Source organism: Streptomyces sp. LS-MS-L19 (assembly GCF_058382285.1).
On sequence record NZ_JBYCLL010000001.1, the window covers coordinates 4,379,528 to 4,494,870 of the forward strand.

Below are 115,343 nucleotides of genomic sequence, written 5' to 3' on the forward strand. Positions count from 1 at the left end.
GTCCGAGCCGAGCGGCAACCGCCGCCGACACCGGCCAGGGGGCGTCGCTCACGACGTCCCCTGGCCTGGACGCCGCCTGGGCGCACCCCCTCCTGGGCTGTGTGCTGCGCGGCCAGAGCCGCCGGCGAGAGCTGGACCGACGATATCCATGGGTGCTCGACACGGCGGTGGTCCTGCTCGTCGCCGCTGTCAGCCTGCCCGACCTGCTCTCCCCCGGTACTCTTGGCCCCTTCGGGGAAGCGGGCCTCCGCCAACCACCCTCCGGCGTCCTGTTCGCCTTCGCCGCCGCCCTCATCGCGCCGCTGTGGTGGCGCCGCAAGGCGCCGGCCGCCACGTTCCTGGTCATCTCGCTGATCTCCCTCGCCCAGTGGTCCCTGGGAATCTGGCAGCAGGCCGGCGTCAGCGCGCTCGTCGCCCTGTACAGCCTGGCCCTGCACGGTTCACTGCGCGCACTGCGCTGGGCGGCCGCCCTGACCGCCGCCGAGCTGGTCCTGGCCGCGACCGTCCTGCTGCCGGTCCCGCATCCGCTGCTCGGCCTGTTCTTCCTGCTGGGGACGGCGACCGCGGCCATCACCGCCGGCCTGACGCTGCGCATCCGCCGGATGTATCTGGCGACGCTGGAGGACCGTGCCTCCCGCCTGGAGATCGAGCGCGACCAACGCGTCCAGCTCACCGCCGCCGCCGAACGGTCCCGGGTCGCCCGCGAGATGCACGACATCCTCGGCCACAATCTCTCCGTCATGGTCGGTCTCGCCGACGGCGCCGCGACCCTGGCCGCCAACAGGAACGAGCAGTCCGCAGAGGCCCTGCGCCTCCTCGGCGACACCGGCCGGCAGGCCATGGGCGAACTGCGCCGCGTGCTGGGCGTCCTGCGCGAGAACCAGGACGACGTACGGATACTCAGCCCGCAGCCGGGGCTCGACGATGTGGACCCCCTGCTGGCGCGGGTCCGCGCGGCGGGGCTGACGGTGACCTACCGGACCGTGGGCCATCTCGACTCACTGGGCAGCGGCGTACAACTCACCGTCTACCGCATCGTCCAGGAGGCGCTGACCAACACGCTCAAGCACGCGGGTACCGGCTCCACCGCCGAGGTCGCCGTGGCCGCCGACGCCGGCACGGTGCGGGTACGGATCGCCGACACCGGGACACCACCGGGGGCGAGCGGGCAAGTGAGCCCCGAGCCGAAGACCGACGGCCCCGGACACGGCCTGGTCGGCATCCGTCAGCGGGCCGCCATGTACGGCGGCACCGTCAGCATCGGCCCCCGCGGCACCGGACACGGCTGGGTCGTGGACGTCGCACTCGACATGTCCTCCGCCCCCCGCCCCTCGGCATCGGGAGAACACCTGCCATGACCACTGTGCTGATCGCCGACGACCAGCCCCTGCAGCGCCTCGGCTTCCGCATGCTCCTCGAAGGCACCCCCGGCCTGACCCCCGTCGGCGAGGCAGAACACGGCGCCGAGGCCGTCCGCCTGGCCGCCGAACTGCGACCCGACGTCGTCCTGATGGACATCCGCATGCCCGGCATGGACGGCCTGGAGGCGACGCGCCGGATCGTCGGAACCGGCGGCCGTACCCGTGTGCTCATCGTGACCACCTTCGATCTCGACGAGTACGCGTACGAAGGCCTGCGCGCCGGCGCCAGCGGCTTCCTGCTCAAGGACGCCCGCCCCGAAGAACTCGTGGCGGGCATCCAGGCGGTCGCGACCGGTGACGCCGTGGTGGCCCCCAGCCTGACCCGGCGGCTGCTGGACGCCTACGCCCATCAGGTCCTCGCACCGACCGGCACGCCCGCGCCGGCGGACCCCCGGCTGCAGACTCTCAGCGACCGCGAACGAGAGGTCCTGGTCGCCATCGGCCACGGCTGGACCAACACGGAGATCGCCGAACGGCTCGTCCTCACCGAGTCCACGGTGAAGAAACACGTCGGGCGGGTCCTCGCCAAGATCGGGGCGCGCGACCGCATCCAGGCCGTGATCATGGCGTACGACGCCGGGCTGGTCAGAGCCAGGCAGTGACAGCCTGCACTGCCGTGTCATGTCCACGGCGTTGCGAGGAAGCGCCTCGGCCGCGACACCGCCAGACTCCCCGCCTCCCGCCTCACTCTCCCTGGCCGAGCGGGGCTCTGATTACGCAGAGCGACATTGTCTGCCCGTCCACGGCACAGTCAGCGTCGTGAACGACGGTTCAGGCCGGATAAACGCGCATGGGCAACGAAGCCCAGGAGCGCAGAGTGTTGTTGGGGTGCCGGCGCGGTGTGTCGGTGAGCTCGAACCGCTCGACGCGGCGGGCCAGGGCGGTCAGCAGCGCCTCGGCCTCCAGGCGGGCGATGTGCTGACCGACACACTGGTGGATGCCCATGCCGAAGCCGACGTGTCCGGAGGGATCCCGGGCGAGGTCGAAGCGGTCCGGGTCCGTCCAGCGGCGTGGGTCGCGGTTGGCGGCGCCGAGGAACATCAGGATCTTCGTGCCCTCGGGGACGACCGTGCCGGCGACACGGACGTCGGTGGTGGCGGTGCGGAAGAACGTCTGCACGGGCGACTGCCAGCGGACCGCCTCATCGAAGGCGACCCGCGCCAGCTCCGGCCGCTCACGCAGCCGCTGCCACTGCTCGGGGTGAGTGGCGAAGGCGTACAGAGTGGCCGCGAGTCCGTGCACGGTGGTGTCGACCCCCGCGGTGAGCAGCGAGCGCACGACCAGGGGGGCCTGTTCATACGTCAGGTCACCGCGATCGGCGGCAGCCCAGATCCGGGCGCCGAACCCATCCTCGCTCAAAGCCTCACGCCGGCACTGGGCCTTGACCCAGCCCGCCAGCTCGGCCACCCGGTGTGCGTCGGCCTTGAGGAGCTCGTTGACCGGGCCGAAGGAATTGAAGGCGAAGTTGCCGTAGGGCAGGAGGTTGTCCCTCCCATCCGGCCCGAGGCCCACGGCGTCCGGGAAGACCTGCAGCGGGAACGCCTTTGCCAGCACCGCGAACGCGTCCAGCTCCGACCCGTCCGCGAGCACGTCGTCGACCATCTTCTCGGCTGCTGTGTGCCACGCCTCGCGGAGACGGCGCAGCGCGGGCGGGGCGAGGATCTCGCGCAGGACCCGGCGCGGTGCGTCGTGCCGGGGCGGGTCGGCCTCCAGCAGCACACTCGGCGGGCGCCACGTCTCCTCGTGGCGGAAGTTGGCCAACCCCACGCCCGAGCCCGACTCGAACTGCTGCCAGTCCACCAGAGCGGCGTGCACCTGTTCGTAGCGGGCAAGGGCGTGGACGGCATAGCGCGCCAGATACACCACCGGTCCCGCCTCGCGCAGGGCTTGGTGCAGCGGTTCGGGATCGAGAAGGACATCGGGGGCGAACGGATCGACGTCACTGACAGGCGGTACGACGGTGCCTTCGAGGGTCTCGGTCACAGCGGCTCCTTGGAGAAGGACGAGGGCTTACAGATCAAGGACGAGACGGTCGCCACAGGAGCGGGACACGCACAGGAACATGCAGTCGCTCGCGGTCCGTTCATGATCTTCGAGGATGGAGTCCCGATGGTCAGGGAGCCCGTCCAGCACCGGCGTCAGGCAGGTGCCGCAGGTCCCCTGCTCGCAGGAGGACAACACCTCCACGCCCGCCTGCCGCACCGCATCGAGCACGGAGACCTGCGGGGTGACGGTGACGGTGCGTCCTGTGCGCCGCAGCTCGACCACGAAGGACGTGTCCCGCACCGGCGCGGCCTGGGCCGCTGCGGTGAACCGTTCGGTGCGCAGCGCGTACGACGGCCAGGAGTCGCAGACCGCGCCCACAGCGTCGAGCAGGGGACCAGGACCACAGCAGTAGACCTTGGTGTCCGGCCGCTGTGTACCCAGCCAGGCCGCCAGGTCCAGCAGGCCGAGTTCGTCCTGCGGTACGACGTGGACGCGGTCGCCGTACGCCGCGGTGAGCTCGTCCCGGAACGCCATCGACGCCCGGGTCCGGCCCCCGTACAGCAACTGCCAGTCGGCGCCGAGGAGATGAGCCTGGCGCACCATCGGCAGCAAGGGGGTGATGCCGATGCCGCCCGCGACGAACAGATACGTCTCCGAGGGCACCAAGGGGAAGTGGTTGCGCGGTCCGCCGAGCCCGACCCGGTCGCCCGGTCGTAGGCGATCGTGCACGTAGGCGGAACCGCCCCGGCTCGCTGGCTCCCGCAGCACCGCGATCCGGTAGGTGTACGGGTCCCATCGGTCGCCGCACAATGAGTACTGCCGGATCGTCCCGTCGGGCAGAACCAGGTCGATGTGAGAGCCCGGTGTCCAGTCCGGCAGGCGTGCGCCCGCCGGGTGCGTGAGGGTGAGGGCGACCACGCCCTCGGCCACCGGCTCCTTGGCGGAGACTTGCAAGGTCACTGAGTTCGCGGCGTTTCTCGGCGCCGGCAGCCCCGTGCCGACAGCGGACGTGCTGTCCGCAACCACGCTGTTCTCGACCACGTCGTCGCCTCCCGTCATTGGGTTGCAGGCAGGATGCGCGGTGGGTGCGACCGGTGGCGACCGCGTTCTCAATCAGTGAGAGACGAACTTGCCACGCTTGTCATCTCGGCGTCGCACTGCTGTGACGCGTGGTGCGCGAGTGTGGCTCGTGCCTCTGCGGGTCGGGTGCGCCGAGAGCATGAGAAATACCGCGGGCGGCGGTCCGTACCACGGGGACGACGGACTGTGCACCGGCCTCGTTGGGCACGATCACGGCCAGTGCCGCGACGACATCGCCTCGGCCGTCGCGCACCGGAGCGGCGATACCGAGGGCTTCCTGATGGACGTATCCCGGGCAGTACGCGTATCCCTGTCGCCGGACTTCGGCCAGTACGGTTCGCAGCCGCGCGGGGTCGGCCGGGGTGTCCGGGGTATAGCGGTGCAGGGGCCCGCTGAGCAAGCGTTCACGTAGGTCGGCCGGGGCGTGGGCGAGCAGCACCAGGCCGGCGGATGAGACATGCAGCGGGAGGCGGCCGGCGATGCGCGTGTAGTTGATGACAGCGCCCGGCGCCGACAGCCGCTCAAGGAAGAGGACCTCGTTACCGTCCAGCACACCGAGTTGCACATGGTGCCCGACAACGTCGTGCACCCCTTCCATGAACGGCATCGCCGCGTTGCGCACGGACAGGGTAGGAGAGGCGCGGGTGACCAGCTCCCAGACGCGCATGCCGATGCGAAGGCGTCGATCCGCGTCCCGCGTGAGGAACTCGTGCGAGACCAGCTCGGCCACGAGCCGCGACGCGGTCGCCACATGCAGTCCGGTTCGCCGGGATATCTCGGACACGGTCAGGGCCGGTTCCTCTGGCGTGAAAGCCTCGAAGATCCGTACGATCCGTGACAGGACCGACTCGCCCATCTGTGTTCTCACCCGGCCATCATCAGGCGTCACCGCAGAGTGTCAAGCGAGAGAACAACCGCAGCAAGCGGGCAGCTGACCGCATGGGTCCAGTCGTCTGTCGAGGCCCGAACATCTGCAAGATCACACCAACGGGACCATCGCCACCGATGCGGGCCGGCCCGGGGCGGGCACCGGCCCGCATCGGCCCGCGATCAGCGACAGCCGGACATGACCTCACGCGGCCGAGGCCGACAGCGGCATCCGTGTCGGGGCCCGCGCACGCGCTTCCGCCGGTCAGGGGCGGCCTACCCCGCCGAAAGCGCTCGGACAGCCGTCATCGGGCGTTGAAGCAGTAGGACCCCGCCCGCGCCCGGTAGACCTTGTAGGCAGCGCCACCGAAGGTGTCGTCGCGGACGAAGGCCACATCCTTGGGCGCGGTGACCGGCTTGTCCACTGTGGGCACCCAGATCTCGGCTTCGGTGTTGTACGGGACAGTGACCGCGAGGTCGATCCTGCCGTCGTCGCGACGCCGCCACCGCGAGGAAACTCTGCCACGCACCGTGTCGATCGAGGCGCTGACGTGATCGAGGGTCGTAGGTGCCAGGTCGGTGTCCTCGGTGTTCTTCGGAACGCGGCTGTTGACCGCGACCGAGGGGATGCACGGGCGGATGCGCAGCGTCTCGTATGCGGTCGAGGTCGGCTTGATGCCGGCCAGGCTCTGGTAGAACCAGGTGGCCACGTTGGAGCGGTAGTGGTGATTGACCGAGAGCCGGTCGGTCCACTGTTCCCACAGTGAGGTGGCGCCCTTCGCGATCTGGTACACGTACCCCGGGGCGCCGGTCTGCGTGACGGCCTTCAGCGCCACGTCCGTGTGGCCGTACTCGCTGAGGATGTCGAACTCGTAGCGCGAGCCGTACATGTCGTTCTGGATGTGCTGGTCCGCCGCCACGATCCGGTCGGCGAGCAGCTTCGCCAGGGCCTTCTTGTTCTCGGTGAGGGTCTTCGTGCCGGCCATGTGGCGGGGGTCGTCGGGGTTCAGGTCCGAGCCGGGGACCAGGTCGAAGGCGATCGCCATGGCGTTCTCGCTGGAGAGGCTTCCCTGGGTGAAGCAGCCCTTGGACGGGTCCCAGTAGTTCGTGATGAACGCCTTGCGCAGGGTTCGGGCGAGCTTCGCGTAGTGCGAGGCGCGTTCGGGACGGTCGAGCCTGCGTCCCACCTCGTCCATGTAGTCGCAGAAGTGGATGTAGAAGGCGAGGCTGATGACGGCGTTGCTGCCGGGGCTCTCCGCACCGGAGTAGGCGCCGAGAGACGCTTCGAACCTGTAGTCGTTCTCGGGGGTGAACAGCGTCTCGTAGTACGTCAGGAGCCTGTCCTGGTGGTCGTACAGTTCGGCGAACAGACTGCTGTTGCCGTAGTACGTGTACAGCTCCCACGGGATGACGAAGTACGCCGAGTCCCAGGCCGGCACCGCCTTCCACGCGGCGTTCCACCCGGGGGTGCGGTCGTAGCCGTAGCCGCCCTTGGCGATGGGGACGAACATGGGCAGCTGGCCGGTGGAGATCTGGGTGTCGGGGAAGTGGCGCAGGTAGTTGGTGAGGACCGCGTTGACGTCCCAGGTGAGGGACTGCGACTCGGAGCTGGCCATGGCGTCGCCGGTCCAGCCGTTCTTCTCCCGGGACGGGGTGTCGGTGGGCTTCTGGACGAGGTTGTTCTGCTCGGCCCACTCCAGGTTGCGCTGGAGGCGGTTGATCAGGGCGTTGTCCGTGGTGAAGGTACCGGTGCGGGCGAAGCCGGAGCGGGCGACGGCGACGGTCAACACACCCGCGTCCCGCTCCAGGTCGGGGGTCCGCCCGAGGACGGCCTCGAGGTTCATGACTTCGAGGTAGCGGAAGCCGAAGTGGCTGAACTGCTGTTCCCAGGTCTGCGTCGGCTGTCTGCCGAGGGTGTAGTAGTGCGTCTGGAGATCGGCGTCGTGCTGGTAGTTCTCCTCCTCGACGGAGAGCGGGGAGGCGGCCGTGCCATCGCCGGCGACGATCCGGTTGCCGCCGCGGATCCGCAGCGTCAGACCCTCCTTGCCGGGACGTATGCCGGTGAGCCGCAACTGGACGAGGCCCGTGAGGATCTGGCCGTAGTCCAGGACCCAGACGCCTGACCGGGGGGCCGTCTCGGTGAGGGAGACCGGGCGCAGCGTCTGGTTGACCAGCACCGGCTCCGCCTCATGGGCCCGCAGGACGGCGGGTTTGAAGCCCTCGGGAACCGTCGTGGCCGGGAGCGTGCCGTGGTACTTCGGTGACGGGCCGGAGCAACTGCCTGGCGGGATCAGTACGGTGGCCGGACGCCAGCCGCGGCCTGTGCGGTAGCCGACCGAGCGCCAGTGCCCCAGCTCGTCCGCGCGCCGGGCGTCGTACTTCTCCCCCGAGTACACGGAGTCGAAGGATGTGGGGCCGTCCGCGCACAGCCAGTCCTCGTCGGTGACCACCGTGGTGGCGGAACCGTCGGTGTGGGTCACGACGAGCTTCGCACGCAGGCGGGGCTGTCCGACGTAGGGGGCGAGCTGCCAGTACCACTCCTGGGGCGTCGTCAATCCGTACCAGCCGCGCCCCAGTTCGGCGGCGACGACATTCTCCCCGCCCGCCCGGAGCAGCGTGGTGACGTCGAAGGTGTCGTAGAGCACCGTACGGTCGTAGGTGCTCTGGTCGGTCAGCAGCCGGGGCACGTTGGTCCGGCCCCGGTTCGCCGACCTGCCGTCTACGGTGATCGAGGCGCCGTTGACGGTGAAGGTGACGTTGCCGGCGGCGCTCAGGTGCAGCCGGGCCTTGGCGACACGCCGCCCACGCGGCAGCCTGAACGCGCGGCGCAGTACCGGCGCCGGGTTGGCGATCGGCAGCACGCTGTTCTTGGCGGGGATGTACGGGTTCTTCGGCGGGAAGGTCAGGCCGTTCGGGGTGCCGATGCCGGCCTCGAAGGGGTTGGCGCCGGTGGTGAGGTCCACGGAGAAGTCGCGGGCGCCGGTGCCGGTCACCTCGACGCGGCGGACGGTGGCGGAGGTGCCGCCGGCGAAGCCGAAGCTTCCGTGGCGGCGGATCTGGTCGCCGGTGAGGGTGCGGCTGTCGACCTCCACGCCGTTGACGGTGGTGGTGACGGTGAGTCCGACGGCGGCCACCTCGACCGTGTGGTCGCGGATGGCCCAGGTGTCCCTGGTCAGGCCGGTGGAGGCGGGGAGGCTGACCGTGGCGACCGGGACGGTGCGGGTGCCGGCCGTGGTGGGGTTGGTCTCGCTCTGCGGGTCGTAGTGGTTCACGCCCCAGTCCGGCTCGGAGGTGCCGTCGTCCACCCAGGTGTTCCCGGCGTAGTGGCTGGTCCTCATGACCAGCTGCATGTCGTCGCCGTTTCGCCGGATGGTCCAGTTGAGCCCCTCGCCCCAGGTCTTGCCGATGGGTTCGGCGCGCAGGAGCAGGGACAGGCCGCTCGCGGGATCCGCGCCGCCCCTGAAGACCACGGTGGCGGTCTGGTCGGCCCAGTCGTGGTCCTGCGCGATGCGGCCGCCGATCCACTGTGCGCCCGACCAGTCCTTCTCGCCCTTCAGCAGGCCGGTCTCCCACAGCGCGGGCTCGCTCCAGGAACTGGGCTCCGTGTCCTCGTCCCAGGTCCGCACTCGCCAGAAGTACGCCTGCTCGGACCGCAGCGCGCCGCCTCCGTATGCCACCTCGGTGCTGTTCGAGCCCGCCACCCTGCCGCTGTTCCAGATGTCTGACTTGCCGGGCCCGGTGCCGACCTGGACCTCGTACGCGGACTGCCTGGCCACCGGAGCCACCCAGCTGAACGTCGGCGTGGTCTCCGTGCCCAGGGGCCGGATTTGGGAGTTCACCTGCAGGTCTGCCGGAGCGGAACCACGCCTGACGGATGCCGCGTTGGCGTCCTCGGCCGCGGCGAGCGGGAGCGAGGCCCCGGCTGCCGCAGCCGACAGGATGCCGAGCATATGTCGGCGGCTCAACGCACTTCTGTTCTCTTCAGCCATGGATCGGATTCCTTTCATCACCGCGTTGGATCGGGGCGTCCCCTCCGCGATCCGGATGGTTGAATCGTTTCAATACCTTCCAAGCGGAAAGCTTACGAACGCCCTGGCCGAAACACAATGGTCCGAGGCAACGGGGGCGCGGCGCCGCCGTCCGAGCGACCTCGTAACGCGACACCTCCGCACCTGGCGACCGCCCACTCTCATGTAACGAACTGATTACGAAGCCGAAGGACGGACTTCCTCCGCGTGCGATGTCGGCCTACGTTCCAGCGACGGCTAAAACCAACCATGCGGTAAGTATTAGCGTCACGGCTCATTCCCGTCACGAACCGGGCACGTCACCTCGTCCCGTGCCCGCCCGATCAGCGCCCGCCGCTGATCCCCGTGCCCTGACGCAGGGCAGGCGCGGCCAGGTCCACCACGACCGACACGAAAGAAGGCAGTCGACATGACCGAACTCGCCCCTGGGTTCCTCTGGGGGGCCTCCACCGCTCCGCACCAGATCGAGGGCAACAACGTGGGCAGCGACTTCTGGGCGAGCGAGGGGCGCGTGCCGGGGATGGAGCGCAGCGGTGACGCGTGCGACAGCTATCACCGGTACCGCGAGGACATGCGGTTGCTCGCCGACGCCGGCCTGAACGCCTACCGCTTCGGCATCGAGTGGGCCCGGATCGAGCCCGTCCCCGGCCTGGTCTCGCGTGCCGAACTCGCCCACTACCGACGCATGATCGACACGGCGTTCGAGCTCGGTCTCACCCCGGTCGTGACCCTGCACCACTTCACCAGCCCGCTCTGGTTCGCCGAGGAGGGCGGCTGGCTCGGCGACCGGGCTGTGGAGCGGTTCCGAGCGTACGTCGAGGCGGTCGTCCCGATCCTGGACGGCGTCGAGTGGGTCGTCACCATGAACGAGCCGAACATGCTGGCGATCATGGTCGGCATGGCACAGGCCATGCAGAGCCGGCAGGACGCCGGACAGTGGCAGAGCCCCACGGTCGACAACGAGGGGCCGCGCCCGCAACTGCCCGCCCCCGACGTGAAGATCGGCGCGCGGCTGGTCGAGGCACATCACGCGGCCCGCAAGGTGCTGCGCGAGCGCACCGGAGCGAAGGTCGGGTGGACGGTGGCCAACCGCGCGTTCGTCGCTCGCCCGGGGAGCGAGGAGAAGAAGCGGGAGCTGGAGTACGTCTGGGAGGACCTCTACCTGGAGGGGGCGCGCGGGGACGACTTCGTGGGTGCGCAGTCGTATTCCAGCCAGTGGGTCGGCCCGGAGGGCGTCGAACCCCACCCGCAGCACCCGGACAACACGCTCGTGGGTACCCCCTACCGGCCCGACGCCCTGGGCATCGCCGTGCGGCACACCGCCGAAGTCCTCGGCGGCATGCCCATCCTGGTCACCGAGAACGGCATCGCCACCCACGACGACAGCCGCCGCATCGCCTACACCGGCGAGGCGTTGGAGCACCTGCTCAAGGCGATCGGCGACGGCGTGGATGTGCGCGGCTATCTGCACTGGAGCCTGCTGGACAACTACGAGTGGGGCCACTGGGAGCCGACGTTCGGGCTGGTGGAGGTCGACCGTGAGACCTTCGAGCGCCGCCCCAAGCCCAGCCTCGCCTGGCTGGGCGAGACCGCCCGCCGTATGCGCGCCTGATCCCACCGAAGCTGGAAGGACTCATGATGCAGGTATCCGTACCCGACGTCTCCCCCCGGTCCCTGGCCGAGCTGATCTCGCTGACCGGGCGGCGCGCCGTCGTGACCGGCGCGGGCCGCGGGCTGGGCCGGGCCATCGCAGCGCGCCTGGTCGAGGCGGGAGCGGACGTGCTCGTCGCGGATGTCGAGCGGGAGCTCGCGTCCGCTGCCGCCAAGGACCTCGACTTCCGTGGCCCCGGGAGGACGCTGGCCGCCCACACGGACGTCACCGACGCCGGGAGTGTGGCCGCGGCCGCCGACCTCGCGGTCCGGGAGTTCGGCGGGCTCGACATCTGGGTGAACAACGCGGGGATCTTCCCCGCCGTACCCGCGCTGGAGATGTCCGGCGAGGCCTTCGACGAGGTGTTCGCCGTGAACGCGCGAGGCGTCTTCCTCGGCTCCCGGGAGGCCGCGCGCCGGATGAGCGAGGCCGGGCAGGGGGGCGTCATCGTCAACGTCGTCTCCACGGCCGGGTTCCGCGGGACGGCTCCAGGGCTCGCCGCGTACGTCGGCTCCAAGCACGCGGCGCGCGGCATGACCCGCCAACTCGCCCTGGAGTTCGCACCGTTCGGCATTCGCGTACTGGGGGTCGCCCCGACCTTCGTGCCGACCGAGGGGAACATGGCGGCAGCCGCCGCGGCCGGGGTCCCGCTGGACTCCGAGGAGATCCTGTCCGTCATGCGGCCGGGCCCGCTCGGCCGGCTCGGCGTGCCCGACGACATCGCCCGCGTGGTGCTGTTCTGCGCGAGCGACCTGTCCGCCTTCATGACCGGCAGCACGCTCCTCGCCGACGCCGGTGAAACGGCCTGATCCGCCGGCCGTCCCCACCCACCGCTGCCCCGCACCGACGCAGAGGAACCCCATGCTCTCGCCCCGCACCAGCCCCACCCGCGACATCGTCAGCCTCGACGGCCTGTGGCGGTTCGCCCTCGACACCCGCGCCGGCTCCGCCCCGTGGAGGTCACGCCTCACTTCGCCTCTCGAAGCCCCCGTTCCCGCCAGCTACAACGACCTGTTCACGGACGCGGAGATCCGCGACCACGTAGGAGTCGTCTGGTACCAGCGTGATGTACGGGTACCGCGCGGCTGGGCGGAGCAGCGGGTGGTCCTGCGCTTCGGCTCCGTCACCCACGCCGCCCAGGTCTACGTCGATGACCAGCTCGTGGCGGAACACACGGGCGGCTACACACCCTTCGAGGCAGACCTGACCGGACTCGTCCGGCCCGGCGCCGAGTTCCGGCTGACGGTCGGCGTCGACAACCGGCTGACCAACGAGACGATTCCACCGGGCACGCTCACCACCGGGCCCGACGGCCGCCAACGCCAGTCCTACCTGCACGACTTCTACAACTATGCGGGCATCGCGCGCCCGGTCCGCCTGTGCAGCACACCACCGACCTACGTCGAAGACGTCACCATCGTCACCGCGCGGGACGGCGCGGACGGCATCGTCGACTACCGCGTCGAGATCGCCGGGGAGACCATCGACGCGACCGCCGTCCGGGTGCGCGCGCTCGACGAGACAGGCCGGACCGTGGCACAGGCACACGGACCCGAAGGCTCCCTTCGCGTAGAGGACGTCACCCTCTGGCAGCCCGGTGCGGCCTACCTGTACGAGCTCGTGGTGGAGCTGGTCGCCGAGGACAAGACCGGCGCGGAGGACGTGGTCGACAGCTACACCCAGCCCTTCGGCGTCCGCACCGTCGAGGTGCGGGGGCCCCAGTTCCTCATCAACGGGGAGCCGTTCTACTTCACCGGCTTCGGCAAGCACGAGGACACCCCGGTGCGCGGCAAGGGCCACGACGACGCCTACCTCGTCCACGACTTCCAGCTCCTCGAATGGACGGGCGCCAACTCCTTCCGCACCTCCCACTATCCGTACGCCGAGGAAGTCCTCGACTACGCCGACCGGCACGGCATCGTCGTCATCGACGAGACCGCCGCCGTCGGCCTCAACCTGGGCGTCATGGGCGGCCTCACCGGACAGGCGCCGACTCCGACCTTCGCTCCGGAGAACTTCGGCGGGGTCACCCGCGACGTCCACGCGGAGCACCTGCGGGAGCTGATCGAACGGGACAAGAACCACCCGAGCGTGGTGATGTGGTCCCTCGCCAACGAGCCGGCCTCCAACGAGGAGGGCGCCCGCGAGTACTTCGAGCCGCTGGTCGAGCTGGCCCGCAAGCTCGACCCGACCCGCCCGCTGACCTACTCCGCGGTCATGTTCGCGACGCCGCAGAACGACCTGGTCGGCGACCTGTTCGACGTACTGAGCATCAACCGCTACTACGGCTGGTACGTCTTCACCGGCGACCTCGCCACCGCCGAACGGATCCTCGAACAGGATCTGCGCGGCTGGGTCCAGCGCTTCGGCAAGCCGGTGATGATGTCCGAGTACGGCGCCGACACCCAACCCGGCCTGCATTCCGTGTGGGACACGCCGTGGAGCGAGGAGTACCAGAGCGACTACCTCGCCATGTACCACCGTGTCTTCGACCGGATCCCCGAGTTCGTCGGCGAGCATGTGTGGAACTTCGCCGACTTCCAGACCGCCCCCGGCATCCACCGCGTCGACGGCAACAAGAAGGGGGTCTTCACCCGCGACCGTCGGCCGAAGACGGCCGCGTTCGCCCTGCGCCGCCGCTGGCACGGCCTGGCCGGGCGCAAGCCCGGCAGCGGGACCGCCACCGGCTGACCCCCGCAACACGGCCACGCCCTCACGGCCCGGCACTCGCGAAGGGCTGAACCCACACCCCGTCCTCCACCACCCCGCGAGGCGCGCAGCCGAGCCGCCGTAGACGCGCACCACCGGTCGAGCCGATCACGGACCGGAGCGGGGTGGCACGAGGTCCGTGGTCCCCACCGATCGACGAAGCGCAGGTCGGTGGTTGCTCCCCACCTTTGCGTGCCCTGTCCGGCCAGCGGCCCTTCTCCTGCGCCCTGGCGGCGACGGCCGCCCCTCTTGCAAGCGTGTGACAAAGGAGTCCTCATGCCTCACGACGATCGGGACATCGGTGTGGCAGTACCCTCTCCGACGGTGTCGGCACCGGACGGAGACGGACACCCGGCCGATCCCCCGGCCCCCGCGCCGGAGGTGGAGGCCCCTCCGCTGCAGAAGGTCGGCAGGGCCTACCTCACCTGGCTGATGCTCGCCAGCTTCGGCGGCTCGCTGGCCCTGATGGTCCCGCTGTCGTACTCGCTGGCGCTGCGGATCTCCGATCTCGCCCCCGGGCACGAGGAACAGCTCGGCTACCTCACCGGGTCCGCTCAGTTCGTCTACCTGCTCCTCAGTCCCGTGATCGGTGTGTGGAGCGACCGGACCCGCTCCCGCCTCGGCCGCCGGACCCCCTTCATGATCGCCGGTGCGATGCTCGGCACGGTCGCGCTCGTCGGGGTGGCGCTCGCGCCGACCGTTCTCACGGTGGGCCTGGCGTGGGTCGTCGGCATGACCGGCTGGTCCACGACCGGGCAAGCCATCCAGAACGTCCAGGCGGACCGGGTCCCCGAAGAGCAGCGGGGCCGCATCTCGGCCCTCACCGGCGTCATGACGCAGATCGCTCCGGTGCTCGGCATCGGTATCGCCTACGCGGTGTCCTCCAGCACCCTCCTGGTCTTCGTCGTCCCCGGTCTCCTGGGCGCGGCCCTGGTGGTCCTCTTCCCGTTCTTCAAGCCCGAGGGCGACTCCCGTGACCTCGTGCACACCAGCGGCGTGACGCTCAGGGACCTGGTGACGAGCTACGGGTTCAATCCGCGCAGGTACCCCGACTTCGGCTGGAACTGGCTCGGCCGCTTCGTCTTCTTCATGGGCCTGTACTTCAACACCACCTTCGGCACCTTCTTCTACGCCCAGCGGCTCGACGTGCCGGTCAAGGAGGTCGCCGGCATCGTGGCGGCGATCGGCGTGATCGGAGTGGTCGCGGCCACGGGCGGCGCCATCGGAGGCGGCTTCCTGTCCGACAAGCTCGGCCGGCGCAAGCTGTTCACCCTGATCGGCTCCGCGCTTTTCGTCGCCGGGGCGGTCACGGAGGCGTTCGCGCGCTCGTTGCCCCAGCTCATCGTCGGTGCCGTCGTGATGCAGCTCGCCATCGCGGTGTTCAGCGCCGTCGACCAGGCGATCGTGTTCGCCGTCCTGCCCGACCGGGCCCAGGCCGGCCGCTATCTCGCGGTCGTCGCCTTCGCCCAGAAGATCCCCAGCGCCCTCGCCCCGCTGATCGCCCCGCTCATCATCACCATCGGAGCCACCGGCGGAGAGAAGAACTACACGCAGCTGTACCTGATCGGCGCGGTCCTCGCGCTGGGCGGCGGTCTCATCGTGAAGTTCAAGGTCACGTCGGTCCGGTAGCGGCGCCGGCAAGCGGTCGCCACAAGCACCCCGTCCCTCCTCCAGAAGGCAGAGCATGCACAGCGCACCGTACGACCTGGGTATCGACAGCGGCGGTGACCAGTTCCCCGTGTCGGGGCCCACCCCGCGTCTGTCGTGGAAGCCACCGGCGCAGACGTCAGGCCCGGTGTCCTACGAGCTGGAATGCGCCGTCGACGGCGAGAAGCGACCCGCAGTGACGACCGCCGACAGCCACCACCGGTTCGTCCCCTGGCCCTGGCCGCCGCTGACCAGCGGCCTGCAGGTGGCCTGGCGGGTCCGCGCCCTCGATGCCGAGGGTCCGTCGCCGTGGTCGCCGTGGCACGCCTTCGAGGTCGGATTCCTCGACGAGGACTGGCAGGCGCGCTGGATCTCGCCGAACGAACCTGGTGATCCCGGATACGGCAGGCGCCCGGCGTACGTGCTCTCGGCGCGGTTCGCAGCACGGGCCGGGGTGCGTTCGGCGCGACTGTACGCGACGGCGCTCGGTCTGTACGAGGCGTATGTGAACGGCGAGCGGGCCGGCACCGCCCATCTGTCGCCGGGATCGACGTCGTACGACCGCACGCTGTATGCGCAGGCGTCGGACGTGACCGACGCCGTCCGCCCGGCCGGCAACCGGATCGAGATCGTTCTCTCCGACGGCTGGTACCGCGGACAGGTGGGCGCCTTCCGGCAACCGACCGGATGGGGCACGGTGCTCGGCGCGCGGGCCGAACTGCACATCGCCTACGAGGACGGATCTCACCAGGTCGTATGTACCGACGAGACCTGGAGGTCCGCGACCTCGGCCGTCACCAGGGCCGACCTCATGGACGGACAGACCACCGACTTCCGCGCTGGACCGGGCGACGAACAGCCGGTCCTCGTCGACCGGGTGGAGGCACCCGCGATCGGCTGGTCGCCGGCACCCCCGGTGCGGGTCGTCGAGTCGCGCCCCGCCCGGTCGGTCGAGCAGATCGAGGACGGGATCTGGATCGCCGACTTCGGCCAGAACGCCTCCGGCTGGATCGACCTGAGCGACCTCGGCCCGGCCGGGACCCGTACCGTCATCGACTACGGCGAACACATCGGCCCCGACCGGAACCTGACGACCGGCCACCTGGACGCCACCCGCCCCGGGCAGGCCCCGATCCCCTTCGTCCAGCGAGACGAGGTGATCTCCGCGGGCGACGGTGAGACGTTCGAGCCGCGTCACACCGTGCACGGCTTCCGGTACGCACGCATCCGCCGCGACGGCTCCCCGCTCGACCCGGCGAGCGTCACCATGCGCGTCGTCCACACCGACCTGCGCCGCACCGGCACCTTCGCGTGCAGCGACGACGACCTCAACCGCCTGCACGAGATCGCCGACTGGAGCTTCCGCGGCAACGCCGTCGACGTGCCCACCGACTGCCCGACCCGCGAACGCCTCGCCTGGACCGGCGACTTCCAGGTCTTCGCCCCGACCGCCACACGTCTGTACGACGTCCTCGGCTTCAGCCGCAAATGGCTGCGCTCCGTCCGCGACGACCAGTTGCCCGACGGCCGGATCGCCAACTTCTCGCCCGACGGCCGCCGTATCAAGCACCACCTCGACGACCAGTTCGCCATGATGACCGGCTCGGCCGGCTGGGGCGACGCGATCGTCGCCGTCCCCTGGGAGCTGTACGAGTCCTACGGCGACGAGGCGGTCCTCGCCGAGAACTGGGAGGCGATGGTCCGCTGGGTCGAGTGGGCGCTGCAGACCGCCCGCACCGCCCGCCACCACTCCCGTATCGAGCGCTCGGCGGAGCCACTGCCGCACGAGCAGTACATCTGGGACGGCTCCTTCCACTGGGGCGAGTGGACGGAGCCGAAGGCGAAGGCCGCCGACGGCACCCGCATCGACCCGGTCCAGGCCGACCCCGTCGCCTGGTTCATGGCCGACAAGGGCGAGGTCGGCACGGCGTTCCTGTACCGCTCGACGTCCACCCTCGCCCGCATCGCAGGAGTGCTCGGCCACACAGAGGCCGCAGCCCGCTACGCCCAAACCGCCGAGCGTGTCCGCGACGCCTGGCGCACCGAATTCCTCACCCCCGACGGCCGCACTACCGGCGACACCCAGGCCGGCTACGTACGCGCCCTGGCGTTCGGACTCGTCCCGGGGGAACTGCGCGAGGCCGCCGCCGCACGCCTCGTCGAGCTGATCCGGGCCGCCGGCACCCACCTCGCCACCGGCTTCCTCTCCACCGGAGACCTGCTCCCCGTCCTGGCCGACACCGGCCACGCCGACATCGCCTACGAACTGCTCTTCCAGCGCACCGCGCCTTCGTGGCTGTACATGCTCGACCGCGGCGCGACCACCATCTGGGAGGACTGGGAGGGCGTCGACGACCACGGCACCGCCCACGACTCCCTCAACCACTACAGCAAGGGCGCCGTGATCCGCTTCCTGCACACCCACACGCTGGGGCTGCGGCAGGCACCGGGATCGAGCGCCTGGGAGTCCTTCGAGGTCACGCCCGTCCCCCATCCCTCACTGACCTGGGTCCGGGGCACCCATGAGTCCCCTCAGGGCACCATCGCGGTCGAGTGGCGAAGGACCGGCAACGAGCTCACCCTCACGGTAGAGGTGCCGCCGGCCACCACGGCACGTGTCGTGTTCCCCGACGGCGGCATCCGGGAGTCTCTTGCGACCGGCACCTACACCACCACTCGTCTTTTGGGGTACGGGAGTTGAGATGACACCGGCGGCTTGCTGCGGGAGACGGATCCGGAGCTGCCGCAGCTCACATCGGCGGGAAGGGGGATCACCGCGCCCTCCGCACGCGAGCCGAACTCGCCCGCCGTGGGATCGAGTGCGACGGTCGGCCTTGTCGAGACGCGGTGCCATGATGCCCTGGACACCAGGTCGCCGCCCTTCGCCAACAAATTTCAACCATATGGTAGGTTTTGTGCGGAGCCGTTACGCGCGACCTGTCCGGACCAGTTCCGACGAGGAGGGTGAGCGAACCGTGGGTCAGGCAAAGGCGCGGGGACCGTACGCCAAGACACCGGCACGCAGGGCGGAGATCGTGCGGGCGGCGCGCGACAGCTTCGCCGAGCACGGCTACGCCAAAGCCTCCCTGCGCGACATCGCGGAACGGGCCGGCATCACCCACGCCGGACTCCTGCACCACTTCCGCAACAAGGACGAACTTCTCACCGAGGTACTGGCCGACCGCGACTCCGAGGAGTGGCGGCAAGGTGTCGACGAGGTCGACACCCCCGACCGGCTCGGCCCCTATCTCGCCGAGCTCATCCGCCACCACCAGAAGGCCCCCGAGTTGATGCGCCTCTGGATCGAGCTCGCGGCGGCGGCTTCCCGGCCGGACCATCCCGCGCACACGTACTTCGTCGAGCGCTACGAACGCAGCCGCGCCCAGTTCGCCGACGGATTCCCGGACGAGGCGGCCCGCGGCAGACTCCGCGAGGACGTCACCCCTGAGAGTGCCGCGATACTTTTCCAGGCCGTGCTCAACGGGCTGCAGTTGCAGTGGGTGCTCGACCAGAACCTCGACATCGTGGGACCGGTCAACGACTTCGTACGGCTCCTGTTCGAGCGGGACGAAGCCCGCTGATCTTGCCGAGACCCCAGCGGAACGCGTCGTTCCTGCCCGGCAGATGCTTCAAGTCCCCGCCTGCGACCGCTGCGCGACGCGGAACACGAGCCAGAACCGTCGGCTGATCTTCCTGCGCAATCAATCCGACGGGTTCCGGCGGAACGACGTCCCGGGTCCGGCGTACACGGCCGTCGGCGGCGGCAGTCTGGCGAGTGATCCGAACAAAGGGCTTGCCAGGGGGTGGGAAAGCTCGTGCTTGACTGCCCAGAGTCGGCCACCGGCCCTCAGGCCCGGGATTCCGAGGAATGGATCGTGAACAGTGGCGCCGGCCGGGTCGCTCAGCGACAGGTCGATCCATGGTGGCAGGAGGACCAGTCGGGTGGGTGTCTGCGCGCCTCGCCGGATCAGCTGCTGCGGGTCAGCCAGGGTGAGGCCGCCGTGCCGCGGAATCGCCGATGACGGTGACGACTTACTGTTGGCGGCCCCGATGTAGGCGCCACCGTGCGCGCCGCACTGCGAACCAGAACGTCATCGAGCCGCCACAGTGATGGAGGGCAGGCGGGTGTGCTCGACACGTGGTCGTCTCACACCAGCGGCATGAAGCGCAACAGGCTTTCTGGGCCTTGCTTGATGAGGTTGCGTGGCATGGGGAAGGACCCTCACGTGGTCCAGGACGGTGCACTGCGCCAGGGGCATGTGTGGTCGCCGCGATGGTGGTCATGGCCCCTCGACGGTCATCGAATCGGTTCGATGGAAGCTAGCACCGAGAAACCTGGCCTTCAAGAGACTTGACGAACGCTGCTCGGTTACGGATGGTTTACGCCCGGCTGGGAACAGGGTGTCTCTCCGCCGAATTCGACGCCTGGTCTGCCGCTGAGAAGAACGCCACCTGGGCAGAACGCGTCTTGCACCCTTGCGTGCAAGGTTTCCTAGCCGTTACGGAAAGTTCGACATGGGGCATTGACACCCGTCCGGCCCCCTCCTACCTTCACTTCACGCGAACCGGTTCGATGATTGGCATCCAGCCAATCTTCTTTTTTGACGTCGTCGAACCGGTTCGACTTCACTCAGGAAGGAGTTCCCGTGAACATCGGTGAGATCGCAGAGAGGGCCGGTGTTTCGCGGAGCACCGTGTCGTACGCGCTGAGCGGGAAGCGCCCCGTGTCCGAGGACACTCGTCAGAGGATCCAGCGGGTCATCGATGAACTGGGCTACCGGCCCAACGCGAGTGCGCGGGCGCTGGCCAACGGCCGGACCAGCACCATCGGCCTGGTCTTCCCGCCGGCCGGGAACCATTACACGGGGATGCAGCTGGATTTCATCGGCAGCGTCACCGAGGCCGCCGCGGCCTATGACTACGACGTGCTGCTCTCCCCGAGCGGTGCGGACAGCGACCGCTCGTTCCAGCGGCTGCTGGGCGAGCGGCGGGTCGACGGCGCGATCCTGATGGAGATCAGACTGCGGGACGACCGGCTCGACCATCTCGCCGAGCTGGATTTCCCCTCCGTTGCGATCGGGCGCACCGCGAACCCGCAGGATGGGTGGTGGGTGGGCTTGGACCATACGGCCCTGGCGGCGGCCTGCGTGCACCACCTGGCGGACCTGGGCCACAGCCAGGTCGCCTTCGTCAACCGGCCCGGGCAACTCCTGCGGGCCGGCTACGAGTCCGCGCACCGCGGCCTGGACGGCTTCACCAAGGCCGCGGCCGAGCGCGGGCTGACGACACGGACGTACTGCTGCGGGGACGACGCCGCGTCGGGCCAGTCCTGCCTGGAACAGATCCTGCGCGACGAGCCGGCCACCACGGCTCTGGTCACCCTGAACGAGGCCGCCCTGGGCGGCCTTTACCGGGGGCTCGCCCAGGCGGGCCGCCATGTGCCCCGCGACTTCTCCGTCACCGGCGTGGTGGCCAGCAGGTGGGCGCAGACGGTGACCCCGCAGCTCACCGCGGCGGACGTACCCGCGGAAGAGATGGGCCGCCTCGCTGTCGAGCTGCTCGTGGAGCGGATCGACCACCCCGACGCAGCGGCCCGCAGCCATCTGCTCGCGCCACCGATCTCACTACGAGCGAGCACCGCGCCCGCAGCCACCGGGCCCAGCGACCCAGCTCCGGACCTCGGTGCCCCCACGCACCCCTGACCGCCACCCCGAACAGTCATCCTTCGATCACCGCGCCCGCTCGGCTCGGCCGCGCTGCTCACCCCCCGATCCCATCAGCTTCCCCGCCGATCACCCCTCCCAGGGCACACCTGTGCCGATCCGATGGCACACCCGTGCCGAAAACCTTGAGGAAACCCAATGAACAGCTCTGCCAGACGGCGTCGTATGACCGCCGCGGTCCTGACCGTCGTCGCCGTCACCGCCGGCGCCACCGCCTGTTCCTCCGGAACAGGCGACACCTCCACGAAGGGCGCCGGCGGCACGTACACCATCTGGGACCCGTACCCGCAGTTCGACAAGACCTCGGCCTGGGCGAAGCTGCTGGACGGATGTGGCACCAAGGCCGGCGTGAAGATCAAGCGGACCGCCTTCGACACCAGCGACCTCGGCAACAAGGCGCTGCTGGCAGCGCAGCAGGGCAACTCCGCCGACGTCCTGATCGTCGACAACCCGGTGGTGTCGACCCTGGCCGAGGCGGGGGTGCTCACCACCACCGCCGACACCAAGCTCGACACCTCCAAGGTCGACCCCAACCTGCTCGCGGCGGGACAGTCGGGCGGCAAGACCTACGGCACACCCATCGGCGCCAACACCCTCGCCCTTTACTACAACAAGAAGGTCCTGAAGGCGGCCGGTGTGGACATCGCCTCCGTCAAGGACTGGACGTCGCTGACAGCGGCGCTCGCGAAGATCAAGAAAGCGGGCAAGAAGGGCATCACGTTCTCCGCGATCGGCACGGAGGAGGGCAGCTTCCAGTTCCTGCCGTGGTTCTGGGGGTCGGGCGCGAAGCTGACCCAACTGGACTCCGCGCAGGCGGTGTCAGCGCTGTCGCTGTGGAAGGACTGGCTGAAGAACGGCTACGCCCCGAACTCGGTCCTCAACAACACCCAGACCACCAGCTGGCAGGAGTTCGCCGGCGGTGACTACGCCTTCGCGGAGAACGGCACCTGGCAGCTGGCGGGGGCCAAGAAGGCCGGCATGGACTTCGGGGTGATTCCCGTCCCGGCCGCGACCGGCGGCAGTGCCGCGGCCCCGACCGGCGGCGAGTTCGTCACGATCCCGGTGCAGAAGGACACCGGCCGCTACGCAACCTCGGAGAAGCTGGTCGCCTGCCTTTCCAACAGCGCGAACCTGCTCGAGACCGACACGACGCTGTCCTACGTGGCCCCCACAGGTGAGGTCCAGGACAAGCAGGTGGCCGCGGACCCCGACCTGAAGCCGTGGGTCGAGGCGGTCAAGGCGGCCAAGGGTCGCACCAGCGACGACCTCGGCACCAAGTACCCCAAGATCTCCGAGCAGATGTGGAAGGCCGTGCAGTCGGCCCTCAGCGGCTCGAGTTCGGCCGAGGACGCGCTGTCGGCGGCCCAGTCCGCCGTCAAGTGACCCCAGGATTGTCCGGATCGTACAGATGACGCACTCGACACAGCTGCCGGACCTCCGATCCGCGCACGCCCGGAGCGGGGCGGCCCAGGCCGCCCCGGCCCGGCGCGGCAGCCGCAGACGGCGCCGGCCTACATCCCCGCAGTGGGCAGCCTGGGGATTCCTCGCCCCGGTCACGCTCTACCTCGCCGTCTTCTACGCCTATCCCCTCTACCGCAACCTGGACTTGAGCCTCCGTGACTACACGGTGCGTTCCTTCGTCCAAGGCGACGCCCCGTTCACCGGCCTGGCGAACTACCGCAAGGTCTTCGCCGACCCGACCTTCACCCCGGCCCTGCTGCACACCGCCGTCTTCACCGCCGTGTGCCTGCTCTTCCAGTACGCCATCGGGCTCGCCCTCGCCGTCTTCTTCAACCAGCACTTCCGGCTCTCCGCCACCCTGCGCGCCCTGTTCCTCGTTCCCTGGCTGCTGCCGCTGATCGTGTCCGCCTCCACCTGGTCGTGGATGCTCAACAGCGACTCCGGCGTCGTCAACGCGGCCCTGCACGCCGTCGGTATCGGGCCGGTGAACTGGCTCACCTCGCCGTCCTGGTCACTGACCTCGGTGATCATCGCGAACATCTGGATCGGCGTGCCCTTCAACCTGGTCGTGCTCTACAGCGGCCTGCAGTCCATCCCCACGAGCCTGTACGAGGCCGCCGCCCTCGACGGGGCCAACACCTGGCAGCGCTTCTGGCGCATCACCTTCCCGCTGCTGCGCCCGGTCTCCGCGATCACCCTGCTGCTGGGCCTCGTCTACACACTCAAGGTCTTCGACATCATCTGGATCATGACCAAGGGCGGCCCGGCGGACTCCTCCACCACCTTCGCCACCTGGTCCTACCAGCTCGGCTTCGGCAACCTGCTGCCCGCCTTCGGCCCGGGCGCGGCCGTCGGCAACCTGCTCGTGGTCGCCGCGCTGGTCTTCGGCCTGGTCTACGTCCGGGTGCAGAGAAAGCAGGCGCTGTCATGACCGGAATCCGCGGGCGTACGCGGCTGAAGACCACGATCGGGGTCCTGCTGACCGGGGCCATGCTCTTCCCGGTCTACTGGATGGTCAACGTCTCCTTCACCCGCGACCAGGACATGCGCAAGAGCCCGCCCGACCTGCTGCCCCTGCACGGCACCCTGGCCGGCTACCGCGCCGTCCTCGACGAGCAACTGCCCTACCTCGGCACCAGCCTCATCATCGGCCTGGGCACCGTCGCCCTGACCGTCGCCCTCTCCGCCCCCGCCGGCTACGCCCTGGCCAAACTGCGCCCCCGCGGCGCGGGCATCATGAACTTCGTCCTGCTGGCCGCCCAGATGATCCCCGGCATCATCATGGCGATGGGTTTCTACGCCATCTACCTCCAGCTCGGCCTGCTCCAGTCCGTGCCCGGACTGATCGTCGCCGACTCCACCCTGGCCGTGCCGTTCGCGGTCCTGATCTTCACCGCGTTCATGTCCGGCATCCCCGGGGAACTGCTCCAGGCCGCCCAGATGGACGGAGCCAGGACCTGGCGCACCTTCTGGTCCATCGTGCTGCCGATCAGCCGCAACGCCGTCGTGACGGTGTCCCTGTTCGCTTTCCTGTGGTCCTGGTCCGACTTCGTCTTCGCCAGCACCCTCGTCAACGGCGGCGCTCACGAGCCGATCACCCTCGGCGTCTACCACTACATCGGCAACAACAACCAGCAGTGGAACGCCATCATGGCCACCGCCGTCGTCGCCTCCCTGCCGGCCGCCGTCATCCTCGTCCTCGCCCAGCGCTACGTCGCCGCCGGCGTGACCGCCGGCGCCGTCAAGGACTGAGCCCCCAACCCGCCACATCGACCGGTCGGTTGCCGGTCAACTTGGCTGCCCCCTGCCCTAGAAACGAGTCACGCCATCATGACCGCCGCCCCGCACGGCCCGGCCTTCTCCATCCACGACATCCCGTTCAGCACCCACGGATCCTGGTTCGGCATCTCGCCCGTGGTCGCGGAGAAGACGTACGCCGAGGACCTCCACCTCGTCTCGCACCAGAACGGCATGCACGCCGTCCTGCGCCTCGTCCCTCTGGACGCGGCGACGTGCGAACGGACAGAGACCCGCGTGGAGGCGACCCCGGGCCTGCTCAGCTGGACCGGTACGGACGGCCGCATCGACCTGGCATATGAGTCGCCGGACACCGTCCTCCTGCGGGGCGACAGGCTGGGGCTGCGTATCACCGCGGCGGCGAAGGCCCTCACCCCCTTCAGCGGAACCTACTTCTACCGCGACCCGGTGGACGGTGCCCACACGTTCACCTCCTACGAGACCGGGCGCCGCTACCGGATCACCGTGCTGTCCGGCACGGTCGCCGAGGTGTCCGGTTCCCAGGCCCTGGGCGCTGGGGACCGCGGCCTCACGGTCACCGCTGCGGCCGACGGATCGTGGCAGGTCGCCATCGAGGAACTCGACAGTGCGCGACAGCCCTACTGCTCCTCGGCGGCGTTCAGCGAGGTCACACAGGCCGCGCGGCGATCGTTCGCCGAGTTCGCCGACGCAATCGCCCCATGGCGCTCGCAGGACACCCCCGCGGCCGAACTCGCCGCCTACGTCCTGTGGTCCGCGACGGCACGCCCGGCGGGCATGGTCACCCGGCCCGCGGTGCTGATGTCCAAGCACTGGATGGACAAGGTCTGGAGCTGGGACCACTGCTTCAACGCCCTCGCCCTGGCCCCCGGAACCCCGGCCCTGGCCTGGGACCAGTTCTCACTGCCTTTCGACCACCAGGACGCCGGCGGCGCCCTGCCCGACTCTGTCACCCACTCCGAGGTCCTCTACAACTTCGTCAAACCGCCCATCCACGGATGGGCCCTCCATCACCTGCGCGCCCGGCTTTCCGAGCCTCTCAGTCGAACCCAACTCGCCGAGGCCTACGAGCGACTGGCGCGCTGGACGGACTTCTGGCTCGTCGCACGGCGCGCACCCGGAGCCACCCTGCCCCACTACCAGCACGGAAACGACAGCGGCTGGGACAACGCCACCACCTTCGACCCCGAACGCGTGAGGGTCACCGCCGACCTCACCGCGTTGCTGATACTCCAGCTGGACGAACTGGCCCGGCTCGCCACCGAACTGGGCTTCCTGGAAGATGCCCAGCACCGCACCCGGACAGCCGACGCCCTCCAGGTCGCCTTGCTGGACGAGCTGTGGGACGGCGAACGGTTCCTGAGCCGGCCGGCCCACGACGGCACCCCCGCCCCAAGCTCCAGCCTGCTCGACCTGATGCCCATCGTGCTCGGCGACCGCCTGCCGCCCCAGGTCAGCGACCGACTGGCCGCACAGATCGAAGCCCACCTCACCGCGTTCGGCCTGGCAACCGAACACCCCGCCTCCCCGCACTACGAACCCGACGGGTACTGGCGCGGCCCGATCTGGGCCCCCGCCACCCTCCTCATCGAAGACGGCCTGCGCCGCGCCGGACACGAACACCTCGCGAACGAGATCAGCGCCCGCTTCCGCGCCCTGTGCGAAACGTCCGGCTTCGCGGAGAACTTTGACGCCCTGACCGGCCAGGGGCTCCGCGACCGCGCCTACACCTGGACCGCCAGCAGCTACCTGCTGCTGGCCCGCGACCACCACCACCGCCACGCGGACGCCGGGGCGGCCACCACCGTCGCCTGACCCGCGAGCGAGAAACCCACCCACACGTCCGGCACGGGGGCCGGCACAGCAATAACCAGCCGCATCCCTGAAGGGACGTAAGCACATGCCAGCAATCGGGCAAAGACGCTCGGCCGCGAGACGCCTTTTGCACGGCGTCGCGACGACGCTGCTTCCGCTGACCCTCGTCGCCGGTGTCATCGCCGTGACGGCGACGCCGGCCTCCGCCGCCAATCCCACCCTCACCGTCGACCTGGGCACCACCACCGGGGCCTTTCGCGGCGGAGCCTCCGGGGCGCTGTACGGCCTGTACGGCCAGGACGTGCCGACGAACAACCTCATCGAGGGGATGGGGCTGAAGACCACCAACACCAAGGCCCAGGACGGACAGCAGCACCCCGGCTCGGACGCCTTGGAAGTCGCCAAGCCCTTCGCCGACAGCGGCGGCGGGGACGTCATGATCTACATGACGGACGTGTACCGCACGTTCAGCTACGAAAGGACCAGCTACGCCGCCTACCAGGCGGCCATGAAGACCCAGATCGACCAGATCCTGGCGAGCCCCTACAAGGACCGCATCGTCCTCGTCCCCTACAACGAGCCCGACGGCATGTGGTTCCAGGGCATGCGCACCCAGTCGTCGCCGCTGGCCGCCTTCGAGTCCGAGTGGCTCCAGACCTACAATTTCATCAAGAACCTCTGGCCCCAGGCAAGGATCGCCGGCCCCAACCTCTCCAGCTACACGGAGTTCGCCTACAAGGGCTTCCTCACCTACTGCAAGGCCAACAACTGCCTGCCGGACGTCGTGACCTGGCACACCCTGGGCAGCCCGGCGGACGTCCGCAGCACCGTTGACAACTACCGTGCGGCCGAGACCTCGGTGGGGCTTTCCTCACACCTGCCGATCAACCTCAACGAGTACGCCCACAACTACCACCTCACCGACCCCGGCCAGATGGTGCAGTGGATCGCGGGCATCGAGGACGAGAAGATCGACGGCAACCTGCCGTACTGGAACATCAACGGCAACCTCGGCGACTCCGCCGCGGCCCAGAACACCCCCAACGCCCAGTGGTGGCTGTACAACTGGTACAGCTCCATGCGCGGCGGCAACACCGTCAAGGTCACCAGCACCGGAGCCAACGCCGCGTACACCCTCCAGGGCGTGGCGAGTCTGGACACGGCCAAGAAGCAGGCCCGCGTCATCCTCGCCGGGGGCGGCACCAGCGGTGCCTCCGACACGGTCATCAAGAACATCGACCCGGCGGTCTTCGGCAGCACCGTGCACGTCAGCGTGTTCCAGGACCGCAACAGCGGCTACATCGGCGCGGCGGCCACCCCGACCCGGCTCTCCGACGCGGACGTCGCCGTGGGCTCCGACGGTTCGATCACGGTTCCGATCAGTCTCGACGCGATGTCCGCGTACCAGGTGATCGTCTCCCCGGGCGGCACTGGCAGCTCAACTGCCTCCGACAGCACCTGGCGTGCCACGTACGAGGCCGAGAACGCCACGCTCAGCGGCAGCGGTTACAACATCAACACCGAGGGCACGACCGGCAACGTCGGCAAGCACGCCACCTCCGGCACCAAGGACGTCGGAGGCCTGCGCACCAGCTCCACCACGGTGATCTCCTTCCCGGTGTCCGTCCCCACCACCGGCGACTACAACCTCTCGGTGTTCGGCAACAGCTACGCCAAGGACCCCGACGTCAAGGGCCCGACCAACATCTACGCACGGGTCGACGGCGGAGCGTCGACCAGGATCGACATTCCCGCCGCCTTCCAGTGGGTGATATGGGGGCACGCCGACGCCACCGTGCATCTCACCGCGGGCAGCCACACCATCACCCTGGCCACCACCGGTGACAACGGCGCGACGACCGTCGGCGACGCCATCATCGACAAGATCGACCTCCAGTACGAGGACGCCTCCGTCCAGGGCACCACGCTCTACGAGGCCGAGCAGGCGAACCTCTCCGACAGCGCCACCGCCACCTACACCTCCCAGGGCCAGTCCGGCGCCGGCGCGGTGAACCTCACCTCCGGCAAGTCCGCGACGTTTTGGGTCTACTCCGCACGGGACGGATACGCCGACCTGACGGCCCGCTACCGCAACACCGGCCAGGCCGACCTCACCGTCAACGGGAGGACCGTCAACGACCAGACCCTCTCCGGCGCGACGACCGGAGCCTGGTCCACCTCCACCAACCGGGTCTACCTCAACGGCGGCATCAACAAGGTCAAGGTGACCGGCACCAGCGGCACCCTGGCCCTGGACGACCTGGCCGTCACCCCGTTCAGCGCCACCGACCCGGTCACCACCGGAAACGTCGTCACCTACCAGGCCGAGAACGGCACCCTCACCGGCACCGCGGCCGTGGACAACACCTACAGCCAGGCCAACGGCGGTGTCGTGACCGGCATCGGCAACGGAACCGCCAACTCCCTGACCCTCAACGTCAACGCGCCCTCGGCCGGCACCTACGCCATGACCATGCGCTACGCCAACAACGAGGAACTGCCCTCCAACCACTACAACCCCGACCTGTACGCCGAGCACGCGGACGTCAGCGTCAACGGCGGCACCGCCACCCGGGTCAACTTCGCCAGCACCCTGCACTGGAACCAGTTCCAGAACTACACGGTCCCCGTGACCCTCACCAAGGGCGCCAACACCGTCAAGTTCACCGCCTCACAGCTCTACAACTGGGACGGCACCACCATCGGCGTGGTCTACTCCGGGGGCGGCAGCGACATCGGACAGCCCATGCGCTCGAGCTCCGCACCCCACCTCGACCAGGTCTCCTTCGCGCCGGCGAGCCTGCACATCGGCGCCGCGGCCGGCTTCTCCTCCACAGCCGTCGCCCAGCACAGCGGGCTCTGCCTGGAGGACCCCGCCCAGTCCACCGCCGACGGCACCCAGTACCAGCAGAACACCTGCGGCACCGGACAGGAGCAGATCTTCGACTTCCACCCCGTCGCCGGCACGTCCGACACCTACACCGTCGTCAACCACTCCAGCGGCAAGTGCCTGGACGTCAGTGCCCTTTCCACCGCGGATGGGGCCGCCGTCCAGCAGTGGACCTGCCTCAACGGCACCAACCAGCGGTTCACCCTCCGGCCGGTGACCGCGCTCGGCAACAGCCACGACTACCAGCTCGTCGCCGTGCACAGCGGCAAGTGCGTCGACGTCAGCACCATCTCCACCGCGCCCGGCGCCCTCGTCCACCAGTGGACCTGTGACACCGGGAGCACACTGACCACCAAGAAGAACCAGATCTGGAGGCTCTCCGGCAAGGACTGACCAGCAGCGGACCCCGCTCCCTGTAACACGCGAGAGGGCCACGACCAGATTCGGTCGTGGTCCTCTATAAAACTCGGCCAGCGGTGCGGGCGATCACGCGCGGGCGTGTAAGCGTCCCGGTTGGCCCAGTCCCTCGACTTGGTGTACGGGGTCCGCACCAGGACCGCCGGGAAGGGGCCGTGGCCGGTCGGGCGGTAGACGTCGCCGTCCAGCGCCGTACCGTCGCGCATCCCGAGCGCGACAAAACGAACCACAGTCTGCCGCCGTGAAGCAGTGAGCATCCCTGACATGAGAGATCCGGGAAAGCCACAGAGAGACCGACCACCGGCATAAGCCGCAGCGCCTCAAAGCAGGTCGCCCCGTTAAGGGTCGGGAGCTCACACCGCCTGCCCTCGCACTCCGGCAGAAGAACCCAGCCCTCTGGCGATATATCCGGCGGTCGTACAGCCCAAAGGTCGATCGATCAGGCACTCACCACCATGGACAGGGCCGCCAAGACGTCGCGGTCGGCGTTAAGGACACGGGCGGCCACCGAGGCCACTCGCTTCCGGCTCCGACGGCTAAGCCGGTCTCGCGGCACTCGGCCGCCGACGGCATCCCGCCGCGACGCGGAACACGACCCGCGCGTAAAAAACAGCCCTCGTTTAGGGCCGGCGAACCGATCTTGACCTGACCGATTCGGAAAGCGACGAGCCAGGACTGCCGGCCGATCTTCCTACGCAATCCGATGCCGGTCCATATTGCCGCTTTCTGTCTTGCATTGCAGTCGTGGCCTGGCTATTGCTCGGGAGAAATGCGAGCTGCACTCTGCTGGTGGCACACCAGGCCCTTCCTCCACGGGCTGTCATGCCAGGCCCCCCCGAGACGGCAGCAAGTAGCCGCACAATCTGACACAGGCAGCAGAACGGTCCAACCGCCCTCAGCCCCGGCTCCCTCAACATCGGCCAATCACGAGCTGCAAGCCACAGACACCGCAGGTCAGAGGCACTCCAACTCGCCTTGCGGCCCTCCTGCCGCCATACAGAGGCCCCTGACTGGCGCGCATCCGCTACGCTATCCCTGGTCAGCCGTTGGTACGTGACGTTGTCCGCTCAGATGACCGTGCGGAGAGCGTTGCACCGCGTCTGACCAGCGGGCTTGTACTCCTCGCTGAAGATCCACATGCTGGATTTTCAACAAGGTTTTCCACAAGCCCCCGCCTTCGTAGCTCAGGGGATAGAGCACCGCTCTCCTAAAGCGGGTGTCGCAGGTTCGAATCCTGCCGGGGGCACAGTGCGTTCGCGCTCTCGCTGTTACACGGCCTCGGACTTCTGGTCCGGGGCCGTTTTGCGTGCTCGGCGGGCGCGGCTCAGTCGACGGAGGCGGGTGTGAGTGGCGTCAAGGGTGGGCCCGGCGTGGATGGATCAGTAGGGCACGGCGGAGGAGTACGAGTCCTGGTCCGAGGAGCAGTGCGCCGGTATCGAGATCACGGGCGGCATGGTTCGTGGGTCCGAGTCAAGATCTTCCGCTCACCACATGTCGTCCGGACGTGGTCGTGTACCGGGTGGGCACCATCTCACCCGCCCCGAAGACGTGCTGCTGGTCGCGGAGGTGGTGCAGCCAGGCTCGCCTTCTACTGGCGGATCGAGCAGGTCGCAACCTCAAGGGACCTCGGCCAGGTCTGGCCCGTTGGGGGCCGTGCCCAGCAGGTTCCCGCCACTGCGAAGTCAGCCACGGTTGCCGGGGCGCCAGCTGCGGGTGGCCAGGCGTTCTGCCAGGAGGTAGTGGGTCAGGAGGGAGAGGAACCAGGTCACCGCTGTTCCGACCAGGAACAGGGCCAGGGGGTGGAGGCCGGGGCGGCCTCGTTCGAGGAGCCAGTAGATCGGGAGGTGCAGGAGGAAGAGGGGGGCGGACATGCGGCCGACCTCCGTGAGGAGGTCGGTGGAGAGGAGGCGGGACAAGGGGCCTCGTCCGGTGCAGAGGGTCGCCGTGAGTACGGCCGTGCTCGCGACAGCGGCGGCCAGGTACTGCTGGTTCCTGTGCGGTGCCGCGCCCCCCAGCACCGCCGACACCGCCACCGCCGTCGCCGCCGCGAGGCCCGTCGTCGTCAGTAGTGCGGCCGTACGGCGGGACAGGGGGCGGGTCGTGCGTTCGGCCAGGTGGACGCAGCAGGCCGCGATCGCTCCCGCCGGGAGGGAGAGGGGCTGCATTCCGATGTTTGTAGCGCCGAGGTCCAGGCCGTGGAGGGGGGTGCCCTCCACAGCCGCTGCCGCTGTCGCCATCACGAACGTCGCCGTCAAAAGCGACGTCACCAGTACCAGCCCCGTAAGTCTCCGGCGCGCCAGCAGGCAGAGGCAGGCCAGGAGGAGGGACCACGCCAGGACTGAGCGTGCGGTGACGTCGAACAGCCACAGCGGGGTCAGCGGTGAGGTCGGCGTGGGCGCCGTGTCCAGGGGGTGGCCCTGGAGCCAGTCGGACCAGCCGCCGTAGCCGAGCAGTACGGAGGGGAGTTGGCGGGTCAGGTCGCGGAAGAGCCGGGGGGAGTCGAGTGCCCAGCTGATCGTGAGGGTCAGGCCCAGCGAGATGAGGAGGGCCGGGGCCAGGCGCTTGGTCCTGCGGGTCAGGAAGCCCAGGACGCCTGCCTTGCCGGTTTCCGTGGCCCTTCGGAGCAGGGGCAGCGTGGTGAGGAAACCCGAGAGCACCAGCAGGACGTCGACGCCCGTGCCGCTCCAGGAGAACCACCGTCCGCCCACGCCGGTGTCGTGCAGCAGTACGGCCAGTACGGCCGCGCCCCGTAGTCCGTCCACGGCGGAGTACCGCCGCCCGCTCACCGCACCCGCGGAATCCCGGTCCGGGTCGGCGGCAGCAGCGGCGGCAGCAGCAGGGCGGATCATCAGGCGGAGGCGGAGCGTGTCGTGCTGTTCGTTCATCTCGGCCAGGTCCGGAAGCAGGAGGTGAGGGCGGACTCGGCGGGGCGGCCGAGGAAGGAGGTGAGGGAGTCCGAGGGGGTGGCCGGGTCGGCGTGGAAGTCGAGGTTCCACCAGTACAGGCCCGCCATGTCCCGGTCCCGGGCGACCTGGCAGGCCGCCTCGAACCAGCGCTTCTGGACCGTGAAGTCGGGCTGTCCGCCGCCCTTCCAGACGGCCGGGTGCCGGTAGGCGCCCTTCTCGGCGATGATGCCGACCTCGCTCAGCACGATCCGGGGCAGCTTCCCGGTGCTCTTGCGGTCCAGCCAGCGCTCCCAGCCCGCGGCGATCTGCGCCACGGTGGCGTCGTCGCCGAGCCCCGAGAGGGGGAAGTAGGCGTCCACGCCCAGGTGTTCCACGGGCACGGGCACGTGCCGGGAGACGTAGTCGTCCCAGTTGGCGTCGTAGGACAGTTCGCCCCGGAACAGCCGGCGGGCCGCCGCGATCAGCGTGCGCCAGTGCTGGTCGTCCTCCAGGCTGGTCATTTCCACGCCGAGGACGAAGGTGTTCGCGTGGTGGCGGGCCGCGAGGGTGAGATAGGGCCGGAGGAAGGCCTCGTAGGAACGGAACCAGGCCGTCCTGTCGGTGGGGGCCAGGGAGCCGCGCCAGGCCAGGGGGTCCTGGGCCACCAGGCTCTTCTCGTCGAGCAGGGGGCGCACGGTGATGCGCAGGCCGGCCGCGGCCGCCGTGTCCAGGAGCATCGCCAGGTGTCGTACGGAGGGGGTCTCCGCCGAGGCGGTCACCCGGCTCGCCGTGGGGCCGGCGGTCACGAAGGGAAACGTCACCGAGAGTGCGTTCATGTGCTTGCCGACCATGTGGTTCACCAGGCGCAGGGCGTTGGTGCGCACGGACGCGTCGGTCTCGCCGGGGTAGGCGTACCAGAGGACCTGCGCGCCGAGTTGGGGGTCGCCGGGGCGCCAGGGCCGGGCGACCTTCGCGGGGGCCGGGGTCCGGCTCGTGGGTGCCGGGGTCACCGGCTGAGCGTTCGTGGAGACACACCCCGCCGTGAGCAGGAGGACAAGCACCACGAGGCCGTAGAGACGCACCGGCACGACATGGCCGTAGAGCACGACACGGCCGTAGAAACGTTTCCGCATCCCTCAGGCCGGCTTCGCTATCACGACGAACTGGTTCTCCACGCCCCGCAGACAGCGCAGCAGTCCCCGGAAGGAGCCGGCCGCCTCCCAGAGCGCGAAGAACGGCATCAGGGCGACCACGGCGATCGGCTCCCACCACAGGCGGCGGCCGTGGGCCGACACCGAGACGTTGATCTTCAGGCCCTCCCAGTACATCCAGACCGCGTAACCCATGGTCACCGCCCACAGGGGCAGGATCCACGGGGTGACGGGCGAGGTGTTGAGGTCGCCGAGCAGCGCGCCGACCGCGAGGACGACGCCGACGTGCTGGAAGGGGCCGAGCACCCACGTCGTCACGCTGTACATGAGCAGCGCCCGGGAGCGGCGCGGCAGGCTGCGGTTGAAGGCGAGTCCGACCAGGCCCCAGGACCAGCGCTCGCGCTGCTTGAGGAAGTCCCGCATGGTCGAGGGGGACGCGCCGTAGCTGCGGCCGGAGAACCAGTCGCTGCGGCCCTTGTAGCGGCTGGCGAAGACGAGGGCGAGGTGGGCGTCCTCGCAGATGGAGTCGGGGCCGAAGTCCCAGCCGATGGTGGCCTCGATGGACGCGCGCAGCAACAGGAGTTCGCCGTGCAGTCCGGCCAGCGGGGTGCCGCCGCCGGTGAGGACGGCGAAGCGGGCGATGTCGTCGGCGGGGCGGATCGCGTCGGCCAGCCAGGTCAGCCGGTTGACGGCGTTCTCGCGCGGATAGGTCAGCATGCCCTGGGCGAGGTGCTTGCCCTCGGGGCCCGCGCGGCGCTGGGCGTTGATGAAGCGGGCGAGCTGCTCGGCGGTGTCCGGGCCGACCCCGGTGTCGTCGTCCATGTGCAGCACCCATACGTCGTCCAGGGCCTCGCCCTCGGCGATGCGCAGCTCGTGGGCGTAGTGGTTGGCGCGGGCCTTGAAGCGGGTGCCGTTCGGGGTGCGGTAGGCCTTCGGCACGGTGACCACGCGCATCAGGGGGCTGCGCGCGGCCAGGGCGTCGATGCGGGCGGCGGCCTCGCAGCCCTCCTCGGTGAGGATGTCGACGCGCAGGGCGGGGAACCAGCTCGGCAGGAACGCGCAGTACGACAGCACCGACCGCTCGAGGGCCGGGTAGGTGTCATTGCGGCCGATGGTCGGGACGAGCACCACGAGCCGGTCGTGCAGCGCCGGTCCCGCCTCGGTCCAGCCGCGCTGGCGGGCGATCCTGCGGCGGGTCAGCGCGGCACCGGTGACGCCGACGAACGAGCTGACGACGGGCAGCGTCCACAGGACGGTGACCACCCAGCCCATCAGCGTCACCTTCGGCGAGTACAGCGCCGAGGAGAAGGCGTAGGCGAGGGCCGCCGTCACCAGGAAGGGCAGGAAGGCCGGCTTCCAGGCCGCCTGCCGCTTCACCATCCGGGCGGTGCGGCGGGACGGCGGGACGTCCGGGCCCCCGGCCGCCGGGACGTCCGTACTGGTCGCAGGGACGTCCGGGCCGGCCATCGGTACGCCCGGGCCGGTCGCGGAGGTGGTCATGATCACCCACTTGAGTACGCCAAAGAACGACTTGTCACTCAGGGGTGGAAAGCACCCGAAGTGCTAAGCCGAACCTTGCACGAAGAGTGTGCGTTTCGTGAAGATGATTCCCGTCACAGGCATCACACCGTTCCCTCGGGGCTCGTGAGGACCACCAGTCGCTGGGTCGCCCTCGTCATCGCCACATACCGGTCCACCGCGCCCTCGACGCCCTCCCCGAAGTGCTGCGGGTCGACCAGGACCACCAGGTCGAACTCGAGACCCTTCGCGAGGGACGGGGTCAGCGAGCGGACCCGGGGTGTCGCCCTGAACGCCGGGTCGCCGATCACGCAGGCGATGCCCTCGGGGTGGTCCGCGAGCCACGTCTCCAGCAGCGGGGTCAGGTCCGCCGTCCCGCCGTACGTCACCGGGACGCCGGTGCTGCGGATCGACGTGGGGACGTTGGCGTCCGGGAGGGCGGCGCGGATGACCGGCTCGGCCTCCTTCATGATCTCTTCCGGGGTGCGGTAGTTGATGCTCAGGGAGGCCATCCCGACGCGGTCGAGACCCACCCGCGCGAGCCTGTCCTGCCAGGACTCCGTGAAGCCGTGCCGCGCCTGGGCGCGGTCGCCGACGATCGTGAAGCTGCGGGACGGACAGCGCAGCAGCAGCATCTGCCACTCCGCGTCGGTCAGTTCCTGCGCCTCGTCGACGACGACGTGCGCGAACGGGCCGGCGAGCAGGTCGGGGTCGCTCACCTGGAGCGCGCTCTCGTCCACCAGGGCGTGGTGGAAGTCCTCCCCCTTGAGCATCGTCACCAGACCCATGCCGTACTCGTCGTCGGCGACCGCGCTCAGGTTCTCCACGACCGCGGCCATGCGCTCGCGCTCGGCGGCGAGGGTGGCCTCGTTCCGGCGCTTGCGGAGCGAGGCGCGAGGGTCGCCGAGCCGTTGCCGGGCCGCGTCCAGGAGCGGCAGGTCGGACACCGTCCAGGCCTGACCGTCGGCGCGCTGGAGCTTGCGTACCTCGTCGCGGTCCAGCCAGGGAGCGCACATCCGCAGATAGGCGGGGACCGTCCACAGGTCCGAGACCAGGTCGGCGGCCTCCAGCAGCGGCCACGCCCGGTTGAACGCGGTGAGCAACTCCCGGTTCTGGCGCAGGGACTTGCGGAGCAGCGCCTCCGGGGCGTCGCCCTCGTGCTTGTCGACGAGGATGGTGAGCAGCTCGTTCCAGACCTGGTCGCGGGCGTCGTTGTGCGGGGCGCCCTCCGCCGCGTCGAACGCCTCGGCCCAGTCGGCGGCGGTGAGCGGGATGTCGGACCAGTGGGTGGTGACGGTCATGCCCTCGGTGGGCGGCTCCTCGTAGAAGCGGACGGCCTTCTCGATGCCCTTCACGAGGTCCGCCGACGACTTGAGGCGGGCCACCTCCGGGTCGGTCTCGACCCCGGCCGTGGCTCCCTCGGCCACGAAGTCCCGCAGGACGCAGGTCTGCACGCCCTCCTCGCCGAGGCTGGGCAGCACGTCGGAGACGTAGGCCAGGTACGGGCGGTGCGGGCCGACGAACAGGACGCCGCCGCGCCGGTGACCGAGGCGCGGGTCGGAGTGCAGGAGGTAGGCGGAGCGGTGCAGGGCGACGACGGTCTTGCCGGTGCCGGGGCCGCCGTCGACGACCAGCGCGCCGCGGGATCCCGCGCGGATGATGGCGTCCTGGTCGGCCTGGATGGTGCCGAGGACGTCCCGCATCCGTTCCGAGCGGTCGGTGCCGAGGCCGGCGATGAAGGCGGACTGGTCGTCGAGCGAGGCGTGGTGCCCGGCGAACCCCTCGGGCGCGAAGACCTCGTCCCAGTAGTCGCCGATCCGGCCGCCCTGCCAGCGGTAGCGGCGGCGGCTGGCCAGTCCCATCGGGTTGGCGTGGGTGGCCCCGAAGAACGGTTCCGCCGCGGGGGAACGCCAGTCGACGAGCAGCCGCCGTCCGGCGCTGTCGGTGAGTCCGAGCCGGCCGACGTACACGGGCTCGGAGTCGTCGGCCGCGACCATGTGGCCGAGGCACAGGTCCAGGCCGAAGCGGCGCAGGGTGCGCAGCCGGGCGCTGAGACGGTGGATCTCGGTGTCCCGGTCCATGGCCTCCTGGCCGATGCCGCCGGGCGCACTCAGGGTGGCGGCGAGGGTGTCGGACAGTTCGGCGATCGTCTGCTCCAGGCACGCCGCGATGGCCGCGAAGTGCCGTTCGTCGGCGGCGATCAGCGCCGGGTCGGCCTTCGCGGAGAGACGGTCGGAAAGGTCGAACACGCTGGTGGGCAGGGCATTCAAGTCAGCAGCTCCGGGGTGGGGTGGGCGGCCGTGGGGCCTACGGCCGGTAAGTGTGCGCCTTCACGGGGGCCTTGCCGCAAGTCCCCGGGTGCGCTATAGGTTGAACATGGCAGGAGGTATATACCTCGCTGCCCTTTCTTTTGGCCGGGGGCCATCCGGAAGCTCTTCGAAACATTCGAAGAGAGATCACCCTCAAAGTGCGGGCATTCTTGCCGATCTTCCGAAAGATTTCGCGGGTTTCCTCAGGTGAGAGGGATACCGAATCGTTCGAAACATCTGCCGAAACTGTTGACGGTTGACAGGAGCGCGCCAAAACTACCGGGCATGAATCCGACACCCGCACACCTCACCCGCCGCAGCGTCTGCGGTCTGTTCCTGGCGACCGGAACGGCCCTCGCACTGCCCGGTACCGCCGAGGCCGCCACGGTCATCACCACGAACCAGACCGGGACCAACAACGGGTACTACTACTCGTTCTGGACCGACGCCCAGGGCACGGTCTCCATGACCCTCAACTCCGGCGGCAACTACAGCACTTCCTGGCGCAACACCGGCAACTTCGTGGCCGGCAAGGGTTGGAGCAACGGCTCGCGCAGGACGGTCAGCTACTCCGGCAGCTTCAGCCCGTCCGGCAACGCCTACCTCGCCCTGTACGGCTGGACGTCGAACCCGCTCGTCGAGTACTACGTCGTCGACAACTGGGGCACCTACCGGCCCACCGGAACGTACAAGGGCACCGTCACCAGCGACGGCGGGACGTACGACATCTACCAGACCACCCGCTACAACGCCCCGTCCGTGGAAGGCACCAAGACCTTCAACCAGTACTGGAGCGTCCGGCAGTCCAGGCGGACCGGCGGCTCCATCACCACCGGCAACCACTTCGACGCCTGGGCCCGCGCCGGTATGCCGATGGGTAGCTTCAAGTACTACATGATCCTCGCGACCGAGGGTTACCAGAGCAGCGGCAGCTCGAACATCACGGTGGCGTGATGAGGGCCCGGGCGCACCTCCCGTTACTGGCCGCCGCCGCCCTGGCCGCCGCCGGCACGCTCACCGCTCCCGCCACCGCCGCCCCTGCCGCCCCCGCGCAGGCCGCCGCCTGTTCCGGATACGTCGGACTCACCTTCGACGACGGCCCGGGCAGCGGCACCACCACCCTGCTCAACTCCCTGAAGCAGTACGGCCTCAGGGCCACCATGTTCAACACGGGTCAGAACGCCGCCGCCAACCCGGCGCTCGTCAGGGCCCAGGTCAGCGCCGGGATGTGGGTCGGAAACCACAGCTACACGCACCCGCACCTGACCCAGCAGAGCCAGGCCGCCGTCGACTCGGAGATCTCCCGCACCCAGCAGGCGATCGCGAACGCCGGTGGCGGCACACCGAGGCTGTTCCGGCCGCCGTACGGCGAGACCAACGCGACGGTGAAGGCCGTGGAGGCCAAGTACGGGCTGACCGAGGTCATCTGGCAGGTCGACTCGCAGGACTGGAACAACGCCAGTACCGACGCGATCGTCGCCGCGGTCGGCCGGCTCACCAACGGGCAGGTCATCCTCATGCACGACTGGCCCGCCAACACCCGCGCGGCGATCCCGCGCATCGCCCAGACGCTGGCCGCCAAGGGGCTGTGCTCCGGCATGATCTCGCCCCAGACCGGCCGCGCGGTGGCGCCGGGCTGACCCACGGCCCCGGCGACCCCGCCTCGGCGCGGCGGTCGTACTCCTTCCCCCCTTGGACCGCCGCGCCGAACGCGGATCCGCGGACACCTCTCCGGCCAGGGCTCCCTTCGGCTGTCAATGTCGCGATTTCGCCACAGGGTCCACACATTGGCGCGATCATGAGCCGCACGAGAGACGATCACGTTCCGGCAACACGCAGCCAGCGCAGCCTGCTTGACGTGCCGTCACACGCCTCCCGGAGGGAAACGCAGTCATGGCCACTCCCCTGTCCGCAGCAAAAATGCTCGCCGCCCTGAAGGCCGAGGGCCTCACCGTGCACGAGCACGCCGGCTGGAAGACCCACAACCGCGACGCCGAGTCCGGGAAGAAGTTCGGTCCCGTCGTCGGGGTGCTGATCCACCACACCGGCGGGCACGGCGACAAGGAGCTCTGCTTCAACGGCAGATCCGATCTGCCCGGGCCGCTGTGCCATGCCTGGCTCGGCAAGACCGCGGGACTGTGGATGATCGGCAACGGCCGTACCAACCACGCCGGTTACGCCGACATCGATGTCCTCAACGCGCTCCGCGACGAGAAGCCGCTCCCCCACGACGACTCGGCCAAGGCCGACGGCAACGACTGTCTGTACGGCCTGGAGATCGAGAACCTCGGCAAGGGCAACGACCCCTACCCGCAGGCGCAGTACCGGCAGGCCGTGCTGTGGGCGGCGGCGATCTGCCGGGCGCACGGCTGGAGCGAGAAGTCCGTCGCCGGGCACAAGGAGTGCCAGCCGGGCAAGATCGACCCGAGCTTCGACATGGACGACTTCCGGGCCGACGTGAAGAAGCAGCTGGCGGCCGGGGCCGGCAAGCCGCAGCCGTCGAAGCCCGCGGGCAAGCCCCGCGTCGACCTGTCCCGGCTGGTGACGGCCGCGAAGAGCGACCCCGGCGCCAAGCAGGGCCACGTCAGCTACATGGCCGGCACCAACCTCACCGAGGCGGCCCTCGTCGAACTCGGCTACCTCTCCCGCACCTACGCGGGCGACGGCTCCTTCGGCACCACGACCGTCGCCGCCTACGCCAAGTGGCAGAAGCACCTGGGCTACACGGGCGCCGACGCCAACGGCATCCCCGGCAAGACCTCGCTGTCGAAGCTGGGCGAGAAGACCGGGCTCTTCACCGTCGTGGCCTGACCCGCCGCCGGGCCGGCCCGCCACCGAGTTGCGGGCCGGCCCGGACCCTGAGGTACTGGCTGTATCTCCCGAACCGTCGCGGAGTCCTGTCTACGAGGACCGCGGGGAGAGGAGGCACGGCATGGCCAGACATCTGGTGGTCTGCTGCGACGGGACCTGGAATCGCGCCGACCAGTCGCACAAGACCAATGTGGCCAAAGTGGCCCTGGCGGTACGGCGACGCACCGCCGTCGGCACGGAACAGCGGGTGTACTACCACAGCGGGGTCGGCGCCCAGCGGCCGGAACGGCTGCGCGGCGGCGCGTTCGGACTCGGCCTGTCGCGGAACGTGCTCGACGCCTACCGCTTCCTCATCCAGACCTACGAACCCGGCGACAGCCTCTACCTGTTCGGGTTCAGCCGGGGCGCGTTCACCGCGCGCAGCCTGGCGGGTCTGGTGCGCAACTGCGGCATCCTGCGCCGGGAGCAGGCCGACCGGATCGACGAGGCGTGGGCGCTGTACCGCAGCCGTACCAAGCAGCCGACCAGCGTGGCGGCCACCCTGTTCCGCCAGGCCTACGCCCACGAGACGGAGATCCGCTTCGTCGGCGTCTGGGACACGGTCGGCTCCCTCGGCATCCCGGTCCCGGCCCCCTGGTTCCTGCGCCCGCTCGTCAACCGCTTCAACAAGCGCTGGGCCTTCCACGACACCGACCTCAGCACCTGGGTCAACGGCGCCTTCCACGCCCTGGCCGTCGACGAACAGCGCTCCGCGTTCCCGCCGACGCTCTGGCACCAGCAGAAGGGCGCCGCCGAGCAGGGCCAGGAGCTGCGGCAGGTCTGGTTCGCCGGGGTGCACACCGACGTCGGAGGCGGCGAGGCGGACTCGGGGCTGTCCGACCTCACCCTGCTGTGGATGGTCGGCCACGCCGCCCGCTACGGCCTCGAGTTCGACACCCGGGTCCTCAGCGAGAAGGGGCCCGACGAGATGAAGCCGGACAGGAGCGCCGACTTCGCCGTACGACCGGACCCGCTGGGCCCGCGGCACTACTCGCGGGTGAAGTTCTACAAGGTGTTCCGGGTTCTGGACCGGCCCATCGGAGTGGCGGAGGAACCGAGGGACCCGAAGAAGCCGAGGACGCCCGAGGACCATGTCCTCGACGGCTGCGAGTACCTGTCCGACTCCGTCCTCGCGCGGTACGAGCAGCTGAGCGACTACCGCCCGCCGGCGCTCGCCGAGTACCTGAGGATCTTCGGGGACACCCGGCGCGTCGACCACGCGCCGCTGCGGGTGGACGAACCCCCGTACAGTGCGCCCGTGCCGACCCTGGAGCCCTGCCCCGCCTGCGACGGGCCGTTGACGTCCGGCGGCATGCTCCTGGTGCACCGCGAGGACGACGGCCTGCGCGCCTGCCGCACACTGTGGCGCTGCGCCGAGCGGCACCTGTGGTGGCGCTGGGCCGACCGCCCCGGAAAGCCCCTGGAGGAGTGTCCGTATCCGCAGGTGTTCCGGGGCTGAGCCCCGCCGGGGGTCTCCGAGCGGGCTCCGGGCTTCGGCCTACGCCCGCTCGAGCCGGGCCACCGGACGCCGTTCCTCGCGCCTGCCGAGCGCGGAGAGCGTCAGGGTCACGGCGATCGACGCGGTCGCCATGAGTGTCATCGCCGTGGCCGGGGAGGTCAGTTGGGCCAGGGAGCCGGCGAGGACCGCGCCGATGCCCTGGAAGGCGACCATGCCGGTGGCGTGCAACCCGAGGGACTGACCGGCGAGTTCGTCCGGTGTCAGGGACATCAGCCGTTCCTGGAGGACCAGCGAGGCGGCGAACCCGACCGAGGCCACCGTCGCGGCCAGGACAGACAGCGCGATGCCGGGCCGTAGGAAGAAGAACAGGTACGGCACCGCGAGCAGCAGCCGCAGCGGGGTGGCGAGGCGGGGCCGCAGCGCGGGCGGCACCAGGCGGCCCACCGCCAGGTCGCCCACGAACATGCCCAGCGCCCCGCACGCGTACATCGTGCCCGCGGCCGAGGGGGCGTAGGAGACGTAGAGCGAATCGCTGCCCACGATCAGGCCGTTGGGGACCCACAGGCCGAGGAGGACCAGGCGGCGGGGGCACGAGGACCACAGCAGGGCGTTGGTGCGCCAGGTCGCGGAGAGGGACGGGCGGCCCGTGGAGCGCGGCGGGCGGGCGGTGAGGCCGAGGCGGGTGACGGCGGCCGACAGCAGGTAGCAGGCCGCCGTGAGGAGCAGACACGCGCGCGGGGACAGGAGGGCGAGGAGGGCGCCGCCGGTCGCGAAGCCGGTGATCTGGATCAGGCCCCAGAGCATGTTGAAGACCGATCGGCCAAGGACGTAACCGCCCTTGGGGAGGATCTCGTTCATCAGGCCCCCGCGCACTCCCCCGCCCAGCGACGCGACGAGCCCCTGGAGGAGCAGCACGACGAAGACCGCCCAGATCGGCAGGCCGGGCAGGGCAAGGACCGCCGTGGCCGCCGCGAAGGCGAGCGGGACGACGGTCAGGATGGCCCGCGGGGGCAGCCGGTCGGCGCCCGAGAGCAGGAACGCGGCTCCCAGTAACTGCGCGAGCTGCGGCCCGAACATGCTCACCGCCGACAGGAACGGGGAGCCGGTGGCCCGGTAGACGAGTGTGCCGAGGGCCAGGCCGCCGACGGTCTGGGCGGCCGCGTAGGAGGCGAAGGAGAGGAGGAAGGGGGAGTACTCCGGGGTGCGGAAGAGCTCGCGGTAGCTGCGCATGCGGAGGAGTGTCGTCAGCGGTCGCCGGGTGACGGTTAGTCTTTCGCGCGTCCGCGAAACGACCGGGGGGTTCATGGGCTGGTGGCAGGTCGACGGGGACACCCTGGTCCGCAGCCGGTTCGTGGTCTGCCCGTTCACCGAAACCTTCGCCGCGCTGCGACTGCTGAACACCGGCACCGGGGCGCACCCGGGCGAGGACGCCTGGCTCCGCGCCCACCTGCCCGCCTACCGCGCCCGGCTCGCGGCCGACCCGGTGACCGCGCTGCTGGTGCGCTCCGGGATGGGCACGTCCTGGATCGCCGACTTCCTGGCACCCCTGCCACGCGACGGGACACCCCTGGAGGACACCCTGGCCCGCATCCGGGCGACCGACCCCGCCGTGGCACGGGCCGACGTCCGGGTCTCGCTGCGCGGCCCGCTCCCGGCCGCCCTGGAGCGCGACGACCTCCCCGAGCGGGCGGCCGCGCTCCTCGCCCACGTCTGGACGGCGACCGTACGGCCGTACTGGGACCGTCGGCGCCGGATCCTGGAGGCGGACGTGGTCGCCCGGACCGCGCAGGTGAGCCAGGGCGGCTGGGCGGCGGTCATCGACTCCCTGCTGCCGGGGCAGACCCGCTGGCTCGGCGGCAACCGGCTCCAGGTGAACCGGCACGAACGCCCGCCGCGTGACATCCGGGGCGCGGAGCTCGTCTTCGTCCCGGTCACCGCCGGGCGCGGCTGGGCGACGTGGGAGGAGCCGAGGCGGTACGCCCTGGTCTACGGCTGCACGGGCGCCCTCGCCGACCCAGGCGCCCGGAGCGTGCCCGAGAGTCTCGGCACGCTGCTCGGCGCCGGGCGGGCCCGGGTGCTCGTCCTGCTGGACGCCCCGCTCAGCACCAGCCAGCTCGTCGCGGTGACCGGTCAGGCGCTGGGGTCGGTCGGGCGGCATCTGCGGGTGCTGCTGGACGCGGGGCTCGTGGAGCGGCGGCGGGCGGGGCGGTCGGTGCTGTACGTGCGGACGGCGGCGGGGGAGGTGCTGGTGGAGGCGTCGGGGGCCGCCCGGGTCGTGGCGGGGCCGTCGGGGGCCGTCGGGGCCGGAGCCGGGGATTCACCGGGCGGAGTTAGGCTCCGCTCATGACTACTTCTTCCTCTCCCCTGGGTGTCGAGATCGGCGCCCTCACCGGTGGTTCCGCCGACCTCTCGCAGTACGCCGGCAAGGCCGTCCTCGTCGTGAACGTGGCGTCCAAGTGCGGGCTGACCCCGCAGTACAACGGCCTGGAGAAGCTCCAGGAGCGGTACGCGGAGCGGGGCTTCACGGTGCTCGGCGTGCCGTGCAACCAGTTCCTCGGGCAGGAGCCCGGCAGCGCCGAGGAGATCGCGGAGTTCTGCTCGGCGACGTACGGCGTGACCTTCCCGCTGACCGAGAAGGTCGAGGTGAACGGGGAGGGGCGGCACGCGCTGTACGAGCGGCTGGTGGGCTTCGCCGACGCGGAGGGTCACACCGGGGACATCCGCTGGAACTTCGAGAAGTTCCTGATCGGACGGGACGGGGAGGTCGTGGCCCGCTTCTCGCCGCAGACGGAGCCGGAGTCGGACGAGGTCGTGGCCGCGGTGGAGGGGGCGCTGGCGTAGTCGGCAAGTGGGTGCAGTCAGGTGTTCCTGGCCGTACCCACGCTCCTGCACGCGCCGAGCCCCCTCGGCTAGGACGGCGATCTGGTCGAGAGGGCTCTGTGGTGGTGCTTGTGCAGTTGTAGAGGGGTGGCGTGGTGTCACACCTTGACCGAGGCCACGAAGGCACTCCACGCCTCGGCGGGGAAGGCCAGCTTGGGCCCCTCGGGGATCTTGGTGTCGCCGAGTTCGAGTGCTTCCTCCTCGGTCGACCTCACCATCAGACACGCCCCGTTGGCGTTGGTGTAGGTGGAGGTCGTCCATGTGTCCAGGGTGCCCAGACGAATTGCCATATCCGCTCCGTAGCCAGATGCGCAGTGTTCGGATTACGCCAACCTTTACTGATCGTTGGCGTGATCGACGCTACTCGCCGACTTCCTCTTTCGGAGCAGCCATTCACTCTTCTGGTGGCATATTCCAGGGGAGTCTTCCAGCCGGGCCTGCCCGGGGTGTACTATCCGGCCCGCCCTGTCGGGAAGAGGCTCAACGGGCGTACTCCCGGGCGTACTCCTTGGCGAGGTCCTCGATCAGCTGACGCGACTGGTCGACGTTGAGCGCCTGGGCCCTCAAGTGCTCGTACATCACGGTGTACTTCTGCACGTCGTGCGCCTTCTCCAGGTACAGGTCGCTGGTGACGCCCTCGATGTAGACGACGCTGGAGTCGGCCGCGTCCGAGAACTCCAGGATCGAGTACTGGCCGCTCAGGCCCGGGTGCGCGCCGACGTCGAACGGCAGTACCTGCACGGTGATGTGGGGCTGCTGGGACATCTCGACGAGGTACTCCAGCTGCTCCCGCATGATCTGCCGGCTCCCCACGACCCGGCGCAGACACGCCTCGTCCAGGACCACCCACAGCCGCAGCGGATCGCGCTCGGCGGCGACCCGGCTCTGCCTGCGCAGCCGTACCTCCACCCGCTTGTCGTTCTCCGTCTCCGTGGCCTCCGGCGCGCCGCCGCGCACGATCGCCTCGGCGTACGGCCGGGTCTGCAACAGGCCGGTGATGATCTGGGGTTCGTACACCCTGAGCGACTCGGCGTCGGTCTCCAGGCCGATGTAGACGCTGTACGGGATGTCGCCGAAGGCGTGCCACCAGCCCTGCTGGCGCGAGTCCTTGGCCATCTGCATCAGGGAGTCGACGATCCGCTGGTCCTCGACCTCGTACACCCCGCACAGGTCGCGGACGTCGCGCTGGCTGATGCTGCGGCGGCCGTTCTCGAGCCGGCTGATCTTCGACTGCGACACCAGCAACCGCTCGGCCACCTCTTCGGCCGTCATGCCCTTGAGCTCGCGGAGCCTGCGGAGCTCCTGGCCCAGCCGGCGCCGCCTGACGGTGGGATTGACATTGGACGCCACGGGACGTGCACCTCCGGCTGCGTGCCTCGTTCTTGACTTTGCGTATCTGCTGTTGAGCAGACTGCCACCAAGGTGCTTATTACCGCTGGGAAACGGTGTATATGCGCCGCGTGCACGTCAGTTACGGGCAGCCGGGCCCGAACATGCGGCCGCGCGGGGCGGCGGAACCGTCGACGCCCGCTGTGCGGACGTACGGTTCCGTCGCCCCGCGCGGACCAGCGGCTCCCGAACCGGTCTCTGGGGACTGACGGTGCGGCGCTGTGGTGGTGCGGGTCGTGCGGTGGTGCGGGTCGTGCCGGTGTGGTGCGGGTCGTGCCGTTCCGGTGCCGTGGGACTGCGGCTCAGTGGGCCACGGCGCGCGCCATCGGTCCTCGGCGCGGTTGCATCGGAACACCACGAGCGGGTTCCGGCGCGGGCCTGGCTCCGGGGGCGGCCTGCCGGCCGGCCGGTGCCGGGCTGCGGCGTGGCTGTGCGCCCACGCCGTTCTGGACGTCCATCACGGCGTGCGCGACGAGACCGCCCATGGGGTCGTGCCTGATCAGATCCCGCAGCCGGGAGCGGGACGAGCGTCCCTCGTTGCCCGGGTACAGGTGCTTGCCGAGGCCGACCGCGTGTGCCAGGGCGGCGAGCGCGGCGGTCCGCGGGTCCGGCGGTACGCCGGTGCGGATCGCCGAGTCCAGTCGGGACCTGATCTCCCGGCTGATCTCGTTGTCCGTCGCCTGGTAGCGGGTGGTCGGCAGCACTCCGCACATCTGACCCGCCACGGCATGCACCATGCCGCACCGCTCCAGATGCGAGAGGTAGGTCTGGCGGAGCCCGAGACGCGGCCCGCCGATCCAGTTCACTGCCCGCACGGGAGCGCCACGCCTTCGCAGCAACTCCAACGCGCAGTCCAAAGTCGGATCTCCTGTCGGCCGTGGGGCTACCACGGCGATACGATCCCCGTCTGGGGCTATCCGTCCGGCCAGCGCCAGCTCCACTAGCTGTGCTCCGGCCAGACCGAGGTCGAGCGACTGCGGCTGTGCGGTGGTACCCGTGGCCGGGTCCAACGCCAGCAGCAGAAGCTCCTCCGGAAGTGTTCTGCGGCTCCTGCCCATCCATGCCTCCCCGCGTGGATGAAAGACAGGGTGACCCCTCTCACATTCATCTGTCGAGGGTGCGTGACCTGTTTGTAGTGGAACCAGTAGGTATGTCGTTCTCGTCTACCGGCTGGGGCAGGCCCACACACAGGACACTGGTACATGGTTCGGACAGCGTGGTGTGGCGGTTGCCCGGGCGGCGAATCAACGGTTCGGCAGACGCACGATGACGGATACCGATCACGTGCGGCACATGGAGGAGGCATCGGTGGCGGGCGAGTCCCCCGACAGGTCGAAGCAGCGCGAGTCGTCGGCAGAACCGACGTCGGGGAGCGCGAGTCCGGTTCCCGAGGCGAGGAGTTCGGCACCCGACCCCCGGCTCGCGGTGGCCCGGGAGTCCGTCTCCCTCGGCGGGGTCGACACGGCCACGAGGATCTTCTCGGTCCGCGACCTCCCGAAGACCCCCGAGAAGCCCGAGAAGCCCGAGGAGAGCCCCACAGAGCCGGAACCGGCCCCCACGGCCACCGAGCCCACCGACGGGTCCCCCGAGGCCACGGAGACGCCCTCTGAGGCCGCGGAGCCCACGGACACGGCTGACACGACGGTCGAGAGCGACACGGCGACGGACTTGGACGAGGGGTCAGGGGACGCCGAGGAGGGGTCCGGGGACGCCGAGGACGCCGGTGACGAGGCGGCCGCGGACTCGGACGAGGGTCCCGAGGACTCCGAGGAGGAGCCCGGGGACGCCGCCGACGAGGGTGACGAGGCGACTGCTGAGGGCGACGCGCGTCTTCGGGACGCGGTGGCGGCGTGGGTGTCGAAGACGGACGGGGGCACCCCGGACGCTGAAGCGAAGGGCGAGGCACCGGAGGCTGCATCCGACGAAGGGCAGGATCCCGACGCCGAGAGGCCGGACTCCCCAGGGGCGCGGGGCGGTGCCGAATCTGCGGCTGCCGCCGCGTGGGCGCGACCAGCCCCCACCGACGACCAGACCCCGGACGCTGAAGCGAAGGGCGAGGCACCGGAGGCTGCATCCGACGAAGGGCAGGATCCCGACGCCGAGAAGCCGGACTCCGCAGGGGCGCGGGGAACTGCGCGCCAAGCCCCCACCGACGGCCGGCCGGACGACGACGACCAGACCCCGGACGACGAGGCGAAGGGCGACGCACCAGAGGCGGCAGCCGAGACGGCCGTAGCCGACGAAGAGCCGGTCGTCGATCAGCCGACCGCTGTTTTCAAGGCTCCCCGGCCCCCCGTGGACCAGCCCACCACCATGCTCAAGCTCGGCAAGGCGGCACCCGAGGCCAAGCCTGAGCCCAAGCCGGAGGCCGAGGCCGAGGCCGAGCGGACCAGCAAGTTCGTCGCGCTCAAGCCGCTCGACGAGCCCCGCACCCCCACCCCGCGCCCGAAGGCGGACGAGACCGCCGCCGTCCCCCAGGTCGGCCCCGAGCGCACCACCCAGCAGCCGCTCCCGCCCAAACCCCCGCTGGACCTCCTGGCCGAGCTGACCAACACTCCGCCACCCCCGCCCAGCCCCCTGCGCACCGTCGCCCGCCGCGTCAAGATCTGGACGCCCCTCGTCCTGCTCCTGATCGTCGTGTTCGCGATCGCGCAGTCCGTACGGCCGCTGCCCGACCCCACCCTCAAGCTGACCGCCGAGGAGACGTACACCTTCGACGGCGGCAAGACCGACATCCCCTGGCCCGCCGACGGCCAGGCGGCCCTCGACGTGCAGGGCGTGGGCACCTTCGGCTCCACCGGCGGCCAGAAGCCCCAGCCGATCGCCAGCGTCGCCAAGGTCATGACGGCCTACATCATCCTGCGCGACCACCCGCTCAAGTCCGGCGCCGACGGTCCGAAGATCAAGATCGACCAGGCGGCCCAGGACCAGGTGACGGCCAAGGACGAGTCCACCGTCCCCGTCACCGCGGGCGACAGCATCACCCAGCGCGAGGCGCTCACGGACATCCTGATCGCGTCCGCGAACAACGTGGCCCGACTGCTCGCCCGCTGGGACTCCGGGTCGGAGAAGGCGTTCGTCAGCAAGATGAACGCCACCGCCAAGGACCTCGGCATGACCAACACCACGTACACCGACCCGTCGGGCCTGAACAACACCACGGTGAGCACGGCCGTGGACCAGGTGAAGCTGGCCAGGAAGGCGATGGAGCTGCCCGCGTTCCGCGAGGTCGCGGCCGTGATGTCGTACTTCGACTACAAGGGCAACAAGCACAACAACTACAACCGCCTGGTGGGCTACAACAACGTCGTCGGCATCAAGACCGGCACCACCACCTCGGCCCTCGGCAACCTCGTCTTCGCCGCCAAGAAGGAAGTGAACGGCGAGACCTACCGGATCATCGGCGCCGTGGTGCGCCAGCCCGCCGGCGGTGAGGACAACACGATCCTCGCGGGCGCCCTGGCCGCCGGGAAGCAGCTGATCCTGGCGGCGCAGGACGCGTTGAAGTCCGCCACGATCCTGAAGAAGGGCGACGTCGTCGGGTACGTCGACGACGGGCTCGGCGGGCACACCCCCGTCGTGCTGACCAAGGACGTCACCGCCGTCGGCTGGTCCGGCCTCAAGGTCGAGCTGTCCTTCACCGCCGACGAGGTACCGCACACCGCGAAGGCCGGCACCAAGGTCGGCACCCTCACCGTCGGTGACGGCGACGGAGGCGCGGTCACGGTCCCGGTCACCCTTCAGAAGGATCTGACCGAGCCGGGCTTCGCCGACAAGCTGACCCGCGTCAGCTGACCCGGAAACGGGTCGGACGCGCCTTGTCGGCCCGTCGGCCGGACCCCGTCCGGGTTCCGGCCGACGGGCCGCGTGCTAGCGTCACGAACCGGGGCAGGTCGCCGCTGGGACGCGGCCGGAAATGAAGACGGGACACCACGGGGAGTGCCTTCAGGTGGCCACTGCGGAGCCGACACGCGCCGACGAGACCGACCCGGGCCCGGGTACCGGCCCGCGAATACGGGTGCCCGCGGAGCCCGGGACCGACAGATCGCCTGAGGCCGACGGGGTCGACGAGTCCGGCGGGGCCGACGAGACCAGGGCCGCCGACGAGACCACGGCCGCAGACGGGACCGACGCATCCGGCGCGACCACCGAAGCCGGAGCCGAAGCCGGACCCGGCGAGACCGCGACCGCCGGACCCGTCGAGACCACGACCGCCGACGCAGGCGGGGCCGGGAGCGCCGGAGCCGTGCCCGGCCACCCCCGAACCGGTGGGGCCGGCCGCGCCAGGACCGCCTTCCTCGCGTTGCGCGAGCGGCTGCTGCGGCACCCGGTCCTCTCCCTCACCGCGCTCTCCGGCATCCTCCACATCGTCTGGTTCTTCACGTTCGCGAACAGTGGTGGCGATCTCGCGGCACAGGACGCCTGGGCCGAGTTCGTCGGCCGGCACCCCGACTCGGCGTACAACCTCGCCTGGTACGGCGGCATGCACCCGGTGTCGTACAGCATCGTCTCGCCGTACCTGATGTCGGTCCTCGGCGTCCGTACGACGATGATGCTGGCCGGGACCGTCTCGGCCGGGCTGCTCACCCTGATCCTCATCCGCAGCCGGTCGGTGCGGAACCCGCTGTGGGCCTCGCTGGCGGGCGTCTTCGCCTTCCTGTGCAACGCGGCCTCGGGGAGGGTGACCTTCGGCCTCGGCACCGTCTTCGCGCTCGGCGCGGTCGCCGTCGTCTTCTGCTGGCCGCACCGCTGGCGCCACAAACGCTGGGCCAAGGCCACCTGCGCGGCCACCCTCGCGGCCCTCGCCACGATGGCGTCCCCGGTCGCCGGGCTGTTCGTGGGCCTGGTGGCGGTCGCCCTCTTCCTCCAGAAACGGCGGCCGGGCGCCTGGGCGCTGGGCATCGCGCCCACCGTGGTGGTCGCCGTGTCGGCCTGGCTCTTCCCGTTCTCCGGCACCCAGCCGATGAAGATCGCCTCGGTGCTGCTGCCGCTGGCCTACGGCCTGCTCGTCTACCTCCTCGTGCCGCGCGAGTGGACGACGGTCCGGATCACGGCCGGGGTCTACAGCCTCTCGGTCGTCCTGGTCTGGCTGGTGAGCTCCCAGATCGGCTCGAACATCTCGCGCCTGTCCATGCTGTTCGCGGGGGTGGCCCTGGCGGCCGCGCTGCCGTTCACGGTGCCGCGCACCCGCAAGTGGTACGCCGTCGTCGTCGCCTTCGCCGGCTTCACCGTGTGGATCGGCTTCAAGTCCGTCGACGACGTCGTCCACACGACCCCGACCGCGTCCTGGGCGCGCGAGCTGGCGCCCCTCGTCAACGAGCTCCAGGAAGTCGGCGCCGAGAAGGGCCGCGTCGAGGTCGTACCGGCCGCCTCCCACCGCGAGGCGTCCGCGCTCGCGCCGTACGTCAACCTCGCCCGGGGCTGGAACCGGCAGGCCGACATGGAGCGCAACCCGCTCTTCTACGACGACACCCTCAACTCCGCGAACTACCACGAGTGGCTCCAGCGGTGGGCCGTGCACTTCGTGGTCGTGCCGAAGGACGAGCCGGACGGGGCCGGGGGCGAGCGGGAGCGGGAGCTGGTCCAGCGCGGGATGCCGTATCTGAAGCAGATCTGGGGCGACGCGAACTGGCAGCTGTTCCGGGTGACCGACCCGGCGCCGCTGGCCTCGCCGAACACGGTGGTCGACCGGGCGGCGCAGGGTGAGATGACCATGCGGGTGCGCAAGGCCGGGCGGATCGTGATCCGGATCCCCTACTCGCCGTGGCTGTCGATCGTCGACGCGGACGGCAAGAAGGTGGAGCCGCCGCAGGAGACGGAGGCGTCGAAGGAGCAGGACGCCTCGCCGAAGGTCTTCGAGAACCTCAACGGGTGTCTGATGGAGACGCAGGAGGACGCGGACGGGGACAAGTGGACGATGTTGCTGGCGCCGCGGGCGGGGACGTATCGGTTGGCGGCGCCGTACACGGTGCCTCGTGGGACGCCTTGTCCGGATGAGTTGAAGTAGGACGGTCAGGGCAAGGGTCGGCCCGTCAGGGAGCCCTCGGGTTCGGCCAGAACCAGCCGGACGGCCTCGCCCCGGGACGGGGGTGTGACGTCCGGCCGCGGATCCGCCCGGGTCTCGAAGTGCCGCCGCAGCTCGGGGTCGGGCGCGTAGCCGTAGTGCTGGAGGTAGTAGGCGATCTGGTCGGACCAGACCCAGGTGCCGTCGGTGCGGAAGTGGGCGGGCACCACGCTGCCGCGGTCCGGTTCGACGCGGTCCGGTTCCTCTTCGAGGAGCATGAGAAACAGCTGTCCGTCCCGCAGACACTCCAGCAGTGCGGCGCGTTCCTCGGCGGAGGTGACGCGGGCGTGGGCCTTCCCGAAGACGGGGCCGCCCTCCGGAGTGTGGCGGTCGAAGACGCGGGCGAGCCGGAGCCGGCCGGGCGGGGGCGCAGCGGTGAGCAGTCTCCGGACCTCCGCCGCGCTCCGGGGGCGGGCCGCGGGATCCTCCGCCAGCAGCCGCCCGACAACTTCCTTGAGGCCGGCGGCGATGTCGGCTCTCACGCTCCGTGTGTCCCACCTGCCGGACGGCGGTGCTCCCACGGCGAGTTCATGGAGCACACACCCCAGCGAGTAGAGATCGGCCCGGCCGTCGATCTCGGCCCCCCGCCGCTGCTCGGGCGCCGCGTACCCGGGCGTGCCGACGAACGCCCCCTCGGCGGTCAGCCGGGTCCCGGTCCCTTCCAGCAGTGCCGCGACCCCGAAGTCCAGGACCTTCACCGTGCGCCCGCCTTCGCCAGTGAGCATGAGGTTGGACGGCTTCAGGTCCCGGTGCACGACACCCTCCGCGTGGACCGCGGTGAGGGCATCGCAGATCTGCACACCCCAGGCGACGATCTGGGACTGGTCCGGCCGCCCGCCCAGCCGGACGAAGACGTCCAGCGGTGTGCCCCGGACCAGTTCCATGACGAGGAGCAGCGGCTCCTCGACCAGGTCGTGCACGGTGACGATGTGGGGATGGACGGGGAGCCGCGCCATGATCCGCGCCTCCCGCAGGGACCGTTCCGTCGCGCGTTGGCCGGGCCTGAGCATCTTGACCGCGACCGGCCGGTCGAGGTGCTGGTCCTGGGCCTCCCACACCACGCCCATGCCGCCGAAGTCCAGGAAGCGGACCAGCCGGTACCGGCCCGCGATCACCTCGCCCGCCTCGAAGCCACCCTCGACGGTCATCGCGTCGACTCCTCACCGGATTCCGCGAACCCGACCCCGGCGCTAGCGAACAGCGGGGCCAGCGATTCGAGGGAGATCGCGAACGTCGCCGCCCCTGGGACGCGCGCCACCAACAGACCGACCACCTCGCCGAGTTCATTGAGCAACGGCCCGCCGCCCGCCCCGGACGGCAGTTCCAGATCGGTGCGGAACAGCTTCAGGCCCTGTTCGGGGAACTCCTCGATGCCCTGGACCATGCCGGTCACGAGCATCCGGTCGCAGGCCGCGCCCCAGACCTCGTCCGAGATGCCCGTGAGCCGGGGGAATCCCTGTCGCAGCGGCCGGTCGGGCACGCGTTCCGCGAGGAGGACGACACCGGCGTCGAGGGCGGCGGAGTCGGAGCGGAAGACATGCTTCACGGCCCGGTTCCCGGTCGCCGTGAGCACGGTGAGCCCTGTGGCCGGCCCCTCCGGCCACCGGCCGCCGGTCAGCACATGCCGGTCCGAGACCAGGAAGCCGCCGCTCTCGCGGCCGTCTTCGTCCACCACGCGGACGAGGGCGGGGCGGGCCGCGGTCGGGTACGGCTCCGGGTGGTCCTGGTCCAGGACGATCGCGCGCAGCCGCGGGGCGTCCGCGAGCAGGGTCTTCCGGTACGCGTCGAAGTCTCCGGCGCCGGCCAGACACGTCAGGCGGCGGTACAGGTCCTCCGGGTCGGACAGCGGCTCGGTGAGGTCGTCGAGCGCTCGCAGGGCGAGCACGTGGTCGCCCGCGTTGTGCAGATTCCTGAACCGCCGCAGCGGATCGGCCTCCGCGGCGGCAAGGGCCGCGAGCAGGGCGGTCCAGGCGGCCATCCGGGCCATGCCCTTCCTGGTCCGGTCCACGTGCTCGCCGAGCAGCGTCGCCAGATGCCGGCCGGCGTCGGCCCCTTCCGCGGCGTCCGCACTCTCCAGGTAGTGCCGGGCGGTGACCGTCAGATCGCGCAACGGACCGCGCAGGGACAGCAGTTCGGACTCGACCTCCATCGCCTCGCTGCCGTACATCTCTGCCAGAAGTCCCTGACTGACCCGGTCCGGCGGGGTACAGCTGGGCCGATGGGCCTCCAGCCGGTCCCTGAACTCGCGGCAGAGCCGCTCCGGTCGGAGCCCGGCGGCCTGTTCGGTGAGGTCTCTCAGGGTGTTGCGGAACTTCTCCCAGTCGTGCTGCCGTGCCTGACGTCTCGTCATTTCCTGGATCTCCAGCGGTGACAGGAGCGTGGAGTCGGTGATCCTGACCGACTCCTTCCTGCCGGTGGCCATGTCCAGGGCGGTGACCTTCAGGACACAGCTCGCGTCGATCTCGAAGGTGACCTCGATCTGCGGCACCCCCTTGGGCGCCGGGGGGATGTCCAGCGTCAGCTGGCCGATCCTGGAACGAGGGTCGACCTGGCCGCCGTTGTAGACCTGGATGTGCACGTTGGGCTGGTTGTCCTCAGCCGTCGAGTAGACCTCCCTGCGCTGCGCGGGGATCCTCGTGTTCGCCTCGACCAGGGTGTCGAAGCGCTGTCCGCCGTTCTTCCGGTCGACGATGCTGATGCCGAGAGCCAGCGGGGTGACGTCCAGCAGCAGGATGTCCTTGAGGTCCCCCTCCAGCCGACCGCCCAGCAGGGCCGCGCCGAACGCCACCACCGTGCTCGGGTCCGGGTGGCCCTTGGCGCGGCAGCCGATGGCCCGCTCCACGACGTCACTCACGAGCGAGGACCGCATGGGGCCGCCCACCAGCACCAGATTCTCCGGTGCACCGGCCGACTTGCGCGCCTGGTCCCTGAACCTCTCGCAGACCCTCCGCAGGGTGTCCAGCGGCTCGGCGAGCAGGTCCGCGAGTTCGGACCGGGTGAGGCAGACGTTGATGGCCGGCCGCCCCATGAACCCGACGAGCGGGTACTCGGCCTCCGTCTGGGAGGAGAGCAGGATCTTCAGGTACTCGGCGGCGATCTCCAGCCGCCGCCGTTCCCGGCTTCCGGCGGGTACGTCCACGCCTTCGCCGCGCAGCCGGTCGGCCAGGAAGTCGGCGACGGCCCGGTCGAAGTCCCGGCCGCCGTAGGCCGAGTCGCCGGACACCCGCCGGACGTCGTACATGTCGCCGTCCACCTCGACGAGGCTCGCGTCCAGGGTGCCGGCGCCGAGATCCAGTACGGCGACCCGTCCGCCCAGCCTCTGCTGCCAGGAGACGGCCATACAAGCGGCTGTCGGCTCGTGGATCAGCCGGACCGCTTCCACGCCGGCGATCTCGCAGGCGTTGCGGGTCGCGGCCTTGGCGTTGTTGTGGAAGTTGGCGGGGATCGTGACGATCGCCTTCGAGCGGCTCAGGGTGAGGTCGTGGTGTTCGGCCGCCCAGTCCAGCCAGGTGTCCCGGACCTCGCCCAGTTCGGCGCGGGCGAGGTCGGCGATCCGTTCCCTGACCCGCTCCGTCAGGAAGGTCTCCACCAGCGAGCGGGCGTGGCCGATCAGCCGGGCGGACACCTCTTCGGGACGGTAGGTGCGGTCGCCCATCTCGTAGGCGGCGCGTTCTCCCATCCGGCGTTTGGCGTCACTGACGGACGCGGTGATCCTGGGTACGAGCACGGCGTCGCCCGACAGCCCGACGATCTCCTCCCCCTCCTCGGTGACGCTGAGCGTCGACGCGAAGGACGACTGTCCGGCGTGCGGGCAGACCACGGGGATCCCGTCCGTCCTGTCGTAGACGGCCGCGACACAGGTGCTGGTGCCGAGATCCATGCCCCAGGTGCGGGAGTAGCGGGCGTCCACCTCCTGCCTGGCCTGTGCCACCCACCGCTGGGCCCGCTCCTCGAAGGCTCCTCGGTCGGCGCTCTCCAGAGCTTCCAGGGCATCGAGGACCTGCTGTCGCCGGGGCCCGGTCACGGTGGTCTCGTCCTCGACCAGCGAGCGCAGCACGCTCTCGGCGTGCGAGGTGTGCCCCCGGCTCGCGAGGGCGTCGAGACAGCGGCTTACGAGGTCCTCGATGTCGCCGGACCGGCGCAGGTATCCGGCGAGGCGGGGATCCTCCACGGCCTCCTCGCCCCGCCACAGGATCAGGCAGCGTGCGGCCGCGGCCGCGTCGTCGACCCGGTCGTAGAGCACCACGGCCTCCTCGTGACGGCCGGCCCGCTCGTGCAGCCGGGCCGCGCCGAGGTGGTCGCCGCCCGCCTCCCTGGCATCCGCCCGGGCGGCCAGGCTCTCCGGGGAGTCGTCGTCGTGCAGGACGCGGTCGGCGTCGCCGTAGCGCTCGGCCGTCCGGTAGAGCCGGTGGGCGCGGTAGTACTCCTCGGCGTCCTCGGCATGCCGGGCCGCCTCCAGCGGTTCCCCGGCCTCCTCCTCGAAGGCGCTCCAGTCCCGGTGCACCGCCCTGACGGCGTCCGCGTCGGACGCTTCGGCGAGATAACCCTTGAGACGCCTGCGGCCGTCCGCCGTCACGGCCTGGCGCATTGCCTCCAGTTCCTCCCGGCGCCGGATCACCGCCTCGACGGGGGCCGCCTGGCCGAGGTGGTCCAGTACTGCTCGGACGCGTCGTACGGCAGCGGCGTGCTCGTGACGCTCGACCAAGGAGTCGATCTCCGTACGGCACTCGCCGGCGAGGCGGGCCAGGCGGTCCGGTTCGTCCGCCGAGCAGGTGTCCAGGGCGGTGCGGAGATCGCCGAGCCGCTCGTGGCAGTGGCTTGCCCGGTCCTCGCGGTGCGCCCACATGAAGTACTCGAGGGCCTCTGCGGGCTTCCCCTCGTCCAGCAGCAGCTCTCCGGCCCGTACCGCAAGCCGGTGTGCGGTCTCCCGGTCCCCTTCGCGGTCGGCGAGTTCCAGGCCCGCCTGCACATCGGGCAGGTACAACGACCGGACACAGCACTCCAGCGCGGCCCGCTTGCGGGCGGGGGTGTCGGCGAGCCGTACCGCGTCGGTGCCCCACCCCAGGAACAGCCGTACGGCGAACAGGTCCGGTATCAGCCAGTCCGGCAGCTCTGCGAGGAGGGCCGACCAGAACTCGGCGTCCCGGTCGAGGGAGGCCCGTGCGGTGTACTCCTCCAGGGCCGTCGTCACGATGGTGATGTCCAGTGCTCCCCGGTTGCTCAACTGCCTTAGCCAGCATCCGAGTTCACGGGCGTCGCCGGTCCTGCCCAGAAGGCGGGCCAGGGTCTGCCGGGCGAGCCGCCCGAGCCCGTGGTCGCCCAGTCGCTCCGCCACCTCGATGACGACGTCGAGCCTCGTGCGGTCGAGATGGCCGCTCAGCCTACGCAGCCGGCCCCGCTCGGCCGTGCCGAACGCCGACGCGTAGCCGGTGGCGGGCAGCCGGGCGTCGTACGTCTCGAAGAGGTCCCTGGCGACCGCGGGGTTCTCGTGCAGGGCGAGCACCAGGGCCCGCCCGTACCTGCCGGCCGCACGCTCGGTGTCCCGATCGGTGAGCACGTCGGGCCGGAAACGCACCCTGAGCCTGCGCATGGCCCAGCGCAGCCTCCAGGAGCCGGTCGTTCGTACACCCTGTTGTGCCATCGCCCCACCCCTTCCGTCCCCTCCGGACGGCACTCGCTCAGGCTTCTCCACTGCTCCCGGTGGTGCCTTCGAGGGCTCTGATCAGTCGCATCGCCTCGTCTCTCAAGCACGCGGCCAGGCTGTCGGGACCGGTGTCGCCCTCCAGGCCGTCCTGCTGGATCCTGGTCGCGAGGGCGTGGAAGTAGGTCGCGGTCTCCCGCACCGTCGGCTCCACGTCCATGTAGGCCGCCATGGAGCGGGCCCGCTCGGCGTCGTCGAGGATCTGCCTCACCTGGGTGCCGATCTCGGCCCTGACCTCCTGGAGCACGGTGTCGGCCTGGACGAGTCTGTCGAGGACCGTGTGGCAGGACCGTATGAGCCGTTCCAGGAGCCGGGGTTCACGATCGGCCGGGACCACGCCCATGAGGCCGGCGGAGACGACCTGCGCGCGGATGGCGCTCGCCGCACGACTGTCACGCGGGTCCAGTCCGGTCGGGCTGGTCGCGCCCAGTGCCGCACGGAAGCAGGGATGGACATGGAACTCGTCCTCGTGCGGCTGGACGCGCAGCAGGGGGATGCCCGCGTGGACGATGCCGTTTCCCCGCCGGACCCCGAGGAATCCCACCGCGTGGAGCGTGTGGACGACGCCGTCCGGCGTCAGCGCGTCCCTGTACGCCGGGAACTCGCGGTGCAGTGTGTCCTCGACCAGTTCGACACGGCGGCTCAGCGCGGCGCGCGTGACGACATAGCCGGAGTTCTGGAAGAGCGGGAGGAGGCGTTCGAGGAAGGGGTGGGCGACCAGGTGCTCCTGGACGAGGTCCTTGAGCTTCCACTGGGAGAAGCGCTGGGTGGCCAGCAGGACGTCGTTCTCGTGGATCCGGTCGCGGTGCCCCTTGCCGATCGCGGTGTGCTGGCACTCGTTGAGGTACTGGATGAGGTCGCGCGGCCTGGGCAGTGCGCGGGACAGGAGATACGCCGAGGTGCTCTCGCCGCACACCGTCCGCGGGAAGATCTCGCCCCACAGGCGGTCCGCCGTCAGGCCGGTACCCACCGAGGCCCTGGCGCGCCGCAGTGCCAGAGCCTTCAGGTCCGACTCGCTCCAGTCGAGGCGGAGTTCGTCGCTGTGGAACTTGTCGCCCTCGACGAACTTCAGCGAGTCGTAGATGTCCGACCTGAGGAACACCACGACCCGCAGGGCACCGCCGTAATGGCTGCCGGCGTGTGCGGCCGCGAGCAGTAGCCCGATGACGAGCGAGTGGCTCTGGAGGTCCCCGATCCACAGATGTTCCAGCCGGTCCACCAGCAGCACGAAGGTGTGGTCCGGCGCGCAGCCCAGCTCGGTGAAGCCGCGGAGTACGGCGTCCTCCAGGATCGTCAAGCGCTGCTCGGGGCGGGGGACTTCATCGGTGGCGGCGGTCTGTTGGGCGAAGTCCGCCGCGGCCTTGACTCCGAACGCCTCCAGCGAGAGGGACCCGCTCAGGCCCCGCAGCCAACGCTCGAATCCGCCGGCGGTCCGGGGATCGCCGAACAGCTCCCGGTTGGTCCTGAGGAAGCCCTTCAACTCCTTGACGGCCGCAGGGGTTCTGCCGCCGTGTCGGTCCGCGTGCCCCACCAGGTACTGGGCCGATCGGACGGCGAATACGTACCGCCACAGCAGCGTCTTGGCGAAGTCACCCGGAACACCTGCCAGTTCGAGCCGGCGGAGGTCCTCGCCCGCGGTGACCGGTTCGACTCCGCCGGACCCGGCCGGCTCGGAGGCCAGCCGAACGCAAATGGCGCTCTTCCCCACCCCCTTGCGCCCGATGACCAGCGTCTTCCGCCCGCTCGCCACCGCGTTGTACGCCGCTGTCTCCTGGAAACCGCGCCGCAGGAGGCCGTCGGCCATGTCCCGTTCCGCGTCGTCCCGTCCAAAGTACAGGCGCTCGACCACCGACCGTTCGCTCACGGCTCCCCCTGCGGTTCTCACCGACCGTACCCGGTCAGTATCCCGCTGTCAGGGTGCGTTGAGACCGGTTTGCGGCAGAGATGTCGGATGCCCGGTCCTGGAGGCATTCGCCGCCGGAACAACATCAGCGCTCGAGAACTCTCGTAATCTGATGGGTAGTCAGCTAAACCGAGTCCATGACAGACGACGTGACGCACACAGACGAATCCCGCAGCCACCTGTACGGGGAACTGGCCACCGTCGGCCCTTACGGAGCCGACCTCGGGCACGCGCTCATCACGATGGTCGAGCCTCACCCCGGCCGGGAGCGCGAGTACAATCGCTGGTACGAAGACGACCACTACATCGCCGGCGCGATGGCCATGCCGTGGATGTACGCGGGCCGCCGCTGGGTCGCGACCCGGGACCTCCAACTCCTGCGCTACCCCGAGAAGTCCGCCGTCGCGCAGCCGGTGACAGCGGGGTGCTACATATCCGTCTACTGGATCACCGCGGGCCGTTACTCCGACCACATGCGCTGGACCGTCGGCATCAACAAGCGCCTCAACCGCGACCACCGGGTCTTCCAGGACCGCACGCATGTCTTCACGGCGTTTCAGGACCACACGGTGACCGTCTACCGTGACGGCGACGAGGGCCCGCGCGACATCCACGCCCTTGACCACCCCTATGCCGGGCTCGTCGTCCAGGTCGTCGACGCCGACTCCCCCGAGCAGCGCGGGGAACTGCTCGCATGGCTGCGCGACGACGACCTTCCGAAACAACTGGCCGGCTCCCCGGCGGCCATGGTGACCGTCTTCACGCCGACGCCGCTGCCCCTGGACCGGATGACCTACGTCAAGCAGGTCGAGGGGGTCGGGACGCGGCTGACCCTGCTGTGGTTCCTCCAGCAGGATCCCCGCGAGGTCTGGCAGGACCACTTCGCGGACCTGGACACGGCGGTAGCCGCTTCGGGTCTCGGTGACGTGCAGTTCGTCGCGCCGTTCATCCCCACGGTGCCGGGAACGGACCGCTATGCGGACGAACTCCGGTGAGGGCGAACTCGCCGCCGCCCACTTGAGATCGAAAAGCCGACGGCTTCTCGACTGACTCGACAGGTTCCGCAGGTTTCCGCTGCCCGCGTAGAGGCGGGCGAGTTCGGGGCCGGCCGGTGATCGTCGTTCTCGTTCCACAGGTGCGGGATGCCGGCGTACGTCTCGCCGCAGGTCTCTTCCGACATGGGACCTTCCCTCCTCCAGCGCTCGCCCATACTCTGACGCCCCGTCAGATAATGCGCCAGAGCAGGGAGGCCGCCGGTATGTCACTTCTTTCCGGGAAGACCGTGGTCGTGTCGGGAGTCGGGGCCGGGCTGGGTCACCAGGTGGCCGCGGCTGTCGTGCGGGACGGGGGGAACGCGGTGCTGGGGGCGCGGACCGAGGCGAATCTCGCGAAGAGCGCCGCCGAGATCGATCCGGACGGGGCGCACACGGCGTACCGGTCGACGGACATCACCGACGAGCAACAGTGCGCCGCGCTCGCCGAGTTGGCCCTGGAGCGGTTCGGGCGGCTGGACGCGCTGGTGCAGGTGGCCGCGTGGGACAGCTACTTCGGCGGGCTGGAGGACGCGGACTTCGCGACCTGGCAGTCGGTCGTCGACGTGAACCTGCTGGGGTCGCTGCGGATGACCCGGGCCTGTCTGCCGGGCCTGCGGGCGGCGGGCGGGGGGTCGGTGGTGTTCGTGGGGACGCAGTCGGCCGTGGCCGCTCCCTCGCAGGTGCGACAGGCCGCGTACGCCGCCTCCAAGGGGGCGCTGACCAGTGCGATGTACTCGCTGGCGCGGGAGCTAGGGCCGGACCGGATCCGGGTCAACACCGTGCTGCCGGGCTGGATGTGGGGGCCGCCGGTGCAGGCGTACGTGCAGTTCACCGCGCACACCGAGAAGGTGCCGGAGGCGGACGTACTGAAGCGGCTGACCGAGCGGATGGCACTGCCCGATCTCGCGACCGACGGGGACGTGGCGGACGCGACGGTGTTCCTGGCCTCGGACCGGGCGCGGTCGATCACCGGACAGTCGTTGCTGGTCAACGCCGGGGAGCTGATGCGGTGAGTTCATATAGGTGAACCAAGGCCATCATCTCGAATATTTTTACCTCCCTTTGACCCGACGTCAGCTTGTCGTGTCCACGCGGTGGCGCCCACGATGAGCGCTGGCTGATCCCTGGGAGGGCGCATATGAACGGTCTCGACTGGGCCGTGCTCATCGGCTATTTCGGCGTGATGGTGGCGATCGGCATCTGGTCCCACAAACGGGTGGACGATGTCAGCGACTTCTTCACGGCCGGGGGCAAGATGCCGTGGTGGCTGTCCGGCATCTCGCACCACATGTCGGGCTACAGCGCGGTGATGTTCACCGGATACGCGGGCATCGCCTACACCTACGGCGTCACCTCGTTCGTCACCTGGTCCTTCCCCATCGCACTGGGCATCGCCATCGGCTCGAAGCTGTTCGCGCCGCGGATCAACCGGCTGCGTTCCCGGCTCCATGTGGCTTCCCCGCTCGAATACCTGAAGAACCGCTACGACCTGAAGACCCAGCAGGCGCTGGCCTGGTCCGGCATGCTGCTGAAGATCGTGGACGTGGGCGCCAAGTGGGCCGCCATCGCGACCCTGTTGTCCGTCTTCACCGGCATCTCGCTCAACCAGGGCATCCTCATCACCGGTGCCATCACCGCCGTGTACTGCACGATCGGCGGGCTGTGGGCCGACGCGCTCACGGAGTTGGGGCAGTTCGTCATCCAACTCCTCGCCGGTGTCGCGATGTTCATCGCCGTGGTCCTCAAGCTCAACGACAAGGGCATCGGGTTCCTCGGCGCCTGGGACGAGCCCGAACTCCAGGGCCACGGCGAGCCGTTGGTCGGGCCGTACGGGACGGTCTTCCTGCTCGCCTTCCTCTTCATCAAACTCTTCGAGTACAACGGCGGCATGCTCAACCAGGCCCAGCGCTACATGGCCACGGCGAGCGCGAAGGAGGCGGAGCGGTCCGCGCGGCTGTCGGCGGTGCTGTGGCTGGTCTGGCCCCTCGTGCTGTTCTTCCCCATGTGGATGTCGCCGCTGCTAGTCGAGGCGCAGAAGCCGGACGGCTCCGACTCCTACGGTCTGATGACCGAACAGCTGCTGCCGCACGGCCTGTTGGGCCTGGTCATCGTCGGCTTCTTCTCGCACACCATGGCGATGTGCTCCTCCGACGCCAACGCGATCGCGGCCGTGTTCACCCGGGACTGCGCGCCGGTGGTGTGGCGCCGGGCACGCAGCTGGAGCCAGGGGCAGGGCCTGCGGGTCGCCCGGATCACCACCGTCGTCTTCCTCGGTCTGTCCATGGCGGCGGCGACCCAGGTCAACTCCCCCACGTTCAAGGACATCATCACCGTCGTCATCAAGTGGGTGGCCGGGCTGATGGGCCCGATGGCGATCCCGATGATGCTCGGCCTGCTGCGGCCGTTCCGCCGCTCCGGCCCGACCGCGGCACTCACCAGCTGGTCGATGGGCCTGCTCGCCTTCTACCTGGTCAACTACCCGATCAACGACCGCGTCTCCGGCGGCGTCCCGCTCCAGTACCAGGTCTCGATCCCGCTCGCCGTGTCCCTGGTCCTGTACATCCTGGTCGGCTTCATCAAGCCCGAGGACACCCCGGAACGGCTCGCGATCATCGAGAAGATCAACACCGACGGGGACGGGGAGGGAGCGGCGGCCGCGGCGATCCCGACTCCGGCGGGCGGGGTGGACGACGTGATCGGTACGTCGGCGCGCGATTGACGCGCTAGCCCGGGGAGCGCGCTAGCCCCTCGGGTAGCGCGCCAGCCACCCCGCAGAAGCCCCCGCAGGGCCGTGCAGGGCCGGGCCCTGGGTCATTTCCATGGCGAAGTCGTCGGCCAGCTCCAGCATCGTGGGACGGCCCTCCAGTTCGGCCAGCCAGGCCGGGGGGAGGGCCGTCTCGCCGTGCAGGGCGCCGAGCAGGCCGCCGGTGAGGGCGCCGGCCGCGGCGGAGGGGCCGTCGTGGTTGACGGCGAGGCACAGGCCCTGGCGTACGTCCTCCCCGACCAGCGCGCAGTACACGGCCGCCGACAGCAGCCCGTCCGCCGAGCCGTCCGCGGCGAGCTCCTCCACCCGCGCCGGGGTGGGCATCCCCTGCCGTACGGCGCCCAGCGCGTGCTGGAGCGCGTCCGACACGGGCTCGTGGCCGGGCCGCGCGGCCAGCAGCGCGAGCGCCCGCTGCACGGCCCCGTCCAGACTGTCGCCGAGGGCCAGCGCGTGCACGATCACGGCGTACGCGCCCGCCGACAGATAGGCGACGGGGTGCCCGTGGGTCTGCGCCGCGCACTCCACCGCCAGCTGTACGACGAGCTGCGGCTCCCATCCGACGAGCAGCCCGAAGGGAGCCGAGCGGGCGGTGGCCTCGGGCCCGAGTTCGTTCGGGTTCTTGGGCGACTCCAGTGTCCCCATGGTGTCGTCGCCGAACCCGATCAGAAGGGACCGGGTCGGGTCGCGGCGGGCGTACAGCCACTCCTCCCGGGCCAGCCAGCCGTCGTCCTTGCGCCGCTCGTCGGGTCCCCAGTCCCGCTGGGTGGCGGCCCAGCGCAGATACGCCCGGTGCAGGTCGGTGGGCGGGTGCCAGGCCCCGGTGTCCCGGCGCACCTGGGCGCGGATGAGCCCGTCCACGGTGAAGAGGGTGAGCTGGGTGAGGTGGGTGACGGCCCCGCGTCTGCCGTACCCGAACCCGAGGTCCACGAGCCCCTCGGCGCCGTACGCCTCACGGATCTCGTCCAGCCCGAGCGAGTCGACGGGTGCGCCCAGCGCGTCGCCGACGGCCACCCCGAGGAGCGTCCCGCGCACCCGGCTACGAAAGTCCTGCTGCTCGGCACGCCCCCAGACGACGGCGTTCGCCCCCACGAGCCCCTCCCCCCTCCGCGACCGTCCGTGTGTACGACGTCCTGCACTGTAATCGAAGGGGGGTGCGGGGTTCAGGGGGCGATTGGGTATGCGGGACTATGACCGAAAGGCGCGCCGCCCTTGCCGGGCCGTCCTCAGCGGAAGGCGGAGGCGTTGCGGGTTGCCCAGTCCGCGTACGAACGGGGTGGGCGTCCGAGGACCCGCTCGATGGCGGGGCTGACGCGCCGCAGGCCCTCCGACGGGTCGCTGAGGATGTCGAGGGTGGCGTCCGCGACGGGCTCCGGCATGAACCGCGTCATCTCCGCCCTGGCCTCGGCCCGGCTCTGCTCGACGAACCGCACGGGTTCGCCCAGCGCGTCCCCGATCGCGGCGGCCTGCTGCCGGGGGGAGACCGGGGCGGGCCCGGTCAACTCATGGACGAGCCCGGCGTGTTCGGGATCCCGCAGGGCTACGGCGGCCATCTCGGCGATGTCGTCCGGATCGACGGTCGGCAGCGCGACGTCCCCGAAGGGTGCCGTCACCGTCCGCTCGGCGCGGACCCGGCCGGCCCACTGGAGGGTGTTGGAGTGGAAGCCGCCGGGCCGCAGCATGGTCCAGCCGAGCCCCGACCGCCGTACCGCGTCCTCCGGTCCTGACGGGTGGTCGCCGGTGCCGACCCCTTGCGAGGACAGCAGGACCACCCGCCGCACACCCGCGGCCCGGACGACGTCGAGGACCTGCCCGAGGTCTCCGCCCGCGGCCATGAAGTCGCCGGAGGTCAGGAGGAAGAGGGACTCCGCGCCGTCGAGCGCGGGTTTGAGCGTCCGGGGTGCGGCGAGGTCGGCCCGGTGATGCCGCACCCCGGCCGGGAGCTCGTCCGGAGTGCGGCGGGACACGGCTGTCACCGTCTCCCCCGCCGCGAGCAGCGCCTGCACCAGCGGCCGTCCGACGTTCCCCGTAGCACCGGTCACCACGATCATGTCGCTCCCCTTTTCCGAGGTTCCTGTGAACACACGGCGACGCTACTATCGAGAAGACAGTGGGTACCTAGAGGAAAGTAATGGACGAGAGGCTTGATGTGACGGAGACCACACCCGAGAACGCCTGTCCCATCGCCCCCGTGGTCGACATCGTCTTCAGCCGCTGGACCACACCGGTCCTGTGGACCCTCCACGAGTACGGCCGCCAGCGCTTCGTGGAACTCCAGCGGCGGATCGCCACCATCACCCCCAAGGTGCTGACCCAGCGCCTGCGCCAGCTGGAACGCGACGGCCTGGTCCACCGCACCTACCACGCGGAGGTTCCGCCCCGCGTGGAGTACGAGATCACCGAACTGGGCCGCAGCCTGGCCCCGTTGTTCGCGACGCTGGCGCAGTGGTCACCGAACCTGGAGCGGGTGGAGGAGGCCCGGCGGGCCTACGACTCGAGGGAAGCGGACGCGAACCCCTCCTGAGGGGCCCTACGCGTGGCGGGTCCGCATCGCGTCACGGGCGTCGGTCATCGCCGTCAGGAGAGGGTCGAGTCGGGCATGGTCCGCGTCGGGGCTCGTGCCGAACTCGGTGAGGATGTCGGTCACGGTGGCGAGGTCGTCCCATTCCGGGTCCAGGGCGAGGAGTTCGGACGCGCCCCGGTCGGCCTCGGCCCAGTCGCCCAGGGCGCAGCCCAGGAAGCAGTGGGCCTGGGCGCGTGACAGGGGGGTCATGCCGGGGTCCTGCTCGGCCAGGCGGGACAGGTCGCGCCAGAGGGGTGCGGCGGCGGCCGGCCCCTCGGAGCGGTGGACCGTCATGGCCAGCTGGAAGGTGCCGACGACGGGATCCGTCGCCCGCACCCGCTCGGCGAGCGCGCGGGCCTGCGCCCACCGGCCGTGGTGGCGGTGGAGCTCGGCACGCAGGTCGTCGAGGTCCGCGTCGGACGCCGCCGCCGCCAGCCGTTCCTCCGCCTCCTCCCACCGCCCGAGGTACTCGAGCAGTTCGATCGCCGTCCGCCGCTCCCAGGTCATCTCGGGATCCAGCGCGACACAGCGGTCCAGGTCCGCCAGGGCCTGTTCGGTGCGGCCGATCGCCAGGCACACCCGGCCGCGGCGGCCGTGGGCCCACGCGTACTCGGGGTCGGCGGCCAGGGCCCGGTCCAGATGGTGGAGGGCCTCGGCGTAGGACTTGCGGGCGTGGTGGATCGCGCCGAGGCCGGCCAGGGCGACCTCGTCGTCGGGGTTGCGGGACAGGACCGTGTGGAACAGGGCCGACGCCTCCTCGTGGCGGCCCTGCACCCGGTACTCGGTGGCCAGTTCGTTCAGGATCCAGTCGACGTCCGGTTCGGCCGCGACGGCCCGGCGCAGGTCCTCGACGGCGCCGTCCCGGTCGTTCAGCGCGCGCTTGACACGGGATCTCATCACCAGCGCCCAGGCGTAGTCGGGGACCAGCTCGAGAGCCCGGTCGAAGTCGGCCAACGCCTCCTCGTGGCGGCCGAGTTCGTTCAGTGCCTGCCCGCGGCTCGCCAGCGCCGACGTGTACCCCGGCTCCAGCTCGACGGCGCGCGCCAGCTCCGTGACGGCCTCCTCGTACCGCCCGTCGATCCGGTAGGCGTCCCCGCGTTCCGAGGCGATCCAGGCCCGGTCGGGCGCGAGCGCGGCTGCCCGGTCGAGGTCGGCGTAGGCCTTGTCCAGGTCACCGCGCGTGCGGTGCAGCCGGGCCCTGCGCACGAGCGCCCAGAGGTACTCCGGATCGATGCCCAGCGCGCGGTCGAAGTCGGCGAGCGACTCGTCGAGCCTGCCCAGTCCGTGCCGGGCCGCCGCCCGACCGGCCAGGGCGACGTCGTCGGTGGGGTCGAGGGCGAGGGCGCGGGTGTAGTCGGCGTCCGCCTCCTCGAAACGGGACGCCAGACGGTAGGTCTCGGCCCGCTCGGCGAGGATCCACGCCGCGTCGGGGGCCAGTTCCACGGCCCGGTCCAGGGCGGTCAGGGCCGCCGGGTAGTCGTCCAGCAACTGGTGGGTCAGGCCCCGGCCGTAGTGGGCCAGGGGTTGCAGCGGATCCAGCTCGATCGCGCGGTCGTACTCCTGGAGGGCCTGCCGGTACTCCTGGCGCCGGCGCAGCTCCCGGCCGCGCAGCGCGTGCGCCTCCGCCCGCCCGGCAGGGTCGAGACCGGGGCGGGTCAGGAGCAGGTCCAGCGCCGTGCCGAGCCCGGTGTCCTCGTCGGCGAGCGCAGCTTGCGACTGCCCGCCATCCCCGCCGGAGAGCACCGCCCCCGACTGCCCGCCGCCCCCGCCGGAGAGCACCGCCCCCGACTGCCCGGCATCCCCCTCGGAGAGTGCCGCGCCCAACGACCGCCCCCACTCCCGCAGTACGGCGTGGTCCGCCGCGTCCCCCGCCTCCTCCAGCATCCGGGCCCAGCGCCGGGCGACGACCTCGTCCTCGCGGCCGGCCACGACGAAGCCGCGCAGCGCCTCGGCGAGGGCCGCGGGCGGGCGGGCGCACAGCAGGTGGTAGACCTCCTCCAGGCGCAGCTCCCACCACTCCTCGTCCGCCCACAACTCCTCGGTGCGGCGCCCGAACTCGGCGTCCTCGCGCCATTCGGCGTACGCCTGCGCGAGCCGCCGGTGCCGGCTCGTCCAGTCGGTGCGGGACCTGAGCCGCTCCAGTCGCAGCATCTGCGCCCGTACGACGTCGTGGTACTGGAGCCGCTCACCGCGCTGCCCGACGAACGGGAGCCCCGTCAACCACGCGTACAGCTCGTCGAGTTCGGCCTCCGGGGCGGGGACGAGCAGCCGGAAGACGTCCGCGTCGAGCCGTCTCGGCAGCGCGCAGGCCCTGGCGACCTTGCGGCGGGCCTCCGGTTCCGGCTTCAGGAACCGTTCCACCGCCGTGGCACTCGGGTCGGTCACGTTGTCCGGGCCGTCGGGCCGCCTGGCCGCGAGAGTCGACACGAGGACCGGGAGGCCGCCCGTCAGACGCAGCACCTCCTCGACGACCGGCTCCGCCACGACGCCCCGCGCGGCGAGCAGCCGACGCGCCTCGGCCTCGGTGAACGGGGCGAGCGGCATCTCCGCCACCGCGTCCAGGCCGGCCCAGCGGGAGGCGTCCAGGGGGCGCTGCCCCGCGGTGACGACGACGAACGCGGCGGGCAGCCGCCCGTGCTCCCGGGGCTTGGTGAGAACGTCGTGGAGCCACGGGTCGAGGAAGGGGCCGGTGCGCTCGTAGGTGTCGAAGAACAGGACGATCCACGGTACGGCGCCGGCAGCGGCCCGCAGTTCGTCGAGCAGGACCGGGGTGAGGACCCGCTCCGGGGCGAGGACCAGGTCCACGTCGTCGGGGTTGCGGAAGCGGGCGCCGAGGCCGGCCCGCAGCCGGTCGGCGCCCTGGGCGAGCCGGTCGGCGGGAAGGGCACGGGTGACGAGAGCCGCTCCGGGTAGGGCGGTCTCCAGGGCGCCGAGGCCGAGGTCCACCGCCATCCTGCTGCCGGTCGACGGCGCTGCGGTCTCCTGCGCACTGTCCGGCGCGAGCGCGGCGAGGGCGGCCTCCGCCTCGCGCCGCCGGTCCCGCCAGGCCGCCAGGCGCCGCTCCAGATCCTTGAACCGCCGTCGCCGGTCGGCGAATTCACGGCACAGCGCCTCCATCGCCTCCGGCACGCTGCCGATGCCGTCATCGACGTAGGCCGTCAAGGCACCGCGTTCACGAGCGAGATGGGCCAGCTCCTCAACCAGGAACGTCTTCCCGATGCCCGCGCTGCCGTGCACATGGAAGCGGAAGCGGTGCCGGGGATCGCCGGGCGGGATGTCGAAGTTCCGCAGGAACGCGGCCCGTTCGGCCTCGCGGCCCACGAATCCGGCCCGTGTGCGCCGCAGGATCAGCTCCTGCGCCGACGGCTCCGCCTGCGTCATGCGTCCGTCCCCTCGTCGCGGCCCGTCCGGCTCCCATTCTGGCCCAAGCGATCTGGAACACACCGCCCCGCACAGGGAAGATGACCTCCATGGCATCGACACCCCCACGCACCACACGCAGCGCACTCCACCTCTCCGCCACCCTGCTCACCGCGAGCGTCGCGTTGTACATCGCGCTCGTCGCGTTCGGGAACATCACGGACTTCGGGACGAACCAGGCGTTCGTGCAGCATGTTCTCGCGATGGACACGACGTTCAAGGACGACGACCTGATGTGGAGAGCCGTCACCAGCAAGGGACTTCAGAACACCGCGTACGTCGCGATCATCGTCTGGGAGACGCTGGCCGCGCTCGTGCTGATCTACGGCACGTATCTGTGGGTGCGCCGGGACGACCAGGCCGCCCGGCGGTTCTCCACCTACGGTCTGCTCATGCTGATGGTGCTGTTCGGCGCCGGGTTCATCGCGATCGGCGGCGAGTGGTTCTCCATGTGGCAGTCGGACACCTGGAACGGGCTGGACGCGGCCCTGCGGGTGTTCGTGTTCAGCGGTGTCGTCCTGCTGGTGGTCAACCTGCCGGACCGCAGCGCTAGTTGACGACGACGACCTTCGTCCCCGTCTCGCCGAACGTCCACAGTGCCGAGCCGTCCGCGGCCTTCATGCGGATACCGCCGGTCCGGGCGCCGTTGGCGGGCGGGGGCGAGGAGCCGTCCACCGCGTTGGAGAAGCCGATGCTGACGCCGTCCACCGCGGTGAAGTAGACGATGTGCTCGACCCGCACCCCGTCGGAGCCGGTCTGCGGGTCGCCGCGACGCAGCGAGACCGAGTAGGTGCCGGGGGCCGGGTCGACCGTCCCCGGCCACACCGCGAAGCTGCGCCGGGCCGCCTCGCTCGCGTCGACCAGCCACACCCGCTTCTCGCCGAGGGAGTAGACGATCCGACGGCCGGTGCCGGAGGCGTCCGGGACGGCGGTCGCGGAGGGTTCGGGCCGCGCGGACGCGCTGGGGGACGCCGACACGCTGGGCCTACTGGTGAGGGCCACGCTCGGCTTGGTTCCCTTGTCGGCCTGTACGGCCAGGACGACGACAGCGGCGACCGCCCCCACGGTCAGACCCGTCACCCAGACCTTCGGGGCTGGCACGGCACGCATCTCCTCGGCTAAGGATCCCCGTCGAACGGGGGTCGGATCATCGTACCGGCCCCCGTCGAACAGCTCAGTCCACCAGCGGCAGCAGCTCCGGCAGGTGCCCGTCGGAGACGGCGGCGGCCTGCTGCCGCTCCTCGGGCACCTCGCCGTACAGCGTCGTGCGGGGCCGGGACGGCCGCCCCGCCGCCTCCGCCACCGCGATCAGGTCCTTCACCGACTTGTAGGAGCCGTACGACGACCCCGCCATCCGCGAGATCGTCTCCTCCATGAGGGTGCCGCCCAGGTCGTTGGCGCCGGAGCGGAGCATCTCCGCCGCGCCCTCGGTACCGAGCTTGACCCAGCTGGTCTGGATGTTCGGGATCCAGGGATGCAGGAGCAGGCGGGCCATCGCGGTCACCGCCCGGTTGTCCCGCATGGTCGGGCCGGGCCGCGCGATGCCCGCCAGGTACACCGGCGCGTTGGTGTGGATGAAGGGGAGGGTGACGAACTCGGTGATGCCACCGGTCTGTTGCTGAATCCGGGCGAGGGTGCGCAGATGGCCGAGCCAGTGGCGGGGCTGGTCGACATGGCCGTACATCATGGTCGAGGTCGACGGGATGCCGACCTCGTGGGCGGTGGTGATCACCTCGATCCAGGTGGCCGTCGGCAGCTTGCCCTTGGTGAGGACCCAGCGGACCTCGTCGTCGAGGATCTCGGCCGCGGTGCCGGGTATGGAGTCGAGGCCGGCCTCCTTGGCTGCGGTCAGCCACTCGCGGATGGACAGGCCGGTGCGGGTCGCGCCGTTGACGACCTCCATCGGCGAGAAGGCGTGCACATGCATGCCGGGCACGCGCTCCTTGACGGCCTTCGCGATGTCGAAGTACGCCGTCCCGGGCAGGTCGGGGTGGATGCCGCCCTGCATGCAGACCTCCACCGCGCCCACCTCCCAGGCCTGCTGGGCGCGGTCGGCGACCTGGTCCAGGGAGAGCGTGTAGGCGTCGGCGTCGGTGCGCCGCTGGGCGAAGGCGCAGAACCGGCAGCCGGTGTAGCAGACGTTGGTGAAGTTGATGTTCCGCGTGACGATGTACGTGACGTCGTCGCCGACGACCGACTTGCGGACGTCGTCCGCGATCCGGGTGAGGGCGTCCAGCGCGGGCCCGTCCGCGTGCAGCAGCGCGAGGGCCTCTGCGTCGGTCAGCTTGGTGGGATCGTCGGCGGCGGTGCGCAGCGCATCGCGTACGTCCGTGTCGATGCGCTCGGGGACCATGCCGGGGGCGGCCGCCTCGCGCAGGGCGCCCCAGTCGCCGTAGACCTCGTCGAAGTCGTCGCGGCGGTCGGACGTACGGCCCTCGGTGTCGATGGTGGCGTGCAGGTCGGTGCGGCCGGACGGGACGAAGACCTCGTCGGGCTCCTGCCAGGGGAGGCCCTGGGGAAGGGCGTCGGGGCGCGCGAGTCCGGTGGCGGGGTCGGCGAGGGCCGCCACGTGCGGCCGCAGCCGGGGATCCAGCCACGGCTCGCCTCGCTGCACGAACTCCGGGTACACGCACAGCCGTTCCCGCAGTTCGAAGCCCGCGGCCCGCGACCGCTCGGTGAGCTCCTCGATCTGCGGCCAGGGGCGCTCGGGGTTGACGTGGTCGATGGTGAGCGGGCTGACCCCGCCCCAGTCGTCGATTCCGGCGGCTATGAGCCGCTCGTACTCACCCTCGACCAGGTTCGGCGGGGCCTGGATGTTGGCCGCCGGGCCCATGATGAGCCGGGCGACGGCCACCGCGGCGACCAGCTCGTCGAGCTCTGCGTCCGGCATGCCGCGCATCGCGGTGTCCGGCTTGGCGCGGAAGTTCTGGATGATCAGTTCCTGGATGGAGTGGTACGACCGCGCCGTGCGCCGGAGCGCGAACAGGGACTCGGCGCGCTCCTCGTAGGTCTCGCCGATGCCGATGAGGATGCCGGAGGTGAACGGGACGGACGAGCGGCCGGCGTCCTCGAGGACCCGCAGCCGTACGGCGGGCTCCTTGTCCGGGGAGCCGTAGTGCGGCCCACCGGGCTCGGACCACAGCCGCTCGGCGGTCGTCTCCAGCATCATGCCCATGCTCGGCGCGACGGGCTTCAGCCGCTGGAAGTCGGTCCAGGAGAGCACGCCGGGGTTGAGGTGGGGCAGGAGGCCGGTCTCCTCCAGGATGCGGATGGAAATGGCCCGCACGTAGGCGATGGTGTCGTCGTAGCCGTGCGCGTCGAGCCACTCCCTGGCTTCCGGCCAGCGGTCCTCGGGCTTGTCGCCGAGGGTGATCAGGGCTTCCTTGCAGCCCAGCGCGGCACCCTTGCGGGCCACGTCGAGGACCTCGTCGGGGGACATGAACATGCCGTGACCGGCCCGGCGGAGCTTGCCGGGCACGGTCACGAAGGTGCAGTAGTGGCACTTGTCCCGGCACAGCCGGGTCAGCGGGATGAAGACGCTCTTCGAGTACGTGATGACACCGGGGCGGCCGGCCTGTTCGAGACCGGCGTCCCGGACGCGGGCGGCGGAGGCGGTGAGGTCCGCGAGGGCCTGGCCACGCGCCTGCAACAGCACCGCCGCCTCGGTCACGTCCAGGGCGACGCCGTCCCGGGCACGTTTGAGAGCGCGACGCATGGAGTTCTCGGTGGGGCCGGTTCCGGAGGTCGCGGAGGTCGTCATCCTTCGAGCATACGAGCGGTGTGATCAGGACAGAGGGGCTGCCGAGAGGTGGGTGACATCACACATCAACTGCCGTCCTCGACATAACGGGCATACTCGTCCAGCGCCTTCAGGACCTCGCCCTCCCCCGCCGGGGGCAGCTGCACCACGACCTCCTCGATGCCCAGGTCGGCGTAGTGCGCGAGCTTGCCGGGGTTCGGGAAGACGGCGTAGGGGACGACCTGGAGGGCGTTCGGGTCACGGCCCGCGTCGGCCCAGGCGGCGCGCAGCACGGGCAGGGACTCGGTGAGGCCGCGCCCGCCGATGGGCAGCCAGCCGTCGGCGTACTCGACGATGTGGGAGAACAGCTTGGGCCCGGCGGCACCGCCCACGAGGGTGCGCCGCCGGACCGGCTTGGGGAAGGCGTGGCTGGCCCGGACGCTCCCGAACTGGCCCTCGTAGGCGGTCGGTTCGTCCGCCCACAGGGCCTGCATGAGCGCCATCCGGTCCCGGACGAGCTCGCGCCGGGTACGCCACTCGACGCCGTGGTCGGCGGCTTCCTCGACGTTCCAGCCGAAGCCGAGGCCGAGCGTGAACCGGCCGCCGCTGAGGTGGTCCAGGGTCGCGATCTGCTTGGCGAGGTCGATCGGGTCGTGCTGGGCGACGAGCGTGATGCCGGTGCCGAGGCCGAGCGACTCGGTGACGGCCGCGGCCTGGCCCAGCGCGACGAAGGGGTCGAGGGTACGGCCGTACTCGCGCGGCAGTTCGCCGCCCGCGGGGTACGGCGTGCTGCGCTCGACGGGGATGTGGGTGTGCTCGGGCAGATAGAGCCCGGCGAAGCCCCGCGCCTCCAGCTCACGGGCGAGCCGGGTCGGGGTGATGGTCTCGTCGGTGAGGAAGATGGTCACGGAGATTCGCATGGGTGCATCTCTACCGGGCCGGGACGGGGATGTCCATACCGACTGGTCGGCATTGTCTGTGCGGACGGGTCTGTAGGTCGTCTGTCGGGGCTGTAGGTGCGGTGTCGGGGCTGTAGGTGCGGTGTCGGGACTGTAGGTGCGGTGTCGGGGGTCTGTCGGCGGGGCGCCGGAACCTTGCTGGAGACGGCCGACCGGAGTCCACCGGGGCCTGATGACGAAGGAGCTCCCATGTCGAACACCCCTGTCACGATCATCGGCGCCGGACTCGGCGGCCTCACACTCGCCCGCGTCCTGCACGTCAACGGCATCGCGTCCACCGTCTACGAGGCGGAGGCCTCGCCGACGGTGCGGGCGCAGGGCGGGATGCTGGACATACACGACTACAACGGTCAGCTCGCCCTGGAGGCGGCCGGGCTGATGGACGGGTTCGGCGACCTCGTCCTGGAGGGCCGCGAGGCGGCACGGCTGGTCGCCCCGGACGGGACCGTCCTGTTCGACCAGCCCGACGACGGCACGGGCGGCCGACCCGAGGTGCAGCGCGGCGAGTTGCGGCAGCTTTTGCTGGACTCGCTGCCGGCCGGCACGGTCCGCTGGGGCCACAAGGTCAGCGGTGCGCGGGCGCTGGGCGGGGGCCGCCACGAGGTGACGTTCGCCGACGGCTCCGCGGTCGTCACGGACCTCCTGGTCGGCGCGGACGGCGCCTGGTCCCGGGTCCGGCCGCTGCTCTCGGCCGCGGTGCCCGCGTACACCGGCATGTCCTGCGTGGAGGTCTACCTGCACGACGCCGACACCCGGCACCCGGCCAGCGCGAAGGTGGTCGGAGGCGGGGCGCTGTACGCGCTCGCACCGGGCAAGGGTTTCGTGACGCACCGGGAGAAGGGCGGCAACCTGCACACCTATGTGATGCTCGCCCGGCCGCAGGAGTGGTTCGCGGACATCGACTTCACCCACCCGGCGGCGGCCGTGGCGAGGATCGCCGGGGAGTTCGACGGCTGGGCCCCGGAACTCACCGCGCTGATCACCGACGCCGACACCGCCCCGGTGCTGCGTCCCCTCGCCGCGCTGCCCGTCGAGCACCGGTGGGAGCGGGTACCCGGAGTGACCCTGATCGGCGACGCCGCCCACGTCGCCGCCCCGAACGGCGAGGGCGCCAACCTCGCCATGCTCGACGCGGCCGAACTCGCCCAGTCCCTGGCGACCCACCCCGACGACATCGAAACGGCCCTGGCCACCTACGAACAGCCCATGTTCCCCCGCAGCGCGGAAACGGCCACCGAGGGCACGGAGCTGTACGCGGTCATGTTCGGCGAGGACACACCTCATGGCCTGATCAGCATGTTCACAGGGGAGAGCCTGCCGACCAACTGACCACGGGCTGTTGCGGGTCAGGACGTCGGTGACGGCCCATAGTGGTGGGCAAGGCTGGTGGCGAGGTCGCTGAGGTGAACCCTGGCTTCGGTGGGGCCGTGCACGGTGATGGCGCTTCCGAACGGCAGTAGTGCCCGCACGTCCTCCAGACGCAGGAAGCGGATCGTCACCTTGTGGCCGGTGGTGGATTCTTCATGGTCGTCCTGGACAAGTCGTCGGCCGAAGATCCGTCGCGCTCGCTCGATCTGGTTCTGGTCGACGGTGGCGCTGACCTCTATCACGTGGTCGTCTTCCCACTGGGCAACGAGCGCCGCGGCGACGGTGGCCAGGGTCTGGTTCTCGCGGATCCGTCGTGGCTGGTCGACTTCACTCCACGTCGTGATCCGTTCGAGTCGGTACATCCGTGGCGCTCGGGCACAGTCGGCGACGAGGTACCAGGTGCCGGCCTTGGCGAGCAGGCCGTAGGGATCCACGACCAAGTCGCTTGGGGATGACGCACGTGGGCTGTCGTACTCGATCCGCAGCCGGCGTCCTCGTCGCACCGCGCCGACCAGCGAAGCCGGAGTCGTGCCGAGAGCTCGTGCCTCACGCCAGGGGCGGCTGTCCACGTGCACCACGTCGGTGAGTGGCAGGAGTTCATCGACTCGACGTGACGGTGCGGCGGCGATCTTGGAGAGCGCGCGCCGGCTTTCGGCCGCTGCGTCGAGCTCCACCCGCTGCCGCTCATCCAGTCCGGTGAGCGCGAGATGGTCGCGCTCGTCCGGTGTGAGTCGCATGGGGTCGAGCCCGGACCCGGGCAGCATGGTCACGCCTCCGAGGCGGCCCCGTTGCGCGGTCACCGGCAGACCGGCGTCGCGGAGCCAGTTCAGGTCCCGGGTGACGGTTCGAAGGGACACCCCGAGCGCCGAGGCAAGTTCCCGTGTGGTCACGGCGTCCCTCGATGCGAGGAGCAGCATCAGGGAGAAGAAGCGGTCGGGGGTCACCCACCAATTTTTTCAGGAATTGCGACAGGGGGCGGCGCATATCCCGGTGAGGCTGGTGGATGCGTACCTACGACCTGTGAGAAGGAACAACCATGACCACGTCCGTCGTGTCCATCGTCTATGTGAACGACGCTCCCGCCGCAGCGCGCTTCTACGGCGACCTCCTCGGCCTGAGCCCTTCATTCGAGACCCCGGGATACATCACCTTCGACCTCGGGCCAGGCGCTGACCTCGCTCTGTGGTCCGGCCAGTTCGAGGATCTGTCAGCGGACGTCCCGCGCACCGGTGAGGTTTGTCTGGCCGGCAACTACGGGCCCGACGAGATCAATGCGATCTTCGAGCGGTGGCAGTCCAAGGGCGTCACGATCCTGCAGGAGCCCCATGACGCGGGGTTCGGGCTGACCTTCCTCGCAGCCGATCCCGACGGGAACCGCATCCGTGTCGCACCGCGGGACTGAAAGGCCCCAACGGCAGCCGCGTTCGGACTCCGGTGCGGGCTCGACGGCCGGTCTGGCAATCCAGCGTCACCGTCAAGGCCCCACGTAGGGCTCGCAGGCCACACCGTCGCCGTCCCTGTCGAGATGCGGGCCATATCCGGGGTCACCGCGGTAGAGCGGAGCAGCACCGGCAGCACGGGCCTCGTCACAGTTCTCGTAGTACACATCAGGGGCCAGGGCCGTCGTCCTCGGCTCGGGGGCTTCGGCCGTCTTCGTCACGGTCCTCGTGGGAGGGGGCGAGGGTGCGACCGTCACGGTCGCGGTGGCCGTGGCGGTCGGGATGTCGACGGGATGTGTCGGCAGCGCCGTCGAGGTGCCGACTGCCGGAGTGTCTGATGTCGCGGGTGATCCGGGTTCGCCGTCTGACGGGTCGATGGCACTGAGAACGCTCCCCAGGAGCACAAAGGCGGCGAACAGCCCGAGGGCCACGACCAGGATCCGGCCCAACAGGCCCAGGGATGCCCACTTCCGTCGCATTCGCCAAAGAGGTCCGCGTCGCCTGCCGTTGCCGACCATTGCAACGTCCTGTGCTCGATCGAATCCGGTCTCCAGTTCAGCACCTGGTCAGGCGCACCGCACGTCGGAGCCGCCGTGGGACAGCTGACGCCCGGAGTGCGCGAACAGTCCGACCGTCGCACGCTGAAGCCATGAACAGCCCGACCCCGTCAGGACCCCCCGACGGGCCATTGCACTCCCAGGGCCGCGACGACGCCGCTCAGCCATCACACCCGGCGCACTCGCGCAGACGTGTCCTCACACATGCGGGTACAGCTCTCGCCGGCTTGGTGACCGGTGTGTTGATCGGCATCACGGCGGACTCAGGTGATGGCGACCAAGCCGCCCCGTCGACGACGGCCACCACAACGGTGACCAGCGCGCAGACCGTCATCGCCACACCCGGAGCAGACGAGGTGTCGGCCCCCGCACCTTCGTCAGCGAAGCCGCTCGCCTTCGGCGACACCTGGAAGCTGAGCAACATCGACCCGGCCAAGCCCTTCGAAGGCAGCCTGACCGTGCTCGGCTACAAACAGGGCTTCACGTCGGTCGGCAAGGCCGACGAAGAGGCCGGCATGCCGGGATATGTGTGGGCCTACACGGACCTCGAACTGTGCGGTGCCAAAGGCTCGTACACCGACAACACGACCAGCTGGACCCTGTACTACAGCGATGGCAGTCGCATCAGTCCGTCCGGCACCACCTACGGTGACTTCCCGAAGCCGGAGTTCCCCTTCGAAGTCACAGTGACCGCCGGCAAGTGTGCACGCGGCAAGCTGGTGTTCCCCGTTCCGGGCGATGAACGCCCGGAGTCCGTGCTGTACAAGCCGGACGGCCTGGCCGAACCGAGGGAGTGGACGGTGCCCAAGGCGTAGCGGGAAGGGCGCCTCAGTCCACCACCTGTGGATCACGGAAGTAGTAGACGACGGTGACGCCCAAGCCGGGTGTGTGGGTGTAGACGACCGTGATCGCCTCGGCCGAGTCGGAGGCGAGAGGGGTGGTGTACGTGTACTCGACGGACGGAGGGCGCCAGCCGGGGATCTCACGACCCACGCCAGGATCGCGGGCGATGGCAGCCAGCGCCTCACGAACCGCGCCTCGCTCTCCCTCCGTAAGATCGCCGAACGCCTTCCTCGCGGGCTCGGCCTCCTCCAGCGGGATCTCGTTCACGTACGGCCGCCTCCGCCACGGGCGTCCTCCAGGGCCGTCATGATCTCGGAGGAGTTCCTGATCAGGACCCGGTGCCGATACGCGCGGACCACGGCCGCGGCGCCCGCGAAGTCGTTCGTCGGAGCGGCTCCTATGGCCGCCGCCAGTTCCTCCTCGAAGCGCTCCCGGTCACCGGGAAAGCCGTAGCGGCTGAGTGCGCTGCGCAAGTCGTTCACGGTCCGGATCTCCGGAAGGGGCATCGCTCCCCAGCCGTGCTCGGGCTGTGCGCTCATGGTCGGCTCCTGGTGAACAGCGGGTCGCTCCACTCCCAGTATGGCCCGGCTCACCATCCCCGCACCCCGCAATCCGCCCACAGCAGCTTCCCGCCCCTCGACGCGCCCAGTTCGCGTAGGACCGACACGCCCGTCGCGTCCGCGCAGGCACGTACCAGGTGCAGGCCCCTGCCGTGTTCGGCGTCCGGGGTGGCGGGGGGCTTGTCCGTCGTGAAGGCGGGTGGGATTCGGGGGTCCGTGTCCCAGACGGCCACCCTCACCCTGCCGGGGGACGCCGACAGGAGGCGGAAGGCGTACGGACCCTTCGTATGAAGGTGCGCGTTCGTCAGGAGTTCCGCCGCGAGCAGCTCCGCGGTGGGGGTCAGGTCCGGGAGGTCGTGGGCGGCCAGGATCAGCCGCAGGGCGCCCCTCGCGATTCCCGGTGCGCGTGGATCGTGCGGAAGATGCAGGGTGTAGTTCCAGGACGGGGATACGGTGGCCATCGGAAGTCTCCGGTCACTGAGGGGAGTTGGGCGGGTGCCTGGTGTCTCCGCCGTGGCGTCCCACGGTGCGCTTCCAGGTGGGTTGGCGCCTGAAGATGAAGATAGGGGCTCAGCAAATGTCATTTGCTTCCCTCGGAGATACTTCGGCCTGTTTTCCTTCGTGTGGGTGACCCGCTTTTGGAACGCACGTCCGGGAGGAGTTCACGCATGCCCGCCAGACCCCCGCTGACGGCCCGCCGCCTCCGGATCGCCGTGGAACTGCGCAAGATGCGGGAGCGCTCGGGCATGACGGCGACTGAGGCCGCCCGCACGCTCGGGACGAGTCAGGGACAGCTCAGCAACGTGGAGTCGGGCCGGTTCGGAGTGAGCCCCGAGCGCATCCGAGCCCTCTCCGGCATCTACTCCTGCCCGGACCCGGGCTTCGTCGACGCCCTCGTCGAGATGGCCACCGACAGGACCTTCGGCTGGTGGGAGTCGTACCGCGAGGTGCTGCCCTCCGGGCTCCTCGACCTCGCCGAGCTGGAGCACCACGCCATCGCCATCCGCACCGCGTACACCTCCCACATGCCCGGCCTGCTCCAGACCGCCGACCACGCGCGCGAGATCTTCCGTCACGTCATCCCCGAACCCACCCCGCCCGAGATCGAACACCGGGTCTCGCACCGGATCAAACGGCAGGGCCTCCTCTACGACGCGGACCCGACGCCGTATCGGACGACCGTCCATGAGGCGGCCCTGCGCATGCGGGTGGGCGGCCGGGACGTGGCCCGGGCCCAGTTGCGGCATCTGCTCGACATGAGCGAGCGGGAGCACATCACCCTTCGCGTGCTGCCCTTCGACGTCGGCGCCTTCCCCGGTTCGGGCCAGTCCATCAACTACCTGTACGGGCCGGTACCGCAGCTCGACACCGCGCAGCTCGACCAGTTCCACGGGCCGGTGCTCCTGGATGCCGAGGCCTTGCTGACGAAGTACCGGACCCTTCTCGACGTCGTGGAGGACACCGCCCTCAGTCCCGGGAAGTCCCGGGATCTGATCCATTCCATCGCCCAGAACCTGTGAAGGAGCCGATATGGCCACCGACCGTTGGCAGAAGTCGTCCTACTGCCAGGAAGGCGACGCCTGCGTCCACATATCCACCGACCCCGACGGAGTCCACATAACCGACTCCGACCCCGCCCGAACCGTCGTCACCGTCAGCCGCGACGCCTTCGCCGCCCTGCTCGAATCGCTCTGACCGCCGCGTCACCACGGGCCGTGGTCCAGCAGGCCCAGGACCAGGATCGCCGCCGCCGTCGCCAGGAACACGATGCCGCCCACGATGTCGCGGGACCCCACCCGCAGGTGGGCGATGATCGCGCCGATGAAGTACAGCACCAGGCCGGTCGCCGCGAGCGTGGACAGGAGGGGTACGGCCAGGCCGGCCAGCAGTCCCACCGTGCCCGCCGCCAGCAGCGTGCCCAGGACCGGGACGTACTTCCGCGGTATGCCCTTCATGTCCGCCTGGGTCTTGGGGTATTCGTGGCCGATCAGGTAGGTGACGGCGGCGGCTCCGTTGAAGACCGCGCCGAGGATCGTGACCGTGAGGTAGGCGGCGAACACGAAGGTCCCCGTTCTGTAGACGTGACAGTGCCGCGATCACGACGAACCGGGGCACCGAAGATGTGACATCACCCGGCAGCCGAAGACACCCTCAGGCCCGCGTCGACACCAGGTCCGCCACCACCGCCGCATGGTCCGACGGCCACACCCCGTCCACGGGCCCGTCCCCCGCGCGCCGTACGTCCCGCACGTGGCCGAGTCCGGACGGCCCCGGCGGTCCCACGTGGATGTAGTCGATGCGGACCGGAGGGGCCACGCGGACATAGGGGTTCGCCGGGTCCCACGTGGCCGACGGGGCGCCCGGGGACGCGTACTCCCAGGCGTCCAGGAAGACCTGGTCCGGGGCCGCCGGGGTCGTCCGGTAGCCGCCGAAGAGGCGGATCTCGTCGGAGTCGGGCCACGCGTTGAAGTCGCCGGTGATCACTGGTGGGAAGTCGGTGCCGGAGCGGTGGGCGGCCACGAACTCCGCCAGCGCCGTGACCTGTTGGCGGCGGACCGCCGAGGCGGTGGGCGAAGAGGTGAGGTGGGTGGTGAAGAAGGGGATGTCGTACGACGGGCCCGCGAGGCGCGTGTGGAAGGCCAGGCGGCCGTCGTCGAGGTCCTCGGGCGCGGGGAGGCGCAGGACCGCCTGGTCCAGGACGGGCCAGCGGCTCAGTACCGCGTTGCCGACCTCCACCCCCGGCTCGCCGATCCGCCGCTGCCAGCGCTCCGAGGCCGGTGAGGGCGCCCACGCCCAGTGCAGGCCCAGTTCGCCGGCCAGCCACTCCGCGAGGTTCTCGGCGCCCGCCGACCACACCTCCTGCAGGCCCACCACATCCGGCCGCAGCTCCCGCAGCACCGCCAGGATCGCCTTCTGCCGCTGCTCCCACGGGCCGAAGCGCCACCACAGGTTCCAGGTCACCACGCGCATCGCCGACACCCCTTCGTCCGCCCGGCCCGCACCCTGAGATCATCGAGGCCGCCGGTCAGGATACGGATGACGAGCGACGGGAGCCTCAACGACCATGTCCCCCAACCCCGAACGCAAGTACCGCGCCGCCGCGGCCCTCCAGCGCCGGCTCAATCCGCTCATGCGGCGGCTGCCCCTCCAGACCGTCCTGGAGACCACCGGCCGCAGCTCGGGACTCCCCCGCCGGACCCCGGTGGGCGGCAAGCGGATCGGTGACTCCTTCTGGCTGGTCTCCGAGTTCGGGGAGCGCTCGCAGTACATCCGCAACATCAAGGCCGACCCGAGGGTCAGGGTGCGCATCCGGGGGCGGTGGCACCAGGGGACCGCGCATCTGCTGCCGGACGACGACATCGCCGTACGACTGCGCTCGCTGCCCCTGATGAACAGTGCGGCCGTACGGGCCATAGGGGCAGGGCAGTTGACCGTGCGGGTGGATCTGGAGGGCTGACGGGGGGTGGCCCCGGGCCTGCCTGAGCGGCTCGCGCCCGGGCCACCACCCCGCTCAGAGACGCACGCGCCTCACTTCGCCGGCTTGTAGAAGGCGTACGTCGCCGAGTACGCCACGCTCACCTGGTCCGTGCCGGTGCAGGCGCCGGCCGGGGCCACGCCGCCCGAGGTGTTCAGGCGCTGTATGTAGGAGACGCCCCCGAAGACGCCCGCGCCCCGGGTGGCGGTGGCCTGGAGGAGCAGCTCGGGGATGGTGCCGGTCTTCGGGGAGTTGGCGATCGCGGTGGCGTTCACCGCGCTGCCGTCCACCGTGGAGACCCAGACCGGGCCGCGCGAGTGCAGGGCGACCGCACGCCCTCTCTTGTCGAACAGGGTGGCGGCCGGCTCCAGGAGCTTCCAGGCACCGTCGGTGCAGGTGTAGGTCTGCACGCCCCTCGCGCCGTACACGGCGGTCAGCTTGTTGCCGTCGGGCACCTTGAGGGCCGCGGGGGCCTTCACGGGGCGGGGCGCGGCGTCCGCGGGGGCCGCGCTGCCGCTGGTCGTGCCCAGGAAGGCGGTCGCGGCGGCGAGGGCCGCGGTGGTCAGGACGAAACGCTTGGTGAGCTTCAAGTCGGTTCTCCGGAACGGTTCTTGACTGATGATCAGGACGCCGGTGTCGATGCCGGCGCCCTCCGCTCCGGGACTCTACGGGGCAACCTCCCGGTTACCGGCCAGTTGGCCGAACCCACTCCCGGGAACCCCAGGAGGGCGCCCTCACCCCGGCCACACGATCGACTGCACCTCGCTGTAGGCGTGCAGCGCGTACGACCCGCAGTCCCGACCGACCCCGCTGCGCCGGAAGCCCCCGAACGGCGCCTCCATGTTGCGGCCGACGGTGTTGACCCCGACTCCCCCGGCCCGCAGCCGCCGTGCCACCCGGAAGGCGCGGGCGACATCGGCGGACCAGACGTAGTCGATCAGTCCGTAGTCGCTGTCGTTGGCGAGAGCGATCCCCTCCTCCTCGTCGTCGAAGGGGGTGACGGTCACCACGGGGCCGAAGATCTCCTCCCGGACCACCCGCATCTCGGCGCCGCACTCGGCGAGCAGGGTCGGGCCGACGTAGAAACCCCGGTCCGCGGACGGCCGTTCACCCCCGACGACCACCGACGCGCCTTCCTTGCGCCCGAGTTCGACGTACGACTCGACCCGCTCCCGGTGTGCCGCAGAGATCACCGGTCCGACCACGGTCCCGGCCTCCCGCGGGTCCCCCACCTTCAACCGGCTTGCATAGGCCGCCAGTTGCTCGACCAGCCGCTCGTACAGCGGCCGCTGTACCAGCACCCGGGTCGGCGCGGTACAGATCTGTCCGCTGTAGAAGGAGAAGGTCGTGCCGATGCCGGCCACGGCCGAGGCGAGGTCGGCGTCGTCGAGGACGAGCGCCGCGCCCTTCCCGCCCAGCTCCATCAACTGCCGTTTCATGGACCGCCCGCACACCTCGCCGATGCGCTGTCCGACCGCCGTGGAGCCGGTGAAGCTGACCATGTCGACGTCGGGCGAGTCGACGGCGGCCTCGCCGACCTCCACCGCGCGCCCGCCGACCACGTTCACGACCCCGCGCGGCACACCGGCCGCCTCCAGCGCCTCGGCCATGCGGAAGACGGACAGGGGGTCCTGCGGGGCGGGCTTCACGACCACCGTGTTGCCCATGGCGAGCGCGGGGGCGATCTTCCCGGCGGGGTTCGCCCAGGGGTTGTTGTACGAGGTGATGCAGGTGACGACCCCGACGGGCTGCCGGACCGCCAGCGCGCCCATCACCGCGGCCTTCCCCATCGGCCCGGCCTCGTTGATCTGCGGCGGGATAGCCCACTCGGTGGGCTCGACCCGCGCGTACCGCCGGAACCGGGCGGCCGCGACACCGACCTGCATCCCCCGGGCCGTGCCGGTGGTGGCCCCGGTCTCGGCCTGGGCGAGGTCGGCGTACGGCAGGAGGCGGGAGCGGATGAGGTCGGCGGCCCGGGCGAGGATCGCGGCCCGCTCCTCCGGCGCGGTGCGCGACCACGGTCCGAAGGCCTCGCGGGCCGCGGCCGCGGCCGCGTGCACCTGATCCCGCGAGGCCTCCGGGGCCCACCCGACGGTCTCCTCGGTGGCGGGGTCGACCACCGCGTAGTGCCCGCCGTCGGGGGCCACCCACTCGCCGCCGACGAACAGCCGCTGGCCCTCCCGCTCCCCGCTCACCTCGTGCTCACCGTCCGTGTGTCCCGCCCGGACCGCAGTACCCGGCCCGGCACGGCCCCGCTCACCACGTCGTCCCGGATTGCCTCGACCCCGTTGACCCACACAGCCCGTATCCCGATCGCCTTGGAGTCCAGCCGCGGACTGTCACCCGGCAGGTCGTGCACCAGGGTGGCCGTGCCCGCGGCGATCCGCTCGGGGTCGAACAGCACGAGGTCCGCGTGGAAGCCCTCCTCGATCCGGCCGCGCTCCCGCAGCCCGAAGAGCCGGGCGGGATCGTCGGTGAGCATCTTCACGGCCTGCTCCAACGACGTCAGCTTCCGCCCGCGCAGACAGTCCCCGAGGAAGCGGGTCGTGTACGGCGCCCCGCACATCCGGTCCAGATGGGCCCCGGCGTCGGACCCGCCGAGCAGCACGTCCTCGTGCTGCCAGGCCTCGGCGCGCATCGCCCAGGACGCCGGGTCGTTGTCGGTGGGCATGGGCCACAGGACCGTACGGAGGTCGTCGGCCGCGCAGATCTCCACGAGCGCGGCGAACGGCTCCTGCCCGCGCTCGGCCGCGATGTCCTCCACGACCCGTCCGGAGAGCCCGCGGTTGGCGTCGCTGTAGGTGTCCCCGATGACGTACCGCCCGAAGTTGGTCAGCCGCCGGAAGACGCCGGCCTCCTTGGCCTGGGAGTGCCGGAGCAGTTCCTTCTGTACGTCGGGGTCGCGCAGTTTCCCGATCCGCTCCGGGACGGGCAGGCCGAGCACCGGTCCCCACCCGGGGATGAGGTTGAGGGCGCAGAAGGTGCCCAGGGACATGTTCATCGGGGTGAGGATCGGCATGGTGAGGGCGACGACCCGGCCGCCCGCCTTCCGCGCCCGCTCACTCGCGAACAGCTGCCTCGGTACCCGCTCCGGGACGGCCGAGTCGATGGTCAGCACGTTCCAGTTGAGCGGCCGCCCCGCCGCCGCGCTCATCTCGGCGAACAGCTCGATCTCGGCGTCGCTGAACTGGTCGAGGCACCCGGCGACGATGGCCTCGATCTGCGTGCCCTCGTGTTCCCCCACGGCCCGGGAGAGCGCGAGGAGCTCGGCGGGCAGGGCGTGCCGGGAGGCGACGGGTTTGCCGTCCCCGTCGGAGTGCGTGGAGGACTGGGTGGTGGAGAACCCCCAGGCACCGGCGTCCATGGCCTCATGGAACAGCCGCAGCATCTCGGCGAGTTGCCCCTCGGAGGGCTGCCCCCCGACGGCGTCCGGTCCCATCACGTACCGGCGCAGCGCGCAATGCCCCACCATGAACCCGGCGTTGACCGCGATCCGCCCTTCGAGCGCGTCCAGGTACTCGCCGAAGGAGTTCCAGGACCAGGGCGCCCCCTCCTCCAGCGCGACCAGCGACATCCCCTCGACCTTGGACATCATGCGCCGCGTGTAGTCCGCGTCCTCGGGCCGGTCCGGGTTGAGCGGCGCCAGCGTGAACCCGCAGTTCCCGGCGGCGACGGTGGTGACGCCGTGGTTGAGGGAGGGGGTGGCGTACGGGTCCCAGAACAGCTGGGCGTCGTAGTGCGTGTGGGGGTCGACGAACCCGGGGGCGAGGACGAGCCCGGTGGCGTCCTCGGTGGTACGGGCTTCCTCGGTGATCTCACCTGTCGCGGCGATACGGCCGTCCCGTATCCCCACGTCAGCGGTGAAGGCGGCCGCACCGGTCCCGTCGACGACGACCGCACCTTTGATGACGTGATCGAGCATGAACGCTGCCTCCTTTTGCAGGGCTCGGTCGACCTACTCAGGGGCGCGGGGAACTGCGCGACCAGCCCCCACACACCCGCAGCCGCCCACGACGCTCAGACACCCCTCCGGAACCGCGTAGTCCTGTGCACAGGATCCGTGTCGATCTTCGGAATCACATGCTCCCCGATCAGCCGAATCGTCTGAAGCGTCGCAGACTTCGGCACCCCGACCGGCAGCCCGAAGCTCAACTGGTCCGCCCCCGCCTGCTCCCACCGCTTGCACTGCCGGACCACCTCGTCCGGATCCCCGCAGATCAGCAGCTCTTCCTCGATGAGCACCTCGACGAACTCCGCGGTGTACTCCGGCAGCGTCTCCGGCCACACCGGGAACCCCTCGGGCCGCGGGAACGTGTCGTGGTACCGGAACACCAGCGAGGGCAGATAGTGCAGCCCCCCGTTGACCGCGATCTCGATCGCCTCGTCGTGCGTCGGCGCGCAGATCGCCGTCGTCGTCACCATCACGTTGTCGTTGACGAAGTCCCCGATCGGCTCGGCGTCCACGATCGCCGTCTTGTACTGCTCCAGCACCCACTCCATGTCGGAGACCTTCTGCACGCTGAAGCCCAGCACCCCGAGCCCCTTGCGCGCGGCCATCGCGTACGACGGCGGCGACCCGGCGGCGTACCACATCGCGGGGTGCGACTTGCCGTACGGCTTGGGCAGGATCTTGCGCGGCGGGAGCTGCCAGTGCTTGCCCTGGAAGCCGACGTACTCGTCCTGGAGCCACATCTTGGGGAACTCGGCGATGGTCTCTTCCCAGATCTCCTTGGTGTGGTTCATGTCGGTCACACCCGGTATGAACCCGAGGATCTCGTGCGAGCCGGCCCCGCGCCCGCTGCCGAACTCGAAGCGGTTCTCGGTGAGATGGTCGAGCATGGCCACCTTCTCGGCGACCTTCACGGGGTGGTTGACCTGGGCCAGCGGGTTGAAGATGCCGGAGCCGAGGTGGATGCGCTCGGTCGCGTGTGCCAGATAGCCGAGGAACACGTCGTTGGCGGAGAGGTGCGAGTACTCCTCCAGGAAGTGGTGCTCGGAGGCCCAGGCGTACTTGAAGCCGGACCGGTCCGCCTGGATGACGTACTCGGTCTCCTCCATCAGCGCCTTGTGCTCGGCCAGCGGGTCGGTCTCGGCGCGCTTGCCCACGTATCCCTGTACAAAGAGCCCGAATTCCAAGGCGGGTCACCATCCCCGGTCCGAATATTTCTGACGGGTCGTCAGTTTCGATGTGACTGTGGCACCACCGGCATGGAGGGTCAATAGCTGACGGTCAGTCAGATGACGCTGACCCCCGCCAGCCAGCCCCCGTCGATCACGAACGGCTGCCCGGTGATGTACGAGGAGTCGGCGGAGGTCAGGAACAGTGCCAGCGCCGCCACCTCCTGCGGCCGCCCGATCCGGCCGAGCGGCACGATCTTGCGGTAGAAGCGGTCGAGCCCCCGGGAGGCCGCCTCGCCGTCCGCCGACGGGTCCAGGACGGCAGGGTTGGACATCGCGGTGTCCACGGCCCCCGGGCACATGGCGTTGACCCTGATGCCGCGCGGCGCCAGCTCCAGCGCGGCGACCCGGGTGAGCCCGAGGACCGCGTGCTTGGAGGCGGCGTAGGCGCCGACGCCCGCCATTCCGGTCACCCCCGTGTAGGAGGCGGTGTTCACGATGGTGCCGCCGTCCGCCATGACCGGCCCCACGGTCTTCATGCCGAGGAAGCAGCCGACCTGGTTGACCTGCACCACCTGCATGAACTCCGCGAGAGGGGTGTCCAGGAGGGTGTTGAAGCGCAGGATCCCGGCGTTGTTGACCAGCCCGTCGACCCGCCCGTACTCCTCCACGGCGGCCTGCACCGCCCGCCGCCAGTCGGCCTCCTGGCCCACATCCAGGTGGACGTACAGCGCCCCGATCTCCTCGGCGAGCGCCTTCCCCTGCTCGTCCAGCACATCCCCTACGACGACCTCGGCCCCCTCCTCCCGGAACAGCCGCGCCTCCTGCTCCCCCTGCCCGCGCGCCGCCCCGGTGACGAGCACGACACGTCCGTCCAGCTTGCCCATGCGGTGACTCCTCAGAGGTGGGGGCCGATGTCGGCGCCGAACGCCGTGATCTGGTCGGTGAGTTCCTGCCGGTCGCGGCTGCGGAACCGCACCTGGATCTGGTCCACGCCCATCGCGCGGTAGGCGCGCAGGGACTCGGCGAGTGCGTCGGGGGCGCCGCTGAGCGTCCGGCGGCCGGTGTCCCACGCGGGCGTGCCGACGTAGAGCGGCTCGGCGATGGCCCCGACGGTGAACGGCCCTTCGAGACCCGCCTCTTCCCGCAGCCGCCGTATCCGCTCGATCTGCGCGGGCAGCCGGTCCCGGGGGTCGCCCTGGGGCAGCCAGCCGTCGCCCTTGAGGGCGGCCCGGCGTACGGCGGCCGGGGAGGAGCCCCCGACCCACAGCGGGACGTGGGACTGTGCGGGCCGGGGACGCTGGCCGAGCCCCTCGAAGTCGTAGAGCTTGCCGTGGTGTTCGGGGAACTCCTCGGGGCCGAGGGCGCTGCGCAGGGCGTCGATCGACTCGTCGAGCACGGCCCCGCGCCCGGCGAAGTCGACCCCGAGCACCTCGAACTCCTCCTGCACGTGCCCCGCCCCGACCCCGAGGACGAGCCGCCCGCCGCTGAGGTGGTCGAGGGTGGCGTACTGCTTTGCGGTGAGCAGGGGGTGCCGCAGCCCGACCACCGCCACATGACTGAGCAGCCGGACCCGCTCGGTCACGCCCGCCAGGTGGGCGAGGGTGGCGACCGGGTCGTACCAGACCGTGCTCATCGCGGAGGCGAGACGGCGGGGGATCGCCACGTGGTCACAGGCGGCGATGTAGTCGAACCCGGCGCGGTCCGCGGCGCGGGCGACCTCGACGAGGTCACCGGGGGCCGCGCCGGCCTCCCAGGGCTCGGCGTAGATCGTGCTCTGGGACTGGATGGGGAGCTGGATGCCGTATCTCATGCACCGCTCCACAGCCCCTCGGGGGTGAGCCCGAGCAGTTCGATGGCGTTGCCGCGGACGATCCGCTCCACCAGGTCCGGGGCGAGGTGTCCCATCTGGGCCTCGCCGACCTCGCGGGACTTGGGCCAGGTGGAGTCGGAGTGGGGGTAGTCGGTCTCGTAGAGGACGTTGCCGACGCCGATCGCGTCGAGGTTCCTCAGGCCGAACGCGTCGTCGAAGAAACAGCCGTAGACGTGGTCGGTGAAGAGCTCGGACGGCGGGCGGTGGACCTTGTCGGCGACGCCGCCCCAGCCGCGGTTCTCCTCCCAGACCACGTCGGCGCGTTCCAGGATGTAGGGGATCCAGCCGATCTGGCCCTCGGCGTACATGACCTTGAGGTTCGGGAAGCGTTCGAACTTGCCGCTCATCAGCCAGTCGACCATCGAGAAGCAGCAGTTGGCGAAGGTGATGGTGGAGCCGACCGCCGGTGGGGCGTCGGCGGAGGTGGAGGGCATACGGCTGCTGGAGCCGATGTGCATCGCGACGACCGTGCCGGTCTCGTCGCAGGCGGCGAGGAAGGGGTCCCAGGCGTCGGTGTGGACGGAGGGCAGGCCCAGGTGCGGGGGTATCTCGGAGAAGGCGACGGCCCGTACGCCCCGGGCGGCGTTGCGGCGGACCTCTGCGGCGGCCAACTCGGCGTCCCACAGCGGGATCAGGGTCAGCGGGATCAGGCGGCCCTCGGCCTTCGGGCCGCACCACTCCTCCACCATCCAGTCGTTGTACGCCTTCACGCACAGCAGGCCCAGCTCGTGGTCCTTGGCCTCGGTGAAGGTCTGGCCGCAGAAGCGGGGGAAGGTGGGGAAGCAGAGCGCCGACTGGACGTGGTTGACGTCCATGTCGGCGAGGCGGGCGGGGACGTCGTAGGAGCCGGGGCGCATCTGCTCGTAGGTGATGACCTCCAGCTTGATCTCGTCCCTGCTGTAGCCGACCGCGGTGTCCAGGCGGGTGAGGGGGCGGCGCAGGTCCTCGTAGACCCACCAGTCGCCCAACGGGCCGTCGTCGCCGGGGGCGCCCATGACGGGCTTGAAGCGGCCGCCGAGGAAGGACATCTCCTTCAGCGGGGCGCGGACCGTGCGGGGGCCGGTGTCCAGGTACTTCTTCGGGAGCCGGTTCTGCCAGACGTCGGAGGGCTCCACGGTGTGGTCGTCGACGGAGATGATCTTCGGAAGTGCCGTCGTGGTCTCCATGGCGCTCACGGTAGCGCCGATCTGACGGTCCGTCAGCTCCGTGGACGGCGGCCGATGGCGACGGTTCTTGTGCGGATGTGTGCGGAGAGAAGGTAAGAGGCTTGTGATATCCCGCGCGGCCTCCTGTGATCACGCTCTCCACAGCTGACGCGGCCGCCGTGGACAAGGCAGACTGTCGGGGTTGTACACAGGCCCTAGGGGGACGGCGATGGACGGTGGACCGCGGGTGCCGAAGCAGTGGCGTCCCGGCTCCTCGGCGGGAGCTGCGCTGAACGAGGCCGCAGGAGCCGAGGTCGCTGAGGGCTCGGAGCCCTTGGTCGGCGCCGGGGAGCGAACGGCGACCCCGGCCTCGGCTCCGGCGCCACACCCGACCCCGCCCTCGGACCAGGCGTCGCCGCCACCCCCGACCGCGCCCTCTGAGCAGGCGCCGACGCCGCCCGCGACCGCGCCCTCTGAGCAGGCGCTGGCGTCGGCGTCCTCGGATCAGGCATCGCCGCCGTCCCCGCCCTCGGACCCGGCGTCGGCCCCGCTGCGGTTCTCGGTGCTTGGTCCCGTGCGGGCGCAGCGTGACGGCGAGGTGTTGAACACCGGGTCGCCTCAGCAGCGTGCCCTGCTCGCCGCGCTGCTGCTGCGTGAGGGCCGTACCGCCACCGCCGCCGAGCTGATCGACGCGCTGTGGGGCGAGGAGCCGCCGTCGCAGGCGCTGGCCGCCGTGCGGACGTACGCCTCGCGGCTGCGCAAGATCCTCGACCCCGGCATCCTGGTCAGCGAGTCCGGCGGGTACGCGATCCGCGGGCTCGGCGAGGACGCGCTCGACCTCGCCGCCGCCCAGGAACTCGCCACCGAGGCCGAGAAGGCCAAGGGCGCCGGCGACCTGTGCCACGCGCGGGACGTCCTGACCCGTGCGCTGGCCCTGTGGGACGGTGAGGTGCTGGCCGGCGTACCGGGACCGTACGCCGAGGCACAGCGCGTAAGGCTGGAGGAGTGGCGGCTGCAACTCCTCGCATCCCGCCTCGACATGGACCTGGAGCAGGGCTGCCACGCCGAGGCCGTCTCGGAGTTGACCGCGCTCACCGCCGAGCACCCGCTGCGCGAGCGGTTCAGGGAACTCCTCATGCTCGCCCTCTACCGCAGCGGCCGCCAGGCGGAGGCCCTCGCGGTCTACGCCGACACCCGCCGCCTGCTCGCCGACGAACTCGGCGTCGACCCCCGCCCCGGCCTGCGCGAGCTCCAGCAGCGCATCCTCCAGGCCGACCCCGGCCTCGCGGAACCCTCCTCCCCGCAGCCCGAACCGGTCGCCGCCCCCGTCCGCCCCGCCCAACTCCCGGCGACCGTGCCCGACTTCACCGGCCGTGCCGCCTTCGTCACCGAACTCAGCGAAGTGCTCGCCTCCGGTTCCGAGGGCCGCGTGATGGCGGTCTCCGCACTCGCCGGCATCGGCGGCGTCGGCAAGACCACCCTCGCCGTGCACGTGGCCCACCAGGCCCGCTCCGCCTTCCCCGACGGGCAGCTCTACGTCGACCTCCAGGGCGCCGGCGCCCGCGCCGCCGACCCCGAGACGGTCCTCGGCGCCTTCCTCAGGGCCCTCGGCACCGCCGACTCCGCGATACCCGACTCCCTGGCGGAGCGGGCCGCCCTGTACCGCTCGGTCCTCGACGGCCGCCGGGTCCTGGTGCTCCTCGACAACGCGCGCGACGCGGCCCAGGTACGGCCCCTGCTGCCGGGCACCGAGGGCTGCGCCGCCCTGGTCACCTCCCGGGTGCGGATGGTCGACCTCGCCGGGGCGCACCTGGTCGACCTGGACGTGATGTCCCCCGACGAGGCCCTCCAGCTGTTCACCAGGATCGTCGGCGAGGAGCGGGTCGCCGCCGAGCGCGAGGCCGCCCTCGACGTGGTCGCCGCCTGCGGCTTCCTCCCCCTCGCCATCCGCATCGCGGCCTCCCGCCTCGCGGCCCGCCGCACCTGGACCGTCTCCGTCCTCGCCGCCAAGCTCGCCGACGAGCGCCGCCGCCTCGACGAGCTCCAGGCCGGCGACCTCGCCGTCAAGGCCACCTTCGAACTCGGCTACGGCCAGCTGGAGCCCGCCCAGGCCCGCGCCTTCCGGCTGCTGGGCCTCGCCGACGGCCCTGACATCTCGCTGGCCGCCGCGGCCGCCGTACTCGATCTCCCGGTGGAGGACACCGAGGACCTCCTGGAGGCCCTGGTCGACACCTCGCTGCTGGAGTCGGCGGCGCCGGGCCGGTACCGGTTCCACGACCTCGTACGCCTCTACGCGCGTGCGTGCGCGGAACGCGACGAGTGGCCGCCGAGCGAGCGGCAGGCCGCGCTGTCGCGGCTGCTGGACTTCTACCTCGCGACGGCGGCGGCGGTGTACGCCCTCGAGCGGCCCGGCGACCGGCTGGTGGAGCACCTGGAGGAGGTCCACTACCCGGGGCTGTCGTTCCAGGACCGCCACAGCGCCCAGGACTGGCTGTACGCGGAGGCCAACGCGCTGCTCGCGTTCGTCCAGCAGTGCGCGAAGGGGGCCCTGCTGCGGCGGGCGGTGGATCTGCTGTGGGTGGCCAAGGACCTCGCCGAGTCGGGTGCCAACTCGAAGCAGTACGAGACGGCCGCCGTCGCCCTGCGGGACGCGGCCGACGCGGCGGACGACCCGCGCACACGCGCGCGTGCGCTCACCACCCTGACCAACGTCCATCTCGTCGCCGGCCGCTTCGAGCAGGCGGACGCGGAGGCCCGGCTGGCCATGGACCTCGCCCGTGCGGCCGAGGACCTGGCGCCCAGTTGCTGGGCCGCCAACGACCGCGGCATCATCGCGCTCTACCAGGGGCGGCACGCGGAGGGCGAGGCGTGCCTGAAGGAGGCCATCGAGAGCTTCCGGCTCGACCGGAACCTCGCCGGCGAGGCCAGCGCGCTGTGCAACCTCTCCCGTATCCACCTGGCCATGGGACAGAGCACCAGCGCCGTGGAGCTCGCCCGGCAGGGCATCCTCATCTACGACCGGCTCGGACACACGCTGCGTGGCGCGAACGGCCGGTACGCCCTGGGGCTGGCGCTCACCGGGCAGGGGCGGCTGGACGCCGCCGTGGACCGGCTGACGGAGGCGCTGGAGGTGTTCCGGGACAGCCGGCAGCGGCTGTGGGAGGGCATGACACTGTTCCGGCTCGCCGAGGCGCACCTCGCCGGCAGCCGCCCCGCGCAGGCCGCCGCCCTGACCGAGCAGGCCCTCGCCGTGCTGCGCGGCATCGGCGGCGAGTGGCGGCGCGGCAACGTCCTGACGGTCCTGGGCCGGGCCCTCAGCGGGCTCGGACAGCCCGGCCGGGCGGAGGCGTGCTGGCAGGAGTCCCTCGGCATCTTCGAGCAACTGGGCTCGCCGGAGGCGGCCGACGTACGACGCCTGCTGACACCGTCGGCCGCCGCGTAGGCCTCCGGCGGCAGCACGGGCGTTCGGGCGTTCATCGTTCGTTTATCGGCAGGCCGCACACTCGGGTTGTCGATCCGTCGCGTCGGGGGGCAGACGGGTCAGCGGTGTTCTCCATCGCTAGGGTTACCGACCCTGACCTGTCCGCCCGGCGGCCCTCGGGGGAGCCGCCGGGCGGGCATCGCCCATCACTGAACCGGGAGAGTCACCACCCATGAGTGAAACCGAGAAGCAGGACGGCACGCTCAAGCCGCTCGACAACCACGCCACGGGGACCGAGGACGAGCTCAAGCCGCTCGACAACCACGCCACCGGCACCGAGAAGGTCGTCACGGCGGCCGCCGGCACGACGGACGGCGTGGTCAAGCCGCTCGACAACCACGCCACCGACGAGAAGGCCTGACAAGGACTTTCCACACACGGGGATCGGCCGCGGCGGCACGGAGGGGAAGCCGCCGCGGCCGAGGCGTGCCCGGGGGCGGGCGCTTCAGAGCCGCCGCAGCTCCCCCTTCACCACCTTCCCGCTCGCGTTCCGTGGGAGTTCCGGTACGAACTCCACCGTTCTCGGGACCTTGTAGTTGGCCATCTCGCGGCGGGCCCAGGCGATCAGGTCATCGGCGGTCAGGGTCGAGGCCGGGCGGCGGACCACGTATGCCTTGCCGACCTCGCCGAGGCGGGTGTCGGGGACTCCGATGACCGCGACGTCGGCCACCGCCGGGTGCAGGCCGAGCAGTTGCTCTATCTCCGCCGGGTACGCGTTGAAGCCGCCGACGATGTACATGTCCTTCAGGCGGTCGGTGATGCGGAGGTTGCCCGAGGGGTCCAGGACGCCGACGTCTCCCGTGCGCAGCCAGCCGTCCTCCGTGACCGCCTCCGCGGTGGCCGCCTCGTCCTCGTAGTAGCCGCGCATCACGTTGAAGCCGCGGACCAGGACCTCGCCGGGCTGCCCGGGCGGCGCCTGCACCCGCACCTCCGTGCCGGGGATGGCCCGGCCCGAGGTCGACGCGATCACCGGGAGCGGGTCCCCGCGGCGGCACATCGTGACGATGCCGCTGGCCTCCGAGAGGCCGTAGGCGGTCAGGACGGTCTCCACGCCCAGTTCGCCGTGCAGTTGCTCGACCAGCCGGAGCGGGACGACTGCCGCGCCGGTCACCACCAGGCGCAGGGCGGACAGGTCGTGGGAGGCCCGTGCCGGGTGGTCCAGGAGGGACTGGTGGAGGGTGGGCGGGCCCGGGAGGACCGAGACGCGTTCCGCCGCTATGTTCGCGAGCACGGTGTCCACGTTGAACACCGGCTGCGGGATCATCGTCGCCCCGCGCATCAGACAGGCGATCACCCCGGCCTTGTAACCGAAGGTGTGGAAGAAGGGGTTGACGATGAGGTAGCGGTCGCCCTGCCGCAACCCGGCCAGGTCGCACCAGACCTCGTACGCCCGCAGGGTCTGCTCGTGGGTGATCACGGCGCCCTTGGGACGCCCGGTGGTCCCCGAGGTGAAGACGATGTCCGACGGCTGGTCCGGGGTCACGGCCAGCGCCCGCGCCCGCACCTCCGCCTCCCCCACCCCGTCCCCGCTCGCCAGGAAGTCCTTCCAGGTGCGGTAGTCCGCGGGCGCGTCGTCCGACAGCACCACGACCTGCTCCAGGTCCGGGAGGCCCGGCCCGTCCGCGACCGCCCGGCGCAGTGACGCCACGTACGACGTGCCCAGGAAGGTGCCGGTGATGAACAGCAGCCGCGTCCCGCTGCGGCGCAGCACGTCCGCGGCCTCGGTGCCCTTGAAGCGGGTGTTGAGGGGCACCAGGACCGCGCCCGCCGACACCGCGCCCAGCGCCGCGACCATCCAGTCCAGGGAGTTGGGCGCCCAGACGGCCACCCGGTCGCCGGGCCGTACGCCGTTCGCGAGGCAGGCCGCAGCCGCGCGCTCCACCCGGGCGCCCAACTCGCCGTAGGTGACCCGGTTGCGGCCCTCCACGACCGCCTCCGCCGAGCCGTACCGCTCCGCCGCCCACCGGACCAGCTCCGGGATGCTGCGCCACTCCACATCGGCCTCCCCGAAAGCGGAAACGCGTTAGCTGACTACCCGTCAGATTAGCTGTAGCCTGACGGGCTGTCAGCAGGCCTCACAGTGTGCGGAGGTGCGTGCAGCGTGACCCTCAAGGACGCCACGGCGATCGTGGGCATCGGACGGACCCGGTTCGCGAAGAACCTCGCCGAGGACGAGAGGACCCTGGCCTGCCGGGCCGTTCTCGCCGCCCTCGACGACGCCGGGATCGCCCCGGGCGAGGTCGACGCCCTCGCCTCGTACACCATGGAGGAGACCGACGAGGTCGAGCTCGCCAAGGCCGTCGGCCTCGGCGACCTCACCTTCTTCAGCAAGGCCGGTTACGGCGGCGGCGGTTCGTGCGCGACGGTCGCCCACCTCGCGGCGGCCATCGCGAGCGGCCAGGCCACGGTCGGGGTCGCCTGGCGGTCCCGCAAGCGCGGCTCGGGCCCCCGCCCCTGGACCAACACCACCGTCCAACTCCCCACCCCGGCCCAGTGGACGAGACCCTTCGGGCTGCTCCGGCCCGCCGACGAGATAGCCATGCTCACCCGCCGCTACATGCACGAGTACGGCGCCACCCGCGACCACCTCTTCAACGTCGCCCTCGCCTGCCGCAACCGCGCCAACCAGAACCCGGCCGCGATCATGTACGACCGCCCCCTGACCCGCGAGATGTACATGACGTCCCGCTGGATCAGCGAACCCCTGTGCCTCTTCGACAACTGCCTCGAGACCGACGGGGCGTTGGCGTGCGTGGTCGTCAGCAGGGAGCGCGCCCGGGACTGCCCGCACACCCCCGTCTACGTCCACTCCGCCGCCCAGGGCCTGCCCACCCAGCACCACGGCATGGTCAACTACTGGAACGACGACCCGCTCACCGGCCCCGCCTGGACCGCCGCCCGGCACCTGTGGAAACACGCCGACTTCACCCCGCAGGACGTCGACGTGGCCCAGATCTACGACGCGTTCACCGCCCTCGTCCCGCTCTCCCTGGAGGGGTACGGCTTCTGCGGGCGCGGCGAGGGCGGCGCGTTCACCGAACAGGGCGCCCTGGAGACCGGCGGGCGGCTGCCGATCAACACCGGCGGGGGCGGCCTGTCCGAGGCCTATGTGCACGGCTTCAACCTCATCGACGAAGGCGTACGGCAACTGCGCGGCACCAGCACCGCCCAGGTACCGGACGCCGCCACCTGCCTCGTCACCGCCGGCGAGGGCGTCCCCACCTCCGCCCTGCTGCTGACCAACAGGAGCTGACATGCTCGAACCGGTGAAGGACGCCACGGGCGCCCCCTTCTGGGAGTACGCGGCCCGCGGCGAACTCCGCGTCCAGGCCTGCGCCGACTGCGGCGAACTCCGCTTCCCGCCCCGCCCCTGCTGCCCGCACTGCCAGTCGTTCGAGCAGGAGTGGCGCCGGGTCTCCGGGCGCGGCCGCGTCTGGTCCTACGTCGTCCCGCACCCGCCCCTGCTGCCCGACTACGCGGCACAGGCGCCGTACAACGTGATCGTGGTCGAGCTGGAGGAGGCGCCGCGGATCCGGCTGGTGGGCAACCTGGTCAGCGCCGCCGGGGCCGCGCTCAACTCCCTTGATCCGCGCCGGATCCGCATCGGCGCCCGGGTGCACGTGGTCTTCTCGGACGGGCTTCCGCAGTGGGTGCTCGCGTGAGCGGGCTGCGGGTGAGCGCCGACAAGGACACCGGGGTCGCGGTCGTCACCCTCGACCGGTCCGACAGGCTCAACGCCATCGACCTCGCGATGCGGGACGAACTCGTGGCCGCCTGGGGGGAGTTGCGGTTCGTCGACTCGGTACGGGCGGTGGTCCTCACCGGCGCCGGGGAGCGGGCCTTCTGCACGGGCCTCGACCGGGACGCCGAGGTGCCGCAGCCCAACTCCCCCTACATGGCCGACGATCCGCTGCTGCACGTCGGGCCGAAGTCCAACGACCTGTGGAAGCCGGTCGTCGCCGCCGTCAACGGGATGGCCTGCGGCGGCGCCTTCTACCTCCTCGGCGAGTGCGACTTCCTGATCGCCGACCCCGTCGCCACCTTCTTCGACCCGCACACCACCTACGGAATGGTCAGCGCCTACGAGTCGGTGCTCATGGCCCAGGTCATGCCACACGGGGAGGCCGCCCGCACGGCGCTCATGGGAACGGCGGAACGGCTCTCCGCCGACCGCGCCCACACCATCGGACTGGTCACCGAAGTCACCGAACCGGGCGAGTCGTTGGCGGCGGCGGTCGCGGCCGCCGAGGTCATCGCCGGGTATCCGCCGGAGGGGGTGCAGGGCACGGTCCGCGCGCTCTGGGCGGCGAAGGAGGGCGCCGTGCGGCAGGGGTTCGCGCAGGCGCCCCACCTCGTCTCACTGGGGAACCTCCCCCTGGACCGGCAGACCGGCCTGTTCCGTTCCCGGCGCCCCGAATTCCGATTGCGTTAGCAATTTCGGTGCCCTGTACAGGCGTATGCTCGCCCCATGGTTGAACATCGCACGGTCGACGTGAACGGCATACGGCTGCACATCGCCGAGGAAGGCGCGGGACCGCTCGTCGTGCTGCTGCACGGCTTCCCGGAGTCCTGGCACTCCTGGCGCCACCAGTTCGCCCCGCTGGCCGCGGCCGGCTTCCGGGTGGTCGCGCCCGACCAGCGCGGATACGGCACCAGCGAGCATCCCGAGGACGTGTCGGCGTACAGCATCCTGCACCTGGTCGGCGATGTCGTCGGGCTGGTCCACGCGCTGGGCGAGGAGCGGGCGTTCGTCGTCGGGCACGACTGGGGGGCGCCGGTCGCCTGGCACACCGCGCTGCTGCGGCCGGACGTGGTGCGCGGGGTGGCGGGGCTGAGCGTGCCGCCGCCGTTCCGCGGGGAGCGACCGCCGCTCAGGACCATGCAGGAACGGTTCGACGGGCACTTCTACTGGAACTACTTCAACCTGCCCGGGGTGGCCGACGCCGAGTTCGGCAAGGACCCGCGGGCGGCCCTGCGCAGGCTGCTGTACGGCGCCTCGGGCGACGGCCCCGGCGCCGGGCGCTACGAGCAGGCCCTGGTGACCGACCCGGACCGCGGCTGGCTCGCGGACATGCCCGACCCCGTGGAACTCCCCGCCTGGCTCACCGAGGCCGACCTCGACGAACTCGCCGCGAGCTACGCCCAGGGCTTCACCGGCGCCCTCAACTGGTACCGCAACCTGGACCGCAACTGGGAACTGACGGCCGCTTGGCACGGCGCGAGGGTCACCCCGCCCGCCCTGTACATGTACGGCGACCGGGATCTGGTCCCGGCGTTCCCGGGAACGCCGGAACTGATCGAGAAGCTCCCGCAGCTGATGCCGAACCTGGTCCGCGACCCGGTGGTGCTCCCGGGCTGCGGCCACTGGACCCAGCAGGAGCGGCCGGACGAGGTGAACGCGGTCCTGCTCGACTTCCTGACGGGGCTGCGGGGCTGACGGTCAGTCGACCAGGTCGGCTTCCGGCTCGACCCAGCACTGGTCGAGCTTCGCCAGGACGGCCTGACTCGCCCGCACCTGGACCTTCGAGGTGCCTCTGGCGGCCACCGTGACCCGCTGGTCGGCGGAGCCCAGCGTCCGGCCGGAGGCGTCGGTGAAGGAGACCGTGACCTCGAAGGTGCCCTGACGGCTGTTCGGGTTGCTGACCTCGGCCGTCAGATAGGGGGCCGCCTTCGTCGCGCAGCTCACCAGTGTCGCCGTGCCGTCCTCTAGCGTCGAGGTGCGCCGGGTGCCGGTGGTGCGCGGCGTGTAGCTGTCGTGGTCCTGGCTGGAGCTGCTGCACCCCCCGCCACTGTCACTGTCGCTGTGGCTCTTGTGCCGCCCGCTGCTCTTGTGCCCGCTGGAGAAGCCCGTCAGCGCGAGCACCACCGTCGCCATGACCGCCGTGAACCTGAGAACACGCCCCCGTGAATACATGCGATCACTCTAATGGGGGCCACTGACAGCCCGCTCAGGTGGCCCTCGCCGTCCCCGTCCCCTTCTCCGCGTCCAGCGCGTACACGCAGCGGTCCTTGCTGCACGCGTACACCACGCCGTCCTTGACCACCGGCGATCCGGTGATCTCCCCGCCGGTCGCCAGCTTCCAGCGCAGGCGGCCGTCGTCGGCCTTCAGGGTGTACAGGAGGTGGTCGGTGGAGCCGAAGTGGATACGGCCCTCGGCCACCGCGGGCGCCCCCACGATGTCGCCGCCCGCCTGGAACCGCCACTTGGGCGTACCGGTGACGGCGTCGAGGGTGTACAGCCCCTTGCCGCTGCCCACGTGCACATGGCCCCCGGCGACCAGCACCGGCTCGACCGAGGCGCGGGCCTCGGTCGCGATGCGCCACCGGTCCCGGCCGTCCACCGCGTCGAGGGCGTACACCGTGCCGAGGTAGTCGGCGAGGTAGACCCCGCCGCCGGTGACCGCGGCGCCCGGCACGAAGGTGGGCGGGCACAGGAAGGCCGCCGGGGCCTCGAAGTGCCAGCGGACCCGGCCGGTGGCCACCTCCAGGGCCATGACGCGGGTCCCGGCCGAGATGTACACGTATCCGTCGTGGGCCTGCGCCACCCGGACCGGCACCCCGCCGCAGGAGGCCGCGTCACCGATGGGGAACGCCCAGCGCTCCTCGCCGGTACGGGCGTCCAGGGCGCGCAGCCGGCCCTCCTGCCAGACGTAGACCGTGCCCTCGTGGAGCGCGGGGCCCGCCTCCGGGGACTCGAAGTCGGTCTGGCAGCCGGCGATCTCCCAGAGCTTGTGCCCGTTGGAGGCGTCCCAGGCCTGGACGCCACCGCCGCGGGTGCCGGTGATGACGGTGCCGCGCTCGGCCTTGAGGGAGTACACCCAGGCGTCGGTGCTCAGCCGCCACTGGTCGGCGCCCTCGCGGGCGTCCAGGGCGAACAGGGTGGGGCCGTCGGAGGCGTGGATACGGCCGTCCGCGACCGCCATCGACCAGGCCACGTCCCGGGTCTTGAAGCGGCGGCGGCCGGTCGCGACGTCGAGGGCGTGCACCTCGAAGGAGGTGACGTAGACGAGGTCGCCGGCGACGGCCGGGGTGCCCCACACGTCGTTCGACATGCGGAAGCGCCAGGGGCGCCAGCCGGTCGCGGTCTCCGGGGGCGCGGGCGGCGGGGACGGGACGGCGGGGCCCACGGCCGCGTCGGTGCCGTTGACGCCGGGGCGCGGCCGGGACCAGGAGGCGACCAGGCCGGCCTCCGGCGGGGGCGCCTTCACGGCGGCGGCGCGGGCGTCGGCCACGCGCGGTCCGGGCCCGATGGGCACCTGGGCGCCCGCGAGCCGCACCGGGCCGGTGTCCGGGGCGCCGACGGGGACCGGCGCGGGCGGCACCGGGTCGTAGGAGGGCGGCGGCGGTACGACCGCGGGGCGGCCGCCCCCGCTGCGGGCCCCGCCGGTCTGGGTGGGCGCCGGCCGGCCGCCGCGCCGGGACTCGATCAGGGCCACGGCCTTCTCGGGCAGCCACGCCGACGCCGTACCGCTGTCGTCCGAGCCGGAGCCGAAGAGGTGGGGTGCCAGCTGGGCCTGGAGGTCGGCCGGGTTGGGGCGGGCGGTGGCCTCCATCTGCATGCAGGACTCGATGAGCGGGCGCAGCTCGTCCGGCAGGCCTTCGAGGTCGGGGCCCTCCCGGAGCAGCATGAACACCGTCTCGACCGGGTTGGCGCCGTGGAAGGGCGGGTGGCCGGTGGCGGCGAAGACCAGCATGGAGCCGAGCGAGAAGACGTCGCTCGCGCCGGTGACGCTGCGGGAGTCCTTGGCCTGCTCGGGGGACATGTAGGCGGGGGTGCCGACGGCGACGTTCGTCATCGTCAAACGGGTGTTCGAGACCCCGGACGCGATGCCGAAGTCGATCACGCGGGGGCCGTCCTCCACGACGAGGACGTTGGAGGGTTTGAGGTCGCGGTGGACCAGTCCGGCGCCGTGGATGGACTGGAGGGCCTCGGCGACGCCCGCCGCGAACCAGCGCACCGCCTGGGCCGGGAGCGGCCCGCACTCGTTCACTATCTCCTCGAGGGAGGGCGCGGGGACGTACGCGGTGGCGAGCCACGGCACGGCCGCGCGGGGGTCGGCGTCGACCACGGCCGCCGTGTAGAAGCCGGAGACCGCCCGGGCCGCCTCCACCTCACGGGTGAAGCGGACCCGGAAGAGCTGGTCCTCGGCGAGCTCCGTACGGACCGTCTTGATCGCCACCCGCCGGCCCGAAGCCGAGCGCGCGAGATAGACCAGCCCCATGCCGCCGGCACCCAGCCGGCCCAGCACCTCGAACGGCCCGATCCTGCGCGGATCGTGCTGCGTCAGCTGATCCACCACTCTGCCTGCCACCTCCCCGTACAAGCCGCGCCACCCACATATGTACGCGACCCCGTGCAGCGTCTCACCACCGCACCGCCATGGCGGCACGCAACCCTGATTCTTCCTGGCCGGAGGCCTGGTGGCGAACCCGGGGTCAAATGGGATGTCTCACATCAAAGCGGTATCTTCTACCGCTCCGGCCGTTCCAGAACGGCGAAGGACGCCCCTTGATTGTCGGTGACGACGGCCACTTTTCCGTACGACGTCTCGAATGGCGGCGCCTGGACCCGTCCGCCGAGTCGGCCGACCGTCCCGAGCGCGGCCTCGCAGTCCGCCACCTGGAAGTGGACGAGGAAATGGGGCGGCATCTCGGCGGGGAACACGTCGGCGACGGGGGCCCGGCCGAAGTCGGGGTGGGAGCCGGGGCCGAAGAGGGCGTCGTGGAAGAGCCCGCCGTAGAAGGTGTTGGCGGCCTCGGTGTCCCGGGCGTACAGCTCCGCCCAGGCGAAGGCGCCGGGCTTGTGCCGGACCCCGAAGCCCTGGTGACCGGCGGGCTCCCAGAGCGCGAAGACCGCCCCCTCCGGATCGGTGACCAGCGCGGACGTGCCGAGATCGGCGACCGGCATCGGGGCGGTGACGACCTGTCCGCCGGCCGCCCAGATCCGGTCGGCGAGGCCCTCGATGTCCGGGGTGGCGAAGTAGACCGTCCACACGGTGGGCATCCGCCCGTCGGTCTTGCGGCCGAGCCCGGCGACCGGCTCGCCGTCGCGAAGGGCCCACACCGAGCCGCCGGGCGCGTCCCGGAAGGTCCACCCGAAGAGCTCACCGTAGAAGCGCCGTCCGGCGGCCACGTCGGGCAGCTGCGCGTCCACCCAGCAGGGGACGCCCTCGCCGTATCCCGTTCCGTCTGCGGATGCCCTGTTTTCGGCCATACCGTCAAAGTAACGGCGACTCACGCACCCCGCAGGACCAGGCACACCCGCCTCCCGGACCCCCCGCACCCCATTTGCAGTCGGCCGAATCGCGCTCCGATCACCCCTCGGTAAGCTGACGGCATGACAGGACAAGTGCGTACCGTCGACGGCCGCGTGGCCGGTCGGCGTGGGCAGGCGACCCGGCAGAAGCTGCTCGACTGCCTCAGCGAGATGCTCAGCTCCTCCCCTTACCGGGACGTCAAGGTCATCGATGTCGCCCGGAAGGCGGGCACTTCGCCCGCGACCTTCTACCAGTACTTCCCGGACGTCGAGGGCGCCGTCCTGGAGATCGCCGAGCAAATGGCCACCGAGGGCGGCCAGTTGACCGCGCTGCTGGAGGGCCGGTCGTGGGTCGGCAAGGCGGGGTGGCAGACCGCGCAGGAACTCGTGGACGGCTTCCTGGAGTTCTGGCGCAAGAACGACGCCATCCTGCGCGTGGTCGACCTCGGGGCCGCCGAGGGCGACAAGCGCTTCTACAAACTCCGCATGAAGATCCTCAACTCGGTGAACAACTCCCTCGCGGACGCGGTCGCCGAGCTCCAGTCCAAGGGCAAGGTCGACAAGGACGTCAACCCGGCCGCGGTCGCGGGCTCCCTCGTCGCGATGCTCGCGGCGGTGGCCTCGCACCAGAAGGGCTTCCAGACGTGGGGCGTCAAGCAGGCTGAACTCAAGCCCAACCTGGCGCTGTTGGTGCACCTGGGTGTCACCGGGAAGAAGCCGACGAAGTAGCGCGTACCCCCTCTTCCTCGGCTTTCCGGTTTCAAGTCCTGTCAGGCAGGCGGCTGTTCACTCGGGTGGACGGCCGCCTGTCGTGCGTACGATCCGGAAGAGCCGTATCTCCCGCTCCACCCGCGCCTGATAGGTGGCGTACGGCGGCCAGAACGCCAGCGCGGTCTTCCACACGGCCGTCCGCTCCTCACCGGCCAGCAGGGTCGCCCTGACCGGGATGTCCGCACCCTTCCAGCTGACCTCGGCGTCGGGGTGGGCGATGAGGTTGGCGGTCCAGGCGGGGTGTCCGTCGCGGCCGAAGTTGGAGCCGATGAGGATCCAGGAGCGGCCCTCGTCCTCGGGCATGCAGGCCAGCGGGGTCCGCCGGGGCAGTCCGCTGCGCGCGCCTGTCGAGGTGAGGATCACCCCCGGCAGCATCTGGGCGCTGAGCAGGACTTTTCCCCGGGTGAGCCGGTGCACGGCCCGGTCCAGTGCGGGGATCACATGCGGCGCGACCTTGGCGAAGCCGCGCGTGGAGGACACCTTCTGGACGATCCGTTCCCCGATCACACCGAGACCTCCGTCCGCTCGAAGAGCCGTGCCGCGTCGGCGGCGTGCGCCCGCAGCCGGTGCGCGGGGCCGAAGAGCAGGTCGTCACCGGTGGCGCGCTTGAAGTAGAGGTGCGCCTCGTGCTCCCAGGTGAAACCGATCCCGCCGTGCAGCTGGATGCCCTCGGCGGCGGCGGTGCGCAGCGCCTCCAGGGCCTGGGCGAGGGCGAGCCCCCCGACCCGCTGCTCGCTCTGTCCGTCCTGTCCGTCCTGTCCGGCGGCCCACGCGGCGTAGTAGGCGGCCGAGCGGGCCGCCTGGAGCTGCACGTACACGTCGGCGAGCCGGTGCTTCACGGCCTGGAAGGACCCGATCACCCGCCCGAACTGCTCCCGCTGCCCGACGTGTTCGACGGTCCGCTCCAGCGCCCGGTCGGCGGCCCCGACGGCCTCGCACGCGAGGACGGCGGCGACGGTGTCCCCGAGCCGGGCCAGCTCTCCGAGCACGTCGGCCTTGTCGTCGTCGCCCAGCAACTCGGCTTCGACATCACGGAGTTGGACGCGGGCCTGGGGGCGGGTGGCGTCGAGAGCGGTCTGCCGGGTGCGGACGAGCCCGGGGGCGTCGCCGGGGACCAGGAAGAGCAGGGTGCGCGAGCGGGCGAAGCCGCCCGCGTGGGCGGCGACGAGCAGGAGATCGGCGGTATGCCCGTCAAGCACTTGATCGACCTGGCCGTAGAGCCGCCAGGCGGACCGCGGGGCGGCGGCTCGGGGGGCTGCGGGCGGTGTGGAGGATGTGGAGGCTGCGCCCGCCGGGGCGTCTCGTGAGCCGGCGGGGGCGGGGCCCCGGGCGGGGGGAGCGGCGTCCGAGCCACCGGGCGCGGCTCCCGCGCCACCGGAAACGGCCCCCACCCCGTCCGGCCCACCGGAAGCAGCCCCCGGCCCACGTCCCGACCGGCCCGGCACGGCGGCGGCTCTCGGCGGGCGCTGTGCAGCACCCGTGTCGGGACCCTCGCCACGTACGAGCCGTGCCTGCACTCCCCCCGCGCGCCCACCCCCCGCCCACTCCCCCTCATTGCCGCAGGTGAGCGCGAGGGCCGTGCCCGGGGGTGCCGCGAGGGTGGCGGTCAGGGTGCCGGAGGCGATGCGGGGCAGCAGGTCCGCGCGCTGTTTCTCCGTACCGAGGGCCAGCAGCAGTGGGGCGGCGAGGACCGCGGTCGCCAGCATTGGCGTGGGGGCCAGCACTCGGCCCGTCTCCTCGCAGGCCAGGGCCAGTTCGGTCGCCGAGCATCCCACACCGCCGTACTCCTCGGGCAGGGCAAGACCCGGCAGCCCCAGCTGTCCGGCGAGGGCCGTCCACAGCGCCGGGTCGTGGCCGGCCGGGGTGTCGAGCGCGCTCCGCAGCTCGCGCGGACCGCAGCGCCTGCGCAGCAGCTCCCGCAACGCACCCCGGATCTCGTCCTGTTCGGCGGTGAAGCGAGCGTCCATGGCTCTTCCTCTTCCCTCCGGATCTGACGGTCCGTCATATTAGGAGCGCCCGCACCAGTTGCCCAGAGGCAGGAGGCCCCTCATGCCCCCCGGGAGCCGGAAAGTCGCGATCACCGGCGTGGCCCTCGCGGACTGCGGCCGCGTGGACGACACGACCCCCTACGCGCTGCACGCCCAGGCCGCCCGCCGCGCGCTGGCCGACGCGGGCCTGGACCGGTCCCTCGTGGACGGCCTGGCCTCCGCCGGCACCGGCACCCTCGCCCCCGCGGAGGTCGCCGAGTACCTGGGCCTGCGCCCCACCTGGGTCGACTCGACCTCCGTCGGCGGCTCCACCTGGGAGGTGATGGCGGCGCACGCGGCCGACGCGATCGCCGCCGGGCACGCGAACGCGGTGCTGCTGGTCTACGGCTCCACGGCCCGCGCCGACATCAAGGCGGGCCGCCGCACCGGCACGCTCTCCTTCGGCGCCCGCGGCCCGCTCCAGTTCGAGGTGCCCTACGGCCACACCCTGATCGCCAAGTACGCGATGGCGGCCCGCCGCCACATGATCGAACACGGCACGACGATCGAGCAGTTGGCGTCCGTCGCCGTACAGGCACGGGCCAACGCAGCCCTGAACCCCGAGGCGATGTTCCGCGACCCGATCACCGTGGACGACGTGCTGTCGGGTCCGATGATCGCGGACCCCTTCACCAAGCTGCACTGCTGCATCCGCTCCGACGGTGGCGCGGCGGTGCTGCTGGTGGCCGAGGAGTACGTACGGGACTGCCGTACCGCCCCCGTCTGGGTGCTCGGCACCGGGGAGCACGTGTCACACGTCAGCATGTCCGAGTGGCCCGACTTCACGGTGTCCCCGGCCGCGGTGAGCGGGCGGCTGGCCTTCGAGCGGGCCGGGGTGCGGCCGGAGGAGGTCGAACTCGCCGAGATCTACGACGCCTTCACCTACATGACCCTGGTGACGCTGGAGGACCTCGGCTTCTGCGCGAAGGGCGAGGGCGGCTCCTTCGTGGAGAAGGGGCGGCTGCTGGTCGAGGGCGGGGACCTGCCGGTCAACACCGACGGGGGTGGCCTTTCCGCCCAACACCCCGGCATGCGCGGGCTGTTCCTGCTGGTGGAGGCCGTACGGCAGCTGCGTGGGGAGGCGGGCGCGCGGCAGGTGCGGCGCCGGGACGGGTCGGCGCCCGGGCTCGCGGTGGCCTCGGGGACGGGTGGGTGGTTCTGCTCCTCGGGGACGGTGGTGCTGGGGCGATAGGGCACGACGGCGCCCCTCTCCCCCGGCCGAAGTACCCTGCACGGTATGGCCCTGACGCACGCGCAACGTGAACAGTTCCTGGCCGAGCCGCATGTCGCCGCGCTGGCGGTCGACGCGGGTGAGGGGCGCGCGCCGCTCACCGTGCCGATCTGGTACCAGTACGCGCCGGGCGGCGACCTGTGGATCATGACCGGTGACGGGTCGCGCAAGCACCGGCTCATCGAGGCGGCCGGCCGCTTCTCCCTGCTGGTCGAGCGCGTCGAGCCCACCATCCGGTACGTGTCCGTCGAGGGACCGGTCCTCGACACCCGCCCGGGCACCCTGGAGGACCTCCGGGAGATCTCCGCCCGCTATCTGCCGGCCGGGAAGGTGGACGACTACGTCGACTTCGCGTGGAAGAACCACGGCGCGCAGGTCGTCGTACGGATGCGGCCCGAGCGGTGGCTGACGTCCGACCTCGGTACCGTCTGAGGCATGGCAACGGATCTTCACGAACTGCTCAGGTCACTGCGGGTGTGGGACCCGGAGGTCACCGCGCTGCCCGCCTTCGACCCCGCCGCCGCGCCCGCGACCCCGCTGGAGCTGTTCACCACGTGGTTCGCGGAGGCGGTGGCGGCCGGGCAGACCGAGCCGCACACCATGTCCCTGGCCACGGCGGACGCGGAGGGCCGCCCGGACGTGCGCACGGTGATGCTGCACGGTGCCGACGCGGACGGCTGGGCCTTCGCGAGCCACGCCCACAGCCGCAAGGGCGGGCACCTGGCGGTACGGCCGTATGCCGCGCTGGGTTTCTACTGGCCGGTGCTGGGCCGGCAGGTGCGGGTGCGGGGGCCGGTGACCGCGGCGCCCTCCGGGGAGGGGCAGGCGGATCTGCACGCCCGCTCGACCGGGGCGCTGGCGGCCGCGCTCACCGGGCGGCAGAGCGAAGTCCTGGGCTCGCTGGACGAGTTGGCGCGGGCCTCCGAGGAGTCCTGGGAACGGGCACGGCGGGAGCCCGCCGCGCCCGTCCCGTCGTGGACGCTGTACCGGCTCGCGCCCGAGGAGGTGGAGTTCTTCCAGGGCGACGAGCGCCGCCGGCATGTGCGGCTCGACTACCGGCGCCGGGACGGGGGTTGGGTGCGGGAGCTGCTGTGGCCGTGACGTCGGTCTACGCGAAGGCGTACCCGGCCCAGTCGACGACCGGGACGTAACCGAGGCGCCGGTAGAGGGCGTTGCTGGTGGGGTTGGCCGCGTCCGTGAACAGGACGACGTCCGTGGCGCCCGCGTCGAGCGCGGCCTGGCTGACCTCGACCGTGGCGGCGGCCGCGTAGCCGTGGCCGCGCAGGGCGGCCGGTGTGTAGACGGGGTCCACCTGGCTGAGGCCCGCGACCATCGGGTTCAGGCCGGCCATGGAGACGGGGGTGCCGTCGGGGGTCTCCCAGAACGTGTAGCTCTTGTCGGCGAAGCGGGTGCTGGGCCAGGTGTCGGCGTCGATGGTGACGTCCTCGCCCACGTCCGCCGCGAACCCGCGGCACAGGCTGATGAGGTGCTCCAGATCCTGCTCGCCCGCGACCCGGCCCCGGCCCTCCGGGAACGGCCGCGGCGGGGTGAGCGTGCCGAGGCGGTGCAGGTGGAGCCGGACGCGGAGGGTCGCGGTAACACCGGTGTGCCGTCGCCAGGCCTCGGCGAAGGCGGCGGCGGTGTCCTGGTCCGCGCTCACGCCGGGCAGGGTGTGTCCGAGGGCGGCCAGGCGGGCGGCGAGGCCGTCGGCCTGGCCGGGGGTGAGCGGGGTGAGACTGATGCCGCGGTCGGGCGAGAGCCGGTAGAAGGCCGCCCGCGTCTCGCCGTCCCGCTCCAGCAGCCCGAAGACGGCCGCTTCGGCGCCGTAGGCGGCCGCTCCCCGGGTCCGCAGTCTTCCGGTCCAGGTCAGCGGCATGATGTGGGCGACGGGGCGGGAGCGCAGGAACGCGCCGCCGCGAGCGAGGAAGTCGTCGAGGTCTTCGGTGAGGTACCAGTCGTCCGGTCGCATGGTTCATGATCCCTGACGGGCTCCGCCGAGAAGTCGACGTCGTGAGGATTCAGGCCATGAAGTCGTACGCCGCGAAGTCCGCCACAGGGCGGTAACCGAGGCGCCGGTAGAGGGCGTTGGTGGTCGGGTTGGCGAGGTCGGTGAAGAGCAGGACCTGGTCGGCGCCGCGGTCGAGGGCGGTGCGGCTGACCGCGGCGGTCACGGCACCGGCGTAGCCGCGGCGGCGCAGGCCGGCCGGGGTGTAGACGGGCGCGACGCGGATCATGCCGGCGAGGAGGGGGCTGATGCCGGCCATGGCGAGGGGGGTGCCGTCGGGGGCCTCCCAGAGGGTGAGGCCGCCGTACGCGAGCCGGGTGTCGGTCCAGGTGGTGGCGTCCCGTCCGCCGGGCTCCCCGATGGCCTCCTGGAACTCGCCGAACCAGCGCGCCAGCAGCTCCCGGTCCCCGTCCCCGGCGATCCGGGCCCGCCCGTGCGGTGCCGGCTCCGGCGGGGTCAGGGTGCCGAGCCGGAAGAGGCGGGTGCCGTGCGGGTGGGGTCCGATCGTGGCACCCGTACGCCGGTGCCAGGCCTCGGCGAACGCTACGGCGGTCTCCTGGACGGCGTTGACACCGGGGAGCGGGCGGCCGCGCGCGATCAGGTGGGCGGCGAGGGAGTCGGCCTGGCCGGGGGTGAGCGGGGTGGTCGTCAGCCGGTGCGGGGGCGTCCGGAAGCACGCCGCCCGCACGTCCCCGTCCTCCTCCAGCACCCCGAACCAGGGCGCCTGCTCGCCGTAGGTCCGCGACCCGCCCACCCGCAGCGCCTCGACGACGGTGAGCACGAGGGTGTGCAGGTCGGGGCGGGAGCGGAGGAAGGCGCCGGCGCGGGACAGGAAGTCGTCGAGGTCCTCGGTGAGGTACCAGGTCTCCGTGCGGGGCCGGGTGTCGGGGCGCATGGTTCATGATGCTTCGAGGCGGCGGTCGGCGCCCGCGAATTACGCTCGGCCTTCCTCGACCGACGGTTCCTCCTGGACCTTGCGCATGCGGACCGCGACGAAGAACGGGGTCTGGTGGGTCTTGCGGTAGCGGGCCTCGTCGACCTGCCGGGCGGCCTCCGTGGCGCGTGGCTCCACGAGCCGCTCCAACACCATTCCGGTGTCGAGGAGTTCACCGAGGAGGGTCTGCATGGTCATGCGGCGGTAGGAGTTGGTGGTGCCGCTGTCCCCGAAGCGGGTCTCCACGCGGTCCTCGTCGAAGTAGGAGCCGCCGTGCCAGACCCAGTCGGCGGTCGGGTGGACGGTGGACAGCAGCAGGGTGCCGCCGGGTCGCAGCACCCGGTGCAGTTCCGCCAGCAACTCCCGGCGGGCGTCCAGGTGATGGTGGACCAGGGCCACGACACAGAGGTCGAAGGAGTCGTTGGGCAGGAAGACGAGGGGCTCCTCCAGGTCATGCTGGTGCAGGGTGACGGCGGGGTCGTCCCCGGTGCGCTCCCGGGCGTGGTCCAGCAGGGTCGCGCTGCCCTCGACCCCGACCACCTCGGCCGCGCCCCGCGCCCGCAGCTCCGCGATGTAGTGCCCGGCCCCGCAGCCGACGTCCAGCACGCGCAGGCCCCTGACGTCCCCGGCCAGCGCAAGCATGGCGGGCCGGTCGGTGTGGGCGTTGTAGGGGCCGTCGGTCGCGTTGCCGGCGAAGTAGTCGGCGAGGGCGCCCTCGTAGGCGGTGGAGTCACTCATCCCGGCATGCTGGCAAGGCCGTACGGCGAGGACAACGGGCTGCGGCAAAGGGCGAGTTAAGACTCCCCCCATTACCTGTTCCCGCCGCCCGCCCTCACCCCGGCTCCCCGTCCGTCGCCAGTCGTGCGTGCAGGTGGGCGTCGCGGAAGGTGTCGTGGCGGCCGGCCTCGAACATCGCGCCGCGCAGTGTGCCCTCGTAGCGGAAGCCGCAGCGCTCGGCGACGGTGCAGGAGGCGCCGTGGCCGAGGGCGTGGCCCAGTTCCAGGCGGTGCAGGCCGAGGTCGGTGAGGCCCCAGCGGGCGGCGAGGCGGAGGGCGCGGGTGGCGACACCCCGGCCGCGGGCCTCGGGGAGCACCCAGTAGCCGACCCGGGCGGTGCGGAAGACGTGGTCGATCATGTTGAGGCCGATGTGCCCGAGCGTCGTACCGGTCGCCTCGTCGGTGATCCGGTACGACGCGCTCGTGCCCTGCGCGGCCTGGTCGGCCTTGTTCCGTATCGCGGCCCGGGCGCCGTCGAGGTCGTGGATCAGGGTGAGGGGGGTGTTCCAGCGCCCGAACTCGGGGTCCAGTGTGGCGCGCAGCCAGTCCTGGACCTGGGCGTCGGAGTCCGCCTCCCAGGCGCACAGACGCAGGCCGTGGCCGTGCAGCGGGGCGAAGGGGCCGGTGCGGTGCTGGTCGTCGACGTCGGTCATCCGCCCATTCAAACCGGTCCTGGCCGTCGCGCGCGGCCTGATGTCAGGCATCCCGCCCGGCCGGACCCACCGGCCGGAACTTCGGCACCCCCTCCGGAAACACCGCCTCCAGCTCCAGCCCGGCCCGCAGCTCCCCGTACGCGCAGTCCACGATCTCCGTCATCATCCGCGGCCCCTCGGCGAGGTCGACGACGGCGGCGGCGTACGGGGTGCGCTCCTTGAAGGGCGGCAGGTCGTTGCGGTGGACCACGGACCACGTGTACAGGCTCGCCCGGCCGGTCGCCGGGAACCAGGAGACGTCCTCGCTCCAGCACCGCGGGCAGAACTCGCGCGGGTAGTGGTGGACCCGGTCGCACGCCCCGCAGCGGCGGAGCAGCAGGACCCCCCGCTCGGCCGCGTCCCAGTAGGTGCGCGTGAAGGCGTCCGCCTCCGGCAGGTCGAAGCGCGCGGTCATCGGAACCAGCCCAGTGCCGCGTCCAGCGACCACGTCTGCCAGGACATCCCGAACAGGGCCACCAGCGAGATGAGGGCCATCATCGAGTTCTGCCCCTGCTCGGCCCAGTCGTGGATCATCAGGGTGAAGTAGAGGACGTTCAGGAGCAGGCCGCCGACCAGGGCCACCGGGGTCAGCAGGCCGAGGATCAGGCCGGCGCCCAGAGCGAGTTCGGCGTACACGACGACGTAGGCCATCGTCCTGGGACGGGGCCTGACCACCACGTCGAAGCCGCTGCGGACCGGGGTCCAGCGGTGCTTGGCGGCGATGTCCGCGGCCCAGGTGATGCCGCCACCCTCGAACCACGTCTTCTTGTCCTTGTGGCGCCAGCTCTCCAGCCACCACAGGCCGAGGCCTATGCGCAGGACGGCGAGCCACTCGGCCCCGGTGAGCCAGATCGTGTCCATGGAATCTGACGGTACGTCAGATACGGGGTTCCGGGAAGCCTGTGCGTCCGCCGTGAAGCTGTGCATCCCCCATGAATGACGCCAGATTGTTGGCAATTTTGTCCGCACCTTGGCTAGCTTCACAGACGCAAGCAGAGACCCGAGGGAGCGAACCGTGAAGCACAGGGCAGTCAAGCGCAGGAGCGTCGTCATGGGGATCGGCGCGACGGCGGGGGCCGCGGCGGTCGGAGGCATCGCCCTGACCGCCAACGCGGCGACGGACACCTCCGCGACCAGCACCGACCTCGTCTTCGACCCGGACGCCTACACGAAGCTGACGACGACCGTCACCGACACCGAGGGCACCGAGCACGCGGTCACCTACCACTTCTGGAAGGCGATCACCTACGTCTCCGAGCCGGTCGACGCGACCTACCAGTCGCTGATCGTCAGCGCCCCGGTCGAGATCGACGGCACCGCGGTGGACGCGAGCAACGCGCCGATCCTGCTCGCGAACTCCGTCGGCGGCTACATGCCGTCCTCCGTGGCGGACGCCACCGGCGTCGGCGCCGGGGGCATGGGCGGTGGCGCCCCCGGCGGTGGCGCCCCCAGCGGTGCCCCCACCGGCAGCGCGGCCCCGGGCGCCAACGGGAACACGAACGCGAACGGCGGTGCCACCAGCAGCAACCAGCTCCTCGCGCTGGCCGCCGGGTACGTCGTGATCGAGCCCGGCGCCCGCGGCCGTACCCTCAAGAACGCCTCGGGCGAGTACTACGGAACCGCCCCCGCCGCGATCGTCGACCTCAAGGCGGCCGTGCGGTACATCAAGGCCAACAAGGGCCGCATCCCCGGCAACGTCGAGCGGATCGTCTCGGCCGGCACCAGCGCGGGCGGCGCCCTCTCCGCGCTGCTCGGCGCCTCCGGCGACAGCCCGCTCTACGACAGGCTCCTTGAGGAGATCGGCGCGGCCGACGCCTCCGACGCGATCTTCGCGGTCGGCGCCTGGTGCCCGATCACCGACCTGGAGCACGCCGACGGCGCCTACGAGTGGAACTGGGGCGGCAACGCGCTGAGCACCGGCAAGCAGGTCGACCAGACAGTGTCGAAGGAGCTCCGGGCCCAGTTCGCGGAGTACCAGGCGTCCCTGAAGCTGCGCGGCCTGAACGGCTTCGGCACGCTGACCGCCCGCAACTACGACGCGTACCTGGTCAAGCAGTACCTGGAGCCCTCGGCGACCCGGTACCTCGCCGCGCTCCCGGACGCCGACCGCGAGGCCTACCTGGCCGAGAACACCTTCATCACCTGGAAGAACGGCAAGGCCCGCTTCACCTGGGCCGACTTCCTCAGCCACGTCGGCGCCCGCAAGAAGAACACCCCGGCCTTCGACGCCTTCGACCTGTCGGCCGGCGAGAACAACCTGTTCGGCGCGGGCACCACCGCGAACCGCCACTTCACCGCGTACAGCGCGAAGAACGACACCACGGGTCTGTCCACCCGGCGCGTCGCGAGCGACCTCCCCGCCAAGCTCGACCAGATGAACCCGATGCACCACCTGGTGGAGAAGGTCAACGGCAGCCGCTCCCGGCACTGGTGGATCCGCCTCGGCACCAACGACACCGACACCTCGCACGTCGTCTCCGCGAACCTCGCCGCCGCCGCGGCGAGGCTCGGCGACGACGTCAACCACCTCTACTACTGGGACCAGGGCCACGGCGCCAACACCGACCCCGGCGACTTCATCACCTGGATCGCCAAGGTCACGGGCTACAAGAAGGCCGCGAAGGCCAAGTAGCCCGTCATGAACGCGGCCCCGGTTTCCCGTCGGTCTCCGGCCGTCGCCGCCAGGGCGCCGAGGCTCCGCTCCCCCGCGGACCCGGCGCCCTGGCGTTTTCCGTGTGGGCTACGTCACGCGACCCACGCACTTCTCCTACAGGCGTGATCGATCCGCAACCAATTCCGGGCTTGACCGAGACCCATCAACGCGCTGTCTGATTACGCTCGCGCTCATGGCCGACTCCGCACCCGACCCCGCCCCCGATCCCGACCCCGCAGACCGCCCCGACCAGCCCGAACGGCCGGTGTACGTCATCGGCGGCGGCCCGGCCGGTCTCTCCGTCGCGTACGCGCTGCGCGCCCGGGGGATCCGCGCGGTCGTCCTGGAGAAGTCCGAGCACGTCGGCGCGTCCTGGCGGCGCCACTACGACCGCCTCCACCTGCACACCACCCGCCGGCTGTCGGCCCTGCCCGGCCTGCCGATGCCGCGCCGCTTCGGCCGCTGGGTCGCCCGCGACGACGTGGTGCGCTACCTGGAGAAGTACGCGGAGTACCACGAGCTGGAGACCGTCACCGGAGTCGAGGTCTCCCGCGTCGAGCGCACCCCCGACGGCACCGGCTGGCTGCTGCACGCCACCGGCGGCCGCGAACTGACCGGCGCCGCGGTGGTCGTGGCCACCGGCTGGAACCACACCCCGCTGCTGCCGGACTGGCCGGGCCGCGAGGCGTACAAGGGCGAGCTCCGGCACGCGGGCGAGTACCGCAACCCGGAGCCCTACGCGGGCCGGGACGTCCTGGTCGTCGGCATCGGCAACACCGGCGCCGAGATCGCCGTGGACCTGGTCGAGGGCGGCGCCGCGCGGATCCGGCTGTCGGTGCGCACCGCCCCGCACATCGTCCGCCGCTCCACGGCCGGCTGGGCCGCCCAGTACACGGGCGTTCTCGTACGACGACTGCCGGTCGGCCTCGTCGACCGGCTGGCCCGCCCCCTGGCGAAGCTCAGCGTGCCCGACCTCTCCGCACACGGGCTGCCCCGCCCCGACACCGGTCTCTACAGCCGGGTCAAGGAGGGCGCCATCCCGGTCCAGGACGTCGGTCTCATCGACGCGATCCGCAAGGGCCG

General features: G+C 70.9%; 92 protein-coding genes, 1 tRNA gene and 2 pseudogenes (2 of these 95 running past the window's edge). 47 read left to right on the forward strand and 48 right to left on the reverse strand.

The features are described 5' to 3' along the window. Both AC2XR2_RS19535 and AC2XR2_RS19540 read left to right on the forward strand, forming a co-directional pair. Positions 1-1,358, forward strand: the 3' portion of a protein-coding gene (locus AC2XR2_RS19535) for a sensor histidine kinase (RefSeq protein WP_491515823.1). Its footprint begins 4 nt before the window's first position; only the last 1,358 of its 1,362 coding nucleotides appear in the window; its start codon lies off the left edge, out of view; its stop codon occupies positions 1,356-1,358. Beyond that, complete coding sequence (locus AC2XR2_RS19540) at positions 1,355-2,023, forward strand: response regulator (protein WP_491515824.1); 669 nt, start codon at positions 1,355-1,357, stop codon at positions 2,021-2,023. The genes AC2XR2_RS19535 and AC2XR2_RS19540 overlap by 4 nt, the downstream gene beginning before the upstream one ends. Before the next feature lie 169 nt (positions 2,024-2,192). On the opposite strand, the gene AC2XR2_RS19545 is transcribed toward AC2XR2_RS19540, so the two are convergent. The 4 genes from AC2XR2_RS19545 to AC2XR2_RS19560 form a co-directional block, all read right to left on the reverse strand. After that, positions 2,193-3,404, reverse strand: a complete 1,212-nt coding sequence (locus AC2XR2_RS19545) for a cytochrome P450 (protein WP_491515825.1) — start codon at positions 3,402-3,404, stop codon at positions 2,193-2,195. A 27-nt stretch (positions 3,405-3,431) separates the two neighbouring features. Next, the gene (locus AC2XR2_RS19550; RefSeq protein WP_491515826.1) at positions 3,432-4,448 is read right to left on the reverse strand and encodes a PDR/VanB family oxidoreductase; all 1,017 of its coding nucleotides are present in this window, start codon (positions 4,446-4,448) and stop codon (positions 3,432-3,434) included. A 100-nt stretch (positions 4,449-4,548) separates the two neighbouring features. Next, on the reverse strand, positions 4,549-5,343 hold the full coding sequence (locus AC2XR2_RS19555) for an IclR family transcriptional regulator (protein WP_491515827.1): 795 nt from the start codon (positions 5,341-5,343) through the stop codon (positions 4,549-4,551). A 316-nt stretch (positions 5,344-5,659) separates the two neighbouring features. Next, the gene (locus AC2XR2_RS19560) at positions 5,660-9,319 is read right to left on the reverse strand and encodes a family 78 glycoside hydrolase catalytic domain (protein WP_491515828.1); all 3,660 of its coding nucleotides are present in this window, start codon (positions 9,317-9,319) and stop codon (positions 5,660-5,662) included. Positions 9,320-9,791: 472 nt separating this feature from the next. Here AC2XR2_RS19560 and AC2XR2_RS19565 point away from each other — a divergent pair, with 472 nt between their 5' ends. From AC2XR2_RS19565 to AC2XR2_RS19620, 12 genes are all read left to right on the forward strand, one after another. After that, positions 9,792-10,994, forward strand: a complete 1,203-nt coding sequence (locus AC2XR2_RS19565; protein WP_491515829.1) for a glycoside hydrolase family 1 protein — start codon at positions 9,792-9,794, stop codon at positions 10,992-10,994. A gap of 23 nt (positions 10,995-11,017) precedes the next feature. Continuing rightward, on the forward strand, positions 11,018-11,842 hold the full coding sequence (locus tag AC2XR2_RS19570; RefSeq protein WP_491515830.1) for an SDR family NAD(P)-dependent oxidoreductase: 825 nt from the start codon (positions 11,018-11,020) through the stop codon (positions 11,840-11,842). Between the two features lie 52 nt (positions 11,843-11,894). After that, the gene (gene uidA / locus AC2XR2_RS19575; protein ID WP_491515831.1) at positions 11,895-13,724 is read left to right on the forward strand and encodes a beta-glucuronidase; all 1,830 of its coding nucleotides are present in this window, start codon (positions 11,895-11,897) and stop codon (positions 13,722-13,724) included. 294 nt (positions 13,725-14,018) lie between these two features. After that, on the forward strand, positions 14,019-15,371 hold the full coding sequence (locus AC2XR2_RS19580) for an MFS transporter (RefSeq protein WP_491515832.1): 1,353 nt from the start codon (positions 14,019-14,021) through the stop codon (positions 15,369-15,371). Between the two features lie 55 nt (positions 15,372-15,426). Continuing rightward, positions 15,427-18,090, forward strand: a complete 2,664-nt coding sequence (locus tag AC2XR2_RS19585; RefSeq protein ID WP_491515833.1) for a family 78 glycoside hydrolase catalytic domain — start codon at positions 15,427-15,429, stop codon at positions 18,088-18,090. A 274-nt stretch (positions 18,091-18,364) separates the two neighbouring features. Beyond that, positions 18,365-18,970 (forward strand): TetR/AcrR family transcriptional regulator, encoded by a 606-nt coding sequence (locus AC2XR2_RS19590; protein WP_491515834.1) that lies wholly within the window; start codon positions 18,365-18,367, stop codon positions 18,968-18,970. A gap of 1,065 nt (positions 18,971-20,035) precedes the next feature. Next, a complete protein-coding gene (locus AC2XR2_RS19595) occupies positions 20,036-21,091 on the forward strand; it encodes a LacI family DNA-binding transcriptional regulator (RefSeq protein WP_491515835.1) in 1,056 nt (351 codons plus the stop codon). Positions 21,092-21,250: 159 nt separating this feature from the next. Then, entirely contained in the window at positions 21,251-22,495 is a 1,245-nt protein-coding gene (locus AC2XR2_RS19600) for a sugar ABC transporter substrate-binding protein (protein ID WP_491515836.1), read from the forward strand. Positions 22,496-22,520: 25 nt separating this feature from the next. Continuing rightward, complete coding sequence (locus tag AC2XR2_RS19605; protein ID WP_491515837.1) at positions 22,521-23,504, forward strand: carbohydrate ABC transporter permease; 984 nt, start codon at positions 22,521-22,523, stop codon at positions 23,502-23,504. After that, the gene (locus tag AC2XR2_RS19610; protein ID WP_491515838.1) at positions 23,501-24,325 is read left to right on the forward strand and encodes a carbohydrate ABC transporter permease; all 825 of its coding nucleotides are present in this window, start codon (positions 23,501-23,503) and stop codon (positions 24,323-24,325) included. The genes AC2XR2_RS19605 and AC2XR2_RS19610 overlap by 4 nt, the downstream gene beginning before the upstream one ends. A 78-nt stretch (positions 24,326-24,403) precedes the next feature. Further along, complete coding sequence (locus tag AC2XR2_RS19615) at positions 24,404-26,164, forward strand: amylo-alpha-1,6-glucosidase (RefSeq protein ID WP_491515839.1); 1,761 nt, start codon at positions 24,404-24,406, stop codon at positions 26,162-26,164. Between the two features lie 85 nt (positions 26,165-26,249). Next, complete coding sequence (locus tag AC2XR2_RS19620; protein ID WP_491515840.1) at positions 26,250-29,447, forward strand: RICIN domain-containing protein; 3,198 nt, start codon at positions 26,250-26,252, stop codon at positions 29,445-29,447. Positions 29,448-29,560: 113 nt separating this feature from the next. Here the strand turns inward: AC2XR2_RS19620 and AC2XR2_RS19625 are convergent. Further along, positions 29,561-29,737: pseudogene (locus AC2XR2_RS19625) on the reverse strand (CocE/NonD family hydrolase); the annotation flags it as partial. 907 nt (positions 29,738-30,644) lie between these two features. Between AC2XR2_RS19625 and AC2XR2_RS19630 the strand changes: the two are divergent. Together AC2XR2_RS19630 and AC2XR2_RS19635 are read left to right on the forward strand one after the other, a co-directional pair. Next, positions 30,645-30,717, forward strand: a tRNA-Arg gene (locus AC2XR2_RS19630). A gap of 128 nt (positions 30,718-30,845) precedes the next feature. After that, a pseudogene (locus tag AC2XR2_RS19635) lies at positions 30,846-31,064 on the forward strand (Uma2 family endonuclease); the annotation flags it as partial. A gap of 89 nt (positions 31,065-31,153) precedes the next feature. Here the strand turns inward: AC2XR2_RS19635 and AC2XR2_RS19640 are convergent. The 4 genes from AC2XR2_RS19640 to helR form a co-directional block, all read right to left on the reverse strand. Then, on the reverse strand, positions 31,154-32,356 hold the full coding sequence (locus tag AC2XR2_RS19640) for an acyltransferase family protein (RefSeq protein WP_491515841.1): 1,203 nt from the start codon (positions 32,354-32,356) through the stop codon (positions 31,154-31,156). Next, positions 32,353-33,489 carry a glycoside hydrolase family 113 gene (locus tag AC2XR2_RS19645; RefSeq protein ID WP_491515842.1) on the reverse strand — a complete coding sequence of 379 codons (1,137 nt, stop codon included), beginning with the start codon at positions 33,487-33,489 and terminating at the stop codon, positions 32,353-32,355. Before AC2XR2_RS19645 ends, AC2XR2_RS19640 begins: the two co-directional genes overlap by 4 nt. A gap of 3 nt (positions 33,490-33,492) precedes the next feature. Next, positions 33,493-35,007, reverse strand: a complete 1,515-nt coding sequence (locus AC2XR2_RS19650; RefSeq protein ID WP_491515843.1) for a glycosyltransferase family 2 protein — start codon at positions 35,005-35,007, stop codon at positions 33,493-33,495. Positions 35,008-35,129: 122 nt separating this feature from the next. Continuing rightward, on the reverse strand, positions 35,130-37,295 hold the full coding sequence (gene helR / locus AC2XR2_RS19655; RefSeq protein ID WP_491515844.1) for an RNA polymerase recycling motor ATPase HelR: 2,166 nt from the start codon (positions 37,293-37,295) through the stop codon (positions 35,130-35,132). A 324-nt stretch (positions 37,296-37,619) separates the two neighbouring features. On the opposite strand from helR, the gene AC2XR2_RS19660 reads away from it, so the two are divergent. The 4 genes from AC2XR2_RS19660 (at position 37,620) to AC2XR2_RS19675 (ending at position 41,643) form a co-directional block, all read left to right on the forward strand. Continuing rightward, positions 37,620-38,288, forward strand: coding sequence for a glycoside hydrolase family 11 protein (locus AC2XR2_RS19660; protein WP_381307596.1), 669 nt, complete (start codon positions 37,620-37,622; stop codon positions 38,286-38,288). After that, positions 38,288-38,974, forward strand: coding sequence for a polysaccharide deacetylase family protein (locus AC2XR2_RS19665; RefSeq protein ID WP_491515845.1), 687 nt, complete (start codon positions 38,288-38,290; stop codon positions 38,972-38,974). The genes AC2XR2_RS19660 and AC2XR2_RS19665 overlap by 1 nt, the downstream gene beginning before the upstream one ends. Positions 38,975-39,227: 253 nt before the next feature. Then, positions 39,228-40,145 (forward strand): peptidoglycan recognition protein family protein, encoded by a 918-nt coding sequence (locus tag AC2XR2_RS19670; RefSeq protein WP_330266247.1) that lies wholly within the window; start codon positions 39,228-39,230, stop codon positions 40,143-40,145. 121 nt (positions 40,146-40,266) lie between these two features. Next, positions 40,267-41,643, forward strand: coding sequence for a T6SS phospholipase effector Tle1-like catalytic domain-containing protein (locus AC2XR2_RS19675; protein WP_491515846.1), 1,377 nt, complete (start codon positions 40,267-40,269; stop codon positions 41,641-41,643). 39 nt (positions 41,644-41,682) lie between these two features. On the opposite strand, the gene AC2XR2_RS19680 is transcribed toward AC2XR2_RS19675, so the two are convergent. Beyond that, entirely contained in the window at positions 41,683-42,873 is a 1,191-nt protein-coding gene (locus AC2XR2_RS19680; RefSeq protein WP_491515847.1) for an MFS transporter, read from the reverse strand. A 73-nt stretch (positions 42,874-42,946) separates the two neighbouring features. Here AC2XR2_RS19680 and AC2XR2_RS19685 point away from each other — a divergent pair, with 73 nt between their 5' ends. Both AC2XR2_RS19685 and AC2XR2_RS19690 read left to right on the forward strand, forming a co-directional pair. Continuing rightward, on the forward strand, positions 42,947-43,990 hold the full coding sequence (locus tag AC2XR2_RS19685; RefSeq protein WP_330266244.1) for an ArsR/SmtB family transcription factor: 1,044 nt from the start codon (positions 42,947-42,949) through the stop codon (positions 43,988-43,990). Next, the gene (locus AC2XR2_RS19690; RefSeq protein WP_123761408.1) at positions 43,987-44,484 is read left to right on the forward strand and encodes a glutathione peroxidase; all 498 of its coding nucleotides are present in this window, start codon (positions 43,987-43,989) and stop codon (positions 44,482-44,484) included. The genes AC2XR2_RS19685 and AC2XR2_RS19690 overlap by 4 nt, the downstream gene beginning before the upstream one ends. 137 nt (positions 44,485-44,621) lie before the next feature. On the opposite strand, the gene AC2XR2_RS19695 is transcribed toward AC2XR2_RS19690, so the two are convergent. The 3 genes from AC2XR2_RS19695 to AC2XR2_RS19705 form a co-directional block, all read right to left on the reverse strand. Continuing rightward, on the reverse strand, positions 44,622-44,813 hold the full coding sequence (locus AC2XR2_RS19695) for a DUF397 domain-containing protein (protein ID WP_007382715.1): 192 nt from the start codon (positions 44,811-44,813) through the stop codon (positions 44,622-44,624). A 190-nt stretch (positions 44,814-45,003) separates the two neighbouring features. Beyond that, the gene (locus AC2XR2_RS19700) at positions 45,004-45,873 is read right to left on the reverse strand and encodes a helix-turn-helix domain-containing protein (protein ID WP_123761410.1); all 870 of its coding nucleotides are present in this window, start codon (positions 45,871-45,873) and stop codon (positions 45,004-45,006) included. Positions 45,874-46,214: 341 nt separating this feature from the next. Next, on the reverse strand, positions 46,215-46,970 hold the full coding sequence (locus AC2XR2_RS19705) for a GOLPH3/VPS74 family protein (protein ID WP_123761411.1): 756 nt from the start codon (positions 46,968-46,970) through the stop codon (positions 46,215-46,217). A gap of 235 nt (positions 46,971-47,205) precedes the next feature. On the opposite strand from AC2XR2_RS19705, the gene AC2XR2_RS19710 reads away from it, so the two are divergent. Further along, positions 47,206-49,707 (forward strand): D-alanyl-D-alanine carboxypeptidase, encoded by a 2,502-nt coding sequence (locus AC2XR2_RS19710; protein ID WP_491515848.1) that lies wholly within the window; start codon positions 47,206-47,208, stop codon positions 49,705-49,707. Positions 49,708-49,861: 154 nt separating this feature from the next. Next, entirely contained in the window at positions 49,862-51,919 is a 2,058-nt protein-coding gene (locus tag AC2XR2_RS19715; RefSeq protein WP_491515849.1) for a DUF8823 domain-containing protein, read from the forward strand. Between the two features lie 5 nt (positions 51,920-51,924). Here AC2XR2_RS19715 and AC2XR2_RS19720 read toward each other — a convergent pair whose 3' ends face one another. The 3 genes from AC2XR2_RS19720 to AC2XR2_RS19730 are packed head-to-tail and all read right to left on the reverse strand — an operon-like array spanning position 51,925 to position 59,541. Next, entirely contained in the window at positions 51,925-53,124 is a 1,200-nt protein-coding gene (locus AC2XR2_RS19720; RefSeq protein WP_491515850.1) for a serine/threonine-protein kinase, read from the reverse strand. Then, entirely contained in the window at positions 53,121-57,617 is a 4,497-nt protein-coding gene (locus tag AC2XR2_RS19725; RefSeq protein WP_491515851.1) for an Hsp70 family protein, read from the reverse strand. Before AC2XR2_RS19725 ends, AC2XR2_RS19720 begins: the two co-directional genes overlap by 4 nt. 37 nt (positions 57,618-57,654) lie before the next feature. Then, positions 57,655-59,541, reverse strand: coding sequence for a P-loop ATPase, Sll1717 family (locus AC2XR2_RS19730; RefSeq protein ID WP_491515852.1), 1,887 nt, complete (start codon positions 59,539-59,541; stop codon positions 57,655-57,657). 176 nt (positions 59,542-59,717) lie between these two features. On the opposite strand from AC2XR2_RS19730, the gene AC2XR2_RS19735 reads away from it, so the two are divergent. From AC2XR2_RS19735 to AC2XR2_RS19745, 3 genes are all read left to right on the forward strand, one after another. After that, positions 59,718-60,575 (forward strand): hypothetical protein, encoded by an 858-nt coding sequence (locus AC2XR2_RS19735; protein WP_491515853.1) that lies wholly within the window; start codon positions 59,718-59,720, stop codon positions 60,573-60,575. A gap of 263 nt (positions 60,576-60,838) precedes the next feature. Continuing rightward, a complete protein-coding gene (locus AC2XR2_RS19740) occupies positions 60,839-61,627 on the forward strand; it encodes an SDR family oxidoreductase (protein ID WP_381304728.1) in 789 nt (262 codons plus the stop codon). Between the two features lie 125 nt (positions 61,628-61,752). Continuing rightward, positions 61,753-63,333, forward strand: coding sequence for a sodium:solute symporter family protein (locus tag AC2XR2_RS19745; protein ID WP_449351502.1), 1,581 nt, complete (start codon positions 61,753-61,755; stop codon positions 63,331-63,333). A gap of 21 nt (positions 63,334-63,354) precedes the next feature. Here the strand turns inward: AC2XR2_RS19745 and AC2XR2_RS19750 are convergent, their stop codons facing one another. Both AC2XR2_RS19750 and AC2XR2_RS19755 read right to left on the reverse strand, forming a co-directional pair. Then, complete coding sequence (locus AC2XR2_RS19750) at positions 63,355-64,467, reverse strand: ADP-ribosylglycohydrolase family protein (RefSeq protein WP_330266237.1); 1,113 nt, start codon at positions 64,465-64,467, stop codon at positions 63,355-63,357. Positions 64,468-64,601: 134 nt separating this feature from the next. Next, on the reverse strand, positions 64,602-65,426 hold the full coding sequence (locus AC2XR2_RS19755) for an NAD(P)H-binding protein (protein ID WP_491515854.1): 825 nt from the start codon (positions 65,424-65,426) through the stop codon (positions 64,602-64,604). Positions 65,427-65,506: 80 nt separating this feature from the next. On the opposite strand from AC2XR2_RS19755, the gene AC2XR2_RS19760 reads away from it, so the two are divergent. Beyond that, on the forward strand, positions 65,507-65,899 hold the full coding sequence (locus tag AC2XR2_RS19760) for a winged helix-turn-helix transcriptional regulator (RefSeq protein WP_449353626.1): 393 nt from the start codon (positions 65,507-65,509) through the stop codon (positions 65,897-65,899). Between the two features lie 6 nt (positions 65,900-65,905). On the opposite strand, the gene AC2XR2_RS19765 is transcribed toward AC2XR2_RS19760, so the two are convergent. Beyond that, entirely contained in the window at positions 65,906-69,319 is a 3,414-nt protein-coding gene (locus AC2XR2_RS19765; RefSeq protein ID WP_491515855.1) for a tetratricopeptide repeat protein, read from the reverse strand. Between the two features lie 89 nt (positions 69,320-69,408). On the opposite strand from AC2XR2_RS19765, the gene AC2XR2_RS19770 reads away from it, so the two are divergent. Continuing rightward, positions 69,409-69,915, forward strand: coding sequence for a DUF2165 domain-containing protein (locus AC2XR2_RS19770; RefSeq protein WP_330266233.1), 507 nt, complete (start codon positions 69,409-69,411; stop codon positions 69,913-69,915). Here the strand turns inward: AC2XR2_RS19770 and AC2XR2_RS19775 are convergent. The 3 genes from AC2XR2_RS19775 to AC2XR2_RS19785 all read right to left on the reverse strand — a co-directional run bounded on the left by AC2XR2_RS19775 (position 69,908) and on the right by AC2XR2_RS19785 (position 74,017). Beyond that, positions 69,908-70,468: a hypothetical protein gene (locus AC2XR2_RS19775; RefSeq protein ID WP_491515856.1), complete on the reverse strand. Its 561-nt coding sequence runs from the start codon at positions 70,466-70,468 to the stop codon at positions 69,908-69,910. The genes AC2XR2_RS19770 and AC2XR2_RS19775 overlap by 8 nt on opposite strands. 64 nt (positions 70,469-70,532) lie before the next feature. Further along, on the reverse strand, positions 70,533-73,118 hold the full coding sequence (locus tag AC2XR2_RS19780) for a bifunctional FO biosynthesis protein CofGH (RefSeq protein ID WP_491515857.1): 2,586 nt from the start codon (positions 73,116-73,118) through the stop codon (positions 70,533-70,535). Positions 73,119-73,183: 65 nt separating this feature from the next. Continuing rightward, positions 73,184-74,017, reverse strand: a complete 834-nt coding sequence (locus AC2XR2_RS19785) for an LLM class F420-dependent oxidoreductase (protein WP_381304750.1) — start codon at positions 74,015-74,017, stop codon at positions 73,184-73,186. 228 nt (positions 74,018-74,245) lie between these two features. On the opposite strand from AC2XR2_RS19785, the gene AC2XR2_RS19790 reads away from it, so the two are divergent. Continuing rightward, the gene (locus AC2XR2_RS19790; protein WP_491515858.1) at positions 74,246-75,385 is read left to right on the forward strand and encodes an FAD-dependent oxidoreductase; all 1,140 of its coding nucleotides are present in this window, start codon (positions 74,246-74,248) and stop codon (positions 75,383-75,385) included. Between the two features lie 17 nt (positions 75,386-75,402). Here the strand turns inward: AC2XR2_RS19790 and AC2XR2_RS19795 are convergent, their stop codons facing one another. Then, positions 75,403-76,368, reverse strand: coding sequence for a helix-turn-helix transcriptional regulator (locus AC2XR2_RS19795; protein WP_491515859.1), 966 nt, complete (start codon positions 76,366-76,368; stop codon positions 75,403-75,405). A gap of 92 nt (positions 76,369-76,460) precedes the next feature. On the opposite strand from AC2XR2_RS19795, the gene AC2XR2_RS19800 reads away from it, so the two are divergent. Beyond that, positions 76,461-76,826, forward strand: coding sequence for a VOC family protein (locus AC2XR2_RS19800; RefSeq protein ID WP_491515860.1), 366 nt, complete (start codon positions 76,461-76,463; stop codon positions 76,824-76,826). 72 nt (positions 76,827-76,898) lie between these two features. Here the strand turns inward: AC2XR2_RS19800 and AC2XR2_RS19805 are convergent, their stop codons facing one another. Continuing rightward, positions 76,899-77,342 carry an excalibur calcium-binding domain-containing protein gene (locus tag AC2XR2_RS19805; RefSeq protein WP_491515861.1) on the reverse strand — a complete coding sequence of 148 codons (444 nt, stop codon included), beginning with the start codon at positions 77,340-77,342 and terminating at the stop codon, positions 76,899-76,901. Between the two features lie 305 nt (positions 77,343-77,647). On the opposite strand from AC2XR2_RS19805, the gene AC2XR2_RS19810 reads away from it, so the two are divergent. After that, the gene (locus AC2XR2_RS19810) at positions 77,648-78,235 is read left to right on the forward strand and encodes a DUF4352 domain-containing protein (protein WP_491515862.1); all 588 of its coding nucleotides are present in this window, start codon (positions 77,648-77,650) and stop codon (positions 78,233-78,235) included. A 13-nt stretch (positions 78,236-78,248) separates the two neighbouring features. Here the strand turns inward: AC2XR2_RS19810 and AC2XR2_RS19815 are convergent, their stop codons facing one another. The 3 genes from AC2XR2_RS19815 to AC2XR2_RS19825 are packed head-to-tail and all read right to left on the reverse strand — an operon-like array spanning position 78,249 to position 79,284. Continuing rightward, positions 78,249-78,530 (reverse strand): hypothetical protein, encoded by a 282-nt coding sequence (locus AC2XR2_RS19815; RefSeq protein WP_449353618.1) that lies wholly within the window; start codon positions 78,528-78,530, stop codon positions 78,249-78,251. Next, the gene (locus tag AC2XR2_RS19820; RefSeq protein ID WP_491515863.1) at positions 78,527-78,802 is read right to left on the reverse strand and encodes a hypothetical protein; all 276 of its coding nucleotides are present in this window, start codon (positions 78,800-78,802) and stop codon (positions 78,527-78,529) included. Before AC2XR2_RS19820 ends, AC2XR2_RS19815 begins: the two co-directional genes overlap by 4 nt. A 50-nt stretch (positions 78,803-78,852) precedes the next feature. Continuing rightward, positions 78,853-79,284 (reverse strand): ATP-binding protein, encoded by a 432-nt coding sequence (locus tag AC2XR2_RS19825; protein ID WP_491515864.1) that lies wholly within the window; start codon positions 79,282-79,284, stop codon positions 78,853-78,855. Between the two features lie 207 nt (positions 79,285-79,491). Here AC2XR2_RS19825 and AC2XR2_RS19830 point away from each other — a divergent pair, with 207 nt between their 5' ends. Both AC2XR2_RS19830 and AC2XR2_RS19835 read left to right on the forward strand, forming a co-directional pair. Continuing rightward, a complete protein-coding gene (locus AC2XR2_RS19830) occupies positions 79,492-80,343 on the forward strand; it encodes a helix-turn-helix domain-containing protein (protein ID WP_449353617.1) in 852 nt (283 codons plus the stop codon). 10 nt (positions 80,344-80,353) lie between these two features. Continuing rightward, positions 80,354-80,518, forward strand: a complete 165-nt coding sequence (locus AC2XR2_RS19835; RefSeq protein ID WP_449353616.1) for a DUF397 domain-containing protein — start codon at positions 80,354-80,356, stop codon at positions 80,516-80,518. A gap of 8 nt (positions 80,519-80,526) precedes the next feature. On the opposite strand, the gene AC2XR2_RS19840 is transcribed toward AC2XR2_RS19835, so the two are convergent. Continuing rightward, the gene (locus AC2XR2_RS19840) at positions 80,527-80,883 is read right to left on the reverse strand and encodes a DoxX family protein (RefSeq protein ID WP_491515865.1); all 357 of its coding nucleotides are present in this window, start codon (positions 80,881-80,883) and stop codon (positions 80,527-80,529) included. A gap of 91 nt (positions 80,884-80,974) precedes the next feature. Beyond that, entirely contained in the window at positions 80,975-81,793 is an 819-nt protein-coding gene (locus AC2XR2_RS19845) for an endonuclease/exonuclease/phosphatase family protein (RefSeq protein ID WP_491515866.1), read from the reverse strand. A 94-nt stretch (positions 81,794-81,887) separates the two neighbouring features. Here AC2XR2_RS19845 and AC2XR2_RS19850 point away from each other — a divergent pair, with 94 nt between their 5' ends. Continuing rightward, positions 81,888-82,280 carry a nitroreductase/quinone reductase family protein gene (locus AC2XR2_RS19850; protein ID WP_491515867.1) on the forward strand — a complete coding sequence of 131 codons (393 nt, stop codon included), beginning with the start codon at positions 81,888-81,890 and terminating at the stop codon, positions 82,278-82,280. Between the two features lie 71 nt (positions 82,281-82,351). Here AC2XR2_RS19850 and AC2XR2_RS19855 read toward each other — a convergent pair whose 3' ends face one another. From AC2XR2_RS19855 to AC2XR2_RS19885, 7 genes are all read right to left on the reverse strand, one after another. Continuing rightward, entirely contained in the window at positions 82,352-82,888 is a 537-nt protein-coding gene (locus AC2XR2_RS19855; RefSeq protein ID WP_381304788.1) for a DUF3455 domain-containing protein, read from the reverse strand. Between the two features lie 144 nt (positions 82,889-83,032). Continuing rightward, positions 83,033-84,493, reverse strand: a complete 1,461-nt coding sequence (locus AC2XR2_RS19860) for an aldehyde dehydrogenase family protein (RefSeq protein WP_491515868.1) — start codon at positions 84,491-84,493, stop codon at positions 83,033-83,035. Further along, positions 84,490-86,220 (reverse strand): N-acyl-D-amino-acid deacylase family protein, encoded by a 1,731-nt coding sequence (locus AC2XR2_RS19865; protein ID WP_491515869.1) that lies wholly within the window; start codon positions 86,218-86,220, stop codon positions 84,490-84,492. The genes AC2XR2_RS19860 and AC2XR2_RS19865 overlap by 4 nt, the downstream gene beginning before the upstream one ends. A 95-nt stretch (positions 86,221-86,315) precedes the next feature. Then, positions 86,316-87,434, reverse strand: coding sequence for an LLM class flavin-dependent oxidoreductase (locus AC2XR2_RS19870; RefSeq protein WP_491515870.1), 1,119 nt, complete (start codon positions 87,432-87,434; stop codon positions 86,316-86,318). A 98-nt stretch (positions 87,435-87,532) separates the two neighbouring features. After that, on the reverse strand, positions 87,533-88,303 hold the full coding sequence (locus tag AC2XR2_RS19875; protein WP_381304800.1) for an SDR family NAD(P)-dependent oxidoreductase: 771 nt from the start codon (positions 88,301-88,303) through the stop codon (positions 87,533-87,535). A gap of 11 nt (positions 88,304-88,314) precedes the next feature. Next, on the reverse strand, positions 88,315-89,229 hold the full coding sequence (locus tag AC2XR2_RS19880; protein WP_491515871.1) for an LLM class F420-dependent oxidoreductase: 915 nt from the start codon (positions 89,227-89,229) through the stop codon (positions 88,315-88,317). Continuing rightward, on the reverse strand, positions 89,226-90,455 hold the full coding sequence (locus AC2XR2_RS19885) for an amidohydrolase family protein (protein ID WP_381304806.1): 1,230 nt from the start codon (positions 90,453-90,455) through the stop codon (positions 89,226-89,228). Before AC2XR2_RS19885 ends, AC2XR2_RS19880 begins: the two co-directional genes overlap by 4 nt. A gap of 529 nt (positions 90,456-90,984) precedes the next feature. Here AC2XR2_RS19885 and afsR point away from each other — a divergent pair. Beyond that, the gene (gene afsR, locus AC2XR2_RS19890; protein ID WP_491518466.1) at positions 90,985-93,876 is read left to right on the forward strand and encodes an SARP-family global regulator AfsR; all 2,892 of its coding nucleotides are present in this window, start codon (positions 90,985-90,987) and stop codon (positions 93,874-93,876) included. A gap of 211 nt (positions 93,877-94,087) precedes the next feature. After that, positions 94,088-94,276: a hypothetical protein gene (locus tag AC2XR2_RS19895; RefSeq protein ID WP_330266209.1), complete on the forward strand. Its 189-nt coding sequence runs from the start codon at positions 94,088-94,090 to the stop codon at positions 94,274-94,276. Positions 94,277-94,360: 84 nt separating this feature from the next. Here AC2XR2_RS19895 and AC2XR2_RS19900 read toward each other — a convergent pair whose 3' ends face one another. Then, complete coding sequence (locus AC2XR2_RS19900; protein WP_491515872.1) at positions 94,361-95,911, reverse strand: FadD3 family acyl-CoA ligase; 1,551 nt, start codon at positions 95,909-95,911, stop codon at positions 94,361-94,363. A gap of 105 nt (positions 95,912-96,016) precedes the next feature. Here AC2XR2_RS19900 and AC2XR2_RS19905 point away from each other — a divergent pair, with 105 nt between their 5' ends. From AC2XR2_RS19905 to AC2XR2_RS19920, 4 genes are read left to right on the forward strand one after another with little or no spacing between them, the layout of a single operon-like run. Beyond that, positions 96,017-97,168: a lipid-transfer protein gene (locus AC2XR2_RS19905; RefSeq protein WP_491515873.1), complete on the forward strand. Its 1,152-nt coding sequence runs from the start codon at positions 96,017-96,019 to the stop codon at positions 97,166-97,168. 1 nt (position 97,169) lies between these two features. Next, on the forward strand, positions 97,170-97,577 hold the full coding sequence (locus AC2XR2_RS19910; RefSeq protein WP_330266206.1) for a Zn-ribbon domain-containing OB-fold protein: 408 nt from the start codon (positions 97,170-97,172) through the stop codon (positions 97,575-97,577). Next, positions 97,562-98,347 carry an enoyl-CoA hydratase/isomerase family protein gene (locus AC2XR2_RS19915; protein WP_491515874.1) on the forward strand — a complete coding sequence of 262 codons (786 nt, stop codon included), beginning with the start codon at positions 97,562-97,564 and terminating at the stop codon, positions 98,345-98,347. Before AC2XR2_RS19910 ends, AC2XR2_RS19915 begins: the two co-directional genes overlap by 16 nt. 36 nt (positions 98,348-98,383) lie before the next feature. After that, positions 98,384-99,352: an alpha/beta fold hydrolase gene (locus AC2XR2_RS19920; protein WP_491515875.1), complete on the forward strand. Its 969-nt coding sequence runs from the start codon at positions 98,384-98,386 to the stop codon at positions 99,350-99,352. A gap of 3 nt (positions 99,353-99,355) precedes the next feature. Here the strand turns inward: AC2XR2_RS19920 and AC2XR2_RS19925 are convergent, their stop codons facing one another. The 3 genes from AC2XR2_RS19925 to kbpA all read right to left on the reverse strand — a co-directional run bounded on the left by AC2XR2_RS19925 (position 99,356) and on the right by kbpA (position 103,129). Next, entirely contained in the window at positions 99,356-99,790 is a 435-nt protein-coding gene (locus tag AC2XR2_RS19925) for a hypothetical protein (RefSeq protein WP_381300872.1), read from the reverse strand. A gap of 73 nt (positions 99,791-99,863) precedes the next feature. Continuing rightward, positions 99,864-102,215 carry an outer membrane protein assembly factor BamB family protein gene (locus AC2XR2_RS19930; protein ID WP_449353604.1) on the reverse strand — a complete coding sequence of 784 codons (2,352 nt, stop codon included), beginning with the start codon at positions 102,213-102,215 and terminating at the stop codon, positions 99,864-99,866. Between the two features lie 170 nt (positions 102,216-102,385). Next, positions 102,386-103,129: an AfsK-binding protein KbpA gene (gene kbpA, locus AC2XR2_RS19935; protein ID WP_491515876.1), complete on the reverse strand. Its 744-nt coding sequence runs from the start codon at positions 103,127-103,129 to the stop codon at positions 102,386-102,388. A 135-nt stretch (positions 103,130-103,264) separates the two neighbouring features. Here kbpA and AC2XR2_RS19940 point away from each other — a divergent pair, with 135 nt between their 5' ends. Then, positions 103,265-103,900 (forward strand): TetR family transcriptional regulator, encoded by a 636-nt coding sequence (locus AC2XR2_RS19940; RefSeq protein ID WP_123761448.1) that lies wholly within the window; start codon positions 103,265-103,267, stop codon positions 103,898-103,900. 57 nt (positions 103,901-103,957) lie between these two features. Here the strand turns inward: AC2XR2_RS19940 and AC2XR2_RS19945 are convergent, their stop codons facing one another. Together AC2XR2_RS19945 and AC2XR2_RS19950 are read right to left on the reverse strand one after the other, a co-directional pair. Beyond that, on the reverse strand, positions 103,958-104,449 hold the full coding sequence (locus AC2XR2_RS19945; RefSeq protein WP_449353602.1) for a nitroreductase/quinone reductase family protein: 492 nt from the start codon (positions 104,447-104,449) through the stop codon (positions 103,958-103,960). Next, positions 104,446-105,909, reverse strand: coding sequence for an acyl-CoA dehydrogenase family protein (locus AC2XR2_RS19950; RefSeq protein WP_491515877.1), 1,464 nt, complete (start codon positions 105,907-105,909; stop codon positions 104,446-104,448). The genes AC2XR2_RS19945 and AC2XR2_RS19950 overlap by 4 nt, the downstream gene beginning before the upstream one ends. Before the next feature lie 82 nt (positions 105,910-105,991). Here AC2XR2_RS19950 and AC2XR2_RS19955 point away from each other — a divergent pair, with 82 nt between their 5' ends. Genes AC2XR2_RS19955 through AC2XR2_RS19965 form a run of 3 tightly spaced genes read left to right on the forward strand, consistent with a single transcriptional unit; the run spans position 105,992 to position 108,301 of the window. Next, the gene (locus tag AC2XR2_RS19955; protein WP_491515878.1) at positions 105,992-107,161 is read left to right on the forward strand and encodes a thiolase C-terminal domain-containing protein; all 1,170 of its coding nucleotides are present in this window, start codon (positions 105,992-105,994) and stop codon (positions 107,159-107,161) included. 45 nt (positions 107,162-107,206) lie between these two features. Continuing rightward, positions 107,207-107,632, forward strand: coding sequence for a pyridoxamine 5'-phosphate oxidase family protein (locus AC2XR2_RS19960; protein WP_449348996.1), 426 nt, complete (start codon positions 107,207-107,209; stop codon positions 107,630-107,632). 3 nt (positions 107,633-107,635) lie between these two features. Then, complete coding sequence (locus tag AC2XR2_RS19965; protein ID WP_491515879.1) at positions 107,636-108,301, forward strand: pyridoxine/pyridoxamine 5'-phosphate oxidase; 666 nt, start codon at positions 107,636-107,638, stop codon at positions 108,299-108,301. Positions 108,302-108,308: 7 nt separating this feature from the next. Here AC2XR2_RS19965 and AC2XR2_RS19970 read toward each other — a convergent pair whose 3' ends face one another. The 6 genes from AC2XR2_RS19970 to AC2XR2_RS19995 all read right to left on the reverse strand — a co-directional run bounded on the left by AC2XR2_RS19970 (position 108,309) and on the right by AC2XR2_RS19995 (position 112,468). Then, positions 108,309-109,169, reverse strand: a complete 861-nt coding sequence (locus AC2XR2_RS19970; protein ID WP_491515880.1) for a GNAT family N-acetyltransferase — start codon at positions 109,167-109,169, stop codon at positions 108,309-108,311. A 49-nt stretch (positions 109,170-109,218) separates the two neighbouring features. After that, on the reverse strand, positions 109,219-110,100 hold the full coding sequence (locus tag AC2XR2_RS19975) for a GNAT family N-acetyltransferase (protein ID WP_491515881.1): 882 nt from the start codon (positions 110,098-110,100) through the stop codon (positions 109,219-109,221). 39 nt (positions 110,101-110,139) lie between these two features. Beyond that, positions 110,140-110,877, reverse strand: coding sequence for a class I SAM-dependent methyltransferase (locus AC2XR2_RS19980; protein WP_491515882.1), 738 nt, complete (start codon positions 110,875-110,877; stop codon positions 110,140-110,142). 94 nt (positions 110,878-110,971) lie between these two features. Further along, a complete protein-coding gene (locus AC2XR2_RS19985) occupies positions 110,972-111,568 on the reverse strand; it encodes a GNAT family N-acetyltransferase (RefSeq protein WP_449353597.1) in 597 nt (198 codons plus the stop codon). 43 nt (positions 111,569-111,611) lie between these two features. After that, entirely contained in the window at positions 111,612-112,022 is a 411-nt protein-coding gene (locus AC2XR2_RS19990) for a Zn-ribbon domain-containing OB-fold protein (protein ID WP_491515883.1), read from the reverse strand. Further along, the gene (locus tag AC2XR2_RS19995; RefSeq protein ID WP_356462005.1) at positions 112,019-112,468 is read right to left on the reverse strand and encodes a DoxX family protein; all 450 of its coding nucleotides are present in this window, start codon (positions 112,466-112,468) and stop codon (positions 112,019-112,021) included. The genes AC2XR2_RS19990 and AC2XR2_RS19995 overlap by 4 nt, the downstream gene beginning before the upstream one ends. A gap of 190 nt (positions 112,469-112,658) precedes the next feature. Between AC2XR2_RS19995 and AC2XR2_RS20000 the strand changes: the two genes are divergently transcribed. Together AC2XR2_RS20000 and AC2XR2_RS20005 are read left to right on the forward strand one after the other, a co-directional pair. Continuing rightward, positions 112,659-114,239: a subtype B tannase gene (locus tag AC2XR2_RS20000; protein WP_491518467.1), complete on the forward strand. Its 1,581-nt coding sequence runs from the start codon at positions 112,659-112,661 to the stop codon at positions 114,237-114,239. A gap of 214 nt (positions 114,240-114,453) precedes the next feature. Further along, positions 114,454-115,343: the 5' portion of a flavin-containing monooxygenase gene (locus tag AC2XR2_RS20005; protein WP_491515884.1), read on the forward strand. The gene runs 328 nt beyond the window's last position; 890 of the gene's 1,218 nt are visible here — the first part of the coding sequence; the start codon lies at positions 114,454-114,456; the stop codon falls past the right edge of the window.

Excerpts from the sequence above, each read along its gene's own strand:
- AC2XR2_RS19540 (WP_491515824.1), top strand. The coding sequence starts at position 1,355 with ATGACCACTGTGCTGATCGCCGACGACCAGCCCCTGCAGCGCCTCGGC.
- AC2XR2_RS19555 (WP_491515827.1), bottom strand. The coding sequence starts at position 5,343 with ATGGGCGAGTCGGTCCTGTCACGGATCGTACGGATCTTCGAGGCTTTC.
- AC2XR2_RS19565 (WP_491515829.1), top strand. The coding sequence starts at position 9,792 with ATGACCGAACTCGCCCCTGGGTTCCTCTGGGGGGCCTCCACCGCTCCG.
- AC2XR2_RS19570 (WP_491515830.1), top strand. The coding sequence starts at position 11,018 with ATGATGCAGGTATCCGTACCCGACGTCTCCCCCCGGTCCCTGGCCGAG.
- uidA (WP_491515831.1), top strand. The coding sequence starts at position 11,895 with ATGCTCTCGCCCCGCACCAGCCCCACCCGCGACATCGTCAGCCTCGAC.
- AC2XR2_RS19580 (WP_491515832.1), top strand. The coding sequence starts at position 14,019 with ATGCCTCACGACGATCGGGACATCGGTGTGGCAGTACCCTCTCCGACG.
- AC2XR2_RS19585 (WP_491515833.1), top strand. The coding sequence starts at position 15,427 with ATGCACAGCGCACCGTACGACCTGGGTATCGACAGCGGCGGTGACCAG.
- AC2XR2_RS19600 (WP_491515836.1), top strand. The coding sequence starts at position 21,251 with ATGAACAGCTCTGCCAGACGGCGTCGTATGACCGCCGCGGTCCTGACC.
- AC2XR2_RS19605 (WP_491515837.1), top strand. The coding sequence starts at position 22,521 with ATGACGCACTCGACACAGCTGCCGGACCTCCGATCCGCGCACGCCCGG.
- AC2XR2_RS19610 (WP_491515838.1), top strand. The coding sequence starts at position 23,501 with ATGACCGGAATCCGCGGGCGTACGCGGCTGAAGACCACGATCGGGGTC.
- AC2XR2_RS19615 (WP_491515839.1), top strand. The coding sequence starts at position 24,404 with ATGACCGCCGCCCCGCACGGCCCGGCCTTCTCCATCCACGACATCCCG.
- AC2XR2_RS19620 (WP_491515840.1), top strand. The coding sequence starts at position 26,250 with ATGCCAGCAATCGGGCAAAGACGCTCGGCCGCGAGACGCCTTTTGCAC.
- AC2XR2_RS19640 (WP_491515841.1), bottom strand. The coding sequence starts at position 32,356 with ATGAACGAACAGCACGACACGCTCCGCCTCCGCCTGATGATCCGCCCT.
- AC2XR2_RS19645 (WP_491515842.1), bottom strand. The coding sequence starts at position 33,489 with ATGCGGAAACGTTTCTACGGCCGTGTCGTGCTCTACGGCCATGTCGTG.
- AC2XR2_RS19650 (WP_491515843.1), bottom strand. The coding sequence starts at position 35,007 with ATGACCACCTCCGCGACCGGCCCGGGCGTACCGATGGCCGGCCCGGAC.
- AC2XR2_RS19660 (WP_381307596.1), top strand. The coding sequence starts at position 37,620 with ATGAATCCGACACCCGCACACCTCACCCGCCGCAGCGTCTGCGGTCTG.
- AC2XR2_RS19665 (WP_491515845.1), top strand. The coding sequence starts at position 38,288 with ATGAGGGCCCGGGCGCACCTCCCGTTACTGGCCGCCGCCGCCCTGGCC.
- AC2XR2_RS19670 (WP_330266247.1), top strand. The coding sequence starts at position 39,228 with ATGGCCACTCCCCTGTCCGCAGCAAAAATGCTCGCCGCCCTGAAGGCC.
- AC2XR2_RS19675 (WP_491515846.1), top strand. The coding sequence starts at position 40,267 with ATGGCCAGACATCTGGTGGTCTGCTGCGACGGGACCTGGAATCGCGCC.
- AC2XR2_RS19680 (WP_491515847.1), bottom strand. The coding sequence starts at position 42,873 with ATGCGCAGCTACCGCGAGCTCTTCCGCACCCCGGAGTACTCCCCCTTC.
- AC2XR2_RS19685 (WP_330266244.1), top strand. The coding sequence starts at position 42,947 with ATGGGCTGGTGGCAGGTCGACGGGGACACCCTGGTCCGCAGCCGGTTC.
- AC2XR2_RS19690 (WP_123761408.1), top strand. The coding sequence starts at position 43,987 with ATGACTACTTCTTCCTCTCCCCTGGGTGTCGAGATCGGCGCCCTCACC.
- AC2XR2_RS19695 (WP_007382715.1), bottom strand. The coding sequence starts at position 44,813 with ATGGCAATTCGTCTGGGCACCCTGGACACATGGACGACCTCCACCTAC.
- AC2XR2_RS19705 (WP_123761411.1), bottom strand. The coding sequence starts at position 46,970 with ATGGGCAGGAGCCGCAGAACACTTCCGGAGGAGCTTCTGCTGCTGGCG.
- AC2XR2_RS19710 (WP_491515848.1), top strand. The coding sequence starts at position 47,206 with ATGGAGGAGGCATCGGTGGCGGGCGAGTCCCCCGACAGGTCGAAGCAG.
- AC2XR2_RS19720 (WP_491515850.1), bottom strand. The coding sequence starts at position 53,124 with ATGACCGTCGAGGGTGGCTTCGAGGCGGGCGAGGTGATCGCGGGCCGG.
- AC2XR2_RS19725 (WP_491515851.1), bottom strand. The coding sequence starts at position 57,617 with ATGGCACAACAGGGTGTACGAACGACCGGCTCCTGGAGGCTGCGCTGG.
- AC2XR2_RS19735 (WP_491515853.1), top strand. The coding sequence starts at position 59,718 with ATGACAGACGACGTGACGCACACAGACGAATCCCGCAGCCACCTGTAC.
- AC2XR2_RS19740 (WP_381304728.1), top strand. The coding sequence starts at position 60,839 with ATGTCACTTCTTTCCGGGAAGACCGTGGTCGTGTCGGGAGTCGGGGCC.
- AC2XR2_RS19745 (WP_449351502.1), top strand. The coding sequence starts at position 61,753 with ATGAACGGTCTCGACTGGGCCGTGCTCATCGGCTATTTCGGCGTGATG.
- AC2XR2_RS19755 (WP_491515854.1), bottom strand. The coding sequence starts at position 65,426 with ATGATCGTGGTGACCGGTGCTACGGGGAACGTCGGACGGCCGCTGGTG.
- AC2XR2_RS19760 (WP_449353626.1), top strand. The coding sequence starts at position 65,507 with ATGGACGAGAGGCTTGATGTGACGGAGACCACACCCGAGAACGCCTGT.
- AC2XR2_RS19765 (WP_491515855.1), bottom strand. The coding sequence starts at position 69,319 with ATGACGCAGGCGGAGCCGTCGGCGCAGGAGCTGATCCTGCGGCGCACA.
- AC2XR2_RS19770 (WP_330266233.1), top strand. The coding sequence starts at position 69,409 with ATGGCATCGACACCCCCACGCACCACACGCAGCGCACTCCACCTCTCC.
- AC2XR2_RS19775 (WP_491515856.1), bottom strand. The coding sequence starts at position 70,468 with ATGCGTGCCGTGCCAGCCCCGAAGGTCTGGGTGACGGGTCTGACCGTG.
- AC2XR2_RS19780 (WP_491515857.1), bottom strand. The coding sequence starts at position 73,118 with ATGACGACCTCCGCGACCTCCGGAACCGGCCCCACCGAGAACTCCATG.
- AC2XR2_RS19785 (WP_381304750.1), bottom strand. The coding sequence starts at position 74,017 with ATGCGAATCTCCGTGACCATCTTCCTCACCGACGAGACCATCACCCCG.
- AC2XR2_RS19790 (WP_491515858.1), top strand. The coding sequence starts at position 74,246 with ATGTCGAACACCCCTGTCACGATCATCGGCGCCGGACTCGGCGGCCTC.
- AC2XR2_RS19800 (WP_491515860.1), top strand. The coding sequence starts at position 76,461 with ATGACCACGTCCGTCGTGTCCATCGTCTATGTGAACGACGCTCCCGCC.
- AC2XR2_RS19805 (WP_491515861.1), bottom strand. The coding sequence starts at position 77,342 with ATGCGACGGAAGTGGGCATCCCTGGGCCTGTTGGGCCGGATCCTGGTC.
- AC2XR2_RS19820 (WP_491515863.1), bottom strand. The coding sequence starts at position 78,802 with ATGAGCGCACAGCCCGAGCACGGCTGGGGAGCGATGCCCCTTCCGGAG.
- AC2XR2_RS19825 (WP_491515864.1), bottom strand. The coding sequence starts at position 79,284 with ATGGCCACCGTATCCCCGTCCTGGAACTACACCCTGCATCTTCCGCAC.
- AC2XR2_RS19830 (WP_449353617.1), top strand. The coding sequence starts at position 79,492 with ATGCCCGCCAGACCCCCGCTGACGGCCCGCCGCCTCCGGATCGCCGTG.
- AC2XR2_RS19835 (WP_449353616.1), top strand. The coding sequence starts at position 80,354 with ATGGCCACCGACCGTTGGCAGAAGTCGTCCTACTGCCAGGAAGGCGAC.
- AC2XR2_RS19845 (WP_491515866.1), bottom strand. The coding sequence starts at position 81,793 with ATGCGCGTGGTGACCTGGAACCTGTGGTGGCGCTTCGGCCCGTGGGAG.
- AC2XR2_RS19850 (WP_491515867.1), top strand. The coding sequence starts at position 81,888 with ATGTCCCCCAACCCCGAACGCAAGTACCGCGCCGCCGCGGCCCTCCAG.
- AC2XR2_RS19865 (WP_491515869.1), bottom strand. The coding sequence starts at position 86,220 with ATGCTCGATCACGTCATCAAAGGTGCGGTCGTCGTCGACGGGACCGGT.
- AC2XR2_RS19875 (WP_381304800.1), bottom strand. The coding sequence starts at position 88,303 with ATGGGCAAGCTGGACGGACGTGTCGTGCTCGTCACCGGGGCGGCGCGC.
- AC2XR2_RS19880 (WP_491515871.1), bottom strand. The coding sequence starts at position 89,229 with ATGAGATACGGCATCCAGCTCCCCATCCAGTCCCAGAGCACGATCTAC.
- AC2XR2_RS19885 (WP_381304806.1), bottom strand. The coding sequence starts at position 90,455 with ATGGAGACCACGACGGCACTTCCGAAGATCATCTCCGTCGACGACCAC.
- AC2XR2_RS19895 (WP_330266209.1), top strand. The coding sequence starts at position 94,088 with ATGAGTGAAACCGAGAAGCAGGACGGCACGCTCAAGCCGCTCGACAAC.
- AC2XR2_RS19910 (WP_330266206.1), top strand. The coding sequence starts at position 97,170 with ATGCTCGAACCGGTGAAGGACGCCACGGGCGCCCCCTTCTGGGAGTAC.
- AC2XR2_RS19920 (WP_491515875.1), top strand. The coding sequence starts at position 98,384 with ATGGTTGAACATCGCACGGTCGACGTGAACGGCATACGGCTGCACATC.
- AC2XR2_RS19925 (WP_381300872.1), bottom strand. The coding sequence starts at position 99,790 with ATGGCGACGGTGGTGCTCGCGCTGACGGGCTTCTCCAGCGGGCACAAG.
- kbpA (WP_491515876.1), bottom strand. The coding sequence starts at position 103,129 with ATGGCCGAAAACAGGGCATCCGCAGACGGAACGGGATACGGCGAGGGC.
- AC2XR2_RS19950 (WP_491515877.1), bottom strand. The coding sequence starts at position 105,909 with ATGGACGCTCGCTTCACCGCCGAACAGGACGAGATCCGGGGTGCGTTG.
- AC2XR2_RS19955 (WP_491515878.1), top strand. The coding sequence starts at position 105,992 with ATGCCCCCCGGGAGCCGGAAAGTCGCGATCACCGGCGTGGCCCTCGCG.
- AC2XR2_RS19960 (WP_449348996.1), top strand. The coding sequence starts at position 107,207 with ATGGCCCTGACGCACGCGCAACGTGAACAGTTCCTGGCCGAGCCGCAT.
- AC2XR2_RS19965 (WP_491515879.1), top strand. The coding sequence starts at position 107,636 with ATGGCAACGGATCTTCACGAACTGCTCAGGTCACTGCGGGTGTGGGAC.
- AC2XR2_RS19970 (WP_491515880.1), bottom strand. The coding sequence starts at position 109,169 with ATGCGACCGGACGACTGGTACCTCACCGAAGACCTCGACGACTTCCTC.
- AC2XR2_RS19975 (WP_491515881.1), bottom strand. The coding sequence starts at position 110,100 with ATGCGCCCCGACACCCGGCCCCGCACGGAGACCTGGTACCTCACCGAG.
- AC2XR2_RS19980 (WP_491515882.1), bottom strand. The coding sequence starts at position 110,877 with ATGAGTGACTCCACCGCCTACGAGGGCGCCCTCGCCGACTACTTCGCC.
- AC2XR2_RS19985 (WP_449353597.1), bottom strand. The coding sequence starts at position 111,568 with ATGACCGACGTCGACGACCAGCACCGCACCGGCCCCTTCGCCCCGCTG.
- AC2XR2_RS19990 (WP_491515883.1), bottom strand. The coding sequence starts at position 112,022 with ATGACCGCGCGCTTCGACCTGCCGGAGGCGGACGCCTTCACGCGCACC.
- AC2XR2_RS19995 (WP_356462005.1), bottom strand. The coding sequence starts at position 112,468 with ATGGACACGATCTGGCTCACCGGGGCCGAGTGGCTCGCCGTCCTGCGC.
- AC2XR2_RS20000 (WP_491518467.1), top strand. The coding sequence starts at position 112,659 with ATGGGGATCGGCGCGACGGCGGGGGCCGCGGCGGTCGGAGGCATCGCC.